Source organism: Conexibacter sp. CPCC 206217 (assembly GCF_030646165.1).
In the GTDB taxonomy this organism is placed as follows: Bacteria; Actinomycetota; Thermoleophilia; order Solirubrobacterales; family Solirubrobacteraceae; genus Conexibacter.
The window spans coordinates 54,449-166,192 of record NZ_JAUTDO010000006.1 but is presented as its reverse complement, the minus strand read 5'-3'; the positions used below and the strand labels follow the sequence as shown (position 1 = coordinate 166,192).

At 73.0% G+C, this 111,744-nt stretch carries 97 protein-coding genes and 5 riboswitches (2 of these 102 only partly in view); of the genes, 38 read left to right on the top strand and 59 right to left on the bottom strand.

What is annotated here, in order from left to right; translation table 11 throughout:
• On the bottom strand, positions 1 to 954 hold the 5' portion of the coding sequence (locus Q7L65_RS17790; protein WP_304723108.1) for a GMC family oxidoreductase. The gene continues 714 nt to the left of window position 1, outside the view; the window shows 954 of its 1,668 coding nt (coding positions 1-954); the start codon lies at positions 952 to 954; its stop codon lies off the left edge, out of view.
• Positions 955 to 1,046: 92 nt separating this feature from the next.
• Here Q7L65_RS17790 and Q7L65_RS17785 point away from each other — a divergent pair, with 92 nt between their 5' ends.
• Positions 1,047 to 1,808: an IclR family transcriptional regulator gene (locus Q7L65_RS17785; RefSeq protein WP_304723106.1), complete on the top strand. Its 762-nt coding sequence runs from the start codon at positions 1,047 to 1,049 to the stop codon at positions 1,806 to 1,808.
• Positions 1,809 to 1,844: 36 nt separating this feature from the next.
• Here the strand turns inward: Q7L65_RS17785 and Q7L65_RS17780 are convergent, their stop codons facing one another.
• From Q7L65_RS17780 to Q7L65_RS17770, 3 genes are read right to left on the bottom strand one after another with little or no spacing between them, the layout of a single operon-like run.
• The gene (locus tag Q7L65_RS17780) at positions 1,845 to 2,315 is read right to left on the bottom strand and encodes a hypothetical protein (RefSeq protein ID WP_304723105.1); all 471 of its coding nucleotides are present in this window, start codon (positions 2,313 to 2,315) and stop codon (positions 1,845 to 1,847) included.
• 56 nt (positions 2,316 to 2,371) lie between these two features.
• The gene (locus Q7L65_RS17775; RefSeq protein ID WP_370552588.1) at positions 2,372 to 3,298 is read right to left on the bottom strand and encodes a formylglycine-generating enzyme family protein; all 927 of its coding nucleotides are present in this window, start codon (positions 3,296 to 3,298) and stop codon (positions 2,372 to 2,374) included.
• Between the two features lie 47 nt (positions 3,299 to 3,345).
• A complete protein-coding gene (locus tag Q7L65_RS17770) occupies positions 3,346 to 4,890 on the bottom strand; it encodes an arylsulfatase (protein WP_304723102.1) in 1,545 nt (514 codons plus the stop codon).
• Between the two features lie 105 nt (positions 4,891 to 4,995).
• Here Q7L65_RS17770 and Q7L65_RS17765 point away from each other — a divergent pair, with 105 nt between their 5' ends.
• Positions 4,996 to 6,444: an AarF/ABC1/UbiB kinase family protein gene (locus tag Q7L65_RS17765; RefSeq protein ID WP_304723101.1), complete on the top strand. Its 1,449-nt coding sequence runs from the start codon at positions 4,996 to 4,998 to the stop codon at positions 6,442 to 6,444.
• Positions 6,445 to 6,509: 65 nt separating this feature from the next.
• Here the strand turns inward: Q7L65_RS17765 and Q7L65_RS17760 are convergent, their stop codons facing one another.
• The gene (locus tag Q7L65_RS17760) at positions 6,510 to 7,556 is read right to left on the bottom strand and encodes an NAD(P)-dependent alcohol dehydrogenase (RefSeq protein ID WP_304723100.1); all 1,047 of its coding nucleotides are present in this window, start codon (positions 7,554 to 7,556) and stop codon (positions 6,510 to 6,512) included.
• Between the two features lie 101 nt (positions 7,557 to 7,657).
• Here Q7L65_RS17760 and Q7L65_RS17755 point away from each other — a divergent pair, with 101 nt between their 5' ends.
• Positions 7,658 to 8,641, top strand: a complete 984-nt coding sequence (locus Q7L65_RS17755; RefSeq protein WP_304723099.1) for a helix-turn-helix domain-containing protein — start codon at positions 7,658 to 7,660, stop codon at positions 8,639 to 8,641.
• Here the strand turns inward: Q7L65_RS17755 and Q7L65_RS17750 are convergent.
• Entirely contained in the window at positions 8,581 to 11,241 is a 2,661-nt protein-coding gene (locus Q7L65_RS17750; protein WP_304723097.1) for a hypothetical protein, read from the bottom strand. The genes Q7L65_RS17755 and Q7L65_RS17750 overlap by 61 nt on opposite strands.
• A gap of 172 nt (positions 11,242 to 11,413) precedes the next feature.
• Here Q7L65_RS17750 and Q7L65_RS17745 point away from each other — a divergent pair, with 172 nt between their 5' ends.
• Positions 11,414 to 12,829, top strand: coding sequence for a hypothetical protein (locus tag Q7L65_RS17745; RefSeq protein ID WP_304723095.1), 1,416 nt, complete (start codon positions 11,414 to 11,416; stop codon positions 12,827 to 12,829).
• Positions 12,830 to 12,904: 75 nt separating this feature from the next.
• On the opposite strand, the gene Q7L65_RS17740 is transcribed toward Q7L65_RS17745, so the two are convergent.
• Positions 12,905 to 13,801 (bottom strand): LysR family transcriptional regulator, encoded by an 897-nt coding sequence (locus Q7L65_RS17740; RefSeq protein WP_304723094.1) that lies wholly within the window; start codon positions 13,799 to 13,801, stop codon positions 12,905 to 12,907.
• Positions 13,802 to 13,875: 74 nt separating this feature from the next.
• On the opposite strand from Q7L65_RS17740, the gene Q7L65_RS17735 reads away from it, so the two are divergent.
• Entirely contained in the window at positions 13,876 to 15,393 is a 1,518-nt protein-coding gene (locus Q7L65_RS17735; RefSeq protein WP_304723093.1) for an aminotransferase class I/II-fold pyridoxal phosphate-dependent enzyme, read from the top strand.
• 78 nt (positions 15,394 to 15,471) lie between these two features.
• Here the strand turns inward: Q7L65_RS17735 and Q7L65_RS17730 are convergent, their stop codons facing one another.
• The 4 genes from Q7L65_RS17730 to Q7L65_RS17715 are packed head-to-tail and all read right to left on the bottom strand — an operon-like array spanning position 15,472 to position 19,587.
• Positions 15,472 to 16,452 carry a hydroxymethylglutaryl-CoA lyase gene (locus Q7L65_RS17730; RefSeq protein ID WP_304723092.1) on the bottom strand — a complete coding sequence of 327 codons (981 nt, stop codon included), beginning with the start codon at positions 16,450 to 16,452 and terminating at the stop codon, positions 15,472 to 15,474.
• 59 nt (positions 16,453 to 16,511) lie between these two features.
• Positions 16,512 to 17,324 (bottom strand): hypothetical protein, encoded by an 813-nt coding sequence (locus Q7L65_RS17725; RefSeq protein ID WP_304723091.1) that lies wholly within the window; start codon positions 17,322 to 17,324, stop codon positions 16,512 to 16,514.
• Positions 17,325 to 17,383: 59 nt separating this feature from the next.
• Positions 17,384 to 18,820 (bottom strand): HAMP domain-containing sensor histidine kinase, encoded by a 1,437-nt coding sequence (locus Q7L65_RS17720; protein WP_304723089.1) that lies wholly within the window; start codon positions 18,818 to 18,820, stop codon positions 17,384 to 17,386.
• The gene (locus Q7L65_RS17715; RefSeq protein WP_304723087.1) at positions 18,817 to 19,587 is read right to left on the bottom strand and encodes a response regulator transcription factor; all 771 of its coding nucleotides are present in this window, start codon (positions 19,585 to 19,587) and stop codon (positions 18,817 to 18,819) included. The genes Q7L65_RS17720 and Q7L65_RS17715 overlap by 4 nt, the downstream gene beginning before the upstream one ends.
• 113 nt (positions 19,588 to 19,700) lie before the next feature.
• Here Q7L65_RS17715 and Q7L65_RS17710 point away from each other — a divergent pair, with 113 nt between their 5' ends.
• The 4 genes from Q7L65_RS17710 (at position 19,701) to Q7L65_RS17695 (ending at position 22,909) form a co-directional block, all read left to right on the top strand.
• Positions 19,701 to 20,390 carry a DedA family protein gene (locus Q7L65_RS17710; protein ID WP_304723085.1) on the top strand — a complete coding sequence of 230 codons (690 nt, stop codon included), beginning with the start codon at positions 19,701 to 19,703 and terminating at the stop codon, positions 20,388 to 20,390.
• Positions 20,387 to 21,265, top strand: a complete 879-nt coding sequence (locus Q7L65_RS17705; RefSeq protein ID WP_304723084.1) for an undecaprenyl-diphosphate phosphatase — start codon at positions 20,387 to 20,389, stop codon at positions 21,263 to 21,265. Before Q7L65_RS17710 ends, Q7L65_RS17705 begins: the two co-directional genes overlap by 4 nt.
• A 110-nt stretch (positions 21,266 to 21,375) precedes the next feature.
• Positions 21,376 to 22,047: an ATP-binding cassette domain-containing protein gene (locus tag Q7L65_RS17700; protein WP_304723082.1), complete on the top strand. Its 672-nt coding sequence runs from the start codon at positions 21,376 to 21,378 to the stop codon at positions 22,045 to 22,047.
• Between the two features lie 103 nt (positions 22,048 to 22,150).
• Positions 22,151 to 22,909, top strand: a complete 759-nt coding sequence (locus Q7L65_RS17695; RefSeq protein WP_304723080.1) for an ABC transporter permease — start codon at positions 22,151 to 22,153, stop codon at positions 22,907 to 22,909.
• An 88-nt stretch (positions 22,910 to 22,997) separates the two neighbouring features.
• Here the strand turns inward: Q7L65_RS17695 and Q7L65_RS17690 are convergent, their stop codons facing one another.
• The 3 genes from Q7L65_RS17690 to Q7L65_RS17680 all read right to left on the bottom strand — a co-directional run bounded on the left by Q7L65_RS17690 (position 22,998) and on the right by Q7L65_RS17680 (position 25,515).
• Positions 22,998 to 23,717, bottom strand: a complete 720-nt coding sequence (locus tag Q7L65_RS17690; RefSeq protein ID WP_304723078.1) for a type 1 glutamine amidotransferase — start codon at positions 23,715 to 23,717, stop codon at positions 22,998 to 23,000.
• A gap of 105 nt (positions 23,718 to 23,822) precedes the next feature.
• Positions 23,823 to 24,590 carry a FliA/WhiG family RNA polymerase sigma factor gene (locus Q7L65_RS17685; protein ID WP_304723076.1) on the bottom strand — a complete coding sequence of 256 codons (768 nt, stop codon included), beginning with the start codon at positions 24,588 to 24,590 and terminating at the stop codon, positions 23,823 to 23,825.
• Between the two features lie 82 nt (positions 24,591 to 24,672).
• Positions 24,673 to 25,515: a helix-turn-helix transcriptional regulator gene (locus Q7L65_RS17680; RefSeq protein WP_304723075.1), complete on the bottom strand. Its 843-nt coding sequence runs from the start codon at positions 25,513 to 25,515 to the stop codon at positions 24,673 to 24,675.
• A 179-nt stretch (positions 25,516 to 25,694) separates the two neighbouring features.
• Between Q7L65_RS17680 and Q7L65_RS17675 the strand changes: the two genes are divergently transcribed.
• Complete coding sequence (locus Q7L65_RS17675; RefSeq protein ID WP_304723074.1) at positions 25,695 to 26,465, top strand: SDR family NAD(P)-dependent oxidoreductase; 771 nt, start codon at positions 25,695 to 25,697, stop codon at positions 26,463 to 26,465.
• Here the strand turns inward: Q7L65_RS17675 and Q7L65_RS17670 are convergent.
• Positions 26,445 to 27,452: an AraC family transcriptional regulator gene (locus Q7L65_RS17670; protein WP_304723072.1), complete on the bottom strand. Its 1,008-nt coding sequence runs from the start codon at positions 27,450 to 27,452 to the stop codon at positions 26,445 to 26,447. The two genes, Q7L65_RS17675 and Q7L65_RS17670, sit on opposite strands and share 21 nt — an antisense overlap.
• Before the next feature lie 102 nt (positions 27,453 to 27,554).
• Here Q7L65_RS17670 and Q7L65_RS17665 point away from each other — a divergent pair, with 102 nt between their 5' ends.
• On the top strand, positions 27,555 to 28,277 hold the full coding sequence (locus Q7L65_RS17665) for an SDR family oxidoreductase (RefSeq protein WP_304723071.1): 723 nt from the start codon (positions 27,555 to 27,557) through the stop codon (positions 28,275 to 28,277).
• A 24-nt stretch (positions 28,278 to 28,301) separates the two neighbouring features.
• On the opposite strand, the gene Q7L65_RS17660 is transcribed toward Q7L65_RS17665, so the two are convergent.
• The gene (locus tag Q7L65_RS17660) at positions 28,302 to 29,591 is read right to left on the bottom strand and encodes a YibE/F family protein (protein WP_304723069.1); all 1,290 of its coding nucleotides are present in this window, start codon (positions 29,589 to 29,591) and stop codon (positions 28,302 to 28,304) included.
• A 93-nt stretch (positions 29,592 to 29,684) separates the two neighbouring features.
• Between Q7L65_RS17660 and Q7L65_RS17655 the strand changes: the two genes are divergently transcribed.
• Entirely contained in the window at positions 29,685 to 31,997 is a 2,313-nt protein-coding gene (locus Q7L65_RS17655; protein ID WP_304723067.1) for a PhoX family phosphatase, read from the top strand.
• A gap of 99 nt (positions 31,998 to 32,096) precedes the next feature.
• Positions 32,097 to 32,633 carry a GNAT family N-acetyltransferase gene (locus Q7L65_RS17650; RefSeq protein WP_304723065.1) on the top strand — a complete coding sequence of 179 codons (537 nt, stop codon included), beginning with the start codon at positions 32,097 to 32,099 and terminating at the stop codon, positions 32,631 to 32,633.
• A gap of 12 nt (positions 32,634 to 32,645) precedes the next feature.
• Here Q7L65_RS17650 and Q7L65_RS17645 read toward each other — a convergent pair whose 3' ends face one another.
• The 3 genes from Q7L65_RS17645 to Q7L65_RS17635 all read right to left on the bottom strand — a co-directional run bounded on the left by Q7L65_RS17645 (position 32,646) and on the right by Q7L65_RS17635 (position 37,966).
• Complete coding sequence (locus Q7L65_RS17645; protein ID WP_304723064.1) at positions 32,646 to 33,143, bottom strand: hypothetical protein; 498 nt, start codon at positions 33,141 to 33,143, stop codon at positions 32,646 to 32,648.
• 128 nt (positions 33,144 to 33,271) lie between these two features.
• The gene (locus tag Q7L65_RS17640; protein ID WP_304723062.1) at positions 33,272 to 37,087 is read right to left on the bottom strand and encodes a lamin tail domain-containing protein; all 3,816 of its coding nucleotides are present in this window, start codon (positions 37,085 to 37,087) and stop codon (positions 33,272 to 33,274) included.
• A gap of 123 nt (positions 37,088 to 37,210) precedes the next feature.
• Positions 37,211 to 37,966, bottom strand: a complete 756-nt coding sequence (locus tag Q7L65_RS17635) for an SDR family oxidoreductase (protein ID WP_304723060.1) — start codon at positions 37,964 to 37,966, stop codon at positions 37,211 to 37,213.
• 50 nt (positions 37,967 to 38,016) lie between these two features.
• Here Q7L65_RS17635 and Q7L65_RS17630 point away from each other — a divergent pair, with 50 nt between their 5' ends.
• A complete protein-coding gene (locus Q7L65_RS17630; protein ID WP_304723058.1) occupies positions 38,017 to 38,667 on the top strand; it encodes a TetR/AcrR family transcriptional regulator in 651 nt (216 codons plus the stop codon).
• A gap of 25 nt (positions 38,668 to 38,692) precedes the next feature.
• Here Q7L65_RS17630 and Q7L65_RS17625 read toward each other — a convergent pair whose 3' ends face one another.
• Together Q7L65_RS17625 and Q7L65_RS17620 are read right to left on the bottom strand one after the other, a co-directional pair.
• Entirely contained in the window at positions 38,693 to 39,391 is a 699-nt protein-coding gene (locus Q7L65_RS17625; protein ID WP_304723056.1) for an alpha/beta fold hydrolase, read from the bottom strand.
• A 116-nt stretch (positions 39,392 to 39,507) separates the two neighbouring features.
• On the bottom strand, positions 39,508 to 39,963 hold the full coding sequence (locus Q7L65_RS17620; protein ID WP_304723055.1) for a MarR family winged helix-turn-helix transcriptional regulator: 456 nt from the start codon (positions 39,961 to 39,963) through the stop codon (positions 39,508 to 39,510).
• A gap of 131 nt (positions 39,964 to 40,094) precedes the next feature.
• Between Q7L65_RS17620 and Q7L65_RS17615 the strand changes: the two genes are divergently transcribed.
• From Q7L65_RS17615 to Q7L65_RS17590, 6 genes are all read left to right on the top strand, one after another.
• Positions 40,095 to 41,486 (top strand): MFS transporter, encoded by a 1,392-nt coding sequence (locus tag Q7L65_RS17615; protein ID WP_370552583.1) that lies wholly within the window; start codon positions 40,095 to 40,097, stop codon positions 41,484 to 41,486.
• A 207-nt stretch (positions 41,487 to 41,693) separates the two neighbouring features.
• Positions 41,694 to 42,095, top strand: a complete 402-nt coding sequence (locus tag Q7L65_RS17610) for a carboxymuconolactone decarboxylase family protein (RefSeq protein WP_304723052.1) — start codon at positions 41,694 to 41,696, stop codon at positions 42,093 to 42,095.
• Positions 42,092 to 43,057: an NAD(P)-dependent oxidoreductase gene (locus Q7L65_RS17605; protein ID WP_304723051.1), complete on the top strand. Its 966-nt coding sequence runs from the start codon at positions 42,092 to 42,094 to the stop codon at positions 43,055 to 43,057. The genes Q7L65_RS17610 and Q7L65_RS17605 overlap by 4 nt, the downstream gene beginning before the upstream one ends.
• A 3-nt stretch (positions 43,058 to 43,060) precedes the next feature.
• Positions 43,061 to 44,668 carry an aldehyde dehydrogenase gene (locus Q7L65_RS17600; protein WP_304723050.1) on the top strand — a complete coding sequence of 536 codons (1,608 nt, stop codon included), beginning with the start codon at positions 43,061 to 43,063 and terminating at the stop codon, positions 44,666 to 44,668.
• A gap of 15 nt (positions 44,669 to 44,683) precedes the next feature.
• Complete coding sequence (locus tag Q7L65_RS17595) at positions 44,684 to 45,595, top strand: NAD(P)-dependent oxidoreductase (RefSeq protein ID WP_304723049.1); 912 nt, start codon at positions 44,684 to 44,686, stop codon at positions 45,593 to 45,595.
• Positions 45,592 to 45,987 carry a cupin domain-containing protein gene (locus Q7L65_RS17590; protein WP_304723048.1) on the top strand — a complete coding sequence of 132 codons (396 nt, stop codon included), beginning with the start codon at positions 45,592 to 45,594 and terminating at the stop codon, positions 45,985 to 45,987. Before Q7L65_RS17595 ends, Q7L65_RS17590 begins: the two co-directional genes overlap by 4 nt.
• A 43-nt stretch (positions 45,988 to 46,030) precedes the next feature.
• Here Q7L65_RS17590 and Q7L65_RS17585 read toward each other — a convergent pair whose 3' ends face one another.
• The 10 genes from Q7L65_RS17585 to Q7L65_RS17540 all read right to left on the bottom strand — a co-directional run bounded on the left by Q7L65_RS17585 (position 46,031) and on the right by Q7L65_RS17540 (position 55,341).
• Positions 46,031 to 47,095, bottom strand: a complete 1,065-nt coding sequence (locus tag Q7L65_RS17585) for a sugar ABC transporter substrate-binding protein (RefSeq protein WP_304723046.1) — start codon at positions 47,093 to 47,095, stop codon at positions 46,031 to 46,033.
• Positions 47,096 to 47,181: 86 nt separating this feature from the next.
• Positions 47,182 to 47,967: a TIGR03619 family F420-dependent LLM class oxidoreductase gene (locus Q7L65_RS17580; protein WP_304723044.1), complete on the bottom strand. Its 786-nt coding sequence runs from the start codon at positions 47,965 to 47,967 to the stop codon at positions 47,182 to 47,184.
• Positions 47,964 to 48,791: an N-acyl homoserine lactonase family protein gene (locus Q7L65_RS17575; protein WP_304723042.1), complete on the bottom strand. Its 828-nt coding sequence runs from the start codon at positions 48,789 to 48,791 to the stop codon at positions 47,964 to 47,966. The genes Q7L65_RS17580 and Q7L65_RS17575 overlap by 4 nt, the downstream gene beginning before the upstream one ends.
• Positions 48,788 to 49,624, bottom strand: coding sequence for an enoyl-CoA hydratase-related protein (locus Q7L65_RS17570; RefSeq protein WP_304723040.1), 837 nt, complete (start codon positions 49,622 to 49,624; stop codon positions 48,788 to 48,790). The genes Q7L65_RS17575 and Q7L65_RS17570 overlap by 4 nt, the downstream gene beginning before the upstream one ends.
• Positions 49,608 to 50,306: an EthD domain-containing protein gene (locus Q7L65_RS17565; protein ID WP_304723039.1), complete on the bottom strand. Its 699-nt coding sequence runs from the start codon at positions 50,304 to 50,306 to the stop codon at positions 49,608 to 49,610. The genes Q7L65_RS17570 and Q7L65_RS17565 overlap by 17 nt, the downstream gene beginning before the upstream one ends.
• A complete protein-coding gene (locus Q7L65_RS17560) occupies positions 50,303 to 51,457 on the bottom strand; it encodes an acetyl-CoA acetyltransferase (RefSeq protein ID WP_304723037.1) in 1,155 nt (384 codons plus the stop codon). The genes Q7L65_RS17565 and Q7L65_RS17560 overlap by 4 nt, the downstream gene beginning before the upstream one ends.
• Positions 51,450 to 51,857, bottom strand: a complete 408-nt coding sequence (locus Q7L65_RS17555; protein ID WP_304723036.1) for a Zn-ribbon domain-containing OB-fold protein — start codon at positions 51,855 to 51,857, stop codon at positions 51,450 to 51,452. Before Q7L65_RS17555 ends, Q7L65_RS17560 begins: the two co-directional genes overlap by 8 nt.
• On the bottom strand, positions 51,854 to 52,897 hold the full coding sequence (locus tag Q7L65_RS17550) for an acyl-CoA dehydrogenase family protein (protein ID WP_304723034.1): 1,044 nt from the start codon (positions 52,895 to 52,897) through the stop codon (positions 51,854 to 51,856). Before Q7L65_RS17550 ends, Q7L65_RS17555 begins: the two co-directional genes overlap by 4 nt.
• 6 nt (positions 52,898 to 52,903) lie before the next feature.
• Complete coding sequence (locus Q7L65_RS17545; RefSeq protein ID WP_304723033.1) at positions 52,904 to 54,040, bottom strand: acyl-CoA dehydrogenase family protein; 1,137 nt, start codon at positions 54,038 to 54,040, stop codon at positions 52,904 to 52,906.
• Positions 54,041 to 54,075: 35 nt separating this feature from the next.
• Entirely contained in the window at positions 54,076 to 55,341 is a 1,266-nt protein-coding gene (locus Q7L65_RS17540; RefSeq protein WP_304723032.1) for a CaiB/BaiF CoA-transferase family protein, read from the bottom strand.
• Positions 55,342 to 55,574: 233 nt separating this feature from the next.
• Between Q7L65_RS17540 and Q7L65_RS17535 the strand changes: the two genes are divergently transcribed.
• Together Q7L65_RS17535 and Q7L65_RS17530 are read left to right on the top strand one after the other, a co-directional pair.
• Positions 55,575 to 56,402: an SDR family NAD(P)-dependent oxidoreductase gene (locus Q7L65_RS17535; RefSeq protein ID WP_304723030.1), complete on the top strand. Its 828-nt coding sequence runs from the start codon at positions 55,575 to 55,577 to the stop codon at positions 56,400 to 56,402.
• Positions 56,403 to 56,496: 94 nt separating this feature from the next.
• Entirely contained in the window at positions 56,497 to 58,542 is a 2,046-nt protein-coding gene (locus Q7L65_RS17530; RefSeq protein WP_304723029.1) for a GAF domain-containing protein, read from the top strand.
• Here the strand turns inward: Q7L65_RS17530 and Q7L65_RS17525 are convergent.
• A complete protein-coding gene (locus tag Q7L65_RS17525; RefSeq protein ID WP_304723027.1) occupies positions 58,539 to 58,994 on the bottom strand; it encodes a MaoC family dehydratase in 456 nt (151 codons plus the stop codon). The genes Q7L65_RS17530 and Q7L65_RS17525 overlap by 4 nt on opposite strands.
• Before the next feature lie 124 nt (positions 58,995 to 59,118).
• Here Q7L65_RS17525 and Q7L65_RS17520 point away from each other — a divergent pair, with 124 nt between their 5' ends.
• Positions 59,119 to 60,519: an MmgE/PrpD family protein gene (locus Q7L65_RS17520; protein ID WP_304723025.1), complete on the top strand. Its 1,401-nt coding sequence runs from the start codon at positions 59,119 to 59,121 to the stop codon at positions 60,517 to 60,519.
• A 3-nt stretch (positions 60,520 to 60,522) separates the two neighbouring features.
• On the opposite strand, the gene Q7L65_RS17515 is transcribed toward Q7L65_RS17520, so the two are convergent.
• The 17 genes from Q7L65_RS17515 to Q7L65_RS17435 all read right to left on the bottom strand — a co-directional run bounded on the left by Q7L65_RS17515 (position 60,523) and on the right by Q7L65_RS17435 (position 79,844).
• Positions 60,523 to 61,602, bottom strand: a complete 1,080-nt coding sequence (locus Q7L65_RS17515; protein ID WP_304723023.1) for a zinc-binding dehydrogenase — start codon at positions 61,600 to 61,602, stop codon at positions 60,523 to 60,525.
• Positions 61,599 to 63,560 carry a hydantoinase B/oxoprolinase family protein gene (locus Q7L65_RS17510; protein ID WP_304723021.1) on the bottom strand — a complete coding sequence of 654 codons (1,962 nt, stop codon included), beginning with the start codon at positions 63,558 to 63,560 and terminating at the stop codon, positions 61,599 to 61,601. The genes Q7L65_RS17515 and Q7L65_RS17510 overlap by 4 nt, the downstream gene beginning before the upstream one ends.
• Complete coding sequence (locus Q7L65_RS17505; protein WP_304723019.1) at positions 63,557 to 65,626, bottom strand: hydantoinase/oxoprolinase family protein; 2,070 nt, start codon at positions 65,624 to 65,626, stop codon at positions 63,557 to 63,559. The genes Q7L65_RS17510 and Q7L65_RS17505 overlap by 4 nt, the downstream gene beginning before the upstream one ends.
• Positions 65,623 to 65,844 (bottom strand): hypothetical protein, encoded by a 222-nt coding sequence (locus Q7L65_RS17500; RefSeq protein ID WP_304723017.1) that lies wholly within the window; start codon positions 65,842 to 65,844, stop codon positions 65,623 to 65,625. The genes Q7L65_RS17505 and Q7L65_RS17500 overlap by 4 nt, the downstream gene beginning before the upstream one ends.
• 154 nt (positions 65,845 to 65,998) lie before the next feature.
• Positions 65,999 to 67,075 carry a sugar ABC transporter substrate-binding protein gene (locus tag Q7L65_RS17495; protein WP_304723016.1) on the bottom strand — a complete coding sequence of 359 codons (1,077 nt, stop codon included), beginning with the start codon at positions 67,073 to 67,075 and terminating at the stop codon, positions 65,999 to 66,001.
• 163 nt (positions 67,076 to 67,238) lie between these two features.
• Positions 67,239 to 68,258 (bottom strand): ABC transporter permease, encoded by a 1,020-nt coding sequence (locus Q7L65_RS17490; RefSeq protein ID WP_304723014.1) that lies wholly within the window; start codon positions 68,256 to 68,258, stop codon positions 67,239 to 67,241.
• Positions 68,259 to 68,320: 62 nt separating this feature from the next.
• The gene (locus Q7L65_RS17485) at positions 68,321 to 69,358 is read right to left on the bottom strand and encodes an ABC transporter permease (RefSeq protein WP_304723012.1); all 1,038 of its coding nucleotides are present in this window, start codon (positions 69,356 to 69,358) and stop codon (positions 68,321 to 68,323) included.
• Positions 69,358 to 70,986 (bottom strand): sugar ABC transporter ATP-binding protein, encoded by a 1,629-nt coding sequence (locus Q7L65_RS17480; protein WP_304723009.1) that lies wholly within the window; start codon positions 70,984 to 70,986, stop codon positions 69,358 to 69,360. Before Q7L65_RS17480 ends, Q7L65_RS17485 begins: the two co-directional genes overlap by 1 nt.
• A gap of 34 nt (positions 70,987 to 71,020) precedes the next feature.
• Positions 71,021 to 71,974 carry a CoA ester lyase gene (locus tag Q7L65_RS17475; RefSeq protein ID WP_304723007.1) on the bottom strand — a complete coding sequence of 318 codons (954 nt, stop codon included), beginning with the start codon at positions 71,972 to 71,974 and terminating at the stop codon, positions 71,021 to 71,023.
• A 33-nt stretch (positions 71,975 to 72,007) separates the two neighbouring features.
• The gene (locus Q7L65_RS17470) at positions 72,008 to 72,883 is read right to left on the bottom strand and encodes an alpha/beta fold hydrolase (protein WP_304723001.1); all 876 of its coding nucleotides are present in this window, start codon (positions 72,881 to 72,883) and stop codon (positions 72,008 to 72,010) included.
• A 4-nt stretch (positions 72,884 to 72,887) separates the two neighbouring features.
• Entirely contained in the window at positions 72,888 to 73,277 is a 390-nt protein-coding gene (locus tag Q7L65_RS17465) for a hypothetical protein (protein ID WP_304722999.1), read from the bottom strand.
• A 33-nt stretch (positions 73,278 to 73,310) separates the two neighbouring features.
• Positions 73,311 to 74,756 (bottom strand): aldehyde dehydrogenase, encoded by a 1,446-nt coding sequence (locus Q7L65_RS17460; protein WP_304722997.1) that lies wholly within the window; start codon positions 74,754 to 74,756, stop codon positions 73,311 to 73,313.
• The gene (locus Q7L65_RS17455; protein WP_304722995.1) at positions 74,756 to 76,066 is read right to left on the bottom strand and encodes a CaiB/BaiF CoA-transferase family protein; all 1,311 of its coding nucleotides are present in this window, start codon (positions 76,064 to 76,066) and stop codon (positions 74,756 to 74,758) included. Before Q7L65_RS17455 ends, Q7L65_RS17460 begins: the two co-directional genes overlap by 1 nt.
• The gene (locus tag Q7L65_RS17450) at positions 76,063 to 76,530 is read right to left on the bottom strand and encodes a MaoC family dehydratase (RefSeq protein ID WP_304722993.1); all 468 of its coding nucleotides are present in this window, start codon (positions 76,528 to 76,530) and stop codon (positions 76,063 to 76,065) included. Before Q7L65_RS17450 ends, Q7L65_RS17455 begins: the two co-directional genes overlap by 4 nt.
• A complete protein-coding gene (locus Q7L65_RS17445; protein ID WP_304722991.1) occupies positions 76,527 to 77,687 on the bottom strand; it encodes an acyl-CoA dehydrogenase family protein in 1,161 nt (386 codons plus the stop codon). Before Q7L65_RS17445 ends, Q7L65_RS17450 begins: the two co-directional genes overlap by 4 nt.
• Positions 77,687 to 78,184 carry a MaoC family dehydratase gene (locus tag Q7L65_RS17440; RefSeq protein WP_304722989.1) on the bottom strand — a complete coding sequence of 166 codons (498 nt, stop codon included), beginning with the start codon at positions 78,182 to 78,184 and terminating at the stop codon, positions 77,687 to 77,689. Before Q7L65_RS17440 ends, Q7L65_RS17445 begins: the two co-directional genes overlap by 1 nt.
• Positions 78,185 to 78,302: 118 nt before the next feature.
• Entirely contained in the window at positions 78,303 to 79,844 is a 1,542-nt protein-coding gene (locus Q7L65_RS17435; RefSeq protein ID WP_370552587.1) for an acyl-CoA carboxylase subunit beta, read from the bottom strand.
• A gap of 291 nt (positions 79,845 to 80,135) precedes the next feature.
• On the opposite strand from Q7L65_RS17435, the gene Q7L65_RS17430 reads away from it, so the two are divergent.
• Positions 80,136 to 80,348 (top strand): biotin/lipoyl-binding carrier protein, encoded by a 213-nt coding sequence (locus Q7L65_RS17430; RefSeq protein ID WP_304722985.1) that lies wholly within the window; start codon positions 80,136 to 80,138, stop codon positions 80,346 to 80,348.
• 87 nt (positions 80,349 to 80,435) lie between these two features.
• Here the strand turns inward: Q7L65_RS17430 and Q7L65_RS17425 are convergent, their stop codons facing one another.
• The 3 genes from Q7L65_RS17425 to Q7L65_RS17415 all read right to left on the bottom strand — a co-directional run bounded on the left by Q7L65_RS17425 (position 80,436) and on the right by Q7L65_RS17415 (position 82,969).
• Positions 80,436 to 81,569, bottom strand: coding sequence for a hypothetical protein (locus Q7L65_RS17425; RefSeq protein WP_304722983.1), 1,134 nt, complete (start codon positions 81,567 to 81,569; stop codon positions 80,436 to 80,438).
• On the bottom strand, positions 81,566 to 82,003 hold the full coding sequence (locus Q7L65_RS17420) for a Zn-ribbon domain-containing OB-fold protein (RefSeq protein WP_304722981.1): 438 nt from the start codon (positions 82,001 to 82,003) through the stop codon (positions 81,566 to 81,568). Before Q7L65_RS17420 ends, Q7L65_RS17425 begins: the two co-directional genes overlap by 4 nt.
• A gap of 87 nt (positions 82,004 to 82,090) precedes the next feature.
• Positions 82,091 to 82,969 carry an NAD(P)H-binding protein gene (locus Q7L65_RS17415; RefSeq protein ID WP_304722979.1) on the bottom strand — a complete coding sequence of 293 codons (879 nt, stop codon included), beginning with the start codon at positions 82,967 to 82,969 and terminating at the stop codon, positions 82,091 to 82,093.
• A gap of 69 nt (positions 82,970 to 83,038) precedes the next feature.
• Between Q7L65_RS17415 and Q7L65_RS17410 the strand changes: the two genes are divergently transcribed.
• Both Q7L65_RS17410 and Q7L65_RS17405 read left to right on the top strand, forming a co-directional pair.
• The gene (locus Q7L65_RS17410) at positions 83,039 to 83,845 is read left to right on the top strand and encodes a LysR family transcriptional regulator (RefSeq protein WP_304722977.1); all 807 of its coding nucleotides are present in this window, start codon (positions 83,039 to 83,041) and stop codon (positions 83,843 to 83,845) included.
• 10 nt (positions 83,846 to 83,855) lie between these two features.
• Complete coding sequence (locus Q7L65_RS17405; protein ID WP_304722975.1) at positions 83,856 to 84,077, top strand: DUF6458 family protein; 222 nt, start codon at positions 83,856 to 83,858, stop codon at positions 84,075 to 84,077.
• A 4-nt stretch (positions 84,078 to 84,081) separates the two neighbouring features.
• On the opposite strand, the gene Q7L65_RS17400 is transcribed toward Q7L65_RS17405, so the two are convergent.
• Positions 84,082 to 84,837, bottom strand: a complete 756-nt coding sequence (locus Q7L65_RS17400) for an IclR family transcriptional regulator (protein ID WP_304722973.1) — start codon at positions 84,835 to 84,837, stop codon at positions 84,082 to 84,084.
• A 67-nt stretch (positions 84,838 to 84,904) separates the two neighbouring features.
• Between Q7L65_RS17400 and aceB the strand changes: the two genes are divergently transcribed.
• From aceB to Q7L65_RS17380, 4 genes are all read left to right on the top strand, one after another.
• Positions 84,905 to 86,482, top strand: a complete 1,578-nt coding sequence (gene aceB / locus Q7L65_RS17395) for a malate synthase A (RefSeq protein WP_304722972.1) — start codon at positions 84,905 to 84,907, stop codon at positions 86,480 to 86,482.
• A 135-nt stretch (positions 86,483 to 86,617) separates the two neighbouring features.
• A riboswitch (cobalamin riboswitch) is annotated at positions 86,618 to 86,741 on the top strand.
• Positions 86,742 to 86,917: 176 nt separating this feature from the next.
• On the top strand, positions 86,918 to 88,666 hold the full coding sequence (locus Q7L65_RS17390) for a prenyltransferase/squalene oxidase repeat-containing protein (protein WP_304722971.1): 1,749 nt from the start codon (positions 86,918 to 86,920) through the stop codon (positions 88,664 to 88,666).
• A gap of 36 nt (positions 88,667 to 88,702) precedes the next feature.
• Positions 88,703 to 89,356 (top strand): MotA/TolQ/ExbB proton channel family protein, encoded by a 654-nt coding sequence (locus tag Q7L65_RS17385; protein WP_304722970.1) that lies wholly within the window; start codon positions 88,703 to 88,705, stop codon positions 89,354 to 89,356.
• Positions 89,353 to 89,655 (top strand): DUF2149 domain-containing protein, encoded by a 303-nt coding sequence (locus tag Q7L65_RS17380; RefSeq protein ID WP_304722969.1) that lies wholly within the window; start codon positions 89,353 to 89,355, stop codon positions 89,653 to 89,655. The genes Q7L65_RS17385 and Q7L65_RS17380 overlap by 4 nt, the downstream gene beginning before the upstream one ends.
• Before the next feature lie 58 nt (positions 89,656 to 89,713).
• Here Q7L65_RS17380 and Q7L65_RS17375 read toward each other — a convergent pair whose 3' ends face one another.
• On the bottom strand, positions 89,714 to 91,294 hold the full coding sequence (locus tag Q7L65_RS17375) for a hypothetical protein (protein WP_304722967.1): 1,581 nt from the start codon (positions 91,292 to 91,294) through the stop codon (positions 89,714 to 89,716).
• A 34-nt stretch (positions 91,295 to 91,328) separates the two neighbouring features.
• Positions 91,329 to 91,500, bottom strand: a riboswitch (cobalamin riboswitch).
• An 86-nt stretch (positions 91,501 to 91,586) separates the two neighbouring features.
• A riboswitch (cobalamin riboswitch) is annotated at positions 91,587 to 91,763 on the top strand.
• A gap of 71 nt (positions 91,764 to 91,834) precedes the next feature.
• Here Q7L65_RS17375 and Q7L65_RS17370 point away from each other — a divergent pair.
• Genes Q7L65_RS17370 through Q7L65_RS17360 form a run of 3 tightly spaced genes read left to right on the top strand, consistent with a single transcriptional unit; the run spans position 91,835 to position 96,908 of the window.
• Complete coding sequence (locus Q7L65_RS17370; protein ID WP_304722965.1) at positions 91,835 to 93,994, top strand: choice-of-anchor D domain-containing protein; 2,160 nt, start codon at positions 91,835 to 91,837, stop codon at positions 93,992 to 93,994.
• Positions 93,991 to 96,072: a choice-of-anchor D domain-containing protein gene (locus Q7L65_RS17365; RefSeq protein ID WP_304722963.1), complete on the top strand. Its 2,082-nt coding sequence runs from the start codon at positions 93,991 to 93,993 to the stop codon at positions 96,070 to 96,072. The genes Q7L65_RS17370 and Q7L65_RS17365 overlap by 4 nt, the downstream gene beginning before the upstream one ends.
• Positions 96,073 to 96,107: 35 nt before the next feature.
• Complete coding sequence (locus Q7L65_RS17360; protein WP_304722961.1) at positions 96,108 to 96,908, top strand: hypothetical protein; 801 nt, start codon at positions 96,108 to 96,110, stop codon at positions 96,906 to 96,908.
• A gap of 48 nt (positions 96,909 to 96,956) precedes the next feature.
• On the opposite strand, the gene Q7L65_RS17355 is transcribed toward Q7L65_RS17360, so the two are convergent.
• The 4 genes from Q7L65_RS17355 to Q7L65_RS17340 form a co-directional block, all read right to left on the bottom strand.
• On the bottom strand, positions 96,957 to 97,871 hold the full coding sequence (locus Q7L65_RS17355) for a hypothetical protein (RefSeq protein WP_304722959.1): 915 nt from the start codon (positions 97,869 to 97,871) through the stop codon (positions 96,957 to 96,959).
• Positions 97,872 to 97,884: 13 nt separating this feature from the next.
• Positions 97,885 to 100,203: a 5-methyltetrahydropteroyltriglutamate--homocysteine S-methyltransferase gene (gene metE / locus Q7L65_RS17350; RefSeq protein ID WP_304722958.1), complete on the bottom strand. Its 2,319-nt coding sequence runs from the start codon at positions 100,201 to 100,203 to the stop codon at positions 97,885 to 97,887.
• Positions 100,204 to 100,296: 93 nt separating this feature from the next.
• Positions 100,297 to 100,422, bottom strand: a riboswitch (cobalamin riboswitch).
• 53 nt (positions 100,423 to 100,475) lie between these two features.
• A complete protein-coding gene (locus tag Q7L65_RS17345; RefSeq protein ID WP_370552586.1) occupies positions 100,476 to 103,721 on the bottom strand; it encodes a ribonucleoside-diphosphate reductase subunit alpha in 3,246 nt (1,081 codons plus the stop codon).
• Between the two features lie 8 nt (positions 103,722 to 103,729).
• Positions 103,730 to 104,854 carry a ribonucleotide-diphosphate reductase subunit beta gene (locus Q7L65_RS17340; RefSeq protein ID WP_304722954.1) on the bottom strand — a complete coding sequence of 375 codons (1,125 nt, stop codon included), beginning with the start codon at positions 104,852 to 104,854 and terminating at the stop codon, positions 103,730 to 103,732.
• A gap of 340 nt (positions 104,855 to 105,194) precedes the next feature.
• A riboswitch (cobalamin riboswitch) is annotated at positions 105,195 to 105,321 on the top strand.
• 112 nt (positions 105,322 to 105,433) lie between these two features.
• Between Q7L65_RS17340 and Q7L65_RS17335 the strand changes: the two genes are divergently transcribed.
• From Q7L65_RS17335 to Q7L65_RS17315, 5 genes are all read left to right on the top strand, one after another.
• On the top strand, positions 105,434 to 106,384 hold the full coding sequence (locus Q7L65_RS17335; RefSeq protein ID WP_304722952.1) for a DUF4430 domain-containing protein: 951 nt from the start codon (positions 105,434 to 105,436) through the stop codon (positions 106,382 to 106,384).
• A gap of 76 nt (positions 106,385 to 106,460) precedes the next feature.
• The gene (locus Q7L65_RS17330; RefSeq protein WP_304722950.1) at positions 106,461 to 107,333 is read left to right on the top strand and encodes an energy-coupling factor transporter transmembrane protein EcfT; all 873 of its coding nucleotides are present in this window, start codon (positions 106,461 to 106,463) and stop codon (positions 107,331 to 107,333) included.
• Positions 107,330 to 109,039, top strand: a complete 1,710-nt coding sequence (locus Q7L65_RS17325) for an ABC transporter ATP-binding protein (protein ID WP_304722948.1) — start codon at positions 107,330 to 107,332, stop codon at positions 109,037 to 109,039. The genes Q7L65_RS17330 and Q7L65_RS17325 overlap by 4 nt, the downstream gene beginning before the upstream one ends.
• On the top strand, positions 109,036 to 109,779 hold the full coding sequence (locus Q7L65_RS17320) for a hypothetical protein (protein WP_304722946.1): 744 nt from the start codon (positions 109,036 to 109,038) through the stop codon (positions 109,777 to 109,779). Before Q7L65_RS17325 ends, Q7L65_RS17320 begins: the two co-directional genes overlap by 4 nt.
• 152 nt (positions 109,780 to 109,931) lie before the next feature.
• Positions 109,932 to 110,702: a bifunctional 2-polyprenyl-6-hydroxyphenol methylase/3-demethylubiquinol 3-O-methyltransferase UbiG gene (locus Q7L65_RS17315; RefSeq protein WP_304722944.1), complete on the top strand. Its 771-nt coding sequence runs from the start codon at positions 109,932 to 109,934 to the stop codon at positions 110,700 to 110,702.
• Positions 110,703 to 110,949: 247 nt separating this feature from the next.
• Here the strand turns inward: Q7L65_RS17315 and Q7L65_RS17310 are convergent, their stop codons facing one another.
• Positions 110,950 to 111,744 carry the end of an HtaA domain-containing protein gene (locus Q7L65_RS17310; protein WP_304722942.1) on the bottom strand. Its footprint extends 2,580 nt past the window's final position, so only the last 795 of its 3,375 coding nucleotides appear in the window; its start codon lies beyond the right edge, outside the window — the gene reads right to left on this strand; its stop codon occupies positions 110,950 to 110,952.

The following is a 111,744-nucleotide window of genomic DNA, read 5'->3' as shown; positions in this document are numbered from 1 at the left end:
GGCGTTGAACTGCGGGCGCAGCAGCGGCGACTGGCGCGCCCGCTCGGTCAGATGCGTCGCGAGGTACGCGATCGGATGGTTCTGCAGGTTCGCGCCGACCCCCTCGCGCGCCAGCAGCGGCGTCACGCCGAGCCGCTTCAGCAGCGCCGCCGGCCCGACGCCCGAGCGCTGCAGCAGCACCGGCGAGTGGATCGCCCCGGCGGACAGCACGACGTGTTGCGCGTGACGCGCCTCGCGGCGTCCGTCGCGCGTGACGACGGTGACGCCGACGCAGCGATCGCCCTCGAACAGCAGCCGCTCGACGGTCGTCCGCGCCTCGATCGTCAGGTTCGGCCGCGCGCGCGTGTGCGCATCGAGGTAGGCGGAGGCAGACGAGACGCGGCCGGCGAGCGTGCCGCTGATCGGGATCCGGCAGTAGCCGTCCTCGAAGCTGCCGTTCATGTCGTCGACGAGGGCCCAGCCGCGGCGCTCGGCCGCCGCGCCGACGGCGCGGCAGAACGGCGGCCACTCCTCGACGCGATGGCGGCGGATCGCGACCGGCCCGTCGGCGCCGTGCAGCGGGCCGCCGAAGTCGCGGTCGCTCTCCAGCCGGCGAAAGTACGGCAGCACGTCGTCCCACGCCCAGCCGCGCACGTTCCAGCGGTCGTAGTCGCCCGGCAGGCCGCGCACGGCCATCATCCCCATCACCGACGAGCCGCCGCCCATCACCCGGCCCTGCAGGAAGTCGCTCTTGACGCCGCTGCCGTCGCCGCCCTGGTCGGCCTGCAGGCCACGCCACATGTAGGCGCTGTTGTAGTAGGAGCGCGGGTAGAGGTCCTCGACGTCGGCGGGCACGGCGCCGGGAGGCGTGTCGCGTCCGGACTCGACCAGCCGGACCTCGGCGCCGGTGGCGCTGAGCCGGTTCGCGAGCACGCAGCCGGCGGACCCGCCGCCGACGATGAGGAAATCGGTCATTTGTGCATCTTACGCAACATCAAACGCCTCACGCAACTTATTTGGCGGGTCGGGTGGTGATCTCATGCATCACGTTGCATAATGTGCAACTGATGACGGCGATGGACAGGGAGACTGGGGAGGTGCGCAACGGAGCGTCGCAGCTCGATCGCGGGCTGCACGCGCTGGAACTGCTCGCGCACGGGCCGCAGTCCGCGGCCGCGACGGCGGCGGCGCTGAGCGTCAACCGCAGCACCGCGCTGCGCCTGCTGCAGGTGCTGGAGAACCTCGGCTACGTCCGCCGCGACCCCCGCTCCAAGCGCTACGCAATCGTCTCCGAGCGCTTCATCGGGATGGCGAACGGGAGCCACGTCGACTGGCACGAGACGATCAACCCGGTGCTCGAGCGGCTGCGCGACGAGGTCGGCGAGTCGACCCTGCTGGCGACGCCGGCCAACGACGTGATGGTCTACGTCAGCTACTTCGACTGCGACCACACCGTCGCGGTGCGCGAACGGCTCGGGACGGTGCGCCCGATGCACGCCTCGGCGCTCGGCCGCGCATGGCTGTCGGCGCTGCCGGCGGCCGAGCTGGACGCGGCGCTGGGCCGGATCGACTACTCCGGCGGCACGCGCAGAGCGGCGTCGGGGCCGTTGGAGCTGCGCCAGAGGGTCCGCGACGCGCGCCAGCGCGGGTGGGCGGCCGAGAGGGGCGAATCGGTCGAGGGCGTCAGCTGCGTCGCGGTCCCCGCCTACATCGGCGAGGTCCCCGTCGGCGCCGTCGCGATCTCCGCCCCCACCGGCCGCATGGACGACGAGACGCTGATGCGCAACGGCCGCCTGCTGCAGGACGCGATCGACCGGCTGCGACGATGACAGCGCCGGTCCCGGCAAACGAAACCGGTCACACCACTAGCCGACCGGCACGCCCGTCGCGACCGGCCGACGGGCGCGCTCACGCGCCGCCGCGCCGACAAGCTGAACGGCGCCGCTGCGCGCGACGAGCGTGCGCAGCGCGGGCAGCTCCGCGGCCGCGGCCGGATCGGCCGGCGCACCCACGAGGACGATGTCGAACGCACGCTCGCGCAGCGCTGCGCGAACAGCGTCGGCGGCGCGTCCGTGGCGCACGAGGCGCTCAGTCGCTCCCGCCCACGGGACGGCAGAATCGATCTCCGCCAGGCGCGCATGCGCTGCTCGGTCCAGCTCGTCGGCCAGCACGTCACCGCCGCCGGTCAGCAGTCCGGCAGCCTGCGCCAGCAGCCGGGGACGCCGCATGCACGCGAGCAGCGTGATGCGGTCCTCCGCCGACGAGGCGCGCCGTGCCGCCAGTTCCAGCGCCGCGACGCCTCCATCGACGTCGAGCGCGACCACAAGGGTGTTCATCGTGGGTCCTCTCTCCTACCGCGAGAGAGCACCGTACCACGCTGCGCCAAGCGCAACTAGTGCGTCAACTGCAACATTGCGCCATGCAAGGCGCAGCGGAAGCCGATGTGACTCATGCCGGTGTCGACCATCTGGGGGCGGCGGGCGGCGGGGCGGTAACGCAGGCAGTAGCTGTCGGCGCACAGGAACGAACCGCCCTTGATGACCTTGCGTGCCACTTCGAACTGCGGCTGGGCGGGGTCGAGGCTGTCGCGCTCCGGCCCGCCGCGCGGGTCGCGCGGCACGCAACACGGGCTCCCCGCCGGCTCAGGGTGGCGCGACGAGAACCAGTCCGCGGTCCATTCCCAGACGTTGCCCGCCATGTCGAACACGCCCGAGCCGTTGGCGGGGAACGAGCCGACCGGTGTCGTGCGGCCGTAGCCGGGCGCCGGCCGCCAGGGAAAGTCACCGTGCCAGTAGTTCGCCAGCCGCTCGCCGCGCGGCTCGGGCTCGTTCCCCCACGTGTACGTCGTCCCGTCCAGCCCGCCGCGAGCCGCCAGCTCCCACTGCGCCTCCGTCGGCAGCGTCTTGTCAGCCCACGCGGCGAACCGCTCGGCGTCCTCGTACGCGACATGCACGACCGGGTGCCGCTCGCGCCCGTCCAGTGACGAGCCCGGTCCCTCCGGGCGCCGCCAGCACGCCCCAGGGGCCCATGCCCACCACTGCGACAGGTGGCGCAGGTCGACCGGACCGGGCGTGCGCCGGAAGACGAGCGACCCGGGCACGAGGTTCTCGGCGGGCGCGCCCGGGAAGTCCGCCGGGTCCAGCGGCCGCTCGGCGACGGTCACGTACCCGGTCTGCGCGACGAAGGCGGCGAAGTCGCGGTTGGTGACCTGGTGGCGGTCGATCCAGAACCCGCTGACCGTGACGGAGTGGGCCGGCGCCTCCTCGCGGTAGTGCGCGTCGGACCCCATCAGGAAGGTCGCCTGCGGCACCCACGCCATCTCCGCGACCGCCGCCGAACCGCTGCCGGGGGCCGGCCCGGCCACGCTCATCGTCCCGAGGTCAGCACGGTCTCCAGCTTCGCGACGACCTGGTCGATCGTGAAGCTCGCGGCCTTCTGACGCGGCGGAAACTCCTGGAACGTCTCCAGCACCTGCGCGACGAGCGTCGAGGCCGCGAGGATGATGTAGTCGTTGTCGAACAGCCAGTCGTAGTAGGTGTTCGACGTGACGTCGGCGCGCTCGTACGGGTCGGTCCGCAGGTTGTAGAGCTTGGGCACGCGCAGCGTGACGAACGGCTCGGCCCAGACCTGCAGCGTGCCCTGCGCGCGCTGCTCCATGAAGACGACCTTCCAGTTGTCGAAGCGCAGCGCGAGCACGTCGCCGTCGTCGGAGAAGTACATGAACCCCTTGCGCGGCGATCTGTCGGCCGCGCCGGTCAGGTGCGGCAGCAGGTCGTACCCGTCGACGTGGACCCTGTAGGTGGTGTCGCCGATCGTGTGGCCGGCCTTCAGCTTGTCGACGATCTCCGGCTCGCCGGCCGCCGACAGGAACGTCGGCAGCCAGTCATGGTGCTGGACGATCTCGTTGGAGATCGACCCCGGCGCGATCCGGCCCGGCCAGCGGATCAGCTGCGGGACGCGGAACGCGCCCTCCCAGTTGGTGTTCTTCTCGCTGCGAAACGGCGTCATGCCGGCGTCGGGCCAGCTGTTCATGTGCGGCCCGTTGTCGGTGCTGTAGATCACGATCGTGTCTTCGGCCAGGCCAAGCGCGTCGAGCTTGTCGAGCAGCGTTCCGACGACCTTGTCGTGGTCGATCATCGTGTCGTGGTAGGGCGACTGCCACCGTCCTGCCTGTCCGACGCTCTCCGGCTTCGGGTGCGTGCGGAAGTGCATGTGCGTGGTGTTGAACCAGCAGAAGAACGGGGTGTCCGCGGCGGCCTGGCGGTCGAGGAAGTCGATCGCGTGGTCGAGCACCTCGTCGTCGATCGTCTGCATCCGCTTTCTCGTCAGCGGCCCGGTGTCCTCGATCCGCTGACGCCCGACGCGCCCGTAGCGCGGGTCCTCGGCCGGATCGTCCTCGTCAGTCGCCCACGAATGGATCACGCCGCGCGGTCGGAAGCGCTCGTTGAAGCCCGGGAAGTCGTCGGCCGGCGGCCAGTTCGGCGACTCCGGCTCCTCTTCCGCGTTGAGGTGGTAGAGGTTGCCGAAGAACTCGTCGAAGCCGTGCACCGTCGGCAGGTACTTGTTCAGATCGCCGAGGTGGTTCTTGCCGAACTGCCCCGTCGCGTACCCCAGCGGCTTCAGCAGCTCCGCGATCGTCGGATCCTCCGCCTGCAGGCCGACGTCCGCGCCCGGCATCCCGACCTTGCTCAGGCCGGTTCGGAACACGCTCTGCCCGGTGATGAACGACGACCGGCCCGCCGTGCAGCTCTGCTCGCCGTAGGAGTCCGTGAAGCGCATCCCCTCGTCCGCGATCCGGTCGATGTTCGGCGTCCGATAGCCCATCAACCCGTCGCTGTAGCAGCTCAGATTCGAGATCCCGATGTCATCTCCCCAGATGACCAGGATGTTGGGACGCTGAGCTTCAGACATGCGGACCTCCTCGAAGGTGAGACACGAAAGAACGAGCGGCGCTGACACGCCTGCGCTGGCGGCGTCGGCCACAGGCTACTGCGCCTGCCCCGCTACCCTCCAAGCGTGAGTGCCGAGCCCGACGAGGACGTACAGCCCGAGGCCGGCAGACTTCCGACCGGCCGGGTCGCGCGGACGGCGCGGGTCGGCGGGCTCGTCGCCGGGCAGGGGCTGCGGTGGGCGGGGATGCGGACCGCGAATCGCATGCGCACGCCCGAGCGCGCCGCGGAGGCGCAGAACGACCGCACCGCGGCGCTCGTCAACCAGCTCGTCGAGCAGCTCGGGCAGATGCGCGGCGCGGCGATGAAGGTCGGCCAGATGATCTCGATGGTCGAGTTCGACGGCCTGCCCGAGGAGCAGCAGGACGAGCTGCAGCGCAGACTCGCGGCGCTGCGCGACGACGTGCCGCCGGTCGCCTTCGCCGACCTCGAGAAGCTGCTGCGCAAGGAGCTGGGCGGGCCGCTCAGCCGCGTCTTCTCCGATTTCGACGAGCGCGCGTTCGCCGCCGCCTCGATCGGCCAGGTCCACCGCGCCACGACGCTCGACGGCGACGACGTGGTCGTCAAGGTCCAGTACCCCGGCGTCGCGGAGGCGGTCGAGACCGACCTGCGCAACGCGACGCTGCTGCTGCCGCTCGTCAAGCGGCTCGCGCCCGGCCTCGACGCGAAGGCGCTGTCGGGCGAGATGCGCGAGCGGATCGGCGAGGAGCTCGACTACGAGCTGGAGGCGCAGAACCACCGCCGCATCGAGCGGCTGCTGCGCGGCCACCCGTTCGTGCGCGTCCCGCACGTCCACACCGAGCTCTCGACGCGGCGCGTGCTCGTCTCCGAGTACGTCGAGGGCGAGCGCTTCGAGGCGGTCCGCCGCGCCGGGGAGCCGGTCAGGGACCGCTACGCGGAGATCGTCTTCCGCTTCTTCTTCGGGCTGCTGTACCGCGAGCGGATCGCGCTCGGCGACCCTCACCCCGGCAACTACCTGCTGTGCGCCGACGGCCGCGTCTGCTTCCTCGACTTCGGCCTGCTGCGCGACGTCGACGCCAACCGCGTCGACGACGAGCGCGCGATCGCCCGCGCCGTGCGCGACAAGGACGCGGCGGCGCTGAAGACGGCGCTGCGGACCGGCGGCTACCTCCCCCGCGACCGCGCCGACGCGGTCGACGCCGACTTCGCGCTGAGACTGATGCGGATGGCGATCAAGTGGTACGCCGTGCCGGGCGAGCGCCGCTTCACGCCGGACGACGCGCGCGGCGGCCCGGGCGGCCCCGGGGGCGCCGACGGACGCGGGCGCGAGCGTCCCGACGCGGAGCAGCGCGCCGCGATCAGAACGCAGATGAACCAGTTCACGCTGCCGCCCGACGCGCTGCTGATCCGCCGCATGCACGGGATCGTCGCCGTCGTGCTCGGCCAGCTGCGCGCCGGCGCCGACTGGGGCGCGATAGCCGCGGAGTACCTCCACGGCGCCCCGCCCGCGACGCCGTTGGGCGAAGCCGAAGTCGCCTGGCGCCCGCGCCGCTGAGCAACGCCGCTTTTCGAACCGCTGCGGTACCGAGAGTGCCGCTGCTCGTTCGGTGCGACGCGCGCCTACGCCTGCGCGAACGTCGCGGCGTCGATCACGACGCGGTAGCGCGCTCTGCTGGCGGCGATCCGCTCGTACGCGTCCGCGATGCCGTCAGCGCCGATCTGCTCGATCCAGGGGCGGACGCCGTGCTCGGCGCAGAAGTCGAGCATCGCCTGCGTGTCGCGGATGCCGCCGGTGTTGGCGCCCGTGATGCTGCGCCGCATCAGCGCCAGCAGCATCGGCGTGTACGACGTCTGCTCGGGCGGGATCCCGACGTTGACGAGCGCGCCGTCGGCGTGCAGCAGCGTCAGGTAGGGATCGAGTTCGAGGCTCGCCCCGACCGTGTTGAGGATCAGCTCGAATCTGCCGGCGAGCTCCGCGAACGTCCGCGGGTCGGAGCTGGCGTAGTAGTGCGACGCGCCGAGTCTGAGGCCATCGTCGCGCTTGGAGAGCGTCTGGCTGATCACCGTCACCTCGGCGCCCATCGCCTTCGCGAGCTGCACGCCGACGTGGCCGAGCCCGCCCATCCCGACGATCGCGACCTGCTTGCCGGCGATCTCGCCGCGCTCGAGCGGCGTGTACGTTGTGATGCCCGCGCACAGCAGCGGCGCCGCGTCGGCCAGCTCCAGCGCGTCCGGGATCGCGACGACGAATCTGTCGCTGACGACGATCCGCTGGCTGTAGCCGCCGTCGGTCGGGTTGCCGTCGTGGTCGAGGCTGCTGTACGTCAGCACGAGTCTCGCGCAGAACTGCTCCTCGCCCGCCGTGCAGTACTCGCACGCGCCGCAGGAGTCGACGAAGCAACCGACGCCGACGCGGTCGCCGACGGCGAACTTCCTCACCTCGGCGCCGACCTGCGCGACCGTGCCGGCGATCTCGTGGCCCGGCACCATCGGGAAGATCCCGACGCCCCAGTCGTCGTGGACCTGGTGGATGTCGGTGTGGCAGATGCCGCAGAAGGCGATGTCGATCAGCACGTCGTGCGCGCCGACGTCGCGCCGCTGGATCGTCGTCGGCTGCGGGATCACGCCGGCCGACGGGGCTGCGAACGCTGGTGTGGGAATGGACATGTCGCCGAACGTAGTCGCGTGCAGCGTGCGCGAACGGACCCCGTCGAGGGTGGCTCCAGCAGGGTCTGGCTGGGCTCGATGCGGCGGCTATCGTGAGGTGGATGTCAGCCGACGACGACCGGCCGCTGCGAGCCGGGGCCGCGCGTGACGAGCGTGCCGCGCCAAGCGCCGACAACCCCCTCGGCGCCTTCCTGCGCGCGCGGCGGGAGCAGCTCGCGCCGGAGCAGGCGGGCTTCGCCGACGACTACCGCCGCCGGCGCGTGCCGGGGCTGCGGCGCGAGGAGCTGGCGCTGCTGGCCGGCGTCAGCGCGCCGTACTACGCGCGGCTGGAGCAGGGCCGCGACCGCCGCCCGTCCGCCGAGGTGCTCGACGCGCTCGCGCGGGCGCTGCAACTCGACGCGGACGAGACGCGCCACCTGCACGCGCTCGCGATCCGCCCGCCAGCCGGCAGGCGTCCGCGCAGCAGCCGCCCGGAGCGCGCCAGCGAGCCGTTGCAGCGGCTGCTGGAGCGGCACGTGGACGTGCCCGCCTACATCTACGGCGCCACCAGCGAGGTGCTGGCCGGCAACCGCCTCGCCGCGCTGCTGCACCCCAGCTACCAGCCGGGTCGCAACCTCGTGCGCGACTACTTCCTCGACGAGGAGTCGCGCGCGCTGTACCTGCCCTCCGAGCGCGCGGAGATCGCGGTCGAGGCCGTCGCGATGCTGCGCTCGCTCGCCGCGGCCGACGCGGACGACCCGCGCATGACCGAGCTGGTCGGCGAGCTGTCGCTCAAGAGCGACGAGTTCCGCCGCCTGTGGGCGCGTCACCACGTGCGTGACAAGGGACCCGGCACGAAGCGCTTCCTGCACCCGCTGCTGGGCGAGCTGACGCTCGACTACGAGGCGTTCACCGTCACCGGCGCCGACCGCCAGCAGCTGCTCGTCTTCCACGCGATGCCCGGCAGCGACTCCGAGCGCTCGCTGAAGCTGCTGACGACGCTCGCCGCCGAGCCGCGCAGCGCGGCGGCGGGCGCCGCCGCGCCTCAGTCCTCCGGTCTCGCCATCCAGTCCGGGAAGTCGTGCGAGAACGGCAGGTCGCAGTAGGGCGCGTTCGGGTTCGCGTAGAGGTCGCGGCCGTCGAAGTTCTTCGCGTCGAAGAAGCGCAGCGGGTCGATCCCGAGCCCCGGCGTCTCGTCGGTCGGAGCGTCGAACAGCCGTCTGCCGAGTCTGCGCGTCGGTGGGCTGCCGCCGCGCGTCGCGAAGCGCACGACCCAGTACGGCTGCGTCGCTCTGGCCGCGTAGCCGACGTTCGTTCTCACCATCAGGTGCGGCTCGAGGTATCTCCACGGGTAGCGCTGCTTGTAGGTGCCCAGGTGCGGGTTGAAGCCGCACGAGGTCTGGCGCGGCGTCTCGCCCGCCATCGTGTGCACGAGGTCCGGGAAGGCGGCGCCGAACAGCTCGCCCGCGACCCACTGGCCGGTCGCGACACGCATCGCTCTGAGCGTGATCGCGTCGCTGGCCGGCAGCCGCCAGTCGCTCAGGATGTGCCGCGTGACGGCCTGCATCTTGCCCCAGTCGCTGACGATCAGCTGCTGCTGGGCGATCAGCGCCTCCTGCGCCTGCACGAGGTTGTCGCGCAGCTGCGTGGCGAGCGCGTCGGCGCGCACCGGCAGCTCGGAGCCCGCGACCGGCTTGCCCTTCTCGTCGGACAGGAACGAGATCAGCCCCATGACGGCGTTGAGCCCGTGGATCGCCGAGCCGATGCCGCCGAAGTACAGCCCCGCGACCTCGGTCGCGTGCTCGAACAGCTCCGGCAGATAGGCGCCGGACTTGTTCTCGCCGGCCGGCTGGATCGCGTCGTAGATCTCCTTCGCGATTCTTCTGACGTCGACCTGGCCGTCGCTCTCGGCGCGCGGCAGGATCGACGACAGCTGCTCGAAGTAGGTCTTGATGTGGACGATGTCCGACATCTCCTCCAGCAGCTGAGCCTTGACGCTGCTGAACTCGGCGGCGCTGAAGCCGCGACCCTCGCCCGGGTAGGTCATCGCGCGCAGGCCGCTCGCCAACTCTCCCCACGCCGCGCGGTAGCTCTCGTAGTACATGCGGCGGATGTCGCACGACGCGGCGGTGAAGGAGCAGACGCGCAGGTACTCGCCGATCGCGGTCTGGGCGGCGCGCTGGCCCGGCGTCGAGAAGGCCGGGAAGGGCGTGCCGTCCTGGTAGGCGATGGCCGGCAGCTCCGCCGTCTGCCCGCCGTTCGGCGAGGCGATCAGCGGCTCGTAGGCGTACGCGTGCGTGCGCGTCAGGATGCCTGACAGCTGCGCCTTCTCGACGTCCTCGGGGTCGCGCGTGCCGGGCAGCGAGCTGACTTCCACCGACGGGCGCTCGCCGCCGAGCCGCCCGACGAACGCGTACTCGCTGCTGCCGTCGAAGGAGGCGATCAGCGAGCGCGTCGCGCCCAGCCGCAGCAGCTCTCTGATGACGTGGTTCCAGTCGTCGGTGCCGGTGACCGGTCTGCCGATCGTCTGCACGAACACGACCGGCTGCCCCGGCCCGTCGATCGCCTTCTCCAGCGCCGCCGCCAGCAGCACCTCGCTGTACGCCTGTATCTGCCCGTCGACCGGGTAGACGGCGTCGGCGATCTGCAGACCGTTGATCGGGTTGATCGCGACGACGTGGAAGCCGGCCGTGCGGCCCGCCGGCAGCGTGCCGGTGTAGTCGTTGCCGCCGATCCGCATCTTGTTGGCGCGCGGGTTGCCGGTCGGCACGTCGGTGTCGAACGCGAGCATGTCCGGGCTGACGAGGTCGTACTGCTGCGTCGCGGTGTTGCGCTGCAGCAGCCCGCGGAAGGCGCCGACGGCGTACTCGTTGTAGCGGTTGATCCGCGTCCACGCCGAGCCGGTCGCGCCGCCCGCCACGCCGGCGAGCGTGAACGGCACGCCGAGGCCGAGGTCGCGCTTCTGGAAGGCGGTCAGGTCGGCGCCGCCGAGCAGCTTCAGCAGTCTCTCGGCGAGGTCGAGGTTCGCTTGCTCGATGCCGCGGTAGCCGGAGACGATCATCAGGTATCTGTCGCGGGTCTTGTATCTGTCGGCGAGCGCGATCAGGTCGCCGAGGCCGGCGCGGCTGCGCGGCCTGTTGCCGGCGGCGACCTCTCTGCGCGTCGCGCGCTCCAACACGAGGTAGTAGAGCGCGCTCTCGTCGGAGCTGCGTCTGGTCCCCTCCACGCCTCTGCCGTCGATCCGCATCGCTTGCGAGCCGGGGTGCAGCGTGTCCAGCTCGACCCCGATCGGCGGGTCGTCCGGCGTGACGGTGACGGTGAGCGTGTCACGCCCCGCGCCGAGCGGGCCGTCGGGACCGTCCCCGTCGGCCGTCAGCCGCAGCACGTACGTGCCGACGGTGTCGGCGGCGAGCAGCGGGCGCTCGCGCGTCTTCCCCCTCAGCTCGAAGCGCGCGCCGCGCGGGGCGTCGACGACGCGCCAGCGCACGCGCGCGTCGTCGTCGCCCTGCACGCCGCCGCCGGCGCCGAGCCGGACCGGCTGGTGGGCGCGGACCCAGAGGTCGTCGCCGGCGTCGACGCGCGTCTGCGCGCGGCCGGGGTCGGGATCGGCGAAGGCGATGGCCGCAACGGCGGCGAAGAGCACCGCGGCGAGCGCCGTCAGCGCTGCCGATCGGCGGACGGTGGAAGCGATGCAGCGCGGCGACATGCCCGCTAGCGTAGATCATTGCGAACGCTGTTCGGTTCGACCTGGACGCAATCCCGATCCCGGCGGCCACGCGCTCTCGTGCCCCTGGATTCGGTCGATTGGGCGGGTTAGCATCCGGGGTAGGACCTGGCCGCAGGACCGCGGCAAGCGGTCGATCGACTCCGGAGGCGCCGTGTCGCACCAACGCCTGATCCCTTTGCTCCTGCTCGTCCTCGCCGCCGCGTTGCTCGCGCCAGCGGCTGCCGGCGCCGTGCCGGTCGTCAGCGGCGAGTTCCCGCCAGCCGGGTTCGCCGACACGCCCGGCCAGCTCACGACCGACCCCGCCGGCAACGCCTGGGTCGTGCTCGGCGGCACCGACGACGTCGCGGAGGTCACGCCCGACGGCACGGTGAGAACGTATGACGCGACCGACATAGCCAACCCGGTCGACATCACGCTGGGGCCGAACGGCGACCTGTGGGTCTCGCAGGCGAACGGGGTCGCGAGATTCTCGCCGTCGGACCCCAGAAGAGCGACCGCCTACGCGATCCCCACGGTCGCCGGCAAACGTGGGATCACCACTGGTCCCGACCAGAACATCTGGTTCGTCGCCGGCGACCAGGCGGTCCAGGTCAACCCAGCTGACGGCAGAGAGATCAGAAGCTTCCCGGTCACCGGCATGGACGCGCGCGGGATCACGACCGGTGGCGGCAACCTCTGGATCGCCGACTTCGGCGGCAACCGCATCGTGCAGCTGACGACCGCCGGCGTCCCGACGTTCTACGACACCGGTGTCAACAGCGCCCCGCAGGAGGTCGTCGCAGGGTTGGGCGCGCAGGTCGGCTACACGGCGCCTGGCCTGGACCCGGACGAGGTCGGACTGATCACCCCTCCGGATCCGGCGATCCGCGTCCCCGCACCGAGAACCGACGCGACAGGCATCGCCTTCGGTCTCGATCAGGCGTACTGGGCGGCCGACTTCCTCTCGAGCGATCTGACCCGCTTGACCTCGACCGGCACCGTCACCACCTTGACCGGGCTGAGCGCCAACAGCGGCCCGCGCCAGATCACGGCCGGCCTCAACGGCACGCTCTGGGTCTCGCTCGAGACGTCGAGAAGAATCGCGCTCGTGACCGGCCTGGAGGCGCCGCCGCCGGTCGTGCCACCCGTGACGCCGCCGACGGGCCCGAGCCCGCCGAACCCGCCGCAGATACCGAACCCGCCCGGTGCTCAGCCGGTGTTCGCGAGAGTCTCGCTGACACGGACGATCACGCAGGGCAGATCGGCGACGCTGAGAGTCGCCGTCACGAGCGCGGGGACGGTCTTCGTGCGCGTCGAGCGCAAGCTCTCCGGGCGGCGCAGCGGCAGACGCTGCGTCGCGCCGACGAGAAGAAACCGCCGCGCGAGAGCGTGCTCACGGTATGTGACACGCGCGACGCTGAGACTGCCGGTCTCGCGCACGGGCAACGCGACCGGCAGATTCGGCGCGCGGCTGAGCGCGGGCTCCTACCGCGTCTCGATCAGCGCCGGCAACGCGGTCGGCACCGCGCGCACGTCGAAGCCGTTGACGATCAAGCCGCGCGCGAGAGCGAGACCGGTCAGACGCTGAGCTGAGCTGGCGCGGGCGGCCGCGAGCGCGGCCGCCCGCGGGCGGGCGGGCGGGCGGGCGGGCGGTGAGCGTCCCTCACACCTGTGCCATCAGCGCCGCAAGCAGCCGGTCCTGCAGCGCCGGCGCGAGCGACTCCAGGTAGGCGACCTGGACGGAGCGCACGACGCGGGCACGGGTGAGCGGGCGCAGGACGATGTCGTCGCGGATCGGGACCATCGCCAGGCGCGGCAGCAGCGAGACGCCGAGGCCGGCGGCGACGAAGCCCTGCGTCATCGAGAAGCTGTCGACGCGATGGGCGAAGGTCGGCTCGAAGCCCTCGCGGCGGCAGGCGCGCACGAGCGCCGCGAAGCTCGGGTCGTCGTCGTCGGGGGCGGCGATCCAGCGCTCGTCGCGCAGGTCGGTGAGCGCGACCGCCGCCTTCGCCGTCGCCGGATGCCCGGCCGGCAGCACGACGAGGTGCTCGTCGTCGAACAGGTGCAGGAAGCGCACGCCCGCCAGCGCCGCCAGCGGCTCCTCCGGCGAGGCGAAGACGAGCGCCGCGTGGACGCTGCGGCGCTGCAGCGCGACCAGCAGCTCAGGCACCTCCGCCTCCAGCACCTCGACCAGCAGGCCCGACTTCGCGAGCGCGGCCATCGCGCGCGGCGCCAACTCCGAGCCGGCGCTGGGAAAGGTGCCCAGCCGCAGCGTCGAGACGCCGTGCTCGGCGCGGCGGCGGACGTCGGCCTCGACGGTGTCGAGCTGCTCCAGCAGCTCCGCCGCGTGGCCGGCGAGCAGCGCGCCCAGCTCGGTCAGCCGCGCCCCGCGCGAGTCACGCTCGACCAGCCGCGCGCCCAGTCGCGTCTCCAGCCCCGCGAGGTGCTGGGAGGCGGTCGGCTGGCTGTAGTCGAGCTGCCGCGCCGCCGCGGCGATCGAGCCCTCGGCCGCGATCGCGACGATCAGGCGCAGGTCGCGCGCATCCAACTCTCGTGCCATCGGCTCAGCCTATAGCGGTTGGCCTGATCTCCGCTTGCCTGTGCGCGTTGCCGATAGCTACCGTCCGCGACACGATGACGCTCACGCAGACCCCCGGTACGGCGGGCGCGCCCCTCGCCGCCCGCAGCACCGAGCAGCTCCACGCCCCGTACGTCGAAGCGCTGCTCGCCTACGGGCACCGCGCACCGCAGCGGCTGCACGTCCCAGGCCACGGCGGCGGCGCCGGCGCCGACCCGGCCCTGTTCGCCGCGCTCGGCGCCTCGACCTTCCAGCTCGACATACCGCAGGACATCGAGGGCGTCGACATCGGCGCGCGCCCGACCCCGTACGAGCGCGCCGAGACGCTCGCGGCGGCCGCCTACGGCGCCGGCCGCACGTGGTTCCTGACCAACGGCGCTACGCAGGGCAACCAGGCGATCTGCCTCGCGCTGACGCCCGCCGGCACCGCCGCCGTCGTGCAGCGCAACTGCCACGGCAGCGTGATCGACGGCCTCGTCCTCAGCGGCGGCTCGCCGACCTACGTCACGCCCGGCTACGACGCCGGCCTCGGGATGGCGACCGTCGTGACGCCCGACAGCCTGCGCGCGGCGCTGCGCGAGCGGCCCGACGCGCGCGTCGCGATGCTCGTCTCGCCGACCTACTTCGGCATGGTCGCCGACGTCGCCGGTTGCGCGGAGGTCGCGCGCGAGGCCGGCGTGACGCTCGTCGTCGACTGCGCCTGGGGCCCCCACTTCGGCTTCCACCCCGCGCTGCCCGACAGCCCCCTGCGGCGCGGCGCCGACGTCGCGCTGACGTCGATCCACAAGCACGCCGGGAGCCTCACGCAGAGCGCGATGCTGCACGTCGCGCCCGACCGCGAGCAGCTGACCGAGAGAATCGGCCGCGCCGTGCGGCTGCTGCGCTCGACCTCCCCCAGCTCGCTGCTGCTGGCCTCGCTCGACGCCGCCCGCCGCCAGCTCGTCGTGCGCGGCGCGCGCGTGCTCGGCGACGCGATCGTCGCCGGCGAGCGACTGCGCGAGCGGGTCGAGGAGATCGACGGCTGCCAGGTGCTCGACCGCTCCTGGAACGGCCCCGCGATCGACGCGTGGGACCCGCTGCGGGTCGTCGTCGACGTGCGCGGCACGGGCGTGCCGGCGACGACGGTCGCGGCGCTGCTGCGCGACGTGCACGACGTGCAGCCGGAGCTGAGCACCCACACCAGCATCGTCTTCGTGATCCCGCTCGGGATGACCGCGACGACCGCCGAGCACGTCGCCGACGCGCTGCGCGAGGCGGTCGCCGACGGCGCGCGCGGCAGCTCCTCGATCCCGGAGTCCGTGCTCGCCGCGCCGCCGTCCGCCGAGCGGCCGCGCTGCTCCCCGCGCGAGGCATTTCTCGGCCGCGTCGAGCGCGTCCGCCGCAGCGCCGCGATCGGCCGCCTCAGCGCAGAGGCGATCAGCGCCTATCCCCCTGGCATTCCGGCGCTGCTGCCGGGCGAGCCGATCACCCGCCGCGCGCTCGACCAACTGCTGTCGCTGCACGCCGCCGGCCTGCGCCTGCACGGCGCGTCCGATCCGGACCTGAACACGCTTGTGGTGACCGCGGAGTCCTGACGCGCCACCGCTCGATCGGCATGCGCCGCCGGCGGAGCGCTCGTCCCCGCCCGCCGGTGTGCGCGGCCGCGCCTGCGGTCAAGCCGGTCGCGGGGCGCTCCACGCGACCGGTCCCGCCGTCAGCACGTGCGAGCCGAGCGGGCGGCCGAGCAGGTCGCGCACGGTGCGCGTCGCGTCGAGCAGGCGGTCGAGGTCGATGCCGGTCTCGACGCCCATCTCGTGCAGCATCGAGACGAGGTCCTCGGTCGCGATGTTGCCGGTCGCTGGCTGTCCGTCCGGCCCGCCCGACGGGCAGCCGCCCAGCTCGCCGAAGCTCGACTCGAACGACGTGACGCCGGCCTGCAGCGCCGCGAACACGTTCGCCAGGCCCTGCCCACGCGTGTTGTGGAAGTGCGCGGTCAGCTCGACCTGCTCCCCCAGCGCCGCCCGTGCGCCGCCGAAGAAATCCGCCACCTGCAGGGGGTTCGCCATCCCGGTCGTGTCGCCGAAGGCGATCTCCTCGCAGCCGGCGTCGCGCAGTGCGCGCGCGATCTCGAACACCCGCCGCGGCTCGACGCGACCCTCGTACGGGCAGCCGAACGCGGTCGCGATCGTCCCCTGGCGGCGCAGCCCGGCATCCCCGGCCCGGGCGAGCAGGCGGCCGATGCCGTCGAGCGACTGATCGACCGATCGGTTGACGTTGTGGCGGTTGTGCGCCTCCGACGCCGACAGGAAGACGTTGACCTCGTCGAAGCGCTCGCGCACCAGCAGCGCCTGCTCCAAGCCGCGCTCGTTCGGGATCAGCACCGAGACCGAGACGGCGTCCGGCAGCTCCAGCGTGCGCAGCACCTGCGCCGCGTCCGCCAGCTGCGGGATCACCTCGGCGCGCACGAAAGAGGTCACCTCCAGCCGCGTGATCCCGCTGCGCGCGAGCGCCTCGATCAGCGCGACCTTGTCCGCGGTCGCGAGCACCTCGGGCTCGTTCTGGAAGCCGTCGCGCGGGCCGACCTCGCGCAGGTGGACCCGCTGTGGCAGGCCTCCCCGATCGCCCGTCGTGTTGATCGCATGTACCTGAGACATCGCATGAGAATACCGAACGATTGCTCTAACTCCGAGGCTATACTCGGTCTCGTCGCAGCTCAGCCGTGCTCCTGGAGCGACAGCTCCGCGCGCGGTTGGTCGCGTCTGGTCACCGTCAACTCCGCGACGAGGCCGACGATCGTCAGCAGGAACAGCACGCTCGTCCAGGTCGAGCCGAGCCCGAGGCCGCCGTCGGCCGTCGGCTGGGAGAGCCAGTCGCCGATCGAGGCGCCGAGCGGGCGGGTGAGGACGTAGGCCAGCCAGAATGCCAACACCGGATCGAGTCTCAACTGGAAGTGCGCGAAGGCGATCGCGCCGACCAGCCCGGCGAAGATCGACGCCGAAGGGAAGTAGCCGAGGCTGAATCTCTCGGCGACGAGGTCGCCCGCGGCGGTGCCGAGCGCGAAGGTGAAGAGGATCGCGAGCCAGTAGAACGCCTCGCGGCGGGTCGTCGAGATCGTGTGGATCGAGAGCGTCCGCTCGCTCCCCCACCAAGCCGCAAAGGTGACGATCAGGGCAATCGAGAAGGCGATCGTGGTCGTCTGCAATGCGACGCCGTAGTTGTCGACGAGGTTGTCGGTGATGAGGGTGCCGACAATGCTCAGCAACACGACGGCGAGCCAGTAGAGCGCAGGGACGTAGCGCCGCGCGCGGAACTGGAAGACGAGTGCCACGACCAGCAGGCTGCCCATCAGGTACGTGGTGCCGGTGAGCCCCAGGCCGAGCCGCTCGTTGAGGTTGTCGGCCGCGGTCTCGCCGACCGTGGTCGCAAGGATCTTGATGATCCAGAAGGCGAGCGTGACCTCCGGGACCTTGTTCAGCAGCTTGCGGGCACGGCCGTTCGCGGCGCCTCGCTCGGCAAAGGTGGACATGCCGGCGACCGTCGCACGGCGCACCTGAATCCCGCCTGAACAGGCGCCTGCCCGGCGACTCAGCCGACGGCAGGCAGTCGCAGCACGACGTCGCCGCCGGTCCCAGTGGTGACATCGCCGCCGGCCGAGCGTGCGAGACGCCGCGCGAGCGGCAGTCCGAGGCCCGCTCCACCGGAGCTGCTGACGCCCGGTGCGAAGACGGCCTCCGACTGGTCCGGCGCGATTCCGTCGCCGTCGTCCTCGACGTGCAGCAGCACATCACCGCCGTCACGCTCCAGCCGCACCAGCACGCGCGAGCGGGCATGGCGGATCGCGTTGTCCAGCAGCGGAGCGAGCGCCTGGACGACGAGCTGCTGCTCGGCACCGACGCGCAGCGGCGTCGCGAGGCCGGCCAGCTCCACGCGCACGCGCTGGCGTCCGGCGGTCGAGCTTTCGTCGCGCTCGGCGACGGTCGCTGCCGCGCCGACCGCCTCTCGAGCGGCCGCCGTCGCGTCGCCGATGCCGCCGTTGCCGCCTTCCCCGCGGGCGGCTGACAGCAGCGCGTCGATGACCGATTGCATCCGATCCGTGCCGCGCAGCATCCGTTCGAGTGCGATCTGCACATCCGCGGGCGTGTCGGGGGCCCGCAGCGCCAGCTCCGCCTCGGCGCGCACGCCGGCCAGCGGAGTGCGCAGCTCATGCGCCATCTCGGCCGAGAAGCGCTGCTCGCGTCGGACGCTCGCGGCGATCCGCGCCAACAGCCCGTCGAGCGTGGCCGACAACGCGGTCAGCTCGTCGCGCGGCGGCCCGAGGTCGAAGCGCCGGTCGAGGTCGTGCTCGCTCCAGTCGGCCGCCTGCGCCGTCATGTCGGCGACCGGCTGCAGCGCCTTGCCGACCGCGCGCCGCGCCAGCAGCGCGCCGAAGACGACGATGCAGAGGTCGAGGAACGCGATCCCCAGCAGCGCGAGATGCTCGGTCCGCTCGTACGGATCCAGCGAGACGCCGACGACGACGGTCCCGATCCGTTCGGCGGTGGAACTCGCGTGGACCGGCTCCGCGCGCAGGCGCAGCTCCTCGCCGACGTCGCGCTCGGTCGGACGTGTGACGCCCACGAGCGAGCGGGCCGTGCGCTCGACCTCGGCGCTCGCGCGCGGGCGTCGCAGGACGCGCCCGTCGGCGTCGAAGACCCAAGCCTGCTCGTCGAGCACGTCGTCCGGCGTCCCGCGCACGACGGTCCGCCCATCGACCTGCGCGACCGCGGCCTGTTGCGCGTCGGCGCGTTCGTTCAGCGTCGAGGTGACGTCGTGGTCGAGCTGGCCGAACAGCAGCAGCAGCGCACCGGCGCTCAGCAGCGCCAGCCCGCCGGCGAGCACCGCCGCCGTCGCGAGCGTGACGCGATCGCGCAGGTCGAGCCGGCCGAGCAGCGCGGCGGCACGAGCGCGCAGGCCGCGCTCGCCACCGCGGGCCGCGCCGCGGTCCTCCGCGCCCTCGGGGTCTCGCTCGGGCGCACCGCTCACCGCAGCACGTACCCCACGCCGCGCACGGTCTCGATCCGCTGCACCGCCTCCAGCACGGCGAGCTTGCGGCGCAGGCGGGCGGTGTAGGCATCGAGCGTGTTGTCGTGGACGATCGCGCCGTCGGGCCACGCGGCGGCGACCAGCTCGCGGCGGCGCAGCACCTCACGCGGTCGTGCGACGAGCGCGGCGAGGAGGCGGAACTCGGTGGGCGTCAGCTGCGCGCTCCGCTCGCCGACGCGCGCGGCGTGCGCGGCGGGGTCGAGCCGAAGTCCGGCGGTGTCGACCATCTCCCCCGCCCCGCTCCGTCTCAGCAGCGCCCGCACCCGCACGATCAACTCGGCGAGGGCGAACGGCTTCGTCAGGTAGTCGTCGCCGCCCGCGTGGAAGCCGGCGAGGCGGTCGGTCAGCGCGTCGCGGGCGGTCAGGAAGATCACCGGCGCGCCGACACCGTGGCCGCGCAGGGCCTGGCAGACGTCGCGGCCGTCGGCGTCGGGCAGGCCGACGTCGAGCACGAGCAGGTCCGGCGGCGCGCTGCTGAACGCCTCGACCGCCTCGTGTCCCGTCATCGTCGCGCGCACCTCGAAGCCCTCGCCGCGCAGGGTCCGCACGAGCACCGAGCGCAGGTCGGCGTCGTCCTCGCACAGCCCGATCCGCGCCGCGCTCATCGCGTCGCGCCGCCCGTCGACGGCCCGATCCGCCCCGCCGCCATCGCGCTCGCGCCGCCGTCGCACGACCGGATCTGCACCGCCACCATCACGCTGCGCCACCTGCTCCGGACCCGTCGCAAAACCGCCGTCATCGCCTTGATCATGGCGGGTGCCGGGCCGATCGTCAGGTTTCAGTCAGGTTGCATTCAGGTCGCGACGCCATCGTGACCATCGTGTTCACGACCCCTCCCCTCGCATCGATCTCCGGCCAGCTCGTCGACCTCGTCGCCCGTCACGGCGTCGTCGCCGTGATCGTGCTGATGGCCGTCGACGCGCTGCTGCCGGTCGGCGGCGAGCTGACGATGCTGTACGCCGGCGTGATCGCGGCCGGCGTCGTCGCCGGCGCCGACGTCTCCGTGCTCGGCCTGCACCCGCACGCCGGCCTCGAGTCCTATCTCGTGATGGTCGCCGCCGGCACGCTCGGCTACCTGCTCGGTGCGCTCGCCGGCTGGCTGATCGGCGCGCGCGGCGGCCACCCGCTGCTGGAGCGCCACGGCCGCTGGCTGCACCTGCCGCCGCACCGCGTCGCCAGAGCCCAGCGCTGGTTCGACCGCTTCGGCGCGCGCGCCGTCTTCCTCGGCCGCCTGACGCCGCTGGTGCGCTCGTTCATCTCGATCCCGGCCGGCGTCTTCGGCAGCCCGCTGCCCGCCTACACGCTGCTGACCGCGGCCGGCAGCGCGATCTGGTGCGCGCTGTTCGCCGGCGTCGGCTGGGCGGTCAGCGACAACTGGGAGCAGGTCCACCACGCCTTCCGCTTCGCCGACTACGCCGTCGTCCTCGCCGTGGTCGGCGCGGTCGCGTACGTCGCCGTCCGCTCCCGTCGCAAGCCCGCGGCCGCGGGCGCGGGAGCCGGGCGACGATGAGCGATCCGATCTCGATCGTCCAGGGAATCGTGCTCGGCGCGCTGCAGGGTGTCGCCGAGCCGTTCCCGGTCTCCAGCCTCGGGCATGGCGTGATCCTCCCGTCGCTGCTGGGCTGGGACATCCATCAGAACGACGACTACTTCCTCAGCTTCCTCGTCGCGACTCACCTCGCGACCGCGATCGTCCTGTTCCTCTTCTTCCTGAAGGATTGGATCCGGATCGCGCGCGGCCTCGGCCGCTCGCTGCGCGACCGCCGCATCGACCCGCAGGACACCGACGCACGGCTCGGCTGGCTGCTGGTCGCCGGCACGCTCCCGGCCGGGATCCTCGGCCTCGCGTTGGAGCACGAGCTGCGCGACCTGTTCGCCTCGCCGACCTCCGCCGCGCTCTTCCTGACGCTCAACGGCGTGCTGCTGCTGGCGTTCGAGCGCTGGCGCCGGCGTGCGCCGGCGCCAGGCGACGTCCGCCCCGCCGCCGACGGCGACGCCCGGATCGCGAGCGCGCTGACGTGGCGCCAGGCGATCGGGATCGGGACCGCGCAGGCCGCGGCGCTGATCCCGGGCATCTCGCGCTCGGGCATGACGATGGGCGGCGGCCTGCTCGCCGGCCTCTCCAACGAGGACGCCGCCCGCTACGGCTTCCTGCTCGCGACGCCGATCATCGGCCTCGCCGCGCTCTACAAGCTGCCGGACCTGTTCGGCGGCGCCGGCGACGGCGTGCGCGGCGCGGCGCTCGCGGGCGCGCTCGCCGCGGCCGTCACCTCGTTGCTCGCGATCAAGTTCCTGCTGCGCTTCTTCGAGACCAACCGCCTCACCCCGTTCGGGATCTACTGCATCGCCGCCGGCCTGCTCTCGACCGTGCTGCTGGCGATCTGAGCGGGCGCGATGAGCCGTGACCGCGCGCGGCGGCGTGACGCGTGGAGCGGCCGCGTCGCGACGCGCAGTCCCGTGCGGACCGTCGGCGGTGCGAGGATGCAGCGGTGGACGTGAGCCGCACCGCCGCAGGGGCCGGACTCGTCGCGCGCGACCTTTGGCTCGTGCGCGGGGAGCAGCGCGCGGCGACCGCAGACGATCGCGGCGATCGTCGCCACGTGCTGCGCGGCGCCTCGATCGACGTGCCGCGCGGTGCCATCACGGCGCTGCTGGCGCCGTCGGGCGCGGGCAAGAGCACGCTGCTGCGCTGTCTCAACCGACTGCTCGAACCCGATCGCGGGACGATCCTGCTCGACGGCGCAGACGTCAGGACGCTGGAGCCGTGCGCGCTGCGGCGGCGCGTCGGGCTCGTCGCGCAGGAGCCGGTGATGCTGCCCGGCGACGTCGCCGCCAACGTCGGCTACGGACTCGACGCGCTGCCCCGCGAGCGCGTGCAGGCCGCGTTGGCGGCGGCCGGGCTCGACGCCTCCTTCGCGCCGCGTCGCGCCGACGCGCTGTCGGGCGGCGAGCGCGCCCGCGTCGCGATCGCCCGTGCGATCGCCCGTGAACCGGAGTTGCTGCTGCTCGACGAGCCGACCGCCGCGCTCGACGGCGACGCCGCCGAGGTCGTCGCCGCGACGCTCGTCCGGCTCGCGCGCGAGGGCCTCGGCATCTGCCTCGCCACCCACGACCTCGCGCTCGCCGAACGGATCGCGGACCGTTCGGTGGGGTTGGACGCGGCGTGATCGAGCGGCGCGCGATACGGGCCGGCGCGGCGCTGGCGGGCGCGGCGCGGGCGGGCGCGGCGCTGGCGGGCGCGGCGCGGGCTCGCTCGGGGGAGCCGCGCTGATGGATCGCGGCACGATCCAGGTCCTCGCGGCGTTCGGCTTCCTCGCGCTCGCGGCCGGGCTCGCGGCGTGGCTGCGGCTGGGGTTCGAGCGGGCGCTCGTGATCGCGGGGGTGCGGGCGGCGGTGCAGTTGGCGGCGGTCGGCGCGCTGATCGCGCTGATCTTCCGCGTGCCAGCGCTCGCGGTCGTGTTCGTCGCGACGATGGTGCTTGCCGCCGCGTTGACCTCGGGCGGGCGGCTGCGGGTGCTGCCCGGTGCGCGACGGCGCGCGGCGATCGCGATCGGCGTCCCGTCCGTGCTCGCGACCGGGCTGCTGCTGGCGGTCGGCGCGTTCGCCGCGACCCCGCGCGCGACGATCCCGACCGCCGGGATCCTGATCGGCGGCGCGATGGCCGCGACGACGCTGACCGGCCGGCGCCTGCTCGAAGGCCTGCACGACGACGCCGGCGAGATCGAGACGCGGCTGGCGCTCGGCGACGACGTGCGAACCGCCGTCTGGCCCGTCGCGCGCCGCGCGATCACCACCGGTCTCGTGCCCGCGATCGACCAGACCCGCAGCGTCGGCCTCGTCGCGCTGCCCGGCACGTTCGTCGGCCTGATGCTCGGCGGCGCCTCCCCCGCAACCGCGGCGCGCACCCAGCTCGTCGTGCTGCTCGCCCTGCTCGCCGTCGAGCTGCTCGCGGCGCTGATCGTCTCCCAGCTGATCGTCCGGACGGTCACCGAGCCGGGTGAGCGACTGCGGGAGGTGCCGCCGATCTAGCGTCGTGAGTCAGAGATTCGGCGGCAGCAGCGGGCGCCGCACGACACCAGCGGGCGCGGCGCGAACGTCAGCCGCGCGGCGCGTGCGCTCAGGCGCCGGCGGCGACCGCCGCGCAGCGCTGCGCGAACGCCTCGAACAGGCGCCGGCCGCGAGCGAGGTCGACAGCCTCGACGGCCGCGCGCAGGATCCGCTCGCAGCCGTCGCCGAGCTGCTCGCGAGCCTCGCCGGCCATCGACGGCTCTGCCAGCCAGAGGTCCAGCAGGGCGGCGTCGGCCTCGGGGTGGAAGAGCAGGCCCCACGCCGATCTGCCGGCGCGAAACGCCTGCACAGCGGTGGGTTCCGAGCGCGCCAGCGCGGACGTGCCGACGGGCAGCTCGATCAGTTCGCCGTGCCAATGCAGGACGGTCGTCGCCGGCGCGAGCGCGCGCAGCAGCGGATCCTCGTCGTCGAGCACCTCGACCGGCGAGAAGCCCAGCTCCAGCGCGGGCCCGGGCGCGACGCGGCCGCCGCGCGCGACGGCGAGCAGCTGCGACCCGAGGCAGATCCCGAGCACCGGCAGCTCGGCGTCGAGCGCGTCGCGCAGCCAGCGCACCTCGTCGGCCAGCCACGGCAGCCTGTGGACGTCGTTGACGCTCATCGGCCCGCCCATGAAGACCGCGCCGCGCACGCCGCCGACCGGCGGCAGCTTCGCCCCCGGCGAGAACGCGTCGTGCACGTGGACGGGCACGCCGTCGAACGCGTCGAGGATCCGGTGCGGTCCCTCCCACGGGACGTGGCGCACGACGAGCAGCGGCAGGTCTGACGACATGGCGGCCAAGGCTAACGCCGCGGCCCGCCGCCGGCCGCGTGGTCTCGTCGTCTCCTCGTCGCAACCGGCCCGCGCGGCGCTCGCGCAGGCGCGCAGCGCAGCAGCTCAGCTCAGCTCAGCTCTCAGCTGCAGCAGCGCCTTCGCGTGCAGCACGCCGACGCGGGACTCGGACAGGTCGAGCACCTCGCCGATCTGGGCGAGCGGAAGGTCCTGGTGGTAGTGGAGCGCGAGGATCACCTGATCGCGCTCCGGCAGCCGCTTGACGGCGGCGGCGATCCGCTCGCGCCGGTCGTCGTCGCCGCCCGCGACCTCGGCCGGGTCGTCCGCCTGCGGGTCGGCGAGCGTCTCGACCAGCGTCATGCTGCCGTCGGTGTGCGCGAAGCGCATCGGCTCGTCGAGCGCGACCATCCGCGACAGCGCGACGCGCTGCAACGACTTCTCCAGCTCCTCCTCGCTCAGCGTCAGCTCGCGCGCGAGCTCGTCGTCGGTCGGCGCGCGGTGCAGCCGCGCCGTCAGCTCGGTGGTCGCGCGGGAAATCGCGCGCGCCTCCTCGCGGACGGCGCGCGGCACCCAGTCCATCGAGCGCAGCCCGTCGAGGATCGCGCCGCGGATGCGACGGTCGGCGAACGACTCGAACGGCACGCCTCTCTTGGGATCGAACCGCTCGACGGCGTCGATCAGGCCGACGAAGCCGTCCGACATCAGCTCGGCGCTGTCGACGTGCGCGGGCAGCCGCGACGCGACCCGCCCGACGACGTACTTGACGATCGGGGCGTACGCGAGCACCAGCTCGTCCCGCCCGCCGCTGTCACCGCTCGTCTTGTAGTGGCGCCACCGTTCGCTCAGGACGACGGGCTTGCGCTGCTCGATCACGTCGACAACTGTAGGCCTCTTTCTGGATAAAAAGGGGAACGATTGCGCGCGGGCACGATCGCGGCGTCGATCAGCGCCCGCGTCACGCCGTCGCTTCGAACGTCTGCGCCCCGATCACGGACAGCAGCTCGAGTCTCTCCGCGTCCTCCGTTCCGGGCGCCGCGGTGAAGACGACGAGCCGCTCGGTCTGGTTCTGCGACGTGAGTATCTGGCAGTCGAGCGTCAGCTCGCCGACGACCGCGTGGACCATCCGCTTGCGCGTGTCGCGGCGCTCGGCGACCTCGTGCTCGTCCCACAGCTCGGCGAACTCGCGGCTGTCGCTGCGCAGCCGCTCGACCAGCGCCTGCGCCTCGGCGTCGTCCGCATTGCGGCTGTGCACCGCGCGCAGCGTCGCGACGTAGCTGCGCGAGTGCAGCTCGTGGTCGTCCGGCGGATAGATGCGGCGCTCGGCGGGGTCGGTGAACCAGCGGTACATCAGGCTGCGCGCGAAGCCCGTGTGCTCGGTGTGGACCCCCAGCAGCGCTTCCGCGAGCGGGTTCTGCGCGAGCGTCACGCCGAGGTCGGAGACGATCTGCGCAGGCGTGTCGAGCCGGTCCAGCACCCGCATCAGCGCGGGCGTGACGTGGTCGCTGCGGTAGCCGCGCGGCGGGGCGGCGTGGCCGGCGAGCTGGAAGAGGTGGTCGCGCTCGTCCTGCGTCAGGCGCATCGCGCGCGCGAGCGCGGCGACCGTCTGCTGCGACGGGCGCGAGCCGCGGCCCTGCTCCAGCCGCGCGTAGAAGTCGGTCGACATGTGCGCCAGCGCTGCGACCTCCTCGCGCCGCAGGCCGGCGGTGCGGCGTCGGCGCCCCGGCGCCAGGCCGACGTCGGCGGGCTGCAGCGCCGTGCGGCGCCGGCGGAGGAAGTCCGCGAGGCCTTCCCGATCCATTCATCCAGTATGCGACGCGCGCGGCGTGTTGGCCAGGGACACCCTGTCCCTGGCTGCGGCGCTCATCCAGGGAGCGGCTGTCCCTGGATGAGACGACCCCTTTTCACGGTGAGAGTCGAGCACCACGATCGAGTCCAGCAGTCGCCCACCGACACGGACAGACAGACCCGGGAGTCACCATGACCACCACCTCCTCCCCACGCATCGCGCTGATCACCGGCGGCAACCGCGGCATCGGCCGCAGCGCCGCGCTGGCGCTCGCGCGCGACGGCGTCGACGTGATCCTCACCTACCGCTCCAACGCCGACGAGGCCGCCGCCGTCGTCGCGTCGATCGCCGCGCTGGGCCGCACCGCCGTCGCGCTGCAACTCGACGCCGGCGAGGTCGGCTCGTTCGACGCGTTCGTCGCCGCCGTCACCGAATCGCTGCGGACGAGCTGGGATCGCGACACGTTCGACTTCCTCGTCAACAACGGCGGGATGAACATCACCGCGCCGTTCGCCGAGGTCACCGAGGCTGACTTCGACCGGCTCGTCGACGTCCACTACAAGGGCGTTTTCTTCCTCACACAGAAGCTCGCCGGGCTGCTGGCCGACAACGGCTCGATCGTCAACATCTCCACCGGCCTGACCCGCCTGACCGGTCCCGACCGCGCGGTCTACGCGTCGGTGAAGGGGGCGGTCGAGGTGCTGACGCGCTACCTCGCGGTCGAGTTCGGCCCGCGCGGGATCACCGTCAACACGATCGCTCCGGGCGCCGTCGCGACGGACTTCAGCGGCGGCGTCGTGCGCGACACGCCGGCCCTGCAGGACCAGCTCGCGTCGGTCACCGCGCTCGGCCGCCACGCCGTCGCCGACGACATCGGCCCCGCGATCGCCGCCCTGCTGGGCGACGGCAACCGCTGGGTGACCGGCCAGCGGATCGAGGTCTCAGGCGGGCTGCACCTGTGAGCGACAGACGCGAACCGGTGACCCGGCTGAGCCGCCCGCTGCAGCGGCCGCCTGGCCGCCGCGCTGCGCCGCACGCGCCTCGACGCGGTAGCGCCCCGGTGGCTGTGCACGAGCGCGGCTGAAGGCACGGCTGAACGCGTAGACCGACGTGTAGCCGACCGCCTGCGCGACCGCCTCCAGGCTGTCGTCGGTGTCGCGCAGGCGGCGCGCCGCGAGGTCCATCCGCCAGCGCGTCAGGTACGCGGCGGGGCTCTGGCCGACGACGGCGTCGAACCGCCGCGACAGCGTCGCGCGCGAGACCGACAGCTCGTGCGCGAGCGTCGCGGTCGTCCAGTCGCGTGCGGGGTCCGCGTGGATCCGCGCCACCGCCGCACCGACGACCGGATCGCCGAGCACGCCCAGCCACGACGCCTGCGACGACTCCGGCCGGTCCTCCAGCCAGACGCGCAACAGCTGGACCAGCAGGATGTCGACGAGGCTGTCCAGCACGACGGCGGTCGCGATCTGCGGATGCGCCAGCTCGCGCGCGAGCAGCCGGACGGTGTCCTCCAGGCAGCCGCCGCCGTTCTCGGCGCGGATGTGGACGAGATCCGGCAGCAGCGTGAGGACCTGCGTCGCGACGGCCGGGTCGTGGCCGTAGTGAGCGCAGAGGATGTGCGTCTGCACCGGACCGTCGCCGATCCTCACGGCCCCGCTGCCGGCCCGCTCCCACATGCTGAAGACCTGCTCGCTGGTGCGCGCGACGGCAGCCGCGTCGCTCCCCAGCACGTGCTCGGTCCCGGTCGGCAGCAGGACGACATCGCCCGGCATCAGCTGCAGCGGATCCTGCCCGGGCAGTCCGAGCCACGCGGTGCCGGCGGTGACGGCATGAAAGGCGGCGGCGGGCGACGGGTCAGCCCACCAGCCCCAGTCGCTGCCGGCCTCGATCCGCGCCCCCAGCGTGCCGCGGACGCCCGAGACGGCAAGCACGTCGGCGAGTACGTCCATTCGCAGAATGGTACAGACACGAATCATCGATGCAGCAAGAAGCTATTGATCTGCTTCAGATGCGCATCGATTGATCCAGTCCTGCGGCGTACGGTCAGTCGCATGAACATCTCCGCAAGCACCGCCCTCGTCACCGGCGCCAACCGCGGCATCGGCCGCCACTTCGCCCAGCAGCTGCTGGAGCGGGGCGCGGCGAAGGTCTACGCGACCGCGCGCAACCCGGCGTCGGTCGACCTCCCCGGCGCCGACGTCCTCCAACTCGACATCACCGATCCGGCGTCCGTCGCCGCCGCGGCCGCCGCGGCGCAGGACGTGACGCTGCTGGTCAACAACGCCGGCGTCACGACCCACCAGGACCTCGTGAGGGGCGATCTGGAGCAGATCAGGCTGGAGCTGGACACGAACCTCTTCGGCACGCTCGCCGTCGTTCGCGCATTCGCCCCGGTGCTCGCGGCCAACGGCGGCGGCGCGATCCTCAACGTGCTGTCGCGCATGTCATGGCTCTCGCTCAACGGCGCCAACGCGTACGCCGTCGCCAAGGCCGCGGCGTGGAGCATGACCAACGGGGTGCGGCTGGAGCTGGCCGAGCAGGGGACGCTCGTCACGGGCCTCTTCCTCAGCGCCACCGACACCGACATGATGGCCGGCTGGGACATCCCCAAGAACGACCCCGCCGACGTCGTGCGCGCGGCGCTCGACGGGATCGAGGCCGGTCGCTTCGAGGTGCTCGCCGACGCGGACACGGTGCAGGCGAAGGCGGACCTGGCCGCGGATCCGAGCGTGGTGTATCCGGAGCTGGCCGGTACCTCGGCGGCAGCCGGCTGACGCGTCGGGCTCGCCGCGCGCCGCTCAGTGGTGGTGATGCGCGTGCGCAGACGCCGGCAGCGCACTCGTGGGCGCCGGAGCCGCGATCAGCGCCGCCAGCGCGGTCGTCAGCGGGACCGAGACGAGCAGCGCGATCGCGCCGACGAGCGTCGCGACGATCGGCTCGGCGAGGTCCTCGCGGTTGAGCGCGTCGACGCCGGCGACGCCGCCCGCGTCGAGCACCAGCAGCAGCGGGAAGGTCGCGCCGACGTAGACGAGCACGAGCGTGTGGGTCGTCGCGATCAGGTGGTCGCGCCCGACCGCGAGCGCCTCGTTGTAGACCTGGCGGACCGTCAGCGCCGGGTTCGCGCGCCGCAGCGCCATCACCGCCGAGGCCTGCGTGACGGCCTGGTCGGCGAGCACGCCGAGCGCGCCGAAGACGAGCCCGGCGAGCACGACGCCCTGCAGCGACAGGCCGGCGTTGAGCTGCGCGAGCGCCTGCGACAGCTCGCTCGCGCGGCCGTCCAGGCGCGCGCCGTGGACCGCGACCGTGCCGAGCACGCCGGCCAGCAGCAGGCTCGTCGCGATCCCGAGGATCGCCGCCAGGCTCGGCGCGGCGATCCCGTACGTGAGCCCGACCGTCACGAACATGACCGCGAACGCACCGACGATCGCGACCGCGAACGGCGGGCCGCCGTCGGAGACCGCCGGCACGAGGAAGCGCGTCAGCAGCAGCAGGCTGATCGCGAAGCCGGCGAGCGCCAGCAGGCCGCGCCAGCGCGCGAGCAGCACGACCAGCGCGACGAAGACGAGCGCGAGCCACACCATCGTCGAGCGCCGGTCGACCGATGTGAAGCCGTAGCGCTGCACGTTCATCTTCGGATCGCCGGCCGCCCGCTGCACCCGCACGCCGTCGCCGGCGTCGACCGTCGGCGAGACGTTCGACGGGCCGAGCAGGATCGGCTCGCGTCTGCCGCGGTCGGCCCCCTGCTCGATCCGCACGACGATCGAGCGGCACGTCTGCCTGTAGGGCCCTGGGCACTGCTGCTCTCTCACCGCGGTCACCGTCGCCTCGACGGTCGGCGTGGAGGCGAGCTGTCTGCCGCTCGGCCCGTCGCCGTGCGGCCACAGCACCACCAGCCCGACCGCCGTCACGAGCGCCAGCAGCGCCACCGCGCCGCTCAGGCAGCGTCCCCAGCGCGTCGAGAGCAGGCCATGCGACTCGCCCCGCCGCGCCCGCCGCCGTTCGGCGCGCGCCCGCGCCGCCGCGTCGCGCTCGTCCGCCCATGCCTCGACATGGGCGCCGTCGTCTCTTCGTCTGTCGGCGCGGGGCATCGGCGGGCTGAAAGCGGTCGGTGTGAAGAAAGGGACCCAGTCTCGTCACATTCCGATAACGAGTCCCATCACCGGCAACCATACCGTGCGCACATGGCTGATCCCACCACCCCCTCCGAGGCGGCCGCAGGCACGACTCGCCGCCACTTCATCCGCGGCGTCGCGACCGCCGGCGCCAGCACGGTCGCGGCGAGCGCGCTGTTCGACCTGCCGGGCATCGCCGATCTGCTCGGCGACAGCGACGCGATGGCATCCGGCGCGCCCACGCCGTTCGCCGACTTCAGAGCGCTCGCCGCATCCAGCGCGGACGCGTTCGAAGTCCCCGCGGGCTACCGTGCGCACGTCGTGATCGGTTACGACGATCGTTTCGACAACAGCGATGGAACGCAGCTGAGGTTCGGCTACAACAACGACTTCCTCGCCTTCTTCCCGCTCGAAGGCAAGCCGGACGAGGGCCTGCTGTTCGTCAACCACGAGTACCCGGCGCCGTTCTTCCAGCACGGCAACACGGACGGGGCGACGAAGACGGCGCCGCAGATCGCGCTGGAGCAGTACTCGGTCGGCAACTCGGTCCTCCACGTGCGCAAGGACGCCGAAGGGCTGTGGCAGGTCGTCACGCCGTCGCCGTACAACCGCCGCATCACCGGCACCGACCCCGCGTGCGAGTTCACCGGACCGCTCGCCGGCGCCGCGAGAATCGGCACGAGCGCCAGAGGCTCGCTGGCGAACTGCTCCGGCGGGATCACGCCGTGGGGCACGGCGCTGTCGTGCGAGGAGAACTTCCAGGACTACGCCGTCACGTACGGCTGGGCCAATGCGAACGGCCTCGCCGCCGACGCGACGAACGCCGAGTACGACCACACCCAGCTCTCGAAGTACGGCTGGGTCGTCGAGACCGATCCCTACGACCCGTCGTGGACCCCGCGCAAGCACACGGCGCTCGGGCGCTTCCGGCACGAGAACACCGCGTTCCGCGCCGTCGCCGGCAAGCCCTTCGTGCTCTACATGGGCGACGACCTCGCCAACGCCGGCGTCTACAAGTTCGTCTCCAGACGCCAGTACCTCCCGGGGCAGCGCTCCAACAACCTCAAGATCCTCGAGCAGGGAACGCTCTACATCGCCTCGTTCGACCACGGTCGCCGCGAGTTCGCCAACGACGGCGATCGCATCCCGACGACGCCGCAGAGCGGGACCGGCTTCTGGCGCGAGGTGCTGACCAGCGAACTGGAGGACTGCAACAACCTGATCAGAAGAGCGATCGGCGACAGCGACTGGAACGCCCACTTCGCGACCAACCGCCCCGAGGACGTCGAGGTCGACAGCGACGGGACCGTCTACGTCTCGTTCACGAACAACTCGACGGTGAGGGACCAGCACGGCGCGATCCGCAAGCTCGTCGAGGCCGGCGACGACCCGACCGCGGTCGGCGAGTCCAACAGATTCGCGTGGACCGACTACGCCGGCGGCGGCGACCGCGGCACCGACAAGCCGGCTGGCGAGCGCGGCTTCTCCAGCTGCGACAACCTCTGCTTCGACAACCACGGCAACCTGTGGGTCGTCACCGACATCTCGTCCAGTTCGCTGTCCGGTGCCGCCAGCAGAAAGACGTGGTACGAGTACCACCTCAACAACGCGGTCTTCATGATCCCGCGCTCGGGGCCGAACGCCGGTGTCGCGTTCCGCTTCGCGAACATGCCGGCCGAGTCGGAGGGAACCGGCCCGTACTTCACGCCCGACGAGCAGACGCTGTTCGTCAACGTTCAGCACCCGGGCGAGGAAACGGCCGCGAGAGGCGTCTACGGAGACCTCTCGACCTACACCTCGTACTGGCCCAACGGCAACAAGACGACGGGCCAGAATCCCTCGACGCCGGTGCCGTCGCTCGTCGCTGTGACGAAGCTGCCGCCGGCCGCGGCTCCCGACCCCGATCCCGATCCCGATGACAGACGACCGGGCACCATCATCCCGCCGCCGCTCGACAGACAGCTGCCGCCGCCGACCGACACACCGGCACCGCCGCCTGCCGCCAGAGACGGCGCCAAGCCGCGCCTGAGCGCGATCGAGCTGCCGAGACGGCGCACGCACAGACAGCTGCTGAACCGCGGGCTGTCGTTGGGGCTGAGCGCCGACGAGGCCGCGCGCGCGACGTTCACGCTCAGCGCGAGCGTGCCGGCGCTGGTCGGCAGAGGCAGAAGAGCGAGACGCAAGCTGAAGCGCGTGACGCTCGGCAGAGCGACGAAGTCGCTGAAGCCCGGCGCCAACAGCGTCACCGTGAGACTGTCGGCGGCCGGCAAGTTGCGGGTCCGCGCGCTCAGAGGCAAGGACGTGACGGCGACGCTCGCGATCGAGGCGCGTGACGCGGCGGGCAACCGCTCCGTCGTCAGACGCTCGCTCAGACTCGTCTGAGCGAGCGGCGCTCCGCGGCACGCCGGTCGCTGCGGCCGGCGCGTCGCGGACGACGGCGCCGGACGCCGAGCCGCGGCTGCCCGCATTACCATCGGACGCGTGAGCTTTCCGCGTACGGCCGTCACCGCGCGGCTCGATCTGCGGGCCGCAGCGGGGCCCGACGTCGACGAGCTGTATCCGATCATGAGCGACCCGGACGGGTGGTGGTTCGACCCGGCCGCGTGTCATGCCGACGTCGAGCAGACGCGCGCCTGGGTCGCACGCGCGGCCGAGCGCTGGGCGGAGGGCATGAGCTACTGGACCGTGCGCGAGCGCGACGGCGGCCGCGTGATCGGGATCGGCGGCGCGCAGCGCCATGCCAGCGGCGCCTGGAACCTCAGCTACCGGATCGCGACCGGCGCGTGGGGCCGCGGCTACGCGACCGAACTGGCCACCGCCGCCCGCGACGCGGCCGTCGAGATCGACCCCGGCGTCCCCGTGATCGCCTGGGTCGCCGAGCACAACGGCCCGTCCCGCCGCGTCGCCGAGCGCCTCGGCTTCACCGACTACGGCGCGTTCGTCGACGCCAACGACGGCGAGACCCGCCTCGCTTACGCCGACCGCCCGGTCGCGGCGTTCCTCACGCGCGGCGGCTGACGGCCCGCGGCGCTACGACTCGCTCGCTGCCTCCGTCTCCGGCACCGTCGGCGGTTCGTCGAACAACGCCGCGACGCGATCGAGGATCGCCTGCTCTCTCTCGCTCACGCGCGTGCCGCCGACGCCGAGGAAGCTGCCCTCCTTGTGCGCGTTGGCGACCGCCTCCGCGAGGCCGTAGACGAAGCGCTTGTACTCCGCCACCTCCTCCGGCGTCGCGCCGAGGTCGAGGATCCGGATCGCCTCGCGCAGTCTCCTCAGCACGATCCGCTGCAACTCCTCCGCGTCTCTCGGTGCGCCGCCGGGCGGTCCCGCCGAGGCCGGCGACTCGAGCACCTCGAGCAGCAACTCGCCGGGCTGCGCCTCGCGTGCCGCCGCGTACGCGCGCGAGATCGCGACGGTCTCTCTGATCGTCCCGCCCCGCCCGGCGGCGACCACGAGCAGTCCGGTCAGCGCTGGCGCCGTCGTCACCACCGACCAGTCCTCTGCGTTGAAGGCGGCCTTCGTCGTCATGCGAACCTCCGTCGTCGTTGCACTGAAGGTACCCGGGCCCGGCGCGGAGGCGGCCGCGCGGGGCGCGACCGCCGGAGGGTGAAGCGATGCGGCGGCCGCGCGAGGGCACGGCCGCCGCGATCGTCGACCTAGCCCAGCCGGACCTTCAGCGACAGCCCCGCCACCCGCAGCGTGTAGCGCGTGCCGCGCTTGACGCGGTGCGTCGTCTTCAGCGCGCCGACACGGCCGCTGGCGTAGGTGCGGCCGTTGCGGAGCAGACGCGCGCTCGCGCCTCTCGCCTGTCTCGCCGCTCTGCCGCCTCTGACGAGCGTGACCGAGCACGTCACCTTCTGGCGGCCTCTCGTCGTCGCGATTCTGCAGCTGACCTTCGCGTCGCGGCCGGCCGCGCCTCTGTCGCCCTTCGGGCCGGCGGGACCCCGCTCGCCGGTGTCGCCCTTCGCCCCGGGCGTGCCCACCCCGGCGTCGCCCTTGGCACCCGGCGCGCCGGTGTCGCCCTTGGGACCCGCAGCGCCCGTGTCGCCCTTCGGACCGGCGGCACCGTCCGCGCCGCTCGGGCCAGCGGGTCCGATCGGACCGGTCGGACCCGTCGGGCCGGTGGGGCCCGTCGGTCCTGTCGGTCCGTCGTCGCCGTCGTCGCCTCTGGGCAGGCCCGTGCTGGTGGCGTTCAGCGCGACCGTGCTCGTGCCCGCGAGCGTGTCGTCGCTCAGCACCAGCGTCGCGTGGGAGGTGACGTTCGCGCGGCCCGGGGCGAACCGCACCAGCACCTCGCACGTCGCATCCGGCGCGATCGCGCCGTCGGTGCAGCTCTCGTCGGCGAGCAGGAAGTCGCCCTTCGAGAGCCCGTCGGCGTCTCTGATCCGCACGCGCGTCACGTTCAGCGGCGCGTCACCGGTGTTTCTGACCGTCACCGTCTGACCGGCGCCGATCGTTCCCTGCGCCTGATCCGCGAACGTCGGCACGTCGAACGTGGCGACGGGCGCGAGCGGTTGCACGATCGTGCCGGGAGAGCCCGTCGCGCCACCGGCCACGAACGCGCCGTTGACGCCCGCGACGCTGACTGTCGTGATCACCGGCAGCGGCAACTCCGTGCCGCCGACGCCCGCCGCGTTGTCGAACGAGACACGCGGCGTCGAAGCGCCGAAGCTGACGCCCGTGACCCGGTCGCCAGCCGCGTTGAAGACGTTGACGGAATCGCCGCCCCCGCCGAGGCCGATGCCGCTGCCGCTGTAGGTGCCGACAGCCAGGCCGGCAGGCACGTCGGAGCCGAACCAGAACGTCTTGAACGCGGCGGCCTTCGTCGCGTCACCCTCGAGGAAGACGGCCGACTGACCGGCCGCGAGGCTGCTCACGCCCGTCAGCGCCACGCCGCTGCTGAACAGGTTGGAGTTGTCGTCGATCTTCCAGCCGGTCAGATCGACCGGGCTGGAACCCGTGTTCGTCAGCTCGATCCAATCCGCTCCGTACGACTCGTCGCTGCCCCACGGCGCGACCTCGGAGACGGTCACCGGCGGCAGCTCGGGCTCCGCCGGCGACTGCACGATCGTGCCGGGCGAACCGGTCGCGCCACCGGCGACGAACGCGCCGTTGACGCCCGCCGCGCTCAGTCTCGTGATCGCCGGGAACGGCTGCGTCGTGCCGCCGACGCCCTCGGCGTTGTCGAACGAGACGTTCGGCGTCGAGGCGCCGAAGGTGACCGCGGTCACGCGGTCCCCGGCCGGATCGAAGACGACGACGGAGTCGCCGCCGCCGCTGAGGCCGATGCCGCCACCGCTGTAGGTGCCGACCTGGAGGCCGCTCGGCACGTCGGAGCCGAACCAGAACGTCTTGAAGGCCGCGGCCTTCGTCGCGTCACCCTCGAGGAAGACGGCCGACTCGCCCGCCGCGAGGCTGCTCACGCCGGTCAGCGCGACGGAGGCGGGGAAGTCGTTGCTGCTGTCGTCGATCTTCCAGCCCGTCAGGTCGACCGCGCTGGTGCCGTTGTTCGTCAGCTCGATCCAGTCCGCTCCGTACGGCGCGTCGCTGCCCCACGGCGCGACCTCGGAGACGGTCACCGGCGGCGTCGTCGGCTCGGAGGCGATCGTCCCCGGCGAGCCGGTCTGGCCCTCCGCGACGAAGGCGCCGTTGACGCCGGCCACGCTCAGTCTGGAGATCGCCGGCAGCGGGTGAATCGTGCTGCCGATGCCCTCGCTGTTGTCGAACGTCTTGCCGACCGTCGGGACGCCGAATCTGACGCCCGTGATCGGGGTGCCGGTCGCGTTGAAGACGTTGACCTCGTCACCGTCGGTGCTGAGGCCGATGCCGGAGCCGCTGTAGGTGCCAACCTTGAGGCCGCTCGGCGCGCTCGCGCCGAACCACGACAGCTTGAATCTGCTGATCGTCGTCGCGTCGCCCTCGAGGAAGACCGCGGACTCGCCCGCCGCGAGGCTGTTGACGCCGGTCAGCGCGACGGCGGAGGAGAACGAGTTGGAGGAGTCGTCGATCTTCCAGCCGGTCAGGTCGACGGCGCTGGAGCCGGTGTTCGTCAGCTCGATCCAGTCGGCCGCGTAGGAGGAGTCGCCGCTGCCCCAGGGCGTCACCTCGGAGACGATCACCGACGGCGTGACCGGCGTCTCGTCGACGATGTCGGTGAGCGTCAGCGTGTACTCGTCGCTCGTCGCGTCAGGGGTCGTGCCGACGTTCGGGTCGTCGACGACGACGCTGACTCTGTAGCTGCTCTTCGTCTCGTAGTCGAGCGTCGTGCCGGCCTTGATGTAGAGGCCCGTGCTGTCGACCTCGAACGCGGACGCGTCCGGGCCCGTGAGCGTGAGGTTGTTGGTGCCGAGGCCGTCGTCCTCGACGTTCACGTCGGCGACCTTGAGGCGGCCGACCGTGCTGGTGTTCTCGGCGAGCGTGTCGACCTTGTTGGCGAGCGTCACCGCGGTCGGGGCCGCGTTGGGCGCGCTCGACGGCGCGAAGACCCACAGCTGCGGGTGCGAGTTGTCGCCGCCGCCCTGCTCGTTGACGGTGTAGATGTTGCCGTCCGGATCCATCGTGACGCCTTCGTGCGTCTGGTCCGGGATCGACAGCGGGCTGCCGGGATCGGTCAGCGTCAGCGTGCTGGAGACGTTGCCGGAGCGGTCGACGTTGACGACCTTGCCGGACTCCTGGCTGATCATCAGCAGGTGGCTGCTGTCAGGCCCGCTCAGCGTTCTCACGTTCGAGAGCGCGTAGACGTCGGAGAAGTCCGACAGGCCGGGCAGCAGCGCCGGGTCGAACAGGTTGACCGAGTTCTCCGTGGTCGGCGAGCCGTTGGTGGCGAGCCCGGTGGTGAAGTCGATCCCCGTCTGGAAGATCCCCTTCGGGTCCTTCTCCTTGACGGCGATGAACCCGCCCGTGGTCGGATCGTTGGTGATGCCCTCGATCCCGATGTTGTCGATCGTCGTGCCGAGCTTGACCGTTCTGACGTCGGCGCGCGCGAGCGTGCCGCCCGCGACGTAGGTGAAGAGGTTGACCTGCCGGTAGCGCTCCTCGACGAGCACGAATCTGCCGTCGCCGACGTACGCGATGCCCTCGGTGTCGTAGAACTCCGTGCCTTGCGCGCTGGCGCCGGAGGGCAGCGTCATCGAGTCGACGTACGTCCCGTCCTTTCTCACCTGCACGACCGAGGTGCCGCCGTCGCCGACGACGAACAGCGTGTCGGTGTCCCAGTCGTAGGTGACCCCGGAGGCCTCCTGCGCCAGCAGGCTGCCGAAGGGCGCGGCGGTGCGCAGCGGCTCCGGCAGGTCGTGGCGGCCTACGCGCACGTAGGTGGACAGGTCGACACCGGTCAGCGGCGCGGCGGACGCGGACGCGGACGAGGCGGCGAGGCCGGCAAGCGTCGTCGCGACGGTCGCGAGGCCAATCGCGGCGTTGCGGACGACGCGCCGATTCGCGCGTCGCGGAACTGCGGCAGTTACGGCGATCATCGGGCTCCTGTTGGACGTCGCCGAGCACGACTGCCGGCGAGCGCCGGACGCTATGGAGCGAGATCACCGATGTTGTGAACGACGTGAGATCAAGTTGCAAACAAAATGCAACGAGGGCGTGACTCAGCTCTGGGCCGTCGGCCGCACGATCAGCTCGCCGACCTCGACGTCGGCGGGCTGCTCGAGCGCGAAGGCGATGGCGCGGGCGATCGCGTCCGGGGAGATCGCAAGCGACTCCATCGAGGCTCCGGTCTGCGCCTTCACCGCGGGGCTGGTGACGCCGTCGCCCAACTCGGTCCGCGTGTAGCCCGGTGAGATCACCGTCACGCGCAGCCCGTCTCTCGCCTCCTGGCGCAGCCCCTCCGACAGCACCCGCACGGCCGTCTTGGTCGCGGCATAGACCGACTGGTTGGGCACGATCCGGTGAGCCGCCGTCGAGGAGGTGTTGACGATGTGGCCGGATCTCTGCGCGCGGAAGACGGGCAGCGCGGCGGCGATCCCGTTCAGCACGCCCTTGAAGTTGACGTCGACCATCAGCTCCCATTCGTCGGCGCGCAGTTCCTCCAGCGGCGAGATCGGCGCCACGCCGGCGTTGTTGACGAGCACGTCGAGGCGGCCGAAGCGGGTCTGCGCCAGCTCCACGAGGCGCTTCGGGCCTTCCCGCTCGGTCACGTCGACGGCCGCGCAGACGGCCTCGCCGCCGGCTCGCTCGATCCGCTCGACCAGCGCCTCCAGACGGTCGACGCGCCGTGCGCCGAGCACGAGCCGGGCGCCCCGTGCGGCCAGCAGCAGCGCGGTCGCCTCGCCGATCCCGCTGCTGGCGCCGGCGATCGCGACGACCTTGCCGGTGATGTCACTCCTCATGTCAGTCACAGACATCACCATAGCATTCGCATGACAGTGACTGACATAGGAGGTACGATGCCCGCATGAGCCGCTGGCAGCCAGACGCGCGTGGCCGACTTCGCGCCGCCGCGCTGACGCTGTTCGAAGCGGACGGCTTCGAGCGCACGACCACCGCGCAGATCGCCGCCCGCGCCGGCCTCACCGAGCGGACGTTCTTCCGTCACTTCCCCGACAAGCGCGAGGTCCTGTTCGGCAACCAGGATGCGCTGAAGGCCGAGCTGGTACGCGCCGTCACCGAGCTGCCGGACGAGGAGCCGGCGCGCGCGGCGGTCGCGGCTGGCCTGGCGGCGATGGGCGAGCAGCTGCAGCCGCGCCGCGACGAGCTGCGCCAGTTCGCACGCGTGATCGCCGAGCAGCCGGAGCTGCGTGAGCGCGACCTCAGCAAGCAGGCCGCGCTGGTCGACGCGCTCGCGGCAGCGCTCGCCGCGCGCGGCCTCGGCGGGTCGGCCGCCGCCCCCGACGAACGCCGGCCCGACACGTCGGCCACCGCCCCCGACGAACGCCGGCTCGACGCGTCGGCCGCGCGCCTCACGGCCGAGGTCGCGATCGCGATCTTCCGCGTCGCCTTCGAGCGCTGGATCGCCGACGGCGAGGAGCGCCCGCTCGCTCGTCTCGCGCTTGCGGCGCTGGATCAGCTCGGGGCGCTCACGGCGCCGCTTCAGACACAGGCGTAGCGCTGCGCGAAGTCCGTCGCCGCGGCTACCCGGCGGCGACCGCGGTGGCGGCGGTCACGATCCGCTCGACGACCTCGTCGGGGTGCGAGACCATCGCGACGTGGTTGCTCGCGACCTCGATCGTGTCGGCGCCCATGCGGGCAGCGAACTGACGCTCGGCGTCGGGCGGGATCGCCTCGTCGCCGTCGGCGACGAGGTACCAGGACGGCAGCGACTTCCACGCCGGCGCGCCCATCACCTCGGCGAGCGCGGAGGTGTGCAGCGGCTGCTGCACGGCGTGCATCACCTTCGCCTGCGCCGGATCGACGTCGGCGGCGAAGTGGTTGACGAAGTCGTCCTGCGGCAGCCACGCGAAGCCCTCGGCGTCGATGTCGAGGTTTCTCAGCGCCGGGGTCGGCGGTCCCTGCTGCAGCAGCCCGCCGATCGACTCGCCCTCGTCGAGGCCGAACGCGGCGATGTAGACGAGGCCGGCGACGTTCGGCGCGTCGGTGCCGAGCGCGGTCATGATCTGGCCGCCGTACGAGTGGCCGGCGACGACCGTCGGGCCGTCCTGACGACCGAGCGCCAGTCGCAGCCGCGCGATGTCGGCGGCCAGCGAGGTGAGCGGGAACTGCGGCGCGGTGACGCTGTAGCCGGCTGCCTGCAGGCGTCCGACGACGGCGCTCCAGCTCGAGCCGTCGGCCCAGGCACCATGGACGAGGACGATGTTCGGCGACGCGGTCATCTGAGGAACCTCTCTCGACGGCAGCTTGATGGAATGCGCCACCTTACCTTCGGCGCCGCCGCAACTGGAAACGATCTGGTGACGCGGCCGAGTCCCTTGGCGGCCGGCGCGCCGCTCTAGCTCGCCTGCGTGAGCACCTCGTCGCGCGGAGCGACGTCTTCGTCCTCCAGCGCGCGGGCGAGCAGGGTCCGCAGCGTGGCGCGGTCGGCGGCGTCGAGCTCGCCGAGGATCTCGTCCTCGACGCTCTCCATCCCGCGCTCCGCGCGCTTCAGCGCGGTGCGCCCCTCGTCGGTGATCTCGACGATGTGACGGCGGCGGTCGCGCGGGTCGCGCACGCGGCGCGCGTGCCCGGCGGCCTCGGCCTCGTTCAACAGCAGCACGCACGTGTTGGCGTCGACGCACATCACCTCGCTGAGCGCCTGCTGCGTCAGCGGACCGTGGTCGCGCAACTGGTTGAGCGTCATGAACTGCTTCATCCGCATGCCGAGGACGTCGCCGGTCGCGCTGCGGTAGACGAGGCGCGAGAGACGCGTCAGCAGGACGATCGCTCCGGGGCTCGATGTATCGCTCATTACAGCGTTCACACTACCACCTAACAGGATCATCACGAAACCGGGACGATCACTGCTACTTTGATCGTATGGCCCATTTGACTGATGACCGACGACGCTGGGCGATGCTCGGCGTCGTTCTCCTTGCCTTCATGATGACCGTGCTCGACGCCACGGTCGTGAACGTCGCACTGCCCGCGATCCAGGACGACCTCGGCTTCAGCGCATCCGACCTCACGTGGGTCGTCAACGCGTACCTGATCACCTTCGGCTCCTTCCTCCTCGTCGCCGGCCGGCTCGGCGACCTGATCGGCCGCCGCCGCGTCTTCCTCTGGGGCGTGACCGCCTTTGCGATCGCTTCGGCACTGTGCGGATTCGCCAACTCCCCCGGGCTGCTCGTCGCGGCCCGCCTGATCCAGGGCGTCGGCGGCGCGCTCGCCGCGGCCGCCGTGCTCGCGATCATCGTCGCCGAGTTCCCCAACCCGCGCGAGCGCGCGAGAGCGATGGGCCTCTACATGCTGGTCGCCGTCTCCGGCGGCTCGATCGGCCTGCTCGTCGGCGGCGTCGTCAGCGACCTGCTGTCCTGGCACTGGATCTTCTTCATCAACCTGCCGATCGCCGTCGCCGCGCTGATGCTCGGCCGCGCGCTGATCTCGACCGACCGCGGCCAGGGCTTCGGAAGAGGCCTCGACGTGACCGGCGCCGCGCTCGTCACCGTCGCGCTGATGGTCGGCGTCTACGCGATCGTCGGTGCCGCCGACCACGGCTGGACCTCGACGCGCACGCTCGGCCTCGGCGCGCTCGCGATCGTGATGCTGATCGCCTTCTACGTGCTCGAGTCGCGCTTGGAGAACGCGATCATGCCGGTGCGGATCCTCAAGCTGCGCTCGCTGATCGACGCCAGCATCGTGCGCGCCTTCGTCGCGATGGGCATGTACTCGTCCTTCTTCTTCGGCACGCTCTACCTGCAGAACATCAACGGCTACGGGCCCGTCAGAACCGGCCTCGCGTTCCTGCCGATGACGGTCACCGTCGCGTTCCTCTCGACCGGCACGACCGCGCGGATGGTCAGATCGATCGGCGCGCTGCGCACGCTGTTGATCGGCCTCGTCTCGATGATCGCCGGCCTGCTGCTGCTCGGCTCCCAGGGCGCCGACGCCGCCTACTTCCCGGTCTCGCTGATCGCCTTCCTGCTGATGGGCTTCGGCGCCGGCAGCTCGTTCCTGCCGCTGCTGACGCTCGCGATGGCCGAGGTCCCCAGAAGCGACGCCGGCCTCGCCTCCGGCATCGTCAACGTCTCGATGCAGATCTCGGCCGCGATCGGCCTCGCCGCGCTCGGCACGATCGCCGCCAGCCACAGCAAGACGCAGCTGGCCGACGGCCACGCGACCGCGGACGCGCTGCTGAGCGGCTATCACCTGGCGATCGCGATCGCCGCAGCCGTCGTCGCCGTCGGCGTCGTGGTCGCGGTGGCGACTCTGCGCCCCAAGGCGCACAGAGTCGCGGAGGTCGCACCCGCCGCGGAGGAGGCGGTCGTCCACTAGGACGGCCGCCGCCCCGCGCCGCTCCTCGCCCCGCGGCTCCTCGTCGCGCGCGGCGATGCAAGCCGTCCGCGGCGCGCTCATGTGGATCTCCACGACGCGCGCGCCGTCGGCCGCTTTGGCCGCCGGCCGCCGCGGGGTACCGTCGGCTCGGCCCGACGCACGGCACCGCCGTGCGCGGTGTCCCGACCCGACCTGAGGAGCGCACCGATGTCAGACAGGCCGTTGCTGGACCGCGGGCTCGCGGTCCGCCGCGAGGTGCTCGGCGCCGAGCACGTCGACCGCTCGCTCGCGCGCACGAGCGACTTCTCGCGCCCGATGCAGGAGCTGGTGACGGAGTACTGCTGGGGCGCCTCGTGGTCGCGCCCCGGCCTTGACCGCCGCACGCGCAGCATGCTCAACCTCGCGATGCTGACGGCGCTCAACCGTCGCCACGAGCTGGAGCTGCACGTCCGCGGCGCGCTCACCAACGGCGTCACGCCGACGGAGATCCAGGAGGTGCTGCTGCAGGCGTCGATCTACTGCGGCGTGCCGGCCGGCCTGGAGGCGTTCCGCGCGGCCGAGAGCGTGCTGGAAGCGGCGGGGCACGACATCGGGAGACCGCAGGCATGAGCGCCTCCCCCACCGCGATCGGCTTCGTCGGGCTCGGCGCGATGGGCACGCCGATGGCGGGGCGGCTGCTCGATGCCGGGCACACGCTCGTCGTCCACGACCTCGACGACGTCGCCGTCGCCGCGCTCGTCGCGCGCGGCGCGCAGCAGGCGAGCAGCCCGCGCGCGGTCGCCGACGCGAGCGAGATCGTCTTCGTCAGCCTCCCCTCCCCGGCCGCGGTGCGCGCCGTCGCACTCGGCGCGGACGGGATCGCGAGCGCGGGCGCCGGTGCGAGCGCGGGCGCGCGCACCTACGTCGACGTCTCGACGACCGGCCCGCAGACGGCCGAGGAGGTCGCCGACGCGCTCGCGGCGAACGGGATCGGCGTCGTCGACGCGCCCGTCAGCGGCGGTCCCGCCGGCGCGGCCGCCGGCACGCTCACGTTCATGGTCGCCGGCGCCGACGACGCCGTCGCACGCGTGCGCCCGCTGCTGGAGACGCTCGGCAAGGCGATCTTCCACGTCGGCGCGCGACCCGGCCAGGCGCAGACGACGAAGGTCATCAACAACCTCGTCTCCGCCGCCTGCATCGCGATCACGTCCGAGGCGACCGTGCTGGGCGCGAAGGCGGGGCTCGACCCGGCCGTCCTGCTCGACGTCGTCGGCGTCAGCAGCGGCTCCAACAACGCCGCGCTCGACAAGTTCCCCAAGCAGGTGCTGACGCGCCGCTTCGCGCACGGCTTCCGGCTCGAGCTGATGGCCAAGGACGTGCGCCTGTGCCTGGAGGAGGGCCGCCGCCAGGAGGTCCCGATGCTGCTCGGCGGGATGGTCGACCAGCTGTGGCGGCTCGCCGCCGCGCAGGAGCCCGACGGCGCCGACTGCACCGCGTTCACGCGGATGATCGAGGCGTGGGGCGGCGCCGTCGTCGCGTCGCCGCCGCAGCTCGCCGACGCCGCCCCGTCCGCGCTCGCGACGGAGCGCTGAGCGATGGCTGGCGGACCCGTCCCGCAGGCTCCCGACGCGCAGGCGCTCGCCGCGGCCGCGGTTGGCGCCGGCCCGGCAGGCACCGGGCCGGCGGGCACCCGGCCGGCAGGCACCGGGCCGGCGGGCGCAGCCCACGTGAACGCCGCGCTCCCCTCCCTCGCGCTCTACGTCGACGGCGCCTGGTCGCCCGCGGCCGACGGCGCGACGTACGAGACGTGCGACCCGGCGAGCGGGCGCGCGTGGGCGACGGTCGCGGCGGCGGGCGCGGCCGACGTCGACCGCGCCGTGCGCGCGGCCCGAGCGGCGCTCGACGGCCCGTGGAGCCGCGTGCTCGCGATGGACCGCGCGCGGGTGCTGTGGCGGATCGCCGCGCTCGTCGACCGCGACCGCGAGCTGCTGGCGCGGATCGAGTCGCGCGACAACGGCAAGCTGCTGCGCGAGACGCGCGGCGAGCTGGACCTGATCGTGCGCTACTTCGAGTACTTCGCCGGCGTCTGCCAGACGACGCTCGGCCACACGATGCCCGCGACCGGGCCGCAGTTCACCTACACCCGCCGCGAGCCCGTCGGCGTCGTCGGCGCGATCGTGCCGTGGAACTCGCCGCTCAACATGCTCGCGTGGAAGCTCGCACCGGCGCTGGCCGGCGGCAACGCGGTCGTGCTCAAGCCGGCCGACGAGACGCCCGTCACGGCGCTCGTGTTCGCGCGCATGATCGAGGAGCTGGAGCTGCCGCCCGGCGTCTTCAACGTCGTGCCGGGCCTCGGCGGGGTCGCGGGCGCGGCGGTCGTCGAGCATCCCGGCGTCGACAAGATCGCCTTCACCGGCTCGACCGCGACCGGCCGCCTGATCGCCGAGCGCGCCGCGGCGACGCTCAAGCCGGCGACGTTCGAGCTGGGCGGCAAGTCGCCCAACATCGTCTTCGCCGACGCCGACCTGGACGTCGCCGTCCACCGCTCCGCCTACGGGATCTTCTCCGCCGCCGGGCAGTCGTGCATGGCCGCCTCGCGCACGCTCGTCCAGCGCGACGTGCGCGAGGAGTTCGAGGCGCGGATGGCGGAGCGGGCCGCGCGCATCCGCGTCGGCGACCCGTTCAGCGAGCGCTCGCAGGTCGGCGCGCAGACGTCGCTGAGACAGCTGGAGAAGATCGCCTCCTACGTCGAGATCGGCGCCGGCGAGGGCGCCGCCGTGCTGACCGGCGGCGCGCCGCCGAGCGACGCGGGCGACGGCTGGTTCTTCCGCCCGACCGTGCTCGGCGGCGTGCGCAACGACATGCGCGTCGCGCGCGAGGAGATCTTCGGGCCGGTCACCGTCGTGATCGAGTTCTCCGACGAGGAGGAGGCGATCCGGCTTGCCAACGACAGCCCGTACGGGCTCGCCGCCGCCGTCTGGACGCAGGACGTCAGACGCGCGCACCGCGTCGCGCACCGGCTGCAGGCGGGGACCGTCTGGATCAACAACTACCGCCTCTGGAACTGGCTGATGCCGTTCGGCGGCTACAAGCAGTCCGGCTATGGCCGCGAGCACGGCCTGCAGGTGATGGAGCACTACACGCAGACGAAGTCCGTCTTCGTCGACCTGCAGGACGCGCCGGCCGACTGGTTCGCAGACTGAGAGAGAGGAGATCGGATGGGATCCGATCCGGTACGCGCGGGCATCGTCGGCGCGGGCAACATGGGCGGCCGCATGGGCCGCCGCGTCGCGGCCGCGGGCGACCCGATCGTCGCCTACGACCGCGACGCGCGGACGCTCGCCGACTGCGGGATGGAGCCGGCCGCGTCGCTCGGCGCGCTCGTGGAGGCGGTCGACGTCGTGCTGCTGTCGCTGCCCGACAGCAGCGTGATCGAGCCGGTCGTGCTGGGCGACGACGGCGTGCTCGCGCACGCGCGCGCCGGCCAGGTGGTGGTCGACCTCTCGACCGCCGCGCCGGAGTCGACCGTGCGCCTGCACGCCGCGCTGGCAGAGCGCGGCGTGCAACTGCTCGACGCCGGCATCTCCGGCGGCGCGAAGGCCGCCGAGCAGGGCTCGCTGACGATCATGGCCGGCGGCGACGCAATCGCGCTGGAGCGCGTGCGGCCGCTGCTGGAGCGCTTCTCCGCGAAGGTCGTCCACATGGGCGGCCCCGGGACCGGACACGTCGCGAAGGTGCTGAACAACTTCCTCAACGGGATCGCGCTCGCGGCGACCGCCGAGGTGATGGTCGCCGGCCGCAAGGCCGGCCTCGACCTCGAGCGCCTGCTCGACGTGTTCAACTCCAGCTCGGGCGTCAACTTCGCGACGCTCAACCGCTTCCCCAGCATCGTCAGAGGCGACTACCTCGAAGGCGGCCTGACCGGGCGCCTGATGGCGAAGGACGTGCGGCTCTACCTCGAGCACGTCGCGCATGCGAACGTGCCCACCTTCACCGGTCCCGGCTGCCTCGCGGCGTTCGAGCTGACGAACGCGATGGGATACGGGGACAAGATCTCCAACCGCATCGTCGACGGCATCGGCGACCTCGCCGGCGGCGTCCGGCTCCACGACGAGAGAGAGGCAGCATGAAGCTCACACGCGGGCACGAGCCCGGCGCGCCGTCGGAGGTGCGCGACGCGACCTTCACCGGCGCGGTCAGCTCCGACCCGGTGATCGCCGGGATCGACGGCGTCACGGTCAACACGGTCATGTTCCCGCCGGGCGCGCGCACGCATTGGCACCGCCACGACCGCGGGCAGCTGCTGTTCGTGACGCACGGGCGCGGCTACGTCGGGACGCGCGCGGGCGAGGTCGACACGATCGGACCGGGCGACGTCGTCTGGTTCGCCCCGGACGAGGAGCACTGGCACGGCGCCGGGCCCGACACGTGGATGTCGCACGTCGCGATCTCGCTTGGCGGCCACGCGTGGCTCGACGAGCTGGCCGACGACGACTTCGCGGCGGCGATCGCGGGGGTCTGAGCGCTGCGGCGGCGGCCGCCCGGCCGCCGCCCCGCCCGTCCGCTCAGAACTGCGGCTCGTACTGGTCGATGTCGTCGCTCGTGTAGACCTTGAACGGCGGCAGCGTGACGCGCTCGGGCGTCGTGCCTCTGAAGGCGGCGACGAGCGCCTCGATCGAGTCCTCGACCTCGGTCTTCGGATAGGTCGGCGCGGTCAGGCCGACGACGCCTCTTCTGACCAGCTCCGCGACCTGTCTGGACCCGCCGAAGTCGGCGAGTGCGACGCTGCCGGACTTGCCCGCCTGCTCGATCGCCTTCGCCGCGCCGACCGTCAGGTCGGAATAGTCGGAGACGATCAGCGTCAGGTCGGGGTTGGACTGCAGCAGGTTCTGCGCGGCGCTGTAGCCCTTCGTCGTCGTGTAGTCGGTGCGCAGCTCGCCGACGACGTCGAAGTCCGGATGGTCTCTCTGGATCTCCTTCACGTCGAGGTCGACGAGCTTCGAGAGGCTGTCGACCGCGAGGCCGGTGATCAGCCCGACCTTCTGCGGGCCCGGGTACTTGTCGGCGACCGCCTGCAACCACTGCAGCAGCCGTCTGCGCGTGAAGTAGCCGGACGCGTAGTTGAGCGTGCCGGGCTGCCAGAGGCCGGCATCGGTCGGCTGGATGTAGCGGCCGCAGAGCGGCTGGTTGACGACGCCGACGACGATCTTCTTCGCCGGGGCCTGTCTGCTGGCGAGCGTGCAGACGAGGTTCGCGTCGATCGGCCCGAGCGAGAAGGCGTTGAATCTGCCCGACTGCACCGCGGTCTGCAATTGATTGAACTGCTTCTGCGGATCGAACGCGCCGTCGTAGACGGTCAGCTCGAGGTCGTTTCTCGCCGCCGCGGCCTTCGCCGCCGCCACGCCCGCCGCGCCGTACGCGTTGCCGCTGCCGTAGACGAAGTACGCCACTCTCGGCTGGCCCGAGACCGAGATCTTCTGCGTCCCGACGTCGACCGACGCGCCGTCACCGCCGCCGCCCGATCCGCCCGATCCGCCGGTCGATTCGCTGTCACCGCAGCCGGCGAGGGCGAGCACGCCCACCGCCGCGACGGCCGCCAGCCACCAGCTCGTCCTTCCACGCTTCGTCATCGATGCTCCTCCGTTGACTGCCCATGTCCATCATTCCGGTCTGCTGTCGCCGCGTCTGGCGGCGGCCGGCGCGGCGCTGTAGGCACTCACAATTGGCCGGCGAGCTGCTCCAGCGCGCGCAGCGCCTCGGCGGGCGCGACCGTCAGCCCGGCGGCGACGCCGTCGGCGCCCGCGGCGCGCATCGCGCCGACCGCCTCGACGAGCTGCGGCGGCGCCGGCGCGCTGACGCGCGGGACGATCCGCAGCTGCGGCCAGCGTGCCTTCGCCCGCGCCACGTCGTCGGCGCCGAGCAGGATCGGGTGCCACGTCGCGCCGAGCGCCAGCGCCCGCGCGGCGGCGCGCTGCGAGGCGCCGCCGATCCAGATCTGCGGCGGCGGCTCGGGCAGCGGCCCGAACGTCGCCTGCTCGAACTGCCACAGCGCTCCGTGGAAGTCCGGCGTGCCGGCCCACAGCGCGCGCATCACCGCGATCGCCTCGTCGGTGCGCCGGCCGCGCCCCGCGAACGGCACGTTCATGAAGCGGAACTCGTCGGCGTGCCAGCCGACGCCGAGCCCCAACCGCAGACGCCCGCCCGACAGCTGCTGCAGGTCGGCGGCCTGCTTGGCGAGCAGGAACGGGTCGTGCAGCGGTGCCACCAGCACGGAGGTGCCGAGCGCGACGCGGCGGGTGCGCGCGGCGATGAACGCCAGCAGCGGCAGCGGGTGCACGACGTGGCCGTACGCCGCCGCCGCGTCGGGCCCGACGACGACGTGCTCGGTCGCCCAGACGGCGTCGAAGCCCGCCTCCTCGGCGGCGCTCGCGAGCGCGACGACGTCGGCGGCGCGCGCCTGCGGATGCGCGTTGGAGAGGTGCAGGCCGAGTTCGAAGGTCATCGCGCGCGCTCGATCCGCACCGCGAGGTCCGCCAGCGCGGGGCTCACGGCCGGGAAGCGCTCCATCACGGCGGGGTCGTGGCCGACCACGACCGGCAGCCCGTCGTCCTGCAGTCCCCGCAGCAGCGCGAGCGCGGCGTATGACCGTTCGAGGTCGGCGAACACGTCGAACGGACGGTCGTGCGTCAGCTCCTCGTAGAAGTGCGCCGCGTCGGACGCGAGCACGACGTCGCCGGCGCGCGTCGCGACGCGCAGGATCTGCTGACCGGGCGAGTGACCTCCGACGCGGATCGCCGTCACGCCCGGCACGACCGCCTGCTCGGCGCCGACCGCGGTCACGCGGCCCGCGCGGCGCGCCGCCGCGACCTGCTCCAGCTCGTCGCGCTCGGCCGAGCCGGCGAAGCACGGCCGGTCGGCGTACGGACCGCTCCAGAACTCCAGCTCGCGCGCGTCGACGAACAGCTGCGCGCGCGGGAACAGCCCGAGGTTGCCGGTGTGGTCGTAGTGCAGGTGCGTGACGATCAGCTCCGTCACGGACGCGGGGTCGACACCGAGCCGCGCGAGCGCCTCCCCCGTGTCGCACAGCAGCGTGCGCCCGCGCCGCGCGCCGGCCGCCGCGCCGAAGCCGGTGTCGACCACGATCGTCTGCTCGCCGCGCCGCAGCAGCCAGAAGTAGTAGTCCATCCGCTCCTCGGCGTCGGGCTCGCCGTACTCGGACCAGCGGTAGTAGAGCGCGCTCCTGCGCGTCAGCAGCGTACCGTAGCGCACGGCGAGGACCTCGTCGAAGGGCGCCGACGCGGCACCCGAGGGCTCGGTCGCGCTCATCCCAGCGGCGGGAAGTCGGGCGCGCGCCGCTCTGTGAAGCTCGCGACGCCCTCGGCCAGGTCCGGCCGGTCCAGCGACGCGTACATCGCCTCCTCGGCGGCGGCGTAGGCCGCGTCGAGCCCGCGTTCGAGGTCGTCCTGGACCTGGCGCTTGATCACCGCCATCGACGCCGGCGAGCTGTGGGTCGCCAGCTCGCGCGCGTACGCCCAAGCGGCGTCGAGCGCCTCGCCCCTGCCGACGACGCGGTTGACGAGCCCCAGCTGCAGTGCCTCCTCGGCCAGCACGACGCGCGCCGACAGCAGCAGGTCGAGCGCCGCCGCCGGCCCGACGAGCCGCGTCAGCAGCCACGCGAGGCCGTGCTCGGCGATCAGCCCGCGCCGCGCGAACGCGGTCGTCAGCTTCGCGCCCTCCGCGGCGATGCGCACGTCGCACATCGCCGCGAGCATCAGCCCCATCCCGGCCGCCGCGCCGTTGACGGCGGCGATCACGGGCTTCGGCAGCGTGCGCACGAACGTGTGGCGGCGGTCGTCGACGATCTCCGGGTGGTTGCCCGGCGAGATCTCGTTCAGGTCGCCCATGTCCGCGCCGGCGCAGAAGCCGCGCCCGGCGCCGGTCACGACGATCGCCCGCACGCCCGGGTCGGCGCCGGCCCGCGCGAGCGCGTCGTGGTAGGCGAGCCCCAGCTGCGGGGTCCAGGCGTTCAGGCGCGAAGGACGGTTGAGCGTGACCGTCGCGACGCGCTCGGCGACGTCGTAGAGCACGAGCGGCTCGTCGCCGGCCGATGCATCCGGCGCCGCGGCCTTCGCCGCCCCCGGCTCAGAGGTACTCGACATAGCTGATCGGGGAGCGCTCGTGGTCGATGAAGTTGCGCTCGTCGACGTACAGCTCGGTCATCAGCGGCAGCTCGGCGAGTCTCGCCTGCCACGCCAGCGAGTCGAAGAACCACTCGACGATCCCGTCGACGTCGTGCCCGCCGACGCCCGCGACCGCGGCCGCGCGCTCGCTCGCGTAGTCGACGCCGTGGAACTGGCGGTAGACGAAGTCCGGGATCAGCATCGACAGCTTCGTGTGCTCCAGCCGCCAGAAGTCGTGCATCTGCTGCAACGTTCTGTCCGCCGGCCGGCGCACCGCGAAGAGGCCGCCGAGCGGGCCGTCGCCCGCGATGAACGTCTCCTCCGTGCCGGCGACGGCGACCGACGCGCGCGCGTCGATCGCGTCGCCGAGCCGCGCGGCGGCGCCCTCCAGCGCCGCCGTCAGCTCGTCGGCGAGGCCCGCGCGGCCGGCGACCGACAGCGCGCCCGCGTAGCCGGCCTGGTCGTAGCCGTCGCGCTCCTCAGCGGTCAGCGCCGCCTTCGGCGCGCGGTCGTCGACGCCGATCCCGGCGATCGCGACCGCGCCCTGCGGCACGCGCTCGGCCAGCAGCTCGCGCTCGCCGGCGAGCCGCTCGCGCAGCTCCCCGACGGCGGGACCGGCGGCCAGCAGCAGCGTCACCTTCGTGCGGCTCGTGGTGCTCACAACGTCGCCTCCGTTCCGAGGATCGCGGTCGCCTGGCTGGACAGGACGTCGCCGTTGCCGTGCGCCAGCGCGACGTTCGCGCCGCGCACCTGGCGCGCGTCGGCCTCGCCGCGCAGCTGGCGCGTCGACTCGATCAGCGTGAAGATCCCGTACATGCCGGGGTGGCAGTAGGAGAGCCCGCCGCCGTTGGTGTTGACCGGCAGCTCGCCGCCGGGCGCGATCCGGCCGCCTGCGACGAACGCGCCGCCCTCGCCCTTGGCGCAGAAGCCGAGGTCCTCGAGGAACAGGATCGGGTTGATCGTGAACGCGTCGTAGAGCTGCACGACGTCGACGTCCGCGGCCGTCAGGCCGGCCATCTCGAACGCGCGGGCGCCCGAGTCCTGCGCGCACGTGACGGTCAGGTCCGGCATCTGCGAGATGTTCTGGTTCCAGGTCGCCTCGCCGGCGCCGAGCAGGTAGACCGGCGGGCGGCGCAGCTCCCTCGCGCGCTCGGCGCTCGTCATGATCACCGCCCCGCCGCCGTCGGTCACGAGGCAGCAGTCGCGCGTCGTCAGCGGCGAGCAGACGGTGCGCGCGGACAGCACCTCCTCGATCGTCAGCGGGTCGCGCGCGAACGCGCGCGGGTTCAGCTGCGCCCAGCCGCGCGCCGAGACGGCGACCTCGGCGAGCTGCTCGCGCGTGGTGCCGTACTGGTGCATGTGGCGCGCCGCGGCGAGCGCATACATGCCGATCGGCCGCCGCGCCGCGTAGACGTCCTCGTAGGCGAAGACCTGGCCGGCGCCCTTCAGCGCGCCGCCGCCCGAGCGCTGCGTCGAGCCGTACGCGATCAGCGCGACCTCGCAGAGGCCGGCGTCGATCGCCGCCGCCGCGTGCAGCGCGTGCGACAGGAACGAGCTGCCGCCCGTCATCGTCGTGTCGTGGTAGCGCGGCCGCACGCCGAGGTACTCGGCGACGCTCAGCGCCGGCAGCGGGAAGCCGATCGAGGCGGTGAAGATGCCGTCGACGTCGGCCTTCTCCAGGCCCGCGTCGGCGAGCGCCGCGACCGTCGCCTGGCCGATCAGGTCGAGGTCGTCGACGCCCTCGCCGACGATCCCGAGATCGGACTCGGCGATGCCCACGATCGCGGTCCGCCCGCGCAGTCCGTCAGCCATCGTGCACCTCCGTCGCGAGCGCCGCGCGCAGCGCCGGCTCGCCGTCGAGCTCGCCGGCGACGACGAGCACCTCCCGCCCGATCGGCGGCTCGTCGGGCGTCGCGTCGTCGATCCGCACCATCACGCGAATCCCCTCCTCGAGGTCGACGAGCGCGACCGTGTACGGGTCGACGCCGCGCAGGTGCACGGTCGTCGCCGAGTAGACCGTGCCGCGTCCGCCGCTGTCGCGCCACGCCAGCTGCGTCGAGCCGCAGGCGGGGCACAGCACGCGCGGGAAGAAGACCGCCTCGCCGCACGTCTCGCAGCGCTGGTACGGCACGGCGCCGCCGCGCAGACGCTCCCAGTACTCGGCGCCGGGCGTCAGCGAGCGCACCTCGGCGCCCTGCGCCGCGCTGCTCATGCCGTCACCCGCGACGGGGCCGCCGCGTCGCGCAGCCGCTGCGCGGCGAGCCGCGCCACGCTGCGACGATGCTCGTCGCCGCTGCCCAGCTGCGCCGCGCTCGCATGCGCGCGCTTGAAGATCCAATGCACGTCCGCCTCCCATGTGAATCCGATGCCGCCGTGCGCCTGGATCGCCATCGCGGCGACCCTGCGCGCGGCGCTTGCCGCGCTCGCCTTCGCCATCGCGGACGCCGCCGGCAGCTGCGCCCGGTCGGCGTCGGCGGCCCAGGCCGCGAAGTAGGTCGCCGAGCGCGCCGCCTCGGTCAGCGCGAGCATCTCGGCGCAGCGGTGCGAGACGCCCTGGAAGGCGCCGACCGGCCGGCCGAACTGCTTGCGCTCCTTGACGTACGCGACGGTCATGTCGAGCGCGCGCTGCGCGAGGCCGGTCAGCTCGGCGGCGAGCGCGACCTCGGCCCGCTGCAGGCCGCCCGCGACGTCGCCGGCCAGCGGCTCGCCGGCCTCTGCGGCGACCTGCACGCGCGCCCAGCGGCGCGTCAGGTCGATCCCGTCGTAGGGCTCCACTCGCGCCTCCTGCGCGGGCACGACGCGGGCGCTGCCGTCGTCGCCCACGAGCACGATCGCGGCCGCCCGCTCAGCGTCGGGCACAGCAGCGGCGACGCCGTCGCGCACGCGCGCGACCGTCGCCGTCTGCTCGCCGCTCGCGATCCCCGGCAGCCAGCGCGCGCGCTGCTCGTCCCGGCCGGCGAGGTCGATCACGAGCGCGGCGCAGACGTCGGCCACCAGCGGCGAGGGCGTCAGCGCGTAGCCGACCTGCTCCAGCACCGCGACCAGCTCGACGAGCCCGAGGCCGACGCCGCCGTGCGCCTCGCCGATCGCGAGGCCCGGCCAGCCCAGCTCGACGATCTCGCGCCACAGCGCCTCGTCGTAGGCGCGCTCCTGTGCCGCCGCGCGCACGCGCTCCAGCGGCGCGCGCCGTGCGAGCAGGTCGCGCGCGGAGCGCTTGATCTCCTCCTGCTCGTCGTCGAATGCGAATCGCATGGTCCCTCAGTGCAGTCGCGGGAGGCCGAGCACGCGCTCGGCGACGATGTTCTTGATGATCTCGGTGGTGCCGCTCTCGATCGTGTCGCCGCGCGAACGCAGCAGCTCGAACCCCCACGGCGAGTCGAGCGCGAGCGCCTCGCCGCCGAGCAGCTCGACCGCCGCCTCGGTCACCGCCTGGTCGGTCTCCGACCAGATCCACTTGATGATCGATCCCTCGGGACCGGGTCTGCCGTAGCGGATCTCGCTCGTGACGTTGCGGTACGCCGTCTGGCGCACGGCCTCGACCTGGATGTGCAGCTCGCCGAGGCGGGTCGCGACCGCGGCGTCGTCGAGCAGGCCGCGCCGATCGGCGATCGCCGTCAGACGGTCGAGCAGGATCTTCGCCTGGAAGGACTTGCCGAAGACGAGCCCGGAGCGCTCGTTGGAGAGCGTCGTCATCGCGACGGCCCAGCCGGCGCCGACGCCGCCGAGAACATGCTCGTCGGGCACGAACGCGCCCTCCAGGAAGACCTCGTTGAACTCCGCCTGACCGGTGATCTGCAGCAGCGGACGGATCTGGACCGCGTCCTGCTCCATGTCGAGCAGGAAGTACGTCAGGCCCTTGTGCCGCGGCTGCTCGGCATCGCTGCGCGCCAGCAGCAGGCACCACTTGGCGTCGTGCGCGAAGCTCGTCCAGACCTTCTGCCCGGTGATCCGCCAGCCGCCGTCGACCTGCGCGGCGCGCGTCGCGACGGCCGCCAGGTCGGAGCCGGCGCCGGGCTCGGAGAAACCCTGGCACCAGATCTCCTCGGCCGACAAGATCGGCGCGAGGAAGCGCTCGCGCTGCAGCTCGCTGCCGTGCGCCATGATCGTCGGGCCCGCGAGCGTGATGCCGATCACGTTGACCGGCGGCGGCGCCTCGGCGCGCGCCAGCTCCTCGTTGTAGATCGCGGACTCGATCAGCGTCGCGCCGCGGCCGCCGTACTCGACCGGCCAGTGCACGCCGGCCCAGCCGCCGGAGTGCAGTCGCCGGTCCCACGCGCGCCGGTGTTCGAACGAGGCGCGCTCCTGCGCCGGAGTCTCCCCGGGAGGGTTCTGTCGCAGCCACTCCCGCAGCTCGTCGCGGAAGGCCGTCTCCTGTGTCGTCAAGCCGAGATCCATCGCGACAGGGACGCTAGGCGACGACCGTTTCGCCGTCAGGCGGGTGCCGTGCGAGGCTTGTCGACCTCCCCAACCGACCCGTTCGAGGCGGCCTCGGAGGAGGCTGCGGCGGCCGCCTCCGCGGCCAGCTCGGCGCGAATCTCGTCGCCGTGCTCGTCCAGCAGCGGCGCGCGGCCGTGCACGCCCGCCGGCGTCTCGCTGAACTTGATCGGCTGACCCGCGACGGTGACCGTGCGGTCCATGCCGGGGTGGTCGATCTCGACGAGCATGTCGCGCGCCCGCACGTGCGGGTCCTCGAAGATGTCGACGACGGTGTTGACCGGCGCCGCCGGCACGAGGTCGCCGAGCTCGTCGACGACCTCTCTCTTCGTGCGCACCGACGTCCAGGCCGTCAGCAGCGCCTTCACCTCGTCGCGGTGCTCGACGCGCTCCACGATCGTTCTGAAGCGCGGGTCGTCGATCAGCTCCGGCTGGCCCATGATCGTGCACAGGCGTCTCCAGCGCGGCGGCGTCGGTGCGCACACGACGACCCAGCCGTCCTTCGCTCTGACGACGTCGAACGGGCTCCACATCGGGTGGCCGTTGCCCTGCGGGACCGGCACCTCGCCGCGGTAGGAGTACTGGTAGACGATCCGCTCGCACAGCGACAGGACGGCGTCGTACATCGCGACGTCGACGTACTGCCCCTCCCCCGTCGCGCGCGCACGCACGATCGCGGCGAGCACGCCGACGGTCGTCAGCGTGCCGGGAAAGATGTCGCCGACGCCCGGGCCGACCTTGATCGGCGTGCCGTCGACGGTGCCGGTGATGCCGAGCACCCCGCCCATCGCCTGTGCGACGAGGTCCATCGACGGTCGGTGCGCGTACGGGCTCTCGCCGCCGCGCGGGTCGCCGAAGCCGCGCGTGGAGGCGTAGACCAGGCGCGGGTTCTCCGCGCGCAGCCGCTCGTAGGAGAGGCCGAGGCGGTCCATCACGCCGACGGTGAAGTTCTCCACCAGCGCGTCGGCGCCGCGCACGAGCGCGAGCAGCTCCTCGACGCCCTCCGCTGTCTTGAGGTCGATCACGATCCCGCGCTTGCCGCGGTTGACGCTGTTGAAGTAGCCGCCGAACGCGCGCAGCTCGTCCTCGTCGGCGTACGGCCCGAGCGTGCGGGTGACGTCGCCGTGCGGCGGCTCGACCTTGATCACGTCGGCGCCGAGGTCGGCCAGCAGCATCGTCGCGAACGGACCCGCCAGCGCGTGCGTGAGGTCGACCACGCGGATGCCCTCCAGCGGCCCGCCCGACTGCTGCTCGCTGCTCATCGCTGCTCCTCTGGTGGTGTGCGGAGCGACGCGAGGCGAAGGCGCATGCGCGCAGCGCACGCCGCCGCCATCGGACGCCGTGCGGCAGAGGCTACGACGCTCGGCCGGCGGGCCCGGTGCGCGGACGCGGCCGGCGTTGTCGAGAGGTACAAGCCGCGCGCCCCCGGCCGCTCCCGCCGGCGCCGCGGGGCGGCTAGCGTCGCCCTGCCGTTCTCCAGAAAGGGACACACGCAATGGGAATCTTGGATGGTCGCGTCGCGATCGTCACCGGCTCGGCTCGCGGCATCGGACGCGCCACGGCCGAGCTGCTCACCGACGCCGGTGCGCGAGTGGTCGTCAACGACCTCGACGCCGACGCGGCGCGCGCGGCGGCCGACGAGATCGCCGGCGAGACGGCGCTGCACACGGGCGACCTGACCAAGGCCGGCGAGCCCGAGCGGCTCGTGCAGACCGCGATCGACGCGTGGGGACGGCTCGACATCGTCGTCAACAACGCCGGCTACGCGCTCGACGGCGTCGTGCACAAGCTCAGCGACGACGCGTACCAGCGGATGCTCGACATCCACGCGGTCGTGCCCTTCAGAGTGCTGCGCGCGGCCGCGCCGCACATGCGCGAACCCGCGAAGGCCGAGCGCGACGAAGGCGTCGAGGTCTTCCGCAAGGTCGTCAACGTCACCTCGATCGCGGGCACGATGGGCGCGCCGGGCCAGGCCAACTACGCCGCCGGCAAGGCGGCGATGGTGGGTCTCACCAAGACGGTCGCGAAGGAGTGGGCGCAGTTCAAGATCAACGTCAACGCGGTCGCCTTCGGCTGGGTGCAGACGCGCCTGACCGGCTCGATGGACGCCGACAACGCGATCGAGATCGACGGCGAGCGCGTCCAGCTGGGGATCCCAGAGCGGATCCGCGACACCGCGCCGCAGCTGGCGCCGCTGGGCCGCCCGGCGACCCCGCAGGAGGCGGCCGGCGGCATCTTCCTGCTGTGCACCCCGTGGTCCAACTTCGTCCACGGTCAGGTTCTCAACGTGACAGGTGGGCAGGCGATCGGAATGGTCGCGTGAGAGATAGTGAATGAAGGACACCGGTGAGTAGGTTTCTACTCACCGGTTGAACCGTGATGTAGCCTTGCTCGACGTTCGGTCGGAGGAGAGAGAAGTGACCGTGTACGCAGTTCGTGCGGCTGAGGAGCCGCACGGCACCCACGAGCCCGACGTCGAGGACGTCGTCGCGGCCTTCGATGCGATCGCCGCTGCGCTGAGCGCCGAGACGGACCTCGACGGCCTGCTGCACCTGATCGCCGAGCGCGTCTGCCACGTCACCGGCGTCAGCCGCTGCGCGCTGTACCTGCGCGACACCGACCACGGCCTCTTCCGCGGCAAGGTCGCCCACCCCGGCCCGCGCCGCGACGCCGACGCCTGGATGGCGCGCTCGGTCGCGGGGATCGAGGCCGACAGATTCACCCAGGAGATCCTCGCCACCAAGGAGCCGGTGCTGATCGTCAACGCGCTGGAGGATCCGCGCCCGATGCGGCGCGCGATGCTGGAGTGGGACATCCACTCGATGCTCGGCGTCCCGATGATCCTGCGCGACGAGGTGCTCGGCCTGCTGTTCCTCGACAACGGCGCCGTGCCGCACGTCTTCACGCCCGCCGCGCAGCGCCTCGCCGCTGCGCTCGCGAACCTCAGCGCCGTGGCGATCTCGCAGGCGCGCCGCGGCGCCGAGATGCGCGACACGCTGCAGACGGTGGTGCGCCAGAACCGCCTGCTGCGACAGGTCTCCGCGATGGACGACCAGCTCAGCCAGCAGGTGCTCGACGGCGCCAGCCTGGAGGAGATCGCCGACTCGATCGTCACGATGACGACCCACCCGTGCGGGATCTACGACGCCGGCTGCCAGCAGCTCGCGCTGGCGCTGGCCGACGCCGACGAGACGGCGGTGCCGCGGCTGATGGACCCCGCGGTCCGCTGCGCGCCGGAGGTCTCCGCCGCGCTGGCGCAGCTGCAGCCGGGTCAGCCGAGAGTGATCGGCCCGTTCCCGTCGCTGGGTCTGCACCGCCGTCACCTCGTCGCGCGCGTGCAGGGTCGCGGCGACGCCTGCGGCTACGTCGTGCTGGTCGACCACGGCCGCCGGCTGACGACCTATGACGCGATGCTCGCGCGCCGTGCCGCGACGATGGTCGCGCTCGAGCTGAGCGCCGAGCGGCGCGCGGTCGACGCCGACCGCCACGCGCGCGAGTCGCTCGTGCGCGACCTGCTGCACGGCCTCGACGAGCAGCGCTCGCTCGGGCGCCGCGCCGGCTTCCACCAGCTCGCGCTCGACGTGCCGCACGTCGTCTGCCTCTTCCACCGCCGGCCCAGCTCCGACGGCTCGGCGCCGGCGGTCGCCGACGTGCACGCGGCGTTCGCGCGCGTCGGCCTCGTCGAGCGCCCGTTCTGCGCCGCGGTCGAGGCCGGCGTCGCGCTGCTGCTGCGGCTGCCCGACGACGTGCACGCGCGCGCCGGGATCGCGGCGGCGAAGCGGCGCGTCGAGGAGGTCGTCGCGGCGATCGCCCCCGACGGCGGCGTCGTGGCGGCCGTCTCGCCCGTCTGCCGCGCGATCCCCGACTATCCGCGCGCGATCGCCGAGTGCGAGCGCACGGTGCAGTGCATGACCTCGCTGCTGGCCGACGAGAGCATCACGGTGCTGGCGACCGACGACCTCGGCGCGGGGCGGCTGCTGCTCGCCTCGACGAACCCGGAGACGGCCGAGCGCTTCGCGCTCGACGCCGCCGGCGCGCTGCTGGAGGACTCCAGCGACCGCGTCCAGCTGCTCGCGACGCTCGCCGCCTTCTGCGACTCCAACCGCAACGTGCGCGCGACCGGCAGCATCCTCGGCATCCACGAGAACACCGTCCGCTACCGGCTCGGCAAGATCCACGAGCTGACCGGCCTCGACGTGATGGCCGACGCGGAGGATCAGCTGACCGCGCAGTTCGCGATGCTCGTCTTCAAGCTGAGGGGCTGGATCGGCGGCTGGCGCGGTGCGCTCGCGGCGCCGGCGGCGACAGCGCCGGCGGCGGACGACGCGGACCCGGCGATCGCGGTGGGCAGCGCGGGTGCCGCCGCCCCCGCTGCCGCCCCCGCGGTCACGACGACGGCGGCGGTCGGCGCCGAGGTGATCGACATCGCGACCGCGGCGGGCACGACGCTGCCGGTCGTCTAGACGATCCAGCGCGAGACGGCGTCGGCGACGCACGCCGGCTTGTCGGCGCCCTCGCGCTCGAACGTCTGGCGCACGACGATCTGGATCCCGCCCGGCACCTCGGTCGCGCTCAGCAGCAGCGCGTGCATCCGCACGCGCGCGCCGACCGGCAGCGTCGCCGGGTAGCGCACGCGCTCGAAGCCGTAGTTGAGCCCGAACGAGAAGCCGGCGACGTCGAACACCTCGGTGTTCAGCAGCGGCCCCAGCGACAGCGTGTAGAGACCGTGCGCGATCGTCGAGCCGAAGTCGCTCGCGCGCGCCCGCTCGACGTCGACGTGGATCCACTGGAAGTCGCCGGTCGCCTGCGCGAACGCGTCGATCGCGGCCTGCGTGACGTCGTGCCAGGAGCTGACGCCGAGGTCGGCGCCGACCTGGTCCCGCAGTCCGTCGACGCCTTCGAGTCGTGTGATCATCGGCGCAGCGTAGAGGCGTCCGCGACGCCCGCGAGGGGGTGTGCGCGCAGCGGCTTGTGAGCCCCGACAACGGCGTCCGCGACACCGTTCGCGACGGCCCCGCGGGCGGTGCAGAGTGGCCTGCATGAGCGTGACGCGACAGCAGGACCGAGACGCGCGCGGCGCCGCCGGCGCCGGCTTCACCCCCGCGCTGGCGCAGCGGCTGGCCGGCTTCGAGCGCGCCGCGCTGCAGCCGACCGCGATCGAGCGCGCACGCCACTGCGTGCTCGACTGGCTCGCGACCGCGCTGACCGGGTCGGCCGAGCCGTCCGCGCGGATCGTGCAGTCGGTCGTGCGCGCGGAGGGCGGCGCGGCGCGCGCGGACGTGCTCGGCGCGCGGCTGCGCACGAGCGCCGTGCAGGCCGCGCTCGCCAACGGCCAGGCGGCCCACGCGATCGACTTCGACGACAGCTTCCCGCCCGCGCAGACGCACGGCAGCGCGTGCGTCGTGAGCGCCGCCTTCGCGCTCGCGCAGGCGCAGCGCGCGAGCGGCGCGACGCTGCTGGAAGGGGTCGTCGCCGGCTTCGAGGCGCTGCACCTGATCGGCCCGGCGATCGGCCCCTCCCACTACGCGCGCGGCTTCCACAACACGGGCACGCTCGGAGCGATCGGCGCGGCGGCGGCGGCCGGGCGCGTCGCCGGCCTCGACGCGCAGCGGCTCGCCGTCGCGCTCGGGATCGCGGCCGACCAGGGCGCCGGCCTGAAGGCCGTCTTCGGCACGATGGCCAAGCCGCTCAACGCTGGCGCGGCGGCGAGCGGCGGCGTGCTCGCGACGCAGCTCGCCGCCGCCGGCTTCACGGCGCCCGGCGACGCGATCGAGGCGCCGGTCGGCTTCGCCTGGACGCACGCCGACGACTTCAGCGCGGCGCGCGCGCCGTTCGCCGACCCGGTCGGCGCGGGCATCGCCGGCAACGCCTTCAAGCTGCACGCCTGCTGCCATGCGACCCACTCGGCGCTGGAGGGCGTGCGGCAGATCCGGACGGCGCAGGCGATCGACCCGGACGCCGTCGAGCGGATCTCGCTGGAGGTCGCCGACGGCGCGCTCGACCTCTGCGCGATCGCCGCTCCCCGCACGGGCCTGGAAGGCAAGTTCAGCCTCGCCCACGTCGCGGCGCTCGCGCTCTGCGGCGCCGACACCGGACCGGCGGGCTTCACCGACGCCGCCGTCGCGGACGCGCGGCTGCGGGCGCTGAGCGAGCGCGTCGTGCTCGTGCCGGTGGCCGACCGCGGGCTGTTCTGCAGCCGCGTCGAGCTGACGCTCGCGGGCGGCGCGCGCCACAGCGCCGAGGTCGACGTGCTGGCGCCCGTCGCCGACGCCGGCCTCGCCGCCCAGTGGGACGTGCTGCGGTCGAAGTTCGACGCGCTCGCGACACCCGTCGTCGGCGCGGACCGCGCCGACGCGCTCGCCGCCGCCGTCGCGGAGTTGGAGCGGGCGCCGTCGCTCGACACGCTCGCCGCGGCCGCGCAGCCGGCCGCGGCAAGCTGAGTCCTACGGCACGACGACCCCGCGCACGACCGTGCCCGCGTGCATCGCGTCGAACGCCTCGTTGATCTGCTCCAGCGCGAACGTGCGCGTCACCATCGCGGCGAGGTCGAGGCGGCCCTGCTCGGCGAGGTCGACGAGCATCTGCAGGTCGCGGTGGACCTGCGCGGAGCCGTAGGTGCAGCCCTTGATCGTCTTCTCGTGGTGCAGCTCGAACGCGTTGAACGAGATCACGTCCTCGTTGCGCGCGGCGCCGACCATCACCGCCGTGCCGCCGCGGCGCGCCATCTCGTACGCCTGCATCATCGTCTGCGGCCGCCCGACGACCTCGAACGCGTAGTCGACGCCGCGCCCGCCGGTCAGCTCGCGCACCTGCTCGACGGGGTCGCCGTCGCCGGGGTCGACCAGGTCGGTCGCGCCGAACGCGGTCGCCACGTCGCGCTTGAGCGGGGTCGGGTCGACCGCGACGATCCGCGCCGCGCCGGCGATCGCCGCGCCCTGGATGACCGACTGCCCGACACCGCCGCAGCCGACCACCGCGACCGTCGAGCCCGGCTTCACGCGCGCCGTGTTCAACGCCGCGCCGACGCCGGTCGTGACGCCGCAGCCCAGCAGCGCGAGCTGCTCGCCCGGCAGGTCGGTCTCGACCTTCACCGCCATCGACTCGTCGATCACCATCTCGTCGGCGAACGTCCCGAGGCCGTTGAGCCCCTCCAGCCGGCCGTCGCCCTGCGCGCGCTGCGAATGCTTGACGTGGTGGACGACCGGGTGGTGGTCGCACAGGTTCGTCTCGTCGCGGACGCAGTGCCAGCACTGCCCGCAGGCCGCGTACAGCGCCGCGACGATGCGGTCGCCCGGCTTCACGCGCGTGACGTGCGCGCCGACTTCGAGCACCACGCCCGCGCCCTCGTGTCCCATGATCACGGGCAGCTCGAGCGGGTAGAGCCCGCTCATCGCCCACCAGTCGGAGTGGCAGACGCCGCTCGCCTCCACCTGCATGCGGACGTCCTTCGGTCCGAGCTCGAACGCGTCGATGCGCTCGATCACGAGCGGCTCGCCGTACTCGAGCAGGATCGCTCCCTTCATCGTGCCTCCCTCGTCGCCTCGCGCAGCGCGTCCGTCGCAGCCGCGTCGATGGTCAGTCCCTCCGGGTCGTGCGCGGGATCGCCGAGCACGACGACGCCGTAGTCGCGCGCCGCGCCGCCGACGCTCACGTAGCCGTCGCGCACGTCGCGCATCACCCGCTCCGGCGCGCGCGTGAACGGGTCGCCCCAGCCGCCGCCGCCGTTGGTGCGGTAGCGGTAGACGGCGCCGCGCGCGGTGTCGCGGATCGGCACGTCGGCGTAGAAGACGTACTCGCCCGCGGGATCGGGCAGCTGCGTCGCGGGGTCGAGCACGCCGCCGATCGCGATCGCCTCGCGGTAGCGCTGCGACCCGTCGTCCGGCAGCCGCCGTGCGTCCGCGACGTCGAACACGCCGGGCTCGAACAGCCACACGCCGCCGCCCGCGCCGTCGGCGCCGCCGTGCACGCCGAAGCCGCTGCGGTGGCGCAGGTGCAGCGGCGTCGAGTAGTGCTGCGCCGGCGTCAGCCACAGCGAGTCCTTCAGCACCGCCGCGCCGCCGCGGTTGACGCCCGCGCCGCCGGTGTCGGGCGCGTACTCCTTGCGCAGCAGGATCATCGGGCTCTCCGCCTCGCACGCCTCGACGGCGGTGTCGAGGTTGTTGCAGAGCATGATGACCTGGTAGCTGTCGGCGTCGCCGTGCTTCGTCGCGCCCCACGGCCCGTGCTCACCGCCGGCGTGCAGCGCGCTGACCCACGGCGTGCCGTCGTCGCGCACGCCGTTGGCGTTGTGCATGCAGCCGGAGCCGAGGTCGCCGCCGATCGCGTCCTCGCCGAGCACCCCGGCGAGCGCGCGGAAGATCGCGTGCACGACCGGCTGGCTGCTCTCCCAATAGACCATGATCGCGCCGTCGGGCGGCATCGCGGACACGAACGTCCCCGGCGGCAGCACGACGTCGAGCGGGCGGAACGCGCCGGAGGTGAAGGCGCCCTCGGAGTCGACGAGGAACTTCAGCGCGACCCCGACCGCGGTCTTCGTGTCCATCCAGCCGCAGTTGATGCACGTGCGCGCCTGGCGCGAGCTGCCGCTGAAGTCCAGCTCCGCGCGCCGGCCGCGCTTGACGATTCGCACTGCGACGCGAAACTGCTCCTCGGCGTCGACGCCGTCGGCGTCGATCGTGTCGCTGCCCTCGTAGACGCCGTCGGGGATCCGCTCCAGCGCGTCCGCCATCGCGTCGGCCGACTGGTCGCAGGCGTAGCGCATCGCGCCGACGCACGCCTCGGCGCCGTAGCGCTCGACCGTCTCGCGCAGCAGCCGCTCGCCGAGCAGCACGTTCTGGAAGATGCTCTTGACGTCCGGCAGCATCAGCTCGCCCATGCGCGCGTTGTCGAACAGGAGGCTGAAGGTCGAGCGGACCGGCTCGTCGTCCTGGTACATCAGCATCGGCGGGATCACGACGCCGTTCTCGTAGACGTTGCGCTTGGTCGCGCTGAAGCCGGCCGGGACCGTGCCGCCCATGTCGAGCATGTGCGCCTTCAGGTTGACGAAGCCGACGATTCGCTCGCCCGCGAAGACCGGCCGCACGAACAGGATGTCGTTGACGTGGTTGCCGACGCGGTAGGGGTCGTTGCAGACGAGCACGTCCCCGGGGCGCAGCCGCTCGGCGCCGTACTCCTCGACGATGTTGCGCGTCCCGTCGGCCATCGTGCCGAGGAACAGCGCGAGGCTGTCGCTGACCGCCGGCATCGGGTAGTCGTGCTCCGGCGGGCCGGAGATCGTCGCCGCGAAGTCGTACCAGTCGCGCAGCGACGCCGAGAAGGCGTTCGTCAGCAGACCGGTGCACATGTGCTTGACGACGTAGCGGTAGCGGCTCGCCAGCACGGTCGCGGTGAAGCGGTCGCAGTCGTAGCGCGCCTGGAAGGTCGCCTCGTCCAGCTCGCGCAGCGGCGTGCGCGCGGCGGCCGCGTTCGTCAGCTCGATCATCTCGTTCCTCTCGTCGTGCGCTCGATCGCGATCTCCGCCAGCTCGCCGACGGTCGCGACGCAGCCGGCCGGCACGAACGTCGTCGACATCGACTCGCGCACCAGCGCCGGCCCTTCGATGCGGTCGCCCGCGAGCAGCTGGTCGCGCGCGTGCTCGGTCGCCTGCTGCTGCTCGCCGAGCGCGCCGAGGTGGTGCAGCGGGATCGTGCGCAGCGGCACCGGCGCCCCGCCCTGCGCACGGCGCCCCAGCCGCGGGTAGTCGACCTTGTCGGACTCGACGACGACCTGCACGCGGTAGGTCACGCCCTGCACCGCGATCTGGTCGAAGCGGTTGCCGGTGCGCGCCTCGTACTCGCGGTGGAAGCTCTGCACCATCCGCTCGACGGCGGCCGCGTCGATCCGCCCCGCGGGCGCCTCGACGAACGGCGTCTCCCAGCTCTGGCCCAGCAGCCGCCCGTCGAAGCTGCGCAGCACCCGCGCGCGCCCGCGCGCATCCCCGACGCGCGCCAGCAGCCGCTCCTCCAACGCCGCGAAGACCGCGTCGATCTCCTCGGCGGCGGCCGCGTCCAGCAGCGTGTACGCGCTGCGGCTGTCGGCGTAGACGAGGTCGGCGCTGAGCAGGCCGAGCGCGCTGAAGAGGCCCGGATGCGGCGGCACGACGACGCGCCGCAGGCCGACCAGCTCCATCACCGACGGCAGCATCATCGGCCCCGCCGCGCCGTACGCGACGAGCGTGTAGTCGCGCGGGTCGACGCCGTGCGAGATCGCGATGTCGAGCAGCCCCTCGGCGATCGTGTTGAGCCCGAGGTTCCAGGCGTAGGCGACGCGCTGGGCGAAGTCGAACGGCAGCTCCAGCGCCGCGAAGGCGTCGCGCGCGAGGTCCTCGCGCAGTCTCATCCGCCCACCGGCGAAGCGCTCGCCGTCGAGGATCCCGATCAGCAGCGCCGCGTCGGTCATCGTCGGCGCCTGCCCGCCGCGGCCGTAGCAGGCGGGGCCGGGCTCGGCGCCCGCGCTGGCGGGGCCGACGCGCAGCTCGCCGGTCGAGGAGACGCTGACGATGCTGCCGCCGCCCGCGCCGAGCGTCGAGATCTCGGTCGAGAGCGCGTTGACGACGAGGTCGTGCTCGATCTCGAACGTCGTGTTCACGAACGGCCTGCCGTCGGTCACGATCGAGATGTCGCACGACGTCCCGCCGACGTCGGCGCAGACGAGGTTGGGCTCGTCGATCAACGTGCCGAAGTGGGCGCTGGAGACCGTGCCGGCGGCCGGCCCCGCGAAGATGATCCGCGCCGGGCTCTCCATCGCGAAGTCCGACGCGAGCAGCATCGCGGCGCAGTCGGCGAAGTTGAGGTCGCCGCCGAAGCCGAGCTCCCCGAGCCCGTGCTCCAGGCGCGCGGTGTAGCCGCCGTAGACGATCTTCATGATCACGTCGACGACGGTCGTGGAGGCGCGCGCGTACTCCTTCGCCAGCGGCGAGACCTCCGACGAGATCGAGCACGGCACGTCGCCGAGCACGTCGCGCACGAGCGCGCGCAGGCGGCGCTCGTGGTCCGGGTTGACGTAGGCGTGCAGCAGGCAGATGGCGACGCCCTCGACGTCGCAGCGGCGCAGCAGCTCCAGCTGCTCGCGCGCCTGCGCCGCGTCCAGCTCGATCAGCGGCGTGCCGTCGACGGTCATCCGCTCGCGCACGCCGCGGCGCAGGTAGCGCGGCACCAGCGGCGCGGCGGCGTCGCCGAAGGGCCGCCGCCAGGAGGCGTCGGTGAGCGCCTCGAACGGCCGCCACGTGTTGCCGACGTCGAGGATGTCGCGATGGCCCTCGGTCGTCAGGAAGGCGACCTTGCCGAGTCTGCGCGTGATGACCGCGTTGAGCCCGACGGTGCTGGCGTGGTTGAACGCGGCCATCTCCCGCGCGCCGACGATCGCGGCGCCCTCCAGCACCGCGTCCTCCGGCGCCGACGGCCGGCTGGGGACCTTGCCGGTGACGATCCGCCCGTCCACGATCGCGATCACGTCCGTGAACGTGCCGCCGACGTCGACGCCCATCATGCCGCTTGCCGCGGGGCTCACAGCGTGTCCGCCAGCAGCTCGATCGGACCGAGCCGCGACCACCGCTCGCGCGCGGCGCTGGCGAGGCAGCGCGGGCACTTGACGACCGTGAACCAGCCGCCCTCCGACAGCACCGGGTAGCGCTCCAGGCCGGATCCGCCGCACCCGCCGCACCTTCCGTCGACCGCCTCGCGCTCGACGTGCAGCGTCAGCTGCGTTGGTCGTGGATAGCCGCTCACGGCGTCTGCCTCCTTTGCTCGCCCGATGGCAGGCGCCCGCCGCCGGCGGGCGCCCCGAGTCCAACCCTGCCGCGCCGCGGCGCGGCCTGCCCAGCCGCGCCGCTGCGTCGTTGTGGCGCGCGACAACCGGCCGCGCCGCGCGCCGTCGCGCGCCCTAGAACTCCGGTCTGTACGAGGCGATGTTGTCTCTCGTGTAGACCTTGAACGGCAGCGGCCCGACGCGCGGGACTCTCTTGCCCTCGAACGCGTCGACCAGCGACTTGATCGAGTTCGTCGCCTCCGAGTACGGGTACGTCGGCGTCGTCAGCGCGACCGACCCGTCCTGCACCATTCTCGTCACGGCGCTCGAGCCGCCGAAGTCGGCGAGCTTGACCTGGTCGGACTTGCCGGCCTGCTCGATCGCCTTCGACGCGCCGACGGTCAGGTCGGAGTAGTCGGAGATGATCAGCGTCAGGTCGGGGTTCGCCTGCAGCAGCGTCTGCGCCGCCGCGTATCCCTTCGTCGTCGTGTAGTCGGTGCGCTGCTCGCCCGCGACCTCGAACTCCGGGTGCTCCTGCTTGACTCTCTCGACCTCGGAGTCGAAGTCCTTCGACAGCGAGTCGACGGCGAGGCCCGTGATCAGCCCGACCTTCTGCGGGCCGGGGAACTCTCTGACGATCGCCTCCAGCCAGTCGTGCATCCGCTGGATCGTGAAGTAGCCGGCGACGAAGTTGAGCGTGCCGGGCTGCCACAGGCCCTCGATCGTCGGCTGCGCGTAGCGGCCGCACAGCGGCTGGTCGAAGACCGACACGACGATCCCTCTCGCGGGCGCGGTTCTGCTGGCGAGGTTGCAGACGAGGTTGGCGTCGACCGGGTCCAGCGAGAAGGCGTTGAATCTGCCTGAATTGATCGCCGTCTGCACCTGGTTGAACTGCTTCTGCGCGTCGAACGCGCCGTCGTACAGCGTCACGTCGACGCCGTAGTCGGCGGCCGCTCTGAGCGCGCCCTTTCTCTCCGCCACGCCGTAGGCGTTGCCGCCGCCGAATATGTAGAAGGCGATTCTCGGCTTGCCCGAGACCTTCACCGGCGTGCCCGTGCCGACGTCGACCGAGACCTCGCCGGAGCTGCCCGAGTCGCTCGATCCCGTCGAGCCCGAGCCGCCGCTGGAGCTGTCGCTCCCGCAGCCTGCGAGGGCGATCACGGCAACGGCGCCGGCGAGCGCGCCGACGCGCCCGAAGCGGTGCTTACGCATGGAACCTCTCCTCCTGGTTGACCTGGTCGCGCGCGGCGGCCGGCACTACGGGCCACCGTCGCGCTGCGGTCCGACGCGTCGATCTTCCTCGTTGGAGAGCGGTGCGCCGCGGCAAGCGGCGCGGGCCGTTGTAGGCCCGCACAACGAGCGGGCGGCTCGGCGGTCAGGTCGCGCGCAGCCGCAGCCGGCGACGCCACGCGCCGGGGTTGCGCGACAGCAGTTCGGCGCCAAGCGCGAGCAGGATCACGCCGCCCTTCGCGACCTCCTGCACCTGCTGGGACCACTGCAGTGCGTCGAACAGGTTGTTCAGCGTCGCGAGGATCAGCAGGCCGAGCGCTATCCGCCAGACGGCGCCCTCGCCGCCGCGGATCGAGATCCCGCCGACGACGACGACCGCGATCGCGTCGAGCGTCAGGCTGGCGTTCGCGTCGGCCTGCGCGAGCCCGACCTTGGAGGTCGCGATCAGGCCGGCGAGGCCCGCGAGCGCGCCCGACATCGCGAACGCGAGCACGCGCACGCGCTTGACCGGGATGCCGGCCAGGCGCGCCGCCTCGGGGTCGCCGCCGACGGCGTGGACGTGCTGGCCGAAGCGCATCCGCGCCAGCAGCACGCCGCCGAGCACGAACATCACGACGAGGATGATCAGGTCGAGCGGGATCCCGAGCCAGTGCGCCAGGCCGAGGTAGGAGAAGCCGGACTTGTCGACCGTCACGCCGCCGCTGACCGAGACGGTCAGCGCGAGCCCGCTGATCACGACGCCGGTCGCGAGCGTCGCCATGAACGAGTCGAGCCGCAGCCGCGTCACCAGCAGGCCGTTGACGACCCCGGCCGCGAGCGCCGCGGCGAGCCCGGCGAACGCCGCCACGACGACCGAGTCGTCGAGCGCGACACGCGCGAAGACGACGCCCGCGAGACTCGCGGTCGAGCCGACCGACAGGTCCCAGCCGCCGCAGATGATCACGAAGCCGACGCCGAGGGCGGTCAGGCCGAGCCCGACGTTCTGGCGCAGCAGGTTCTCGAGGTTCTGGCCGTCGAAGAAGCCCGGATAGGCGAGGCGCCCGCCGACCAGCAGCGCGATGTAGGCGAGCACGATCGCGGCCCCCGGCGGCAGCCGGCGCGGGCGCCGCAGGCGCGGCGTCGACCCCTCCGGCTCGGCTGCGGCGTGGGCTGGCGCGGCGGACATGCTCGGCTCCTCGTCGTGGGTGGGGGCTGCCGGGGACAGCGACGATCGGGCGGCGCGCTGACTCATGACGCGCGCCGGGTGAGGGCGTCGATCGCGAGCGCCAGCACGAGGATCGTGCCGGTGATCAGCGACTGGCCGGACTGGCTGATCGCGAGCACGTTGTAGAGGCTGTTGATCGTCGCGAGGATCAGGATCCCGACCCCCGTGCGCCACATCGCGCCGATCCCGCCGAACAGCGACGTGCCGCCGATCACGACGATCACGATCGCGTCGAGCGCGACGTTGCCGCCGATGTTCGACTGGCCGACGCCCGTCTGCGACGCGACCAGCACGCCCGCGAGCGCGGCGCAGGCGCCGCTGATCAGGTACGTCAGCGCCCGCAGCGTGTCGGTGCGCAGCCCGGCGAGCCGGCTCGCCTCGAGGTTGCCGCCGACGGCGTAGAGCGCGGCGCCGAAGCTGGTGCGGTGCAGCAGCAGCGCGCCGATCACGACCGCGCCGATCAGCACCAGCACCATGTACGGAAGCTGGCCGACCATGCCGTTGCCGAGCGTGCCGAAGCTCGGATTGGTCGGGACGATCGCGTCGATCCCGCCGTACAGCACGACGCCGCCGGCGAAGATCGAGCCGGTGCCGAGCGTCGTCACGAAGGCGTTGAAGCGCAGCTTCGTCGTCAGCAGCGCGTTGCACGATCCGAGCGCGACGCCGACCGCGAGCGCCGCGATCAGCGCGAGCGTCAGCGAATGGTCGATCCCGACCTTCGTGTAGACGACCGAGCCGGCCGCGTAGATCCCGCCGACCGAGATGTCGATCCCGCCGGCGATCAGCACGAACGTCATGCCGACCGCGACGACGCCGATCGCGGCGTTCTGCGACAGCACCGTCTGGAAGGAGGACCACTCGAAGAAGTTCGCGTTCTGCGACCACGCCAGCAGCAGCACGGCGACGAGCACGAGCACGATCCCGTAGCGCTGCAGCAGCCCGCCGGCGCGCGGCATCGCGGCCCAGTCCTGCGGCCGTGTTCGACCGGCGAACGCGGCCGTCAGCCGGCCGCCGGAATCCTCGGCGGCGGCTGGCCGCGCGCCGACCTCGCGATTGCCCATCACGCCACCTCCGCGGCCGCGCCGAACGCGGCCATCAGCAGGGTCGACGGCGTCACGCCGCCGCCGCGGTTGTCGAACGTCCCGTGCACCCGCCCCTCGACCATCAGCACGACGCGGTCGCTGAACGCCGTCACCTCCTCCAGCTCGGAGGAGACCAGCACGACCGCCAGCCCCTCGTCGTGCGCGAGCCGGCGCAGCTCCTGCAGGATCTCCGTCTTGGCGCCGATGTCGACGCCGCGCGTCGGCTCGTCGGCCAGCAGGATCCGGGGCTGCTCGAAGTGCGCCCGCGCGACCAGCAGCTTCTGCTGGTTGCCGCCCGACAGCGTGCGCGCCGGCACGCGCGCCTTCGACGCGTCGACGCCGACCGCTCTCAGCAGCGGCGCGACGCGGCGGGCGACGCCACGCGGGCTGACGCGGCCGAGCCGGCCCGTGGCGCCGAAGTCCGGCAGCGCGACGTTGTCGGAGGCGGACATCTCCAGCGCCAGCCCCTGCGCCTTGCGGTCCTCGGGGATGAAGGCGATCCCGAGCCGGCGCGCGGCGCGCGGGCTGCGCGGCCAGCCGAGCGAACGATCGCCGGCGGCCAGCTCGCCGTCCGCCTCGGGTTCGGCGCCGGCAAGCGCGCGCAGCACGCTCGTGCGCCCGGAGCCCATCAGCCCCGCGAGCCCGAGCACCTCGCCGCGGCGCACGTCGAGGTCGACGCCGTGCAGGCGGCGCGGGATCGAGAGCCCGCGCACGCGCAAGGCCAGCTCGCCGGGCTCGGACGGGCTGGCGCCAGGTGCGGCCTCGCCGACGACCGGCGCGTCCGCGACGGTCGCCGTGAGCGCCGCGACCGCGGCCGCCGGATCCGCCTCGTCCAGCTCCGCCGCGACGAGCCCGGCCGCGGCCTTGTCGGAGCCGAGCATGCTCGCGACCAGGTCGCGCTTGGTCCACTCCGCGCGCGGGCGCGTGGCGACCAGCTCGCCGTCGCGGAAGACCGTGATCGCGTCGGCGTTCTCGAGCACCTCGTCGAGGTTGTGCGAGACGAACACGATCGTCACGCCGCGCTCGCGCAGCGATCCGACGAGGCGGAAGAGCGCGTCGCGCTCGGCGATCGCCAACGCCGCGGTCGGCTCGTCGAGCAGCAGCACGCGCGCCTGCGCGCTGATCCCGCGCACGATCTCGACCAGCTGCTGGGCGCCGACCGCCAGCTCGCCGGCAGGCACGTCCGGCGCCGGCGCGATCCCGAGCTGCTCGCAGACCTCCACGTAGCGGCGCCGCATCGCGCGCTTGCGGATCAGGCCCCAGCGCGTCGGCGGCGCCTCCAGGAAGGCGTTCACCTGCGGGCTCAGCGCGGGGATGATCGTCAGCTCCTGGTAGACGGCGGCGACGCCGAGGCGCATCGCGGCGCGCGGGTCGCCATAGGCGAAGCGCTCGTCGAAGACGCGCACCTCGCCGCTGCTGGGCGCGATCCGCCCGGCGATCACGCCGAGGCAGGTCGACTTGCCCGCGCCGTTCTCGCCGACGAGCGCGTGCACGCTCCCAGCCGGGATCTCGAGGTCGACGTCGCGCAGCGCGCGCGTGCCGCCGAACGAGCGCGACAGCGCGCGGCAGGAGATCGCCGTCGTCGCGTCTGCGGATCTCGTCGTCATCGCTCTCTCCTCCACCGTGCGCCGTCCTCGCGCCCTATTCGGCTCGCGCCCGCGCGGCGATCAGGTCGTCGAAGTCGACGATGCTCTGCATGATCTTGGCCGACGCGATGTCGACCATCTCGCCGTCGACCGTGACCGCGCCGAGGCCCTTCGCCTCCGCCTCGGCGATCGCCTCGATCAGCCGCCGCGCCCGCGCGACCTGCGGCGCCGGCGGCGTGAACGCCGCGTGCGCGAGCGGGATCTGCGACGGATGGATCGCCCACTTGCCGACGGCACCGAGGACGGCCGCGCGTCCGGCCTGGATGCGATAGGTCTCGGGGTCGTTGTAGTTGCCGAACGGGCAGTCGATCGCGTCGATCCCGGCCGCGCGCGCCGCGACGACGATCTTCGTGCGCGCGTACGCGAGCGGGTCGCCGCCGAAGGCGTCGTTGGCGCCGTCGAACTCGAACAGGCGCATCCCCTGCGAGGCGGCGAGGTCGCCGACGCCGAAGATGATCGCCTCCATCCGCGGGCTCGCGGTCGCGATCTGCTCGCAGTTGATCAGCGCGCGCACGTCCTCGATCAGGAACTCGAAGCCGAGCGGCTGCTCGATCCCGTGCTCGCGCTCGAGCTGCGTCACCAGCTGCTCCAGCTCGTGCACGTCGGCGGCCGTCTCGGCCTTCGGCACGACGATCACGTCCAGCTCGTTGCCGCACTCGGCGATCAGGTGACGCACGTCGTCGTGCCCCCACGGCGTCGAGAGCGCGTTGATGCGCGCGGCGCGCACCTTGCCGCCCCAGTCGAGCGTGCGCATCGCCTCGCTGACCTTCGCGCGGCAGCTCACCTTCTCCGACGGCGCGACGGCGTCCTCCATGTCGAGGAAGACGAGGTCGGCGTCGCCGGCCGCGGCGGAGGCGATCATGCGCTCGTTGGAGGCGGGCGTCGCAAGCTCCGAGCGGCGCAAGCGGCGCTTGCGGATCGCCACGGCGCTGTCCTGGGTCTGGGTCATCGATGCCTTTCTGCGGATGTCGTCGCCGCGCCCTCAGCGGGCGGCGGCGCGCGCCGGCTGGGCCGACTCGATCTGGTCGAGCACGGGCAGCAGGTAGCGCTTGAAGACCTCTGGGTTCTCCGACATCGGGAAGTGGCCGATGCCCTTCATCTCGACGAACGTCGCGCCCTCGATCGCGTCCGCCAGCTCGCGCCCGTCCGCGGGCGCGGCGGAGTAGTCGTACTCGCCGTTGAGGATGTGGACGGCGACCTTCGAGGTGTCGATCTCCTTCGCCGTGTGCGTCACGTCGTGCTCGACGAGGTAGTAGGCGAGGTCGCCCTTGAACGCCTGCGGCGCTCCCTGGCTGTAGAGGTAGCCCGTCTCGCGGCGGTACGCCTCGGGGCTCTGCGGCGCGCAGACGGTGTGCATGTGCTCCGCCTTGAACGTGTTCGAGATGTGCGGGTGGAAGTACCACTGCATCAGCCCGTCGGCGCCGTGGCTGTTCATCGCCGCCTCGACGCCGATCACCGCGCGGAACTCGTCCGGATGGTGCAGCGCGAGGTCGGGCGCGAGGTGACCGCCCATCGAGCAGCCGATGAAGACCGGGTCCTCCAGCTCCAGCGCGTGCGCCAGCGCGACCGTGTACTCCATGAAGAACGCCTGCGTCAGCGCGTACTCCTGCTTCCACCACTCCAGCGAGGTCGGCGGCAGCGACTTGCCGTGGTAGGGCAGGTCGGCCGCGATCACGCGGAAGCGCGAGGTGATCTCGGGATCCTCGAGCAGGTGGCGCCACTGGCGTCCGTCGGCGCCAGCGGTGTGCTGGCACAGCAGCGGGATCCCGCTGCCGGCCTGCTCGAAGTAGACGCGGTACTCGACGCCCTGCAGCTCGAGGTAGACGTAGCGTCCGCTGACGTCGGCGAAGCGGGCCATCGCGTCAGGCCTCCTGAAGGTTGTGGGTCTCGCGCAGCACCTCGAGCAGCCGCCGCACGGCGCCGTAGGACGCGTACAGCGACGCGAGGTCACCGCCCATCTCGAAGTCGTGGCGGAAGAAGGCGCCGAAGAAGTCCTGGTAGAACGGCGGCGGGACCGGCTCGAGCAGCTTCTCCCAACCGTCCTCCGGCCCGCCGATCGAGATCGTCCAGGTGTCGAACTGGTCCGGCTCGTCGGTGAAGCGCGCGACCTTCCCATCCTCGATCTGCACGAGGTACGCCTGTTCGCCGACGCGCAGCTTCATGCCGACGTTCCAGAGGCGCGCGTTGATGAGGAACTCCGGGTCCTCGTTCAGCGCGGCGCGGGTCGCCGCACACGGCAGCTTGACTGTCATCGCTCTCGTCTCCTCTCTCTCCGTGACGAGGCCTCAGAGCCTCACGATCACCGTCTTGACGTGCGTGTACGCGAGCGCGCCCTCGATGCCCTTCTCGCGTCCGAAGCCGCTGTCCTTGACGCCCCCGAAGGGCGTCTCGACGCCGCCCGCGAGGTACTCGTTGACGAACACCTGCCCGACCTCCAGCCGCGCCGCCATCCGGTGCGCGCGCGACAGGTCGCGCGTCCACAGGCCGGCGACGAGGCCGTAGTCGCTGTCGTTGGCGATCGCCAGCGCCTCCTCCTCGTCGCGGAAGCGCAGCACCGACAGGAACGGGCCGAAGATCTCCTCGCGCGCGACGCGCATGTCGTTGGTGACGCCGGTGAAGATCGTCGGGCGCACGAACGCCCCGGCCTGCGGCAGCTGCTCCGGCACCCCGCCGCTCACGACGCTCGCGCCGTCCCGCTCGGCGATCTCGAGGTACGAGACGACCTTGTCGCGGTGCTCGGCGGTCGCCAGCGGACCGATGTCGGGATCCTCGCCGGTCGGCCCGATCCGCAGCCCGCGGTTCAGCTCGACGAGCCGCTCGACGACCTCGTCGTGGATCTCGTCCTGCACGAGCAGACGCGAGCCGGTCGAGCAGATCTGGCCCGAATTGAGGTTGATCACTCTCCACGCGCTGCGCACGGCGACGTCGAGGTCGGCGTCGGCGAAGACGATGTTGGCCGACTTGCCGCCCAGCTCGAGCGTGACCGGGATCAGCCGCTCGCCGGCGGCCGCGGCGACGCGCCGGCCGGTCGCGACCGAGCCGGTGAAGACGACCTTGCGCACGCGCGGGTGCGCGACGAGCGCGGTGCCGGCGACCGCGCCGTAGCCCGGCACGACGTTGAGGACGCCGGCCGGCAGGCCGCAGTCGACCGCGATCCGGGCCAGCTCCAGGCAGCTGATCGAGGTCTGCTCCGCCGGCTTGGCGACGACGGCGTTGCCGACCGCGAGCGCCGGCGCGATGCTGCGCGCCGCCTGGTTCAGCGGGCCGTTCCAGGGGATGATCGCGCCGACGACGCCGTACGGCTCGCGGCGCGTGTACGAGACGTAGCCCTCCCCCAGCGGGATCGTCTCGCCCTGCAGCTTGTCGACCATGCCGCCGTAGTACTCGAAGTAGCGCGCCGCGCCGCGGATCTCGTTGACGGCCGTCATGCGCGGCTTGCCGACCTCGCGCGTCTCCAGCTCGACCAGCAGGTCCAGCTCCTGCTCGATCCGCTGCGCGATCCGCGTCAGCACGCGGCCGCGCTCGGCCGGGAGCGTGTCGCGCCAGGTCGGGAAGGCGGCGTCGGCGCCGCGCACCGCGACGTCGACGTCGTCGGCGGAGTACGCGGCGACCGCGGCGAACGGCTCGCCGGTCGCGGGGTCCAGTGAGGCGATCGTCTCGCCGTCGCCGGCGGGGCGCCAGCCCCCGTCGACGAACGCGTCGTAGCGCGTCAGCGCCTGGGTGTCGGTCATCAGATGGTCTCCAGTCCGGTGACGCGCGCGTCGAGCTGCGCGCCTTGGTCGGGCGCGAGCTCGCAGCGGATCTCGTCGCCGTGCTCGTCCAGCAGCGGGGCGCGCCGCCCGAGCTCCGACGGCGTCGCGGTGAACTTGATCGGCTGCCCGGCGATCACGACGGGCTCAGGGCAGCCGGGGTGCGGGACGCTGAGCAGCATCCCGCGGCGGCGCGGGTGCTCGTCGGCGAAGATGTCGGCGGCGCTGTTGACGGGCGCCGCCGGCACCTCGCCGCCGAGCCGCTGCAGGATCTCGCGCCGCGTGCGCGGCCGCGTCCACTCGCTCAGCTGCGCGCGCACCTGGTCGCGGCGGCCGCGCCGCCGTCGCTTCGTGGCGAAGCGCTCGTCGTCGACGAGGTCGGGCCGCTCGATCAGCTCGCACAGCCGCCGCCAGCTGTCGCGCGTCGGCGCGGCCAGCGCGATCCAGCCGTCCTTCGCCGGCAGCACGCCCAGCTCCCCGTCGTCGGAGACGTCGATCGGCGCGCCGTCGGTCGCGTCGGCCTCGCCGTCGCCGTCCCCGCCGCGCGCGCCGCCGTTGCCGTCCCCGTCGCGCGCGCCGCCGCCGGCCGCCGCGCCGTAGGAGTGCTCGTAGACGAGCCGCTCGCAGAGCGACAGCACGCCGTCGTACATCGCGACGTCGACGTACTGCCCCTGGCCGGTCTTGCGCGCGTGCAGGACGGCCGAGACGACGCCGAGCGCCGTCAGCGTGCCCGGGAAGATGTCGGCGATCCGCAGGCCCGTCTCGGCCGGCGGCTCGCCCGCGTCGTCGCCGGCGGCGGATGCGGACGCCGCGGCGATCCCGAGCGGCCCCGCGATCGCCTGCAGCACGACGTCGTCGACCGGCCACGCGGCGTACGGCGACTCGCCCGTGCGCGGGTCGCCGAAGCCGCGCGTGGAGGCGTACACGAGCCGCGGGTTGATCCCGCGCAGCCGTTCGTAGGCGACGCCGAGCCGCTCCATCACGCCGACGCTGAAGCTCTCGACCAGCACCTCCGCCTCCGACACGAGCGCCAGCAGCGTGTCGATCCCCTCGGCCGTCTTGAGGTCGAGCACGATGCTGCGCTTGCCGCGGTTGACGCTCTGGAAGAGGCCGCCGTAGGCGTGCTGCTCGTCGTCGTCGCGGTACGGGCCGAGCCCGCGCGCGAGGTCGCCCTGCGGCGGCTCGACCTTGACGACGTCGGCGCCGAGGTCGGCCAGCAGCATCGTCCCGTAGGGCCCCGCGAGCGCATGTGTCAGGTCGATCACGCGCACGCCCTGCAGCGGTCCGGTCATGTCCCCTCCCTCGGCCGTCGCCGCAGCAGCACGCGGCGCTCCAGCTCGCAGACCGTCTCGCCGTCGGCGTTGAGGCCGAGATGGCGGAAGCGCACGGTGCCGCTGGCGTCGTCGCGCTCCTCGCGCTCCAGCACCTCGGTCTGCGCGTACAGCGTGTCGCCGGTGACGGTCGGGCGCGGGAAGCGGATGCGCTCGAAGCCCAGCTCCTCGATCGCCTGCTCGGCGGTGTCCTGGCTGGCGAGCCCGTAGACGATCGCCGCCACGACGCCGCCGAACGCGAGCGGCGCGCCGAACTCGCTGTGCTGCATTCTGTCGGCGTTGAAGTGCCCGTCGGAGGTGTTCATCACCAGCTGCGCGAGCGTCATCGTCTCCAGCTCCGTGACGGTCTTGCCGCGCGCGTGGCGAAAGCGGTCGCCGACGACGAAGTCCTCGAAGAAGTTGTCATGACCGACGAGGCTGCTCACGCCGCCGCCTCCGCCAGATGTCTGCGGCTGATGATCACCTTCTGGATCTCCGAGGTGCCCTCGAAGATCTTCGTCAGGCGCGCGTCGCGCCAGTGGCGCTCGACCGAGTAGCGCGTCGTGTAGCCGTTGCCGCCGAGGATCTGCAGCGCCTCGCTCGTGACGCGCTCGCTCATCTCGCTGGCGAACAGCTTCGCCATCGAGCACTCCTTCTCGCAGCGCTCACCCGCGTCGAGCAGCTCGGCGGCGTAGTAGTAGAGCTGCCGCGCGGCCTCGATCTCGGTCGCCATGTCGGCGAGCTTGAACTGGATCGCCTGGAACTCGCTGATCGCCTTGCCGAACTGCCTGCGGCCCTTGGCGTATTCGGTCGCCTCGTCGAGCGCGCCCTGCGCGGCGCCGACCGAGCGCGCCGCCGTGTGGATGCGCGCGCGGTTCAGCATTCTCACCATGTCGTAGAAGCCGGTGCCGGTCTGATCGCCCTGCATCAGGATGTTGGCGGCCGGGACGCGCACGTCGGTCAGCGTCAGCTCCCACGAGGTGATGCCGTGGTAGCCGATCTTCGGCAGCACCTCGCCGGTGACGCCGTCGGGCAGCGTGTGGCGCGGCTTGGGGAGGATGAACGTGTCGAGCCCCTTGATGCGCTCCTCGCCGGTGCGCGCGAGCAGCATGATGAAGTCGGCGACCTTCGCCATCCCGCACCACTTCTTCTCGCCGTTGACGACGTAGTCGTCGCCGTCGCGCACCGCGCTCGTGGCGACGCCCGCGAGGTCGGAGCCGGCGTTGGCCTCCGACAGCGCCGCGCCGGCGATCCATCTGCCCGCCGCGGCTCTGCGCATCAGCTCCTCGCGCCACTCCGCGTCCCTGACGGCGGTGCCCATCCCCTGGGCGCGCGCGAGCACGCTCGCGGCGCTCATCCAGACGCGCGAGATCTCCTCGCTGATGATGCAGTACTCGAAGACCCCGTGGCCCATCCCGCCGTGGTCTCTGGGGATGATGATGCCGAAGTAGCCGCGCTCGGCGAGCTTGTCCATCAGCTCGTCGGGGATGTCCTTCTGAGCGCTGTCGAGCGGCCCGGCGACGGGCAGCACCTCCTCGCGCGTGAACTCGCGCGCCTCCGCGATCAGGTTCGCGCGCTCGCGCGACAGCAACGCCGATGCCATCAGCCGTCCCTTCTCAGAATCAGATTGGTGCGCTCGAACTCGAGCAGCAGGCGACCGTCCTGGTCGACCCCCTCGGTGCGCCACGTGACGATGCCCTGCGTCGGGCGCGAGCCGGACGCGCGCTTGGACAGCACGGTGCTGCGCGCGCGCACGGTCGTGCCCGGGTAGGCGGGCCGCGCGAAGCGCAGGTCGTCGACGCCGAGGAACGCCCCGCCGCTCTCGCTGAGGTCCTCGACCGACATGCCGAGGACCGTGCAGAAGAGCAGCAGCGGATGCAGCGTCACCGTCTCGTGGCCCTGTTCGCGCGCGTACGCCTCGTTCAGGTGCAGCGGCAGCCACGACAGCGTCGTCGTGCTGAAGAGCGCGTTGTCCGCGTGCCAGAGCGTGCGGCCCCAGTGGTGCTCGAAGCGCTCGCCGACGGTGAAGTCCTCCCACCGTCGTCCCTTGGCCCACAGGCGAGGCGCTGCCTCGGCCGTGCCGTGCGTGTCGTCAGCCATCTCTCTCCGTTGCGGCGGTGCGCTCGCCGTGCGGGGCGAGCATTGACTGAGCCGAAGCTATCCGCGGCCCGGGCGCGTGCGGGCGGCGCGCGCCCGCACGCGTTGTCGACTTCTACGATCACGGCCGCAGCCCGCGGCGGCGGATCGGCTCCTCGCTGACCACGTCCTGGCGCACGATGTCGTACGCCTGCGCGGCCCACAGGCACAGCTGCCGGCGCGTGTCGCGCGGATCGATCACGTGCTCGATCGAGAAGCGCTCCGCGGTGCGGAAGGGCGAGGTGACGGCGCGCAGGTGCGCCTCGATCTCGGCGCGCAGCGCGACCGGGTCCTCGGCCGCCTCCAGCTCGCGCCGGTAGGCCGCCTCCAGCCCGCCGGCGATCGGCAGCGAGCCCCAGCTGCCGCTCGGCCACGCGTAGCGCAGGTTCAGCCGCGAGCCGTCGCCGTGCGCGGCACCCGCGATCCCGAAGCACTTGCGCACGATGATCGAGCACCACGGCGTGCGCGCCTGCATCACGGCCGCGATCAGGCGCGACCCGCGGCGCATCGTGCCGGCGCGCTCGGACTCCGTGCCGACGACGAAGCCGGGCTGGTCGACGAGGTTGACGACCGGGAGGCGGAACTGGTCGCACATGTCGACGAACCGCGTCTGCTTCTCGGCCGCCGACGCGGTCAGGCCGCCGCCGTAGTGCGTCGGGTCCGACGCGATCACGCCGACCGGCTTGCCGTCGAGGCGCGCCAGCGCCGTGATCGTCGAGCGGCCGAAGCGCGCGCCCAGCTCGAACACGCTGCCGCGGTCGAAGACCAGCTCGACGATCCGCCGCATCTTGTACGTGCGCCGCTCGTCGCGCGGGACGATCGACAGCAGCTCCTCCTCGCGGCGGTCGACCGGATCCGTCGCGGCGTGGACCGGCGGAGCCGTCCAGACGTTCGGCGGCAGGTAGGAGAGGAAGCGCTTCAGCTGCGCCATCGCGTCCTCCTCGTTCGCGGCCTCGTTGTCGACGGCGCCCGCCTTCACCTGAGCGCGCGCGCCGCCCAGCTCCTCCTTGTCGGGCCGCTCGCTCATCGCCCACGCGACGACGGGCGGCCCGGCGATGAACAGCTGCGCGGTGCCGCGCACGATCACGCTGAAGTGGCTCTGCACGACGCGTGCGGCACCGAGGCCCGCGCAGGGACCGAGCGCGGCCGCGACGACCGGGACGCGGCTGAGGTTGGCGATCGCGAGGTCGCCGCCCGCCAGCGACGGGAAGGCGGCGTAGCCGGCGGACGCGAGCGTCTTGACGCTGCCGCCGCCGCCCGTGCCGTCGACGAGCCGCACGAGCGGGCGGCGCAGGTCGTGCGCGGCGCGCTCGGCCCACGTCATACGGCGCCAGACGGCGTCGTCGCCGGCGCCGCCCTTGACGGTGAAGTCGTCGCCCTGCACGACCACCGCGCTGCCGTCGACCTCGCCCTGCCCGACGACCATCGTCGAGGGCGCGAACTCGACGAGGCGGCCGTCGTCGTCGTAGCTGCCGACGCCCGCCAGGCCGCCGGTCTCGCGCCATGTGCCGGGGTCGAGCAGCAGCTCCAGCCGCTCGCGCACGGTCAGGCGGCCGGACGCGTGCTGCCGCGCGACGCGCTCCTCGCCGCCCATCCGCGCGGCCAGCTGCTCGCGCCGGCGCATCTCCTCCAGCTCGGGCTCCCAGCCGGTCGGCGCGGTGTCGGCTGCGGCGCCCGGCGCGGCGTCAGTGGGCGCGGCGGCGCTGGCCGCGGCGTCTGCGGCCGCGGCGGGCTCGGCGGATTGCATCTGGGCGTACCTCCATCGATCCTGATCCGGGTCGAGCCGACGCTAGCCGCTGCACCGACCCGTGCGGGATCGCGGTCAGCACGCGCCTCCGGCGCCGTTGTCGATCTCCACTACGCGCGCCTGGCGACGCTGATCGCCATCCACTGACCCCCATCTAGGTTGCACGCCATGACCAACGTAGAGGCGCACCTGACGGGCAGCGTGTGGAGACTGCTGGTCGCCCCCGGCGACGCCGTCGAGGAGGGCGACGTCGTCGCGATCCTCGAGTCGATGAAGATGGAGATGCCGGTCGAGTCCGAGGACGCCGGCACCGTGAAGGAGGTCCTCGTCAGCGAGGGCCAGGCGGTCTCGGAAGGCGATCCGCTGCTCGTGCTCGACTGAGCGCGGCCGGCCGCGAGCGCACCGCGCGCGTGGCACGCGGAGCTGCCGAAGGCGAGCGGCGCCCGGCGCTGCGGGCGCGGCCCGCCGTCAGTCCCGCGCGAAGATCGTCGCCGCGCCCTTGAAGAAGGCGCCGGTCGACGCGTGCAGGGCGACGCTCGCGCCCTCCACCTGGCGCGGCCCGGCCGTGCCGCGCAGCTGGCGCACCAGCTCGCAGACGTGCAGCCAGCCCCACATGTAGCTCTCCGACAACTGCCCGCCGTTGGTGTTGACCGGCAGCGCGCCGCCCGGTGCCGTGTGGCCGTCGGCGACGAACGGCCCCGCCTCACCCGGGTCGCAGAAGCCGAAGTGCTCGAGCAGCTGCAGCACCCACACCGAGGTCGGGTCCTGGAAGTACGCGACGTCGACGTCGCCGGGCCGCATCCCCGCGGCCGCGAAGACGCGCTCGGCGACCGGCTTCAGCCATGGCCGCAGCAGGTTGTCGGGGTTCTGGCTCTGGCGCAGGGCGGCGGTCTGCGCGATGCCGCGCAGCAGCACCGCGGGGTGCGGGTGCGCGGCGGCGCGCTCTGCCGCGGTCATCACGACCGCGACGCCGCCGTCGGAGATCATCGTCACGTCGTCGCGACGCAGCGGAGCGACGAGGTACGGCTTGGCGAGGTAGGCGTCGAGCGTCAGCGGCGATCTGAAGATCGCGAGCGGGTTGAGCTGCGCCCAGCGGCGCTGCGCGACCGCGATCGCGCCGAGCTGCGCCTCCGTCGTGCCGTACAGGTGCTGGTGACGGCGGAAGGCGAGCGCGGCCGGGCCGGCGATGTGGACGAAGCCGTGCGGCAGCGCGAAGTCGCGCGCCTCCTGCGTCTGCGCGAAGTCCGTTCTGCCGGTGCGCTGGTTGGCGCCGTAGACGAGCAGGATCGTGCGCGCGAGCCCGCTCGCGATCGCCATCGCCGCGAGCTGCAGCGAGAAGTTGCAGGTGCCGTAGCTGAGCGCCGCGCTGTAGCGCGGGTTGAGCCCGAGCAGCGCGCCGACCGCGACGTCGTCGCCGTGCCCGTCGAGCGTGCGGCAGCTGATCAGGCCGTCGACCTCGTGCTTGGCGATGCCGGCGTCGGCGAGCGCGCTCTTCGCGGCGTCGACCGCGAGATCGTCGGCCGCGAGCCCCGGATGCTCCCCCTGCGCAGTCGCTCCGATGCCGACGATCGCGGCGTTGTTGCGCGACTGCGCGGCGGTCATCGCGGAGCTCCTGGCGCGGTCCCGTCGTCGAGCGCGAAGCGCACGAGCGTGACGCGCGCGGCGACGTCCTCGAAGCGCACGCGCACGCGCGCCCCGACCGCGAGCCGGTCGATCGCGTCGACCGCCGCGCCGATCATCAGCGGTCCGGCGTCGAGCGTCACGGCGAGCACGGCGTACGGCACCGCCGCGGCGAACGCCGGATGCAGCGCGCGGTGGTAGACCGCGAAGCTCCAGATCTCCCCCGTCTGCGCGACCGCCTCCCAGCGCAGCCGCTGCGCGAGGCAGTCGGGGCAGACGCGCGCGGGCGGCCACGCGACGTATCCGCATGCGCCGCAGCGCTGCAGCGCGAGCCGCCGCTCGCGCGCGGCGGCCCAGAAGGGCGCGGCGAGCGCATCGTCGACGTCCGGCAGCGGCGGCACGGGTCGCGCGGTCATGGCGGGTCACGCTACTGCCGGCGCGGCACGGCGCAGCGGGCGCAGCGGCGGCCGGGTTGGAGCCGGCGACAAGCGCCTCCTCCCCGCTCAGCCCCCCACAGCCGGCGCGAGCACCTCCTCGCACCACTGCCGGAAGCTCGTCGGCGTCGTCGCCTGCGGCGTGCGCGGCTCAGCGTTGTCGAGGCCGGCGTCCTTCGCCTCCATCATCTCGAGCGTCGCCTGCGCGATCGCCTCCGACGCCCCGAACTCGAGCAGCCGCGCCTTGAACGCCTCGCCGGGGATCTGCTGGAAGCGCACCGGCTTGCCGAGCACCTGCGAGATGATCTGCGCCATCTCGTCGTGGGAGAGGTCCTCGGGGCCGAGGACCGGGACGCTTCCCTGGCCGCTCCAGGAGTCGTCGAGCAGCAACTCGGCCGCCACGGCGGCGATGTCGCGGGTGGCGCAGAGCGGGAGTCTGCGATCGGCGGAGAGCGGCGAGAAGAAGACGCCCTGGTCCCTGATCGATCCGACCTGGCGCAGGACGTTGTCCATGAACGACGGCATCGTCAGCGCGCGGTAGCCCACGCCCGTGCTCGCGATCAGGTCGTCCATCGCCAGCGACGCCGTCACCAGCCCAGCGCGGTCGGTCACGCCGCGGCCGAGCGCCGAGATCCCGACGACCCGCTTGACGCCGTGCGCCTCGAAGGCGGCGCAGGCCGGGCGGGTGAAGTCGGTGTAGCCGGCCTCGACGCTGTCGGCGCGCGGGTTCGGCGGCGGCAGCCAGAAGACGGCGTCGGCGCCGGCGAACGCCTGCTCGACCACCGCGGCGTCGCCGTGCGAGCCCTCCACGAGCTCGACGCGCTCGCGCGTCTGGACGGGAATGCGGGAGGCGTCTCGGGCGATCACGCGGATCGGTTCGCCGCTGTCGAGGACACGTTCGAGGACCTGGCGGCCGATCTGGCCGGTGGGTGTCGTGATCACGATCATGCGAGTGACTCTGCGCTCGCGCGCGCCGCGCGTCCAATACCTCTTCACGGGCATTGATACCGTGAAGGCATGGATCTGGATCTGCGCAAGCTGCGCTACTTCGCTGCCGTCGCGGAGCACGAGCACTTCGGCCGTGCCGCCGAGCAGCTCTACATCGCGCAGCCGGTCCTGAGCCGGCAGATCCGCGCGCTCGAGCAGGAACTGGGCTGCGCGCTGCTGGTGCGCACCACCCGCAGCGTGCAGCTGACGCCGGCCGGCAGGCAGCTGTATGCGGACGTGCCGGGCGTGCTCGCGACCGCCGCCGCGGCGACCCGCCGTACGCACGAGGCCGCGCGCGGCGTCGAGCGCCTGGTGGTCGGCTTCGCGCCCGGCCTGCAGGTCTCCCCCGCGGTCCGCGCGTTCGGCGCAGCGCACCCCGGCGTCGAGGTCGAACTGCTGCGCCTGCACTGGTACGACCAGGCCGAGGCGCTGCGCGACGGCCGCGCCGACGTCGCCTGCATCCGCCAGCCGTTCGACCCCGAGGGGCTGCGCACGATCCGGGTCGGCAGCGAGCCGAAGGTCGCCTGCATGCCGGCCACCCACCGCCTCGCGTCGCGGCGCCGCCTGACCGCGGCCGACCTCGACGGCGAGACGATCATCGACGCCGCCGCACGGCGCACCGCGTCGGTGGAGGAGAAGTTCGAACTGGTCGCGTCGGGCCTCGGCATCGCGATGGTGCCGCGCAGCGTCGCGCGCTCCTACGCCCGCCCGGGCCTCGTCCACCGCCCGGTGGCAGGCGCCGAGGTGCTGGAGATCCATCTCGCCGTCACCGACGACCGCCGCCAGCAGCGCCTGGAGGATTTTCTGTCAGTCGCGGCGGCGGCGTTATCAAGATAGGCTGGCGAACGTGACCATCGGAGGCAGCCTCTTCCTGATCATCGTCGGCGCGATCCTGCGTTTCGCGGTGACCGCGCACGTGGCCAGCGTCGACCTTCAGACCGTCGGCCTGATCCTGATGATCGGCGGCGCCGTGGGTCTCGTGATCGGGCTCGCGATGACGTTCGCGACGACCCGTCGCACGCAGCCCGGGCGGCGTCCGCCCGGGCCGCCCGAGCCGCCGGCGTACTGACGCGTCAGGCGAGTGCCGCCGCGACCTCGCCGGCCGCCTGCGCGACGCGCGCGCCGACCGCGTCGAGCGATCGTCTGCGCATCCGCTCGCTCGGCCCGGAGACACTCAGCGCGCTGAGGGCGCGCCCGCCGACGAGCACCGGCGCGGCAGCGCAGACGACGCCCTCGTCGAACTCCTCCTCGTCGAGCGCCCAGCCGCGCTCGCGCACGCGCACCAGCTCGGCGCGCAGGGCGTCGGCGGCCGTGATCGTGTGCTCGGTCACCGCCTGCAGTGGCGCGCCGGCCAGCAGCGCCTCGACGTCCTCGGCCGCAGCGTGCGCCAGCAGCGCCTTGCCCGCGCCGCTGGCGTGCGCCGGCACGCGGTTGCCGACCCGGCTGAAGAGGCGCACGGGGCGCGTGCTCTCGACCTGGTCGACGTAGACGATGCTGGTGCGGTCGAGCACGACGAGGTTGGTCGTCTCGTCGAAGGCGTCGCGCAGCCGCTCCAGCGCGGGCGCCGCAGCGCGCCGCAGCCGCTCCAGCTGGCGCTCCCCCGCCGCCGCGACGGTGAACAGCTGGATCCCGAGGCGGTAGCGCCGCGTCTGCGCGTCGTGCGCGACGTAACCGCCGGCGACGAGCGTCGCCAGCAGCCGGTGCGTCGTGCCCGCGCTCAGGCCCGTCGCCTCGGCCAGCTCGATCACGCCGACCTCGCCCTCAGCCGCGATCGCGTTCAACAGCCGCAGGCTGCGCGCGACCGCCTGGACGGGTCCAGCTTCGCTCATCGCGCGCTCGTGCAACCATTAGTGGAATACATCGGGCAGATTATTTCACATCGTGGAATGGAGCGAGATGACCGCCGCACGCATGACGAGAACCGAGGGGCTCAGCGCCCGCGCGCTCGACGAGATCCTCACCCCCGAGGCGCTCGCCTTCGTCGGTGAGCTGCACGGGCGCTTGGACCCGACCCGGCGGGAGCTGCTGGGCGCGCGCGCCGCGCGCCACGCGGCGCTGCTCGGCGCCGGCGCGACGCTCGACTTCCTGCCCGAGACGCAGGAGATCCGCGACGGCGCCTGGCAGGTCGCCGCGCCGCCGGCCGACTACGTCGACCGCCGCGTCGAGATCACCGGCCCGACCGACCGCAAGCTCGTCATCAACGCGCTCAACTCGGGCGCGAAGGGCTTCATGGCCGACTTCGAGGACGCCAACTCGCCGACCTGGTTCAACCAGACCGAGGGCCACGTCAACCTCAAGGACGCGATCGACGGGACGATCGAGCACCGCAGCCCCGACGGGCGGGAGTACCGCCTGAACGACGAGATCGCGACGCTGCTGGTGCGCCCGCGCGGCCTGCACCTGCCGGAGAAGCACCTGCTCGTCGGCGAGGAGACGGTCGCGGGCGCCTTCGCCGACTTCGGCCTCTACGCCTTCCACTGCGCCAGACGACTGCACGCCAGCGACCGCGGCGTCCACTTCTACCTGCCGAAGCTGGAGCACCACCTCGAGGCGCGGCTGTGGAACGACGCGCTCACGTTCGCCGAGCAGCAGCTCGGCCTGCCGACCGGCGCGATGCGCGCGACGATCCTGATCGAGACGTTCCCGGCCGCCTTCCAGATGGACGAGATCCTCTACGAGCTGCGCGACCATTCGCTCGGCCTCAACGCCGGTCGCTGGGACTACATCTTCTCCGCGATCAAGTGCTTCCCGAACGACCCGGCGTTCGTCACCCCCGACCGCGCCGCGGTCACGATGACGGTCCCGTTCATGCGCTCCTACACGGAGCTGCTGGTGAAGACCTGCCACGCCCGCGGCGCCTTCGCGATGGGCGGGATGGCGGCCGTGATCCCGTCGCGCACCGACGCGGAGGCGAACGAGCGCGCGTTCGCCGGCGTGCGGGCCGACAAGGAGCGCGAGGCGCAGGCCGGCTTCGACGGCACGTGGGTCGCGCATCCCGACGTCGTCGGCGTCGCGCGCGAGCAGTTCGACGCCGTGCTCGGCGAGCGGCCCAACCAGATCGAGCGCCGCCGCGACGACGTCACCGTCGCCGCCGCCGACCTGCTGGCCGTCTCCGAGACGCCCGGCGAGGCGACCGAGGCGGGGCTGCGCAGCAACGTCAGCGTCTGCTTCCAGTACATCTCGTTCTGGCTCTCCGGCCGCGGCGCGGCCGGCATCAACAACCTGATGGAGGACGCCGCGACGGCTGAGATCTCGCGCTCGCAGATCTGGCAGTGGGTCCGCCACGGCCGCTTCACGCGCGAGCACGTGGTCGAGGTGCTGAACGAGGAGATGGCGGCGATCCGCGCCGCCGTCGGCGACGACACGTGGCAGAGAGGCCGCCCCGACGACACGCGCGCCGTCTTCGAGCAGGTCGCGCTCGGCGACGAGCTGGTCGAGTTCCTGACGCTGCCGGCCTACGAGTTGATCGACTGAGCGGCGCGGCTCCCGCCGGGGCCGGTTCGGTTGCCGGCCCCGGCGGCGCTGCGGGGTGAGGGGTCGTCGGCGCGAGCGACGCGGCCCGATCGGTAGGGTTGCGGACGCGAGTCGATCGCACCCGAAGCACGGGTCAGGGAATCCGGTCGGAATCCGGAGCTGGCGCGCAGCGGTGGGGACGTGAGGCAGCGGTTCATGAGGCCACTGGGGCGATGCCCTGGGAAGGCGGACCGGCAGCGACGTCCAAGCCCGAAAACCTGTCGACTCGGCCCGTGCGGCGTTCCGCCGACGGGTTCCGACCACCCGGCCTCGCGAAACGGCCGCACGGAGCAGGAGCCGACATCGTGCCACATCACCCGAACAGCCACGTTGCCGAGGAGCGTTTCTCGGAGGCTGGTTCGTCGGTGCGCGCGACCGCCGGCCGCTGAGACGTCGATGCCGTCGCTGCCCAAGTGCCGCTCGGCCATCACGCTTGCGTTCGCGGCGCTGACGTGTTCGCTCGTCGCGCTTGCGTTCGCCAGCCGCTCGTCGCCGGCGCAGCCGGGCGATCGTCTGCTGGACGGGACCGTCGCCTACATGCAGCAGCACCAGCTCAGAGACGGCTGCTTCCCGATCGTCCCGGGCGGCGAGGGGGATCCGGTCGTGGCGAGCCCGTGGACGGCGCTGGCGCTCGCCGCCGCCGGGGTCAACCCGCGCGAGCAGTTCCGGCCCGACGGGTACCGCTCGGTCTTCGACTGCATCGAGGCGTCGGCGACCAGACTCGAGAACACCACCGACCTCGAGCGAACGCTGCTCGTGGTCGTCGCCGCCGGCACCGATCCGCGCTCGTTCGGCGGCGTCGACCTCGTCGGCGGCATCCTGCGCCAGCAGAAGGACAGCGGCGCCTTCTCCCGCACGTTCGACGCCCCGGAGACCTCCTCCCCCGTCAACACGACGATCTTCGCGATCCTCTCGCTCGCGCTCCTCAGAGATCCCGCGGTCGACGCCGCGATCCCCAGAGCCGCCGACTGGCTGCTGAGCGCGCAGAACGACGACGGCAGCTGGTCCGACACCTCGCCGCACTCCAACAGCAGCACCGACATGACCGGGGCGGCCCTCCAAGCGCTGCGCGCCGCCGGCCGCGTCAACAGCGGCGGCACGGAGGACAGAGCCTCGCGCGCGGCGCTCGAAAGAGCGCTGGAATGGCTGCACGCGATGCAGAGAGACGACGGCGGCTTCCCGCTGCTGGTCAGCGAGAATGCGGGCAACTCCGGCTCGACCGCGTGGGTCGCGCAGGGGTTGTGGGCCGTCGGCGAGGCTCCCACGGCAGCGGAGTGGCGGAGATCGGGCGCAAGCGTGCTCGACTTCCTCGCATCGCTCCAGAGACCGGACGGACACATCAGCTGGAAGGTCGACGACGACATGAGCCCGATGTGGATGACGGCCTACTCGATGCCGGCCTACGCGGGCCGGTACCTGCCGATCCCGCCCGTCCCCTTCACGCACAAGGTGCCGGACCCGCGCAACGCCCCCTCGCCGGACAGACCGGCCGACGGCATCGGCGGCGGCAGCGGCGGTGCCTCGAACACGCCCGGCGGCGGCGTCCTGGCGGGCGGCGGCGGCGAGGGCGCACCGAACTTCAGCCGGCCCCGACAGGGCAGCAAGGGCCGCGCGATCGGCGGCGTGCGGCAGACCTCCGTCACGCGCGCCGTCAGACGCGGCCGCGAGCGCACCCAATCCGAGCAGGACAGAGATCCGGTCGACAGCGAGGCGCCGCCGCAGAGCGAAGCGTCGGCGCCCCCCGCCTCCGGACCGGCCGCCGCGAAGCCGTCCGCCCCCGCCAGGCCCGACGGCGGTGGCGCTGACGTCGACACCGGCTCGACGCTGAGATCCGGCGGCAGCGGCGGCGACTCCACGCGTGGCCGCACAACTGGCTCTGACGCCGCCGCCGGCGAGCAGGTCAGCGGCGTGCTCGTCGGCGGCGACGCGGCGGCCGGGAGCAGGGATGTCGCGCTCGCGGCGGCCTACGGGCTGCGCGGCGCCGAGGCGGGCGGCGACGCCGGCCCGCAGCTGGCCGTCGCGATCGCGATCGCGCTGCTGATCGCCGCCGCCGCCGGCGGATTCTGGGAGCGGCGCCGCGAGCCGTCCCACGACGACGAGCGGCAGGGCAGATCGATCGCGACCGCCGCGCCGACCACGACGTGAGCATCCACCTGTGAACCGAACGACGGAGAGAACTGGATGAGTCCTCCCTTCGCAGTGTCGCTGCACGACCGCGTCGGCGACGCGCTCGCCCAGCTCGTCGCGGTGCTGGCGATCCCGGTCCTGCTGCTCGCGCTCGTCGCGTTGATCGTCTGCGCGCTGGAGTGCGGTCGCTTCGCGACCGAGTGGTGGCAGCGCCGGTCGCGGGCACGCGACCATCCGCTGCGTCAGCTGGCAGCGCGCGCGGTCGCGGCGCCCGGCGAGGCCCCGCAGCTCGCGACGCAGGCGCCGACGAGATTCGCTGCGACCGCGATTCGCCAGCTCGCCGCGGCGGTCAGCTCCGCGCGGCCGCAGGCGGCGGAGTACGCGCTCGCCGACTTCGAGCTGGCGGTGCAGAAGCGGCTCGACCGGACCCGACTGCTCGTCCGCGCCGGCCCGGCGATCGGGCTGATGGGGACGCTGATCCCGCTCGCGCCCGGCCTCGAGGCGCTGTCCGGCGGCGACATCGGTCAGCTCGCGAGCGACCTGCGGATCGCGTTCGCCGCGACCGTCGTCGGCCTGTTCGTCGGCACCGTCGCCTTCGCGCTGACGCTGACGCGCACGCGCATGTACACCGAGGACCTCGCCGCGCTGGAACGGGCCGCGGGAGAGGTTCCGACGGACCGCTCCACGCCTGCGGCGGTGGTCGTATGAGCCGCATCGGTCTCGGCCGCCACGGCAACCTCGACGACGCCGCGGGCGACCCGCTCGACGGCCTCGTCAACCTCTTCGACGTCGGCATCGTGCTCGCCGTCGCCTTCCTGATCGCCGGCCTCGGCCTGACCGCGAACCAGAGAAGAGCGGCGACCGGCGGGCCGCAGAGCGCCGCGCAGCAGCAGAGAGCGATCCCGAGCCCGGCCAGCGCCCCGCCGGCCAGCGGTCGCGGCAGATCCGTCGGCCAGGTCTACCGCCTCGCCGACGGCCGCCTCGTCTACGTCGAGGACGGCAGATGACCTGCTCCGCGAGCCGCGCGGCTCGCGGCCGGGCACCGCGCCCGGGCTCCGCGCCAAGTCACGCCGCGAGCCCCACCCCGTCGACGCTCACCTCGCCTTCCAGGACCTGCAGCGTCACGACGCCGCCGCGGCGCAGCACGGGGCCACGCAGCTCGCGACTCCCGCTGCCGGCAGGAATCCGGACGGTCGTGCGCCGGCCCCCGGCGATCAGCACGGCCCGCGCCGCCCGTCTGCGATCCGGTCGCACCACCACGACCGGCCGCCCGGCGGCGAGCCTCGTACGCAGGATTGCTCCCGTGGCGCCGCGCGACACGGTCCCGAGCCAGGCGCCGGCGTCGCGGGCCGCGGTCCACGCGCGCCCGCGCGCGACCGATCGCGCACGGTCGTCGATCGGCGCGAGCACGCGGCCGACGTTCGTCGACGCGCTGCGGCCGAGTGTGTCGACGAGCGTGAAGCGCAGCGCATAGGTGCGGCCGGCCGGCAATCTCAGCGAGGCCGACGTCGCGTCGCTGCCGGACGCCCGGTCGGTGAAGCCAGCGCCTCTGACGCCGAGCGGCCTGGCCGCGATCGTCCAGCGCGCGATGCCGGCGCCGGCGTCGATCACGCGCCAGTCGACCTGCACGCGGCCACGGCGCGCGTCGTCGGCGACGCGCGGCAACTGCACGCGGACCGGCGCGGTGTTGCGCGCGGAGGGCGTCGGCGGTGCGGGCCCGACCGGCGGGGCTGGCGGTGCCGGCGAGGCGGGTGGCGCGGGCGGCTGCGGCGCTGCCGGCGGAATCAGCGGCACGCGGCTCGGCGGCTGGCCCGCGCACTCGTCGGCGAGGGCGGCGACGACGCAGACGTCGACGCTGTTGGAGGCGATCGCGTCGTCGCGGCCGTCGGCGTCGCCGTCGAGCGCGCGCGCCTTGATCCGCTGCCAGCCGAGCTGCCGGAACGCGACCGTCGCGCGACCGTCGCTGCCGCTGTCGCCGGCGTCGGCGGCTCCCGCCGGGGCCGGTCTGCCGTTCGCCGTCACCGCGCTCACGCGCGCGCCCGCATACGCGTCGCCGACAGGGTCGTCGCCCTCGGTCGACGGTCTCGTCGCCGACACGTCGGCGTCATAGGGCGCGTCGAGCAGCGCCTTGGCGGGGCCGGCGAGCCACAGGAACGCGCGCCCGTTGAAGGCGTCGTTGACCCACAGCACGTCGTCGCCGGTCCCGACGCGGAACTGGCAGCCGCCGACCGGCGTGAAGCTTCTGTTGACGACGATCCCCCACCACCACTGCTTGGCGTCGTTCTCCGCCTCGGTCCCCCAGCGCGTCAGGAAGTAGTCGTCGAAGCCCGCGTACCAGCGCGCGTCGAAGCCCTGACCGATCGACGCCATCGCGTCCACCGTCGCCGCCGTCGCCGTCGGTCCCGGCGAGGGGTTGGCGCCGAGGTTGGTGCCGTCGCAGTGGCGCAGCGTCGTGTCGGCGGCGGCCTGCACGTAGCGGCCGTCGGTGCGCACGACGCGGTCGAACACGGTGCTGGCGACACCTTCGACGCGCACGTGCACGTCTGCCGGCGCGGCGTCTGCCGGCGCCGCGAGGAAGCCGGCCGCCGCAGCGGCGAGAACGGGAATGAGCGCGGCGCCGATGGCCGCGCGCGAGCGTGATCGCATCTGTCTGAGAGCCCCTTTCCGCGAGGGCGAGTCGACGGTTGAGAGACAGGGCGACCGATGTCCTGGCTTCCGAGCGATCCAGTCGCGCCTTCCCGAGCCGGGTGGCTCCGTGGCGTGCGTCTGCGTGCGACTGGCGTCCTCGGTCACAGTGGCGGGCCCGCGCCGGTCTTGCACCGGCTTCCCGGACCGCCTGTCCAAGTATGTGGCGGCGACTGTAGCGCAGCGATCTCCACGGGACCGCCGTCAGCGCGCGCACGCCGTCCGCAGAAATCGGCGCCACACAGATCGCGAACCAGATAGGTTTGTTCGCGCTCACGTTTGCGGGGAACCCGGTGCGAATCCGGGGCTGTCGCGCAGCGGTGTGGGTGACGACCGGATCGCAGGTCCACTGAGCTCGACAAGGGCTTGGGAAGGAGATTCGGGAGGTCGATCCCAAGCCCGAAGACCCGGTGAGCGAATACCCGCCTCGCGATAAGGGCGGCTGACCTCGCCACGGCTGTCTGCTGTGCGTGTTCGCCGCCCGGGACAGGAGCATCGAACATGCATCGAAGGGCACTTGCCCTCTTCGTCGCGGCGTGCGCTGCCGCGGCAGTCAGCGCGTCCGCGCTGACGCCCGCCCGTGCCGTCGCGGCGACCGACGTCCAGGTCGAGCAGGCCGTCACCGGCGCTGTCGACTGGTTCGAGGTCCGTCAGCTGCCGGACGGCTCGTTCGGCGCCAACGGCGGTCTCGACCCCGCGTGGGCGCTGCTCGGCCTCGCCGGGGCCGGCATCCACCCCGCGGACCTGCATCCTGCGCCGGGCGCGCCCAGCGCGCAGGACGGCCAGCTGGCGATCTGGACCGGCCCCGACCCGAGCGCCTGGTGGGCGTTCTCCTACGAGCAGGCGACCGACTGGGAGCGCGCGCTGCTGCAGGCGCGCGCCGCGGGCCTGCAGCCGACGCGCCTGTCCGCGCAGCACAACCTGCTCGCCGGCCTCGCACGCCACTACCTCGACGGCTGGTTCACGTCCAAGACCTCGGTCTTCAACCACACGATCTTCGGCCTGCTCGCACTGTCGACGGTGCCGGTCCCGCAGACGCTGCTGGAGCGGACCGTCCGCGTGATCGAGACCAACCAGCACGACGACGGCGGCTACACGAGCTACCCGGCGACCGACCCCGTCGTCAGAGCGAGAGCGAGCGACATCGACTCGACCGGCGCCGCGATCGCCGCCCTCTGCCGCGCCGGCCGCACACCGGCCGACCCGTCGGTCGCGGGCGCAATCGCGTTCCTGCGCTCCAGACAGGGCGCGGCGGGCGGCATGATCGGCAACGTCAACTCGACCGCCTGGGCGCTCGACGGCTTCGGCGAGTGCGGCATCCGCCGCGGCGGACCGGGCTGGACCGCCGCCGACGAGGCGACCGTCGACGCGCTGCTGAGCTTCCAGCTGACCAGCGGTCCCGACGCCGGCGCGTGGGGCTACAACGGCACCGTCAACGAGTACGCGACCGCCGATGCGCTGCGCGCGCTGAGCGCTGCGGCGTTCGTCGTCGATCCGCCGGCGCGCGCGAACCCCGCCGACCCGGCCGTGCGCCCGGCGCCCGCCGTCGCCGACGGGACCGTCGTGCCGACCGCGTTCGTCGTCGACCCCGGTGCAGGACGCGCGCGGCTGTGCGCGACCGACGCGCCGGTCGACGCGACCGTCGTCGAGCTGCTGGCTGCGGCGCGCACGGCGTCGCGACCGGCCGGCTGCGTCGCGTCGTTCGAGGCCGACGGCGGTCTCGTGACGAGCATCGACGGCGCGCTGGCGAGCAGCGGCGGCGCGTGGCTGGCCAGCGTCGACCGCGGCGCCGAGGCGCCCGCCGGCGCGCAGACCGTCGGCTTCGGCGACGTGCTCGCGCTGCGGCTCGACCTGCCGACGACGCTCGCCTTCGACCGCGAGCGGCTCGACTTCGGCGAGCAGCCGCACAATCTGCTGAGCGGCGCGCGGCGCGTCGTGCTGAGCAACGCCGGCAACAGCGACCTGACGATCCGCCGGCTCTCCGTCGGCGGCGCGGCCGCCGCGAACTTCGTGATCGGCACGCAGGACTGCAGCGGCGAGACGCTCGCGCCGCAGGCCTCGTGCACAGTCGCGGTGCGCTTCGCGCCGACCGCGCTCGGTGACCGCGCAGCGCTGCTGAGCGTCGCCGTCGACGGCCTCGACGGCGACCCGGGCATCCCGCTGCGCGGCAGCGGCACCGCGCTGCCGGCTGGCGGCCCGGGCCTGTCCGGCCAGGAGGGCCCGGGCGGAGCGCCCGGCGCCACGGGCCCGCTCGGCCAGCCGGGGCTGCCCGGCCTCCAAGGCCTGCCGGGCCTCGGCGGCGCGGCCGGTGCGCCGGGCGCGACCGGACAGCGCGGCCCGGGCGGCGCGACCGGGGCCCGCGGCAGAAGCGGGCCGAGCGCCCGCGCGCTGCGCGTCAGCTGCCGGCTGACCGGCAGACGGAGCGTCCGCTGCACCGCACGCGCGGCGACTGCTCGCAGCCGCCTCGCGCAGACGACAGCGGCGCAACTCCTGCGCGGCCGCACCGCGGTCGCGCGCGGCACGCTCGGCCGCCTGCGGGCGCCGCGTGCGCTCGCGCGCGGCCGCTACGTGCTCGCGATCGGCCGCGGGAGAGCCCGCCGCACCGTACGCGTCGCGCTGCGCCCCACCACCTCCACCCCGACGACCACGAGGGACCGATGAGCAATCAGCTGAAGGCGATCCAGCGGGCGCGGTGCGACGCGCGCCCGGGCCGCAGCACCGCCGGCACGACGGCACGGCTCGACCGCGCCGGCCTGATCCGCCGCACGGGTCTCGCGCTCGCGTTGACGCTCGGCCTCGGCGGCGGCGGCGTCGTCGCGAGCGGCGCGCAGGCCGCCGCGCCCGTCGGCGCACTGAAGACGTGGGGCGCAAACGAGACCGCGCAGCTCGGCACCGGCAGCTCCAGCTCGCCGGTCGCAACGCCCGTGCGCGCGGCGATCGGCTCGCTCGCGGCCGTGGAGACCGGCTCGCGCTTCACGCTCGGGCTGCGCACCGACGGCAGCGTGTGGGCGTGGGGCTACAACGAGTACGGCGCGCTCGGCGACGGCACCGCGATCGACCGCCCGGACCCGGTGAGAGTCGCCGGCGTCGGGAGCGCGAGCGCGATCTCGGCCGGCTTCGACCACGCGCTCGCGCTCGAGGCCGACGGCGACGTGTGGGCATGGGGCCAGGACTATGCCGGCGCGCTCGGCGACGGCACCGCCGACCCGACCGGCTGGCAGCCGCCCGCGCAGGTCGCCGGCCTGCCCGACGCCGTCGCCGTCAGCGCGGGCCTCGGGTACTCGCTCGCGCTGACCGCCGACGGCAGCGTCTGGGCATGGGGCGACAACAGCTATGGGCAGCTCGGCCGCGGCACGCTCGGCCAGGCTCCGTCCGACGCCACGCCGGCGCAGGTGCCGGGGCTGACCGACGTCAGAGCGATCTCGGCAGGCGGCTACACCGCGTACGCACTGCTCAGAGACGGCGCCGTGCGCGCCTGGGGCTGGGCCGGCGACGGCGCGCTCGGCGACGGCCTCGTCCACGACGGCAGCGAGCACCCCGACTCGGTCCCCGCGCCAGTCGCGGTCGCGGGCGTCGGCGGCAGCGGCACGCTCTCGGGTGTGCGCGCGATCGCGGGCGGCTTCTACCACGCGGTCGCGCTGCTGCAGGACGGCACCGTCGCCGGCTGGGGCCGCAACGAGAGCGGCCAGCTCGGCGCCGATCCCGACGCGGCCGCTCGCTTCGACGCGCCCGCGACGATCGCTGGGCTCACCGGCACGGCCGAGGTCGCGACCGCTGTGGGAGCGACCTTCGCGCGCGCCGCCGACGGCTCCGTGCGCGCGCTCGGCAGCAACTTCGAAGACCTGCTCGGCACCGGCTCGGACGCCCCCTACGCGTTCGTCGCGCAGCGCGTCCCGGACCTCACGGCGACCGCGCTGGTGCGCGCCGCGCAGGCCACCCACGCCGGCGCGTTCGAGCGCGCGCTGTCCGCCGACGCGCTCGCGTTCGGCGAGCAGGCGCACGGCACGCTCGGTGCCGGGCAGACGGTCACGATCACCAACCCGGACGGCGCGATCGACGTGCGCGGCACGCTCGTGACCGGCCCCGCCGCCGACGACTTCGTCGTCGTCGGCGAGACCTGCAGCGGCCCGCTGGCCGCCGGTGAGCAGTGCACGGTCAAGCTGCGCTTCGCGCCGACCGCCGTCGGCGCGCGCACGGCGACGCTGTCGCTGCGCGCCGCTCCCGCCAGCACCGTGACGGTCGCGCTCGGCGGCACCGGCGGCGCGCCGCCGAGAGGGCCGCAGGGCGCCGACGGTCCGCAGGGCGATCCCGGTCCGCAAGGGCCGGCCGGCGCGCAGGGCGAGGCCGGCGCGCCCGGCGCTCCGGGCGTGCCCGGAGCGGCTGGCCCGGGCGGCGCCGCGGGCCCCGGCGGGCCTGCCGGCCCGAAGGGCGAGACGGGCCCGCGCGGCGCGACCGGTCCGCGCGGTCGCGCTGCCCGCGTCAGCTGCCGCGTGACCGGCAGAGGCGCTGCCCGGATCCGCTGCAGCGTCACGTACGCGGGCGCCAGAGCCGGCACCCGCACCCGCGCCAAGACGTCCACGACCGCGCGGCTGATCCGCGGCAAGCGCACGATCGCGCGCGGCACGCTCGGCCGGCTGCGCCTGACCGGCGCGCCCGCGCGCGGACGTGTCGTGTTGGTGATCGGCCGCGGTCGCGACGCCGTGCGCGTCGCCACGACGGTGCGCGGCTCGGCGCGATGAGGAGCTTGTCAATCCACCCAACCGAAGGGGGCAGGATGTCGATGAAGCACAGCGGCTCGATCAGACGGGCCGCGCTGGGAGCGGCGTGCGCCGTCGCGGCGATCGCCGCGGCGCCGTTCGCCGCGCAGGCCGCGGACGTGACCGTCCGCGTCGAGGGACAGACCGGAGCGCTGCTCGCACCGACGAGCGTCACGATCGGCAGCGGCAGCGGCACGGCGCTGACGTGGGACGGCAGAGCGATGCCGATCAGATGCGCGGACGACTCCGTCTACGGCGCGACCGAGAAGGCGACGGTCGGCAACTGGGATCGCAACCCCTACGTCGAAACGATCATCAGAGAAAGACACACCTGGAGCCCGAACGAGGAGTACTGGATCCTCTACCACAACAACGACTACGCCGACTGGGGCGCGTGCGACCTGCACCTCAGAGACGGCGACACGGTCCTCTGGCAGGCCGGCAAGTCCGGTCCGTCGCCGGACTTCATACCGGACTCGGTGCCGATCCAGATCGCGCGCGTCGGCTCGGGCACGATCAGACCCGGCGGCACGGTCACGATCCAGCTGACGGCGTGGCGGCCGACCGACATCTTCGGCACGCCGGACCCGAGCGACCCGAACCACTGGATCATCCCGCCGAGCCCCTCCTCGACCCCGTCCGGCTACACGATCAGCGGCGGCACGTCGACGAGAACGACCAACGCCAGCGGCCAGGCGACGATCACGATGCCGTCGACCGCGGGCTGGGCGACGGTCGGCGCCAGCGTCCCCGGCAGCAGCTCCAACTGGAGCCGCGCGGTGCCGCTGAGACTGTGCGTCGGCACGAGTCCCTGCTGACCGTCGGCGGACCAGGCAACGGTCACCTGACGCACCACTAGCGTCGGCTCAGCCCGCCGCCTCGGCGGCGGGCTCCGACCGCTGGCCGATGTCGCGCGCGACATCCGCCAGCGCGCCTGCGACCGCGTGCTCGCGCTCCAGCGACAGGCGCCCGGTTCCGCACGACGCGGTCAGCAGACTCCGCTGCGCGACGCCCTCCCCGCCCAGCCGCGCCAGCGCCGCGCGCAGCCGTCCGACGGCCTCGGCGACGCCCTCGTCGCGGTGCGCCGCGAGCACGCCCCAGGCGATCCGTCCGCCGCGCGCGAGCAGCCGGCGCAGCGCCTCGGCGGCGCGGCGATCGAGCGGCGCGAGCGCGAGGTCGAACGACAGCAGGTCCGGCTGCGCGCGCTCGACGACGTCCCACGGGACGGCGCAGCACAGGTGCAGCCCCCACGCCGGCGCGACCGCGCGCAGCGGATCCCACGCCTGCTCGATCCCGCGTGTGCCGAACAGCTGCAGCGCCGGCTCGTCGACGACCAGCAGCGTGTCGAGGCCGCGGGCCGAGAGGGCGTCGACCTGCCCGCGCGCGTTCGCCGCCAGCCAACCCGCCAGCTCGTGCGCGAGTGAGAGCGCGGCCGCGCGCGACGGTCGCCCGCCGCGCTCGCGCTCGAGCGCGCAGGCGAGCGTCGCCGGACCGGTCACCTGCAGCTTCACGACGCGATGCGCGGGCGGCGCGGCGTCCAGCTCGTCCAGCAGCGCCTCCCACGCCGGCGGCCGCTCGCGGTCGCGCTGCGGCGACCAGCCGCAGCGGTCGGGGTCGGCGCCGAGCCATTCGGCCACCATGTCGCCCTCCAACCGCGGCAGCTGCGGGCAGAACGGCACGTCGTAGGCCGCGACGGCGTGCGCCGCCGCGGCGCGCGGATCGCGGTGCGGCAGCGAGCCGACGCCGGTCGTCGCCCACGGCGGCAGTCGGTCCAGCAGCACCGCGATCCCTTCCCTACGCTGCGATCGGCGACGCCGCGCGCCGCCGCCGGGTCGCTTCCAGCAGGTGCTCCAGCGCCGGCATGACGTCGTCCCAGCTGCGCGTCTTCAGCCCGCAGTCGGGGTTGATCCAGAGCCGCTCGCGCCCGATCCGCTGCTCGGCCAGCTCCAGCAGCCGCTCGATCTCCTGCACCGACGGCACGCGCGGCGAGTGGATGTCGTAGACGCCGGGGCCGATCTCGTTGGGGTACTCGATCCCGTCGGCGCCGACGAACGCGTCGAGCACCTCCATGTCCGAGCGCGACGCCTCGATCGAGATCACGTCGGCGTCCAGGCGCACGATGTGCTCCATGATGTCGTTGAACTCCGAGTAGCACATGTGCGTGTGGACCTGGGTCTCGTTGCGCGCCGGCGCGACCGTCAGCCGGAAGGCGTCGACCGCCCAGCGAACATAGTCGTCCTGCTGTGCGCGCTGCAACGGCAGCCCCTCGCGCAGCGCGGCCTCGTCGACCTGGATCGCGAACGCGCCGGCCCGCTCGAGGTCGAGCACCTCGTCCTGGATCGCCAGCGCGATCTGCGTCGCGGTCTCGCTGCGCGGCTGGTCGTCGCGCACGAACGACCACTGCAGGATCGTGACCGGCCCGGTCAGCATCCCCTTCACCGGCTTCTCGGTGCGCGACTGCGCGTACTGCCACCAGCGGACCGTCATCGGCGCCGGGCGTGACACGTCGCCGTAGAGGATCGGCGGCTTGACGCAGCGCGATCCGTACGACTGCACCCAGCCGCTGGCCGAGAACGCGAAGCCCGCGAGCTGCTCGCCGAAGTACTCGACCATGTCGTTGCGCTCCGGCTCGCCGTGCACCAGCACGTCGAGCCCGAGCCGCTCCTGCACCTCGACGACGCCGTCGATCTGCTGCTCCAGGAAGCGCTCGTACGCGACGCGGTCGAGCGTCCCGTCGCGCAGCTCGCGGCGCCTGGCGCGGATCTCCGGCGTCTGCGGGAAGGAGCCGATCGTCGTCGTCGGCAGCTGCGGCAGCGGCCGCCGCTCGTCCTGCGCGGCGCGGCGCTGCGGAAACGGCGCCGCGCGATCGTAGTCCGCCGCCGCCAGCGCGCCGACGCGCTCCCGCACGGCCGCGTCGTTGGTGTGCTTGGAGGTGCGGCGGCGCGAAGTCGACTCGCGCGCAGCCGCCAACAGCACGTCGCGCTTGACCGCCCCGGTCGCGGTCTTCAGCGTGCGCAGCTCGGAGACCTTCTCGGCCGCGAACGCGAGCCAGTCGCGCACCTCCGGATCGATCGCGGTCTCGCGCGCCGCCTCGTACGGCACGTGCAGCAGCGAGCACGACGGCGCGATCGTGATGCGATCGGTGCCGAGCGCCGCCGTCGCGCGGTCGACCATGTCGAGCGCGGCGTCCAGGTCGGCCGCCCACACGTTGCGGCCGTCGAGCACGCCGAGGCTCAGGCGCGTGCGCGAGCCCGCGGCGGCGCCGCCGTCGGCCAGCGCGGCAAGCGCCGGCTTCAACTGCGACGGCGCGCGCACGAGGTCGAGATGGACCTCGGCCGCGCCCAGCGCCAGCACGCGCTCCAGCGCACCGACCTCGTCGAGGCCGGCGAAGTACGTCGCCAGCGTCAGCTCGACACCGGCCTCCTGCGCCGCGACCGACAGCGCGCGGAACGCACGCTCGAACAGCTCCAGCTCGCCGGGCGCGTGGTCCAGCACGAGCGCCGGCTCGTCCAGCTGCACTTCATGCGCACCGGCCTCCGCCAGCTCGGCGAGCAGCTGGCCGTACACCGGCACGAGCGCGTCGAGCAGCTCCAGCGGACGCTGCAGCCCCTTCGCCAGCTTCAGGAACGTGAACGGCCCGATCACGACGGGACGCGCCGGGATCCCGAGCGCCCCGGCTTCACGGAACGGCACCACCCAGTGCGAGGCGTCGAGCGAGAACGTCTGGTCCGGTACCAGCTCCGGCACGAGGTAGTGGTAGTTGGTGTCGAACCACTTCGTCATCTCCAGCGGTCGCTGCTCGGCGGTCCCGCGCGCGAGCGCGAAGTAGCCGGCCAGCCCCTGCTCGCGCAGTGCCACGCCGCCGTGGCGCGCCGGGATCGCGCCCAGCGCCCACGCGGTGTCGAGCATCTGGTCGTAGTAGCTGAAGTCGCCCGCGGGGATGACGTCGAGCCCGGCTCTGACGGCCCGGCCCCAGTTGAACGCGCGCAGCCAGCGCGCGACTCCCTCGAGCTCCTCGACGGTGGTGCGGCCTGCCCAGAACGACTCCAGCGCGAACTTCAGCTCGCGGTCGGGACCGATGCGGGGAAGCCCAAGGACGGCAGTGCGTGCCATCTGGTCCTGCTCCTCTTTCCGTGCGGCCTTTGTCGCGAGGCCGCGGTTTTCGGGGCCCGATCCGCGGATATGCCCGCGGCGGGCGGAGGCGACAGGTCTTCGGGCTCGGACGCGATCGGGACGACCGCCTTCCCAGACCGAACCCGGCCCAGTGGCGATGCGTCGTCTCGCGCGTCCCTACCGCTGCGCGTCAGCTCCGGATTTCGAACCGGATTCCCTGACCCGTGCTGTACGGGTGCGATCGACTCCACCGGGGACGATAGCGGGCTCGCCTACTGGCAGGCCTCGCACTCCTCCCCGTTGCGCATCGCCTCGATCGAGCAGGCGGTCGGCAGCTCCGCGTACGCCGGCGCCGCGACGGTCGCCTTCTCGATCGTCGAGGCGCCGAGCGTGCGCAGGTAGTAGGTCGTCTTCAGGCCGGCATGCCAGGCGCGGCGGTACATGTGGCTCATCGCCTTCAGGTCCGGCTGCGCGAGGAAGAGGTTGAGCGACTGCGACTGGTCGATCCACTTCTGCCGGCGGGCCGCGGCATCGATCAGCCGCTCGGGCTCGATCTGGAAGGCGGTGCGGTAGAGGTCGCGCAGTGCCCGCGGGACCTCCGGCAGCTGCTCGAGGTCGCCGTCGACGGCCTTCAGCCGCTCCGCCAGCGCGCCGTTCCACAGGCCCGCGGCTTTCAGGTCGCGCACGAGGTACGGGTTGACGATCACGAAGTCGCCGGACAGGTTCGACTTCGCGAACAGGTTCTTGTAGATCGGCTCGATGCAGGGCGAGGTGCCCATGATGTTGGCGATCGTCGCCGTCGGCGCGATCGCGAGCACGTTGGAGTTGCGCATCCCCTGCGCGGCGATCTTCGCGCGCAGCGGCGCCCAGTCCAGCTGCCCGCCGCGCGGCACCGCGATCGGCTGGCCGCGCTCGGCCTCCAGCAGCTGGAGCGTGTCCTGTGGCAGCATGCCGCGGTCCCACTTCGAGCCCTCGTAGGAGCTGTACGTCCCGCGCTCGGCCGCCAGGTCGCTGGAGGCCTCGTAGGCGTAGTAGGCGATCGCCTCCATCAGCTCGTCGCCGAAGTCCAGCGCGGCAGGCGAGTCGAACGGCAGGCCCTTGCGGTAGAGCGCGTACTGCAGCCCCATCACGCCGAGGCCGATCGGCCGGTGGCGGTCGTTGGCCGTTCTGGTCGGCTCGGTCGGGTAGAGGTTGACGTCGATCACGTTGTCGAGCGCGCGCACGGCGACGCGGATCGTCGCGCGCAGCTTCTCGTGGTCCAGCTCGCCGGCGGCGTCGAGATGCTGGTCGACGACGATCGAGCCGAGATTGCAGACGGCGGTCTCGTCCGGGCCGGTGTTGAGCGTGATCTCGGTGCAGAGGTTGGAGCTGTGCACGACGCCGGCGTGGTCCTGCGGCGAGCGCACGTTGCAGGGGTCCTTGAAGGTGATCCACGGATGCCCGGTCTCGAACAGCAGCTTCAGCATCTGCTTCCACAGCTCCAGCGCCGGGATCCGCTCGCCGAACAGCTCGCCGGCCTCGACCTGCGCCTCATATGCCTCGTAGCGCCGTTCGAACTCCGCGCCGTAGGTCTCGTGCAGGTCGGGCACGTCGTTGGAGCGCAGCAGCGTCCACTGCTCGCGCGCCTCGACGCGCTTCATGAACAGGTCCGGGACCCACGTCGCGGTGCTCATGTCGTGCGTGCGGCGGCGGTCGTCGCCGGTGTTGCGGCGCAGCTCGAGGAACTCGCGGATGTCGTTGTGCCACACCTCCAGGTAGGCGCAGCCCGCACCCGCGCGCTTGCCGCCCTGGTTGACCGCGACGAGCTGGTCGTTGTGCATCTTCAGGAACGGCACGACGCCCTGGCTCTCGCCGTTGGTCGACTCGATGTGCGCGCCGGTGCCGCGCACCGCGGTCCACGAGCCGCCGAGGCCGCCCGCCCACTTCGAGCACATCGCGTTCTCGGCGATGCCGCGCCCGACGATCGAGGAGAGCGTGTCGTCGATCTTGTAGAGGAAGCACGACGACAGCTGCGAGTGCGGGGTGCCGGCGTTGAACAGCGTCGGCGTCGCCGAGCTGAAGCGGCGCTGCTTGTAGACGGTGTAGAGGTCGATCACGCGCTGCTCGCGCGCGACCGGGTCCTCGGCGCGCTCGCCGAGACAGACGCCCATCGCGACGCGCAGCCAGAACAGCTGCGGCGTCTCCATCCGGCGCGGCGATCTGCCGGTCTTGTCGATCAGCAGGTAGCGGTCGTAGAGCGTCTGCAGGCCGAGGAAGTCGAAGTCGAGGTCGGCCGTCGGGTCCAGCGTCGCTGCCAGCTGCTCGACGTCGTAGGCGAGCAGGCGCGCGTCGATGCGCTTGATCGCGACGCCGCGCTCCAGCAGCGCGGGCAGCGCGCGCTCGTGCGCGGCCTTCAGCGCGCCGATGCCGTCGCGCTCGATCTGCCAGTCCAGCGCCTCCTCGTAGACGTGCGACAGCAGGATCCGCCCGGCGAAGCGGGAGAACTCCGCGTCGCGCTCGACGAGCGCCTTCGCGTTGAGGATCGTCAGCCGTCGCAGGTCGGCACGCGCGATTCCCGGCCGGATCGAGCGGCGCAGCTCGCGCTCCAGCTCGCGCGCGTCGAGCGGCAGGTCGAGGCCGATCGAGGCGAACGCGATCCGCTCGCGCAGGTCGGCGCCGCTCCACAGCGTCTCGCTGTCGTCGGCCTCGACCACCGGCACGGGCGGGTGCGACTGCGCCGCGCCCGTCGCCGCGTCGCCCCGTTCGCCGGCCTGCTGGGCGCGCAGCAGCGAACGCTCGGCGCGGTAGACGATGTAGCGCTCGGCGACGCGCATGTGCCCGGCCAGCACGAGCTCCTCCTGGACGATGTCCTGGACGGACTCGATCGGCACGTACGCCATCCCCAGCGCCTGCGCCCGCTCGGAGACGCGCGCTGCGAGCGCGACCGCCGGCTCCGGAGCGTGCTGCAGCGACAGGAACGCCTTGCGGATCGCGACCTCGATCTTCGCCGGCTCCCATGCCGTCACGTGCCCGGAGCGGCGGATCAGCCGCAGCGTCGACGGCCGCGCGCCGGCGCCGCCGCCCGCCTGGGCGCTCGGCGCGGCGCGGCGCAGCACGAGCGCCTTCGCGATCTCGTAGTGGCCGGCGTCGATCAGCGCCGCCTCCACGACGGTCGACAGGTCGCCCTCGGTCAGCTGACGGGCGCCACCGCTGGCGGCCGCGGCGAGCCGCGTGACCGTCTGGCGCGTCACGGCCCGCACGATCGCGCGCGCGGCGGCGGTGTCGCCAGCGGTCTCGCCGCCGGCCAGCGCGAGCGTGCGCAGCGCGTCGGCGACGACCGTGCCGGCTTGCGCGGGCGCGAACGGGCGCTCGCCGCCGTCCTCGCCGATCAGCGTGAGGCCGGCCAGCGCCGGCTCGTGCTCGTGCTCCAGCTCCGCCAGCGCGGCGGCGACGTCGAGCGCCGGGCCCTCGCCGCCGGGCAGGGCCGCGGCGCGCTTCAGCTCCAGGTCGCGCAGGATCTCGTCGAACTCGATCAGCATCAGGTCCCTCACAGCTCGTCGTCGGAGACGACGGCCAGCGCCGACGCCTTCTGGTACTCGGTCACGCGCCCTTCGAAGAAGTTCGTCTCCTTGCGCACGTCCATCAGCTCCGCCAGCCACGGCAGCGGGTTCTCGACGCCCGGCTTCAGGGGCGCGAGGCCGACGCCCTCCAGGCGGCGGTCGGCGATGTAGTCGATGTACTGCGCGAACTCCTCGGCGGACAGGCCGACGCCCTCGACCGGCAGGCAGTCGCTGATGAAGCGCTGCTCCAGCGCGACGGCCTCGCGCATCAGCTCGCGCAGCTCCTCCTGGAAGTCGGCCGTCCAGATCCCCGGGTTCTCGGCGACCAGCTCGCGCAGCAGCCGGCGGAACAGCTCGATGTGGTTGGACTCATCGCGCAGCGTGTAGCGGAACATCGTCCCGATGCCGGGCAGCTTGCCCTGGCGGTAGAGCGACAGGACCATCCCGAAGAGGCCGTAGAACTGCGTCCCCTCCATGCACTGGCCGAAGACGAAGATGTTCTTCGCCAGCAGCCGCTGGGCGGCCGGGTCGGTCATGTCGAGGTCGCGCCGCAGCTGCTTGGAGACGCCGGTGACGAACGCGTTCTTGGCGACGATCGTGGGGATGTCGTCGAACATCGCCTCGCACTCGTGCGGATCGATCTGCAGCGAGGAGATCATGTACAGCAGCGAGTCGGCGTGGATGTTCTCCTCGTGCGCATGGCGGCCGAGCACGAGCTTCAGCTCCGAGGCCGTCATCAGCTCCCGCACGACGTGGAGGATGTTGTCGCCGACGATCCCCTCGGCAGCGGAGAAGTAGCCGATCGCCATCCGCACGATCCAGCGGTCGATCTCGCTCAGGATCGAGTCCGCACCGACCCCGCGCCACTGCTCGATGTCCTTGGCCATCTGGACGTCTTCCGGCTCCCAGTGGTTGGCCTTCATCGTGCGGTACAGCTCGTACGCCCAGCCGTACTTCAGCGGCAGCAGGTTGAACGTCATCGTCTCGCGGCCGCCGACGACGCGCTTGGCCGCAAGCGCCGCCTCGGCCTTCTCCTGGTCCAGCACGAAGCTGCGCGGACCGATCGTGTACGTCTTCGTGGTGCTGCTCGGCGTTGTCGTGCTGATCGCCAACTGGGGCCTCCTTCGAGTCGGCGGGAGGTGCCCAGGTGGCCCACGGCCGGGTATGGCGGTCGCGGGGCGCCGAGAAGCGGTCCTTCTGCCGAGGACGGTTCATCGAACGTGGACGCCAGGCGACCGGGCTCGTCCCCGCGCGGTGCGGGGCATTGCCGTTGCGGGACAGCGCCGGAATCTCACCGGACTTCGCTGCCGACCACGTCCCGCGATATGTGCGCGGGGTCGATCAAGCTACGCCGGGGGTCGGACGGACTCCTCGCCGGCGACGTGCGGCGTGGCGCGTCCGGCGGGGTCCTCCGCGCAGCGCGCGGTGTAGGCTGGGCCGCGCTCATGGTGGCGGGAACCCGGTGTGACTCCGGGGCTGTCGCGCAGCGGTGTGGGTGACGATTCGGATCGCAGGTCCACTGAGCCGGAGCCCGGCTTGGGAAGGAGATCCGAGAGGACGACCCCGAGCCCGAAGACCGTGCCGCGAGCAGATGACCCACCGTCTTCGCGATCTGGACGGCGTCAGCCTCTCGGCACGGACGTTTCGTGCCGTGCTCACGGCACGACGCTGGGGAAGGGACAACGAGCGTCGTGACCCGCATCAGCAGCTCCACCTCCATGGTCTGGCGGGCTCCGCTCGCCTGTGTGGCCGCGCTGCTGTGCGCGCTCCCCGCCGCCGGCTGCGGGCTCGGAGCCGGCTCCGGCGGGGGCGACGCGACGATCGTCGTGACGGAGGACTTCGGGGCGCGCGTGCTCGGCTCGCACGTCGACAGAGACGTGCCCGAGTCCGAGACGGCGCTGCGCGCGACCGAGCGCAACTTCGACGTCAAGACCTCCTACGGCGGCCGCTTCGTCGACTCGATCGACGGCGTCGCGGGGAGCGGCAGACGCGACTGGTTCTTCTTCGTCGACGGCTCCGTCGGCGACAAGAGCGCCGCCGACGTCCAGCTTCAGAACGACGCGCATGTCTGGTGGGACTACCGCGACTGGAGCGGCTCGCAGAACGTCGACGCGGTCGTGGGGCAGTACCCGGCGCCGTTCGCCGGCGATGCGGACGGCGCGGCGCGCGAGGTCGCGGTGCGCTGCGCTCCCGGCGCCGACGTGCGCCCGCTCTGCGACACGGTCGCCAGGAGCCTCACCGCAGCCGGCGCCAGCGCGGCCGTGCAGCCGCTGAGTGCCGCCGCGCCGACCGGCTCGCCGAGCGTGCTCGTGGGGCCGTGGCGTGCGCTGCGCGCCGACGCGGCCGTGCGCGAGCTCGACAGCGGCCCGGCCAGAAGCGGCGTCTTCGCGCGCTTCGACGCAAGCGGCGAGAGACTGGATCTGCTCGACCCGAGCGGTGACGTCGCCGAGACCGCGGCCGCCGGTGCGGGGCTCGTCGCGGCGGTCGAGCACCGAGGCGAGCCGGTCTGGGTGGTCACCGGCACGGACGCCGCGGGGGTCACCGGCGCCGCTGACGCGCTCGACGCGGAGCGTCTGCGAGCGCACTTCGCGCTCGCCGTCCTCTCCGGCAAGGGTGACGTCGCGTTGCCCGCGGCACGCTGATGGAGCTGATCGACCGCATCCGCAGCACCCCGCGATCGGCTGCCGCTGCGACGGCGCGACGCTCGACGGCGAGCTGATGCGGCCTCGCCCTCGCCCTCGCTCCCGTTCCAGCCCGCTGCACGCGACGCGCGCCGCGGTCGGCTGCGCGTTGTGCGCGATGCTGGCGCTGATCGCGCTGCTGTTCGACCACCCGCTCGTGCTCGCCGCCGTCGTCGGCGCGGCGCTGGCGATCGGCACGCTCGGGGGAGCGTGGCGCACGCTCGCGCGAGGCCTGGTGTTCGCGTTGCCGTTCGCGCTCGTGATCGCGCTGTTGAACCCGTTCGTCTCGCACCAGGGGCTGACCGTGATCGCGCGCTTCGGCGAGCTGCCCGTGCTCGGCCGGCTCGACATCACCTTGGAGGCGGTCGTCTACGGCGCGATCCTCGGACTCCGCACACTCGCGTTGCTGCTCTGCACGATCCTCTACGCCGCCGTCGTCGATCCCGACGAGGTGCTGCGCCTGCTGCGCCGGGCGTCGTTTCGTTCGGCGCTGACCGCGACGCTCGCCACGCGCATGGTGCCGCTGCTGCGCCGCGACGGCCAGCGGATCGCCGAGGCGCAGCGCTGCCGCGCCGGCGCGCCGCCGTCGCGCGCGACGCTCGTGCGGGCAGTCACCGCCGGCGCACTCGACCGCGCGGTTGACGTGGCGGCGGCGCTGGAGGTGCGTGGCTACGGCAGCGCTCGCCGGCCGGCACGCGAGCGGATTCCGTGGTCGCGCCACGATCTCGCCTTCGGGGGCGCGACGCTCGCGTTGGCGCTGCTCGCCGTCGGCGACCGGCTCGCCGGCGTCGCGGGCTTCGCGACCTATCCGCAGATCGACGGCGACTGGGCGCCCGCGACGTGGGTGCTCGCGAGCGCGATCGTCGCGCTGCCACTGTTGCCGTTCCTCGATCGGCGGGGGATCGGATGAGCGACGTGCTCGTCTTCGACCGCTTCACCTACACCTATCCGGGCGCAGAGACGGCGGCGCCTGCGCTGCGCGACATGACGCTGACCGTCGGCGAGGGCGAGTTCGTCGTGCTCGCCGGCAGCTCGGGCGAAGGGAAGTCGACGCTGCTGCGCGCGGCCGGCGGGCTCGTGCCGCACTTTCACGGCGGCGAGGTCGCCGGCGAGCTGCACGTCGGCGGGATGGACGTCCGCACGCACGGCCCCGGCGAACTGGCCGCCGTCGTCGGCTCGCTGTTCCAGGATCCCGAGACGCAGGTCGTGATGGGGACGGTGCGCAGCGAGCTGGCGTTTGCGCTGGAGAACCGCGGCGAGCCGGCCAGCGCGGTCGCGCGCGCGGTCGAGGAGGCCGCGCTCGCGCTCGGGATCGAGCACCTGCTCGACCGCCTGACACACGAGCTGTCTGGCGGTGAGCTGCAGCGCGTCGCGCTCGGCGCCGCGCTCGCGGGCCGCCCCCAGCTCCTGCTGCTCGACGAGCCGACCTCGCAGCTGGACCCGGTCGCAGGCGACGAGCTGATCGGGCTGCTGCGCCGGCTCAACGAGGAGTGGGGCACGACGATCGTGCTCGCCGAGCACCGCCTCGAACGCTGCCTCTCCGCCGCCGACCGTGTCGTCGCGCTCGCCGCCGGCCGGATCGCCTGCGACGCCGCCCCGCGCGACTTCCTCGCCTGGGCCGCCGACACCGCGCCCGCGCTGCAGACACCGGCCGCCCGCCTGATCGCAGCCGCGGGCCTGAGCCCGGCGCCGATCGGCGTCAAGGACGCCCGCGCGACCTTGCGCGCCGCGGGAGCCCTGCGGACGAGCGCCGGTGATCGTCAAGAGCAGTTCCCACCCGCCCGGGGAGCGTCGCACGCCGCCGGTTCGCCCCCCTCACCCCCGCCTTCGCGTCACCACGGTGACGACGACAGCTCGCCGCGCCGCCTGCCGTTCGGCCGCCGCGCCACGACCGCCACCGCACTTCGCCTCGCGCGCGTCTGGCTCGAGCCGCGCGATGCACGCGCGATCCTGCGCGACGTCGAGCTGCGGATCGCACCCGGCGAGCGCGTCGCGTTGATGGGCCGCAACGGCGCCGGCAAGTCGACGCTGCTGCGCATCGCGGCCGGCCTGCTGAAGCCGACCCGTGGACGCGTCGAGGCCGCCGGCCGCGTCGCGCTGCTGCTGCAGAACCCCAACGACTACCTCGTGCACGACCGCGTCGGCGACGAAGCACCCGCCGCAGCACTCGCGCGCGTCGGGCTCGCCGACCTCGCCGACCGCCACCCACGCGACCTCTCCGGCGGCGAGCGCCAGCGGCTCGCGATCGCGATCGTGCTCGGCGACGGTCCGCCGCCCGCCGTGCTCTGCCTCGACGAGCCGACGCGCGGTATGGACCGCGCCCACAAGGACGACCTCGTCGCGCTCGTGAGCGGCCTTGCCGACGCCGGCACCGCAGTGCTCGTCGCCACCCACGACCCCGAGTTCGTCGCCGCGTTCGCGCAGCGCGTCGTGCTGCTCGGCGACGGCCGCCCGATCGCCGACGGCCCCACCGCCGAGCTGCTGAGCGGCGGGTGGTACTTCACGACCGAGACCGCCCGCATCCTGCGCGGCGCCGGACACGCGCTCGACCCCGACGCCGGCGCCGCGCTGGTCCGCGCGCGGCTGGACGCGACCGCGCGAGCAGCGTCGCAATGACCTGGCAGCTCGCCGCCTTCCTTGTCCTCGCAGGCGCCCTCGCCGCCGGCTTCGCGTGGTACGAGCGCTCGCGCCCGACGGCGCGCGTGCTCGCGCTCGTCGCCGCGCTCGCGGCACTCGGCGTGCTCGGCCGGATCGCGTTCGCGCCGGTTCCGAACGTGAAGCCGACGAGCGACATCGTGCTGCTGACCGGCTACGTCTTCGGCGGACCGCCCGGGTTCGCGGTCGGCGCGATCGCCGCGCTCGCCTCCAACCTCTTCTTCGCGCAGGGCCCGTGGACGCCGTGGCAGATGCTCGCCTGGGGCGCGACCGGCACGCTCGGCGCCCTGCTCGCCCGCCTCTCCCCCCGTCTCGGCCGCGTTCCCCTCGCACTCGCGTGCGGCGCGACCGGGCTGCTCTACGGCGCGATCGTCAACTTCGGCGCCGTCGCCACGGTCGGCAACGAGGACCTCTTCAACCGTTACCTCGCCTACCAGGCGATCTCACTCCCCTGGGATCTCACCCACGCGGCCGGCAACGTCGTCTTCTGCCTGCTCTTCGGCCCTGCCCTCGTCCGCACCCTCCAACGCTTCCGCAGCCGCGTCACGTTCACGTGGGAACCGGTACTCCGCTCGGAGACAGCGACGAACGTCGGCTCAGCCTTGCACCATCCTGTCTGGCTCCGGAAACGTTGGGGCAACCGTGCTGGAAGGGGCTACGAGCCCGTCGGTCGAGATTCTCGTGAAGGGGACGTTGTATGACATTCGTGGCGCGCATGCGGTCGAGAGTCGAAGAGGTCGCACCCCGCGCGGCGCACCTTGCTCGCAAGGTTGGGCGGGCGCGGCGTGATTTCGGCGACCCGTTGCCGCCGTCCGCGTCGCATCATCGTGCGGACGAGATCTTTCGCCGCACCTTGCGCGACCAGCCCCAGCTCTCTGATCGCGAGTCGCGTCTGTGCGAGCTGATCGAGTACTACGGGTGGGAGATCGGCCACCGCGCGCAGTACGCCACTCCGTGGTTCTACGAAGACGATCCGCGCGCCCGCAGATACGAGGATGCGCTCGGTGTCTCGAACCTGGAGTACCAGATTCTGCACATGTACTCGCTCTTCAACCGGATGGATCCCGAGCGTCCGGACTTCTACTGGATCTACGACAACATCCTCGACCGACTTCAGGCGCTCGGCGGACCGGAGAAGGTCAGCGTCCTCGACTTCGGCACCGGGCTCGGCCAGATCGGCCTGTCGCTCTGCGCTGCTGGCTACCGGACGGTGATGTCCGATCGGATCGAAGGCTTCCTCGACTTCATTCGCTGGCGCGCCGAGCACTTCAGACTCGAGCCGGTGCTCGACGAGGCGACGACCGACTACTCGTTCTTCGACACGGGCGACGACGACCACGACTACGGTCTCGTCGTCGAGTGGTCAGCGTTCGAGCACGTGCACGACGTCATCCCCGCGCTCGAGAGGATCACCGGCGGTCTCGTCCCGGGCGGCGTGTTCGTCACGACGACGTTCAAGAAGGACTGGACCCCAGAACTGATCGAGCACTACCGGCGTGATTCACAGGACGACGACATCGCCGATCAATACTTCTCGCCCGATGTCGATCAGTGGATCGACGAGCGGTTCGACGTCGTGTCGTCGCCGAGATCGCTTGCGAAGCTGCTGATCCGGAAGGGATGACTCTCGCACCGAGCGGCGCTCAGAGGTCTTCGGCTATCAGCGGCGCTTCGAACCAGGCGCGCACCGCCGCCGGCGTGCCGAGCCGCCCGTGTGCAACTCCAACCGTGAAGGACCGCTACTTCTCGATCACCGACGCCCCGCATGCGGTCGCGCGACTCGTGCTCGACCTGCTGGACGAAGCCGGGAGCTGACCGCCGCGAGGCGGCGGGTGCAGCTCGGCCGGCTTCGTCGATTCACCGCTCTCAGCTCAGCGGCTGACCCGCTGCTTCGCCCCCTTCAGCGTCGTCTTCACGACCCGCGTCGTCGTGCGGCCGCCGGCGCTCACCTTCACGCGCACGCGCACCGTCGTGCTGCGGCCGCCGAGCCGCTTGGCGGCTGCCTTCGTCAGCCGCACGCGCACGGTCGCGCTGCGGCCGGCGGCGATCGTCTTCGGTGCCAGCACCGTCGCGTGCAGGCGCTTGCCGGCGATCGTCAGCGTGACCCGCTTGGGCACGGTGACCGCGCACGCTCTGCCGCCGCGCGGGCAGCTCAGCCGCGCGACCTGCGCGACGCGCCGGGCGCCGATCGTCAGCGCCGTCTTGCCCGGGACGACCGTCGCGACGGGCGCGGGCGCCGGCTTCGGGGTTGGCGGAGCGACCGGGACGACCGGGGCCGCCGGTGTCACCGGGGCCAGCGGCGTGACCGGTTCGGCCGGCGTCCCCGGCCCCTGCGGCTCCCCCGGCTCCTCAGGCTCGCCCGGCTCCTCGGGCTCGCCCGGCTCCTCAGGCTCCTCCGGCGTGCCGAAGTCGGCCGCGAGCGCGATCGGGTCGAACTGCTCCCCGGCCGGGTAGCTGCCGAAGACGGCGGCGCCCTCGGCGGTGAGCGTCGTCTCCAGGCCGCTCCAGTCGAGCCCGCCGTCGCGCCCGACCGGCGCGGACGGCAGCGTCACCGTGACGAGCGGGACGTTCGTGCGCGTGACCGGAGTCGGCGACTCCATCGTCGCGCCCGCCGTGTCGGCGTAGAGCGTGCCGACGGCGCCGTCGGCGACCAAGCGCAGGTTCGA

Bases quoted from the DNA above. Each gene is read 5' to 3' on its own strand.
- Q7L65_RS17785 (WP_304723106.1), top strand. From the start codon at position 1,047: ATGACGGCGATGGACAGGGAGACTGGGGAGGTGCGCAACGGAGCGTCG.
- Q7L65_RS17780 (WP_304723105.1), bottom strand. From the start codon at position 2,315: ATGAACACCCTTGTGGTCGCGCTCGACGTCGATGGAGGCGTCGCGGCG.
- Q7L65_RS17775 (WP_370552588.1), bottom strand. From the start codon at position 3,298: ATGGCGTGGGTGCCGCAGGCGACCTTCCTGATGGGGTCCGACGCGCAC.
- Q7L65_RS17770 (WP_304723102.1), bottom strand. From the start codon at position 4,890: ATGTCTGAAGCTCAGCGTCCCAACATCCTGGTCATCTGGGGAGATGAC.
- Q7L65_RS17760 (WP_304723100.1), bottom strand. From the start codon at position 7,556: ATGTCCATTCCCACACCAGCGTTCGCAGCCCCGTCGGCCGGCGTGATC.
- Q7L65_RS17755 (WP_304723099.1), top strand. From the start codon at position 7,658: ATGTCAGCCGACGACGACCGGCCGCTGCGAGCCGGGGCCGCGCGTGAC.
- Q7L65_RS17750 (WP_304723097.1), bottom strand. From the start codon at position 11,241: ATGTCGCCGCGCTGCATCGCTTCCACCGTCCGCCGATCGGCAGCGCTG.
- Q7L65_RS17740 (WP_304723094.1), bottom strand. From the start codon at position 13,801: ATGGCACGAGAGTTGGATGCGCGCGACCTGCGCCTGATCGTCGCGATC.
- Q7L65_RS17735 (WP_304723093.1), top strand. From the start codon at position 13,876: ATGACGCTCACGCAGACCCCCGGTACGGCGGGCGCGCCCCTCGCCGCC.
- Q7L65_RS17730 (WP_304723092.1), bottom strand. From the start codon at position 16,452: ATGTCTCAGGTACATGCGATCAACACGACGGGCGATCGGGGAGGCCTG.
- Q7L65_RS17725 (WP_304723091.1), bottom strand. From the start codon at position 17,324: ATGTCCACCTTTGCCGAGCGAGGCGCCGCGAACGGCCGTGCCCGCAAG.
- Q7L65_RS17705 (WP_304723084.1), top strand. From the start codon at position 20,387: ATGAGCGATCCGATCTCGATCGTCCAGGGAATCGTGCTCGGCGCGCTG.
- Q7L65_RS17695 (WP_304723080.1), top strand. From the start codon at position 22,151: ATGGATCGCGGCACGATCCAGGTCCTCGCGGCGTTCGGCTTCCTCGCG.
- Q7L65_RS17690 (WP_304723078.1), bottom strand. From the start codon at position 23,717: ATGTCGTCAGACCTGCCGCTGCTCGTCGTGCGCCACGTCCCGTGGGAG.
- Q7L65_RS17680 (WP_304723075.1), bottom strand. From the start codon at position 25,515: ATGGATCGGGAAGGCCTCGCGGACTTCCTCCGCCGGCGCCGCACGGCG.
- Q7L65_RS17675 (WP_304723074.1), top strand. From the start codon at position 25,695: ATGACCACCACCTCCTCCCCACGCATCGCGCTGATCACCGGCGGCAAC.
- Q7L65_RS17670 (WP_304723072.1), bottom strand. From the start codon at position 27,452: ATGGACGTACTCGCCGACGTGCTTGCCGTCTCGGGCGTCCGCGGCACG.
- Q7L65_RS17665 (WP_304723071.1), top strand. From the start codon at position 27,555: ATGAACATCTCCGCAAGCACCGCCCTCGTCACCGGCGCCAACCGCGGC.
- Q7L65_RS17660 (WP_304723069.1), bottom strand. From the start codon at position 29,591: ATGCCCCGCGCCGACAGACGAAGAGACGACGGCGCCCATGTCGAGGCA.
- Q7L65_RS17655 (WP_304723067.1), top strand. From the start codon at position 29,685: ATGGCTGATCCCACCACCCCCTCCGAGGCGGCCGCAGGCACGACTCGC.
- Q7L65_RS17645 (WP_304723064.1), bottom strand. From the start codon at position 33,143: ATGACGACGAAGGCCGCCTTCAACGCAGAGGACTGGTCGGTGGTGACG.
- Q7L65_RS17640 (WP_304723062.1), bottom strand. From the start codon at position 37,087: ATGATCGCCGTAACTGCCGCAGTTCCGCGACGCGCGAATCGGCGCGTC.
- Q7L65_RS17635 (WP_304723060.1), bottom strand. From the start codon at position 37,966: ATGTCTGTGACTGACATGAGGAGTGACATCACCGGCAAGGTCGTCGCG.
- Q7L65_RS17630 (WP_304723058.1), top strand. From the start codon at position 38,017: ATGAGCCGCTGGCAGCCAGACGCGCGTGGCCGACTTCGCGCCGCCGCG.
- Q7L65_RS17625 (WP_304723056.1), bottom strand. From the start codon at position 39,391: ATGACCGCGTCGCCGAACATCGTCCTCGTCCATGGTGCCTGGGCCGAC.
- Q7L65_RS17620 (WP_304723055.1), bottom strand. From the start codon at position 39,963: ATGAGCGATACATCGAGCCCCGGAGCGATCGTCCTGCTGACGCGTCTC.
- Q7L65_RS17615 (WP_370552583.1), top strand. From the start codon at position 40,095: ATGATGACCGTGCTCGACGCCACGGTCGTGAACGTCGCACTGCCCGCG.
- Q7L65_RS17610 (WP_304723052.1), top strand. From the start codon at position 41,694: ATGTCAGACAGGCCGTTGCTGGACCGCGGGCTCGCGGTCCGCCGCGAG.
- Q7L65_RS17605 (WP_304723051.1), top strand. From the start codon at position 42,092: ATGAGCGCCTCCCCCACCGCGATCGGCTTCGTCGGGCTCGGCGCGATG.
- Q7L65_RS17600 (WP_304723050.1), top strand. From the start codon at position 43,061: ATGGCTGGCGGACCCGTCCCGCAGGCTCCCGACGCGCAGGCGCTCGCC.
- Q7L65_RS17595 (WP_304723049.1), top strand. From the start codon at position 44,684: ATGGGATCCGATCCGGTACGCGCGGGCATCGTCGGCGCGGGCAACATG.
- Q7L65_RS17590 (WP_304723048.1), top strand. From the start codon at position 45,592: ATGAAGCTCACACGCGGGCACGAGCCCGGCGCGCCGTCGGAGGTGCGC.
- Q7L65_RS17585 (WP_304723046.1), bottom strand. From the start codon at position 47,095: ATGACGAAGCGTGGAAGGACGAGCTGGTGGCTGGCGGCCGTCGCGGCG.
- Q7L65_RS17580 (WP_304723044.1), bottom strand. From the start codon at position 47,967: ATGACCTTCGAACTCGGCCTGCACCTCTCCAACGCGCATCCGCAGGCG.
- Q7L65_RS17575 (WP_304723042.1), bottom strand. From the start codon at position 48,791: ATGAGCGCGACCGAGCCCTCGGGTGCCGCGTCGGCGCCCTTCGACGAG.
- Q7L65_RS17570 (WP_304723040.1), bottom strand. From the start codon at position 49,624: ATGTCGAGTACCTCTGAGCCGGGGGCGGCGAAGGCCGCGGCGCCGGAT.
- Q7L65_RS17560 (WP_304723037.1), bottom strand. From the start codon at position 51,457: ATGGCTGACGGACTGCGCGGGCGGACCGCGATCGTGGGCATCGCCGAG.
- Q7L65_RS17555 (WP_304723036.1), bottom strand. From the start codon at position 51,857: ATGAGCAGCGCGGCGCAGGGCGCCGAGGTGCGCTCGCTGACGCCCGGC.
- Q7L65_RS17550 (WP_304723034.1), bottom strand. From the start codon at position 52,897: ATGCGATTCGCATTCGACGACGAGCAGGAGGAGATCAAGCGCTCCGCG.
- Q7L65_RS17545 (WP_304723033.1), bottom strand. From the start codon at position 54,040: ATGGATCTCGGCTTGACGACACAGGAGACGGCCTTCCGCGACGAGCTG.
- Q7L65_RS17540 (WP_304723032.1), bottom strand. From the start codon at position 55,341: ATGAGCAGCGAGCAGCAGTCGGGCGGGCCGCTGGAGGGCATCCGCGTG.
- Q7L65_RS17535 (WP_304723030.1), top strand. From the start codon at position 55,575: ATGGGAATCTTGGATGGTCGCGTCGCGATCGTCACCGGCTCGGCTCGC.
- Q7L65_RS17525 (WP_304723027.1), bottom strand. From the start codon at position 58,994: ATGATCACACGACTCGAAGGCGTCGACGGACTGCGGGACCAGGTCGGC.
- Q7L65_RS17520 (WP_304723025.1), top strand. From the start codon at position 59,119: ATGAGCGTGACGCGACAGCAGGACCGAGACGCGCGCGGCGCCGCCGGC.
- Q7L65_RS17515 (WP_304723023.1), bottom strand. From the start codon at position 61,602: ATGAAGGGAGCGATCCTGCTCGAGTACGGCGAGCCGCTCGTGATCGAG.
- Q7L65_RS17510 (WP_304723021.1), bottom strand. From the start codon at position 63,560: ATGATCGAGCTGACGAACGCGGCCGCCGCGCGCACGCCGCTGCGCGAG.
- Q7L65_RS17495 (WP_304723016.1), bottom strand. From the start codon at position 67,075: ATGCGTAAGCACCGCTTCGGGCGCGTCGGCGCGCTCGCCGGCGCCGTT.
- Q7L65_RS17490 (WP_304723014.1), bottom strand. From the start codon at position 68,258: ATGTCCGCCGCGCCAGCCCACGCCGCAGCCGAGCCGGAGGGGTCGACG.
- Q7L65_RS17485 (WP_304723012.1), bottom strand. From the start codon at position 69,358: ATGGGCAATCGCGAGGTCGGCGCGCGGCCAGCCGCCGCCGAGGATTCC.
- Q7L65_RS17480 (WP_304723009.1), bottom strand. From the start codon at position 70,986: ATGACGACGAGATCCGCAGACGCGACGACGGCGATCTCCTGCCGCGCG.
- Q7L65_RS17475 (WP_304723007.1), bottom strand. From the start codon at position 71,974: ATGACCCAGACCCAGGACAGCGCCGTGGCGATCCGCAAGCGCCGCTTG.
- Q7L65_RS17470 (WP_304723001.1), bottom strand. From the start codon at position 72,883: ATGGCCCGCTTCGCCGACGTCAGCGGACGCTACGTCTACCTCGAGCTG.
- Q7L65_RS17465 (WP_304722999.1), bottom strand. From the start codon at position 73,277: ATGACAGTCAAGCTGCCGTGTGCGGCGACCCGCGCCGCGCTGAACGAG.
- Q7L65_RS17460 (WP_304722997.1), bottom strand. From the start codon at position 74,756: ATGACCGACACCCAGGCGCTGACGCGCTACGACGCGTTCGTCGACGGG.
- Q7L65_RS17455 (WP_304722995.1), bottom strand. From the start codon at position 76,066: ATGACCGGACCGCTGCAGGGCGTGCGCGTGATCGACCTGACACATGCG.
- Q7L65_RS17445 (WP_304722991.1), bottom strand. From the start codon at position 77,687: ATGGCATCGGCGTTGCTGTCGCGCGAGCGCGCGAACCTGATCGCGGAG.
- Q7L65_RS17440 (WP_304722989.1), bottom strand. From the start codon at position 78,184: ATGGCTGACGACACGCACGGCACGGCCGAGGCAGCGCCTCGCCTGTGG.
- Q7L65_RS17435 (WP_370552587.1), bottom strand. From the start codon at position 79,844: ATGCGCCGGCGCGAGCAGCTGGCCGCGCGGATGGGCGGCGAGGAGCGC.
- Q7L65_RS17430 (WP_304722985.1), top strand. From the start codon at position 80,136: ATGACCAACGTAGAGGCGCACCTGACGGGCAGCGTGTGGAGACTGCTG.
- Q7L65_RS17425 (WP_304722983.1), bottom strand. From the start codon at position 81,569: ATGACCGCCGCGCAGTCGCGCAACAACGCCGCGATCGTCGGCATCGGA.
- Q7L65_RS17420 (WP_304722981.1), bottom strand. From the start codon at position 82,003: ATGACCGCGCGACCCGTGCCGCCGCTGCCGGACGTCGACGATGCGCTC.
- Q7L65_RS17415 (WP_304722979.1), bottom strand. From the start codon at position 82,969: ATGATCGTGATCACGACACCCACCGGCCAGATCGGCCGCCAGGTCCTC.
- Q7L65_RS17410 (WP_304722977.1), top strand. From the start codon at position 83,039: ATGGATCTGGATCTGCGCAAGCTGCGCTACTTCGCTGCCGTCGCGGAG.
- Q7L65_RS17400 (WP_304722973.1), bottom strand. From the start codon at position 84,837: ATGAGCGAAGCTGGACCCGTCCAGGCGGTCGCGCGCAGCCTGCGGCTG.
- aceB (WP_304722972.1), top strand. From the start codon at position 84,905: ATGACCGCCGCACGCATGACGAGAACCGAGGGGCTCAGCGCCCGCGCG.
- Q7L65_RS17390 (WP_304722971.1), top strand. From the start codon at position 86,918: ATGCCGTCGCTGCCCAAGTGCCGCTCGGCCATCACGCTTGCGTTCGCG.
- Q7L65_RS17385 (WP_304722970.1), top strand. From the start codon at position 88,703: ATGAGTCCTCCCTTCGCAGTGTCGCTGCACGACCGCGTCGGCGACGCG.
- Q7L65_RS17380 (WP_304722969.1), top strand. From the start codon at position 89,353: ATGAGCCGCATCGGTCTCGGCCGCCACGGCAACCTCGACGACGCCGCG.
- Q7L65_RS17375 (WP_304722967.1), bottom strand. From the start codon at position 91,294: ATGCGATCACGCTCGCGCGCGGCCATCGGCGCCGCGCTCATTCCCGTT.
- Q7L65_RS17370 (WP_304722965.1), top strand. From the start codon at position 91,835: ATGCATCGAAGGGCACTTGCCCTCTTCGTCGCGGCGTGCGCTGCCGCG.
- Q7L65_RS17365 (WP_304722963.1), top strand. From the start codon at position 93,991: ATGAGCAATCAGCTGAAGGCGATCCAGCGGGCGCGGTGCGACGCGCGC.
- Q7L65_RS17360 (WP_304722961.1), top strand. From the start codon at position 96,108: ATGTCGATGAAGCACAGCGGCTCGATCAGACGGGCCGCGCTGGGAGCG.
- metE (WP_304722958.1), bottom strand. From the start codon at position 100,203: ATGGCACGCACTGCCGTCCTTGGGCTTCCCCGCATCGGTCCCGACCGC.
- Q7L65_RS17345 (WP_370552586.1), bottom strand. From the start codon at position 103,721: ATGCTGATCGAGTTCGACGAGATCCTGCGCGACCTGGAGCTGAAGCGC.
- Q7L65_RS17330 (WP_304722950.1), top strand. From the start codon at position 106,461: ATGCGGCCTCGCCCTCGCCCTCGCTCCCGTTCCAGCCCGCTGCACGCG.
- Q7L65_RS17325 (WP_304722948.1), top strand. From the start codon at position 107,330: ATGAGCGACGTGCTCGTCTTCGACCGCTTCACCTACACCTATCCGGGC.
- Q7L65_RS17320 (WP_304722946.1), top strand. From the start codon at position 109,036: ATGACCTGGCAGCTCGCCGCCTTCCTTGTCCTCGCAGGCGCCCTCGCC.